Source organism: Variovorax multivorans (genome assembly GCF_051216835.1).
Lineage (GTDB): Bacteria > Pseudomonadota > Gammaproteobacteria > Burkholderiales > Burkholderiaceae_C > Variovorax.
The window spans coordinates 1-115,343 of record NZ_JBPJZL010000018.1 but is presented as its reverse complement, the minus strand read 5'-3'; the positions used below and the strand labels follow the sequence as shown (position 1 = coordinate 115,343).

Annotated in this window: 93 protein-coding genes and 3 pseudogenes (1 of these 96 running past the window's edge); 76 read left to right on the top strand and 20 right to left on the bottom strand. The window is 64.5% G+C overall.

The genetic code is table 11. The features are described 5' to 3' along the window. The 14 genes from ACSFCA_RS32080 to hutG form a co-directional block, all read left to right on the top strand. A protein-coding gene (locus ACSFCA_RS32080) for an ABC transporter substrate-binding protein (RefSeq protein WP_258351910.1) crosses the window boundary here: on the top strand, positions 1 to 409 show its final stretch. 566 nt of this gene lie to the left of the window's left edge; the window shows 409 of its 975 coding nt (coding positions 567-975); its start codon lies beyond the left edge, outside the window; it ends in the stop codon at positions 407 to 409. A gap of 13 nt (positions 410 to 422) precedes the next feature. After that, positions 423 to 1,277 (top strand): ABC transporter permease, encoded by an 855-nt coding sequence (locus tag ACSFCA_RS32075; protein ID WP_093059309.1) that lies wholly within the window; start codon positions 423 to 425, stop codon positions 1,275 to 1,277. Continuing rightward, positions 1,262 to 2,059, top strand: a complete 798-nt coding sequence (locus ACSFCA_RS32070) for an ABC transporter ATP-binding protein (RefSeq protein ID WP_435462278.1) — start codon at positions 1,262 to 1,264, stop codon at positions 2,057 to 2,059. The genes ACSFCA_RS32075 and ACSFCA_RS32070 overlap by 16 nt, the downstream gene beginning before the upstream one ends. Positions 2,060 to 2,067: 8 nt before the next feature. Further along, a complete protein-coding gene (gene hutC / locus ACSFCA_RS32065; protein ID WP_435462279.1) occupies positions 2,068 to 2,805 on the top strand; it encodes a histidine utilization repressor in 738 nt (245 codons plus the stop codon). Positions 2,806 to 2,864: 59 nt separating this feature from the next. Further along, a complete protein-coding gene (hutH, locus tag ACSFCA_RS32060) occupies positions 2,865 to 4,424 on the top strand; it encodes a histidine ammonia-lyase (protein WP_435462280.1) in 1,560 nt (519 codons plus the stop codon). 28 nt (positions 4,425 to 4,452) lie between these two features. Next, positions 4,453 to 6,180: a urocanate hydratase gene (hutU, locus tag ACSFCA_RS32055; protein ID WP_435462281.1), complete on the top strand. Its 1,728-nt coding sequence runs from the start codon at positions 4,453 to 4,455 to the stop codon at positions 6,178 to 6,180. Next, positions 6,180 to 7,031, top strand: coding sequence for a phytanoyl-CoA dioxygenase family protein (locus ACSFCA_RS32050; protein ID WP_435462282.1), 852 nt, complete (start codon positions 6,180 to 6,182; stop codon positions 7,029 to 7,031). The genes hutU and ACSFCA_RS32050 overlap by 1 nt, the downstream gene beginning before the upstream one ends. 122 nt (positions 7,032 to 7,153) lie before the next feature. After that, positions 7,154 to 7,888 (top strand): IclR family transcriptional regulator, encoded by a 735-nt coding sequence (locus tag ACSFCA_RS32045; protein WP_435462283.1) that lies wholly within the window; start codon positions 7,154 to 7,156, stop codon positions 7,886 to 7,888. 45 nt (positions 7,889 to 7,933) lie between these two features. Then, positions 7,934 to 8,686, top strand: a complete 753-nt coding sequence (locus tag ACSFCA_RS32040) for a transporter substrate-binding domain-containing protein (RefSeq protein WP_258351903.1) — start codon at positions 7,934 to 7,936, stop codon at positions 8,684 to 8,686. A gap of 7 nt (positions 8,687 to 8,693) precedes the next feature. Then, positions 8,694 to 9,362 carry an amino acid ABC transporter permease gene (locus tag ACSFCA_RS32035; RefSeq protein ID WP_093059241.1) on the top strand — a complete coding sequence of 223 codons (669 nt, stop codon included), beginning with the start codon at positions 8,694 to 8,696 and terminating at the stop codon, positions 9,360 to 9,362. Further along, positions 9,359 to 9,928 (top strand): HutD/Ves family protein, encoded by a 570-nt coding sequence (locus ACSFCA_RS32030; RefSeq protein ID WP_435462284.1) that lies wholly within the window; start codon positions 9,359 to 9,361, stop codon positions 9,926 to 9,928. Before ACSFCA_RS32035 ends, ACSFCA_RS32030 begins: the two co-directional genes overlap by 4 nt. Positions 9,929 to 9,955: 27 nt before the next feature. After that, positions 9,956 to 11,182: an imidazolonepropionase gene (gene hutI / locus ACSFCA_RS32025; protein ID WP_435462285.1), complete on the top strand. Its 1,227-nt coding sequence runs from the start codon at positions 9,956 to 9,958 to the stop codon at positions 11,180 to 11,182. Then, complete coding sequence (locus ACSFCA_RS32020; RefSeq protein WP_435462286.1) at positions 11,179 to 12,564, top strand: formimidoylglutamate deiminase; 1,386 nt, start codon at positions 11,179 to 11,181, stop codon at positions 12,562 to 12,564. The genes hutI and ACSFCA_RS32020 overlap by 4 nt, the downstream gene beginning before the upstream one ends. A 7-nt stretch (positions 12,565 to 12,571) precedes the next feature. Further along, positions 12,572 to 13,396: an N-formylglutamate deformylase gene (gene hutG / locus ACSFCA_RS32015; protein WP_258351898.1), complete on the top strand. Its 825-nt coding sequence runs from the start codon at positions 12,572 to 12,574 to the stop codon at positions 13,394 to 13,396. Between the two features lie 12 nt (positions 13,397 to 13,408). On the opposite strand, the gene ACSFCA_RS32010 is transcribed toward hutG, so the two are convergent. Further along, complete coding sequence (locus ACSFCA_RS32010; RefSeq protein WP_435462287.1) at positions 13,409 to 15,268, bottom strand: DUF1963 domain-containing protein; 1,860 nt, start codon at positions 15,266 to 15,268, stop codon at positions 13,409 to 13,411. 113 nt (positions 15,269 to 15,381) lie between these two features. Here ACSFCA_RS32010 and ACSFCA_RS32005 point away from each other — a divergent pair, with 113 nt between their 5' ends. After that, positions 15,382 to 16,434, top strand: coding sequence for a homocysteine S-methyltransferase family protein (locus ACSFCA_RS32005; protein ID WP_097197444.1), 1,053 nt, complete (start codon positions 15,382 to 15,384; stop codon positions 16,432 to 16,434). Positions 16,435 to 16,509: 75 nt separating this feature from the next. Next, a complete protein-coding gene (locus ACSFCA_RS32000; protein WP_258351895.1) occupies positions 16,510 to 17,226 on the top strand; it encodes an SH3 domain-containing protein in 717 nt (238 codons plus the stop codon). Between the two features lie 11 nt (positions 17,227 to 17,237). On the opposite strand, the gene ACSFCA_RS31995 is transcribed toward ACSFCA_RS32000, so the two are convergent. The 3 genes from ACSFCA_RS31995 to ACSFCA_RS31985 all read right to left on the bottom strand — a co-directional run bounded on the left by ACSFCA_RS31995 (position 17,238) and on the right by ACSFCA_RS31985 (position 19,946). Beyond that, complete coding sequence (locus ACSFCA_RS31995) at positions 17,238 to 18,272, bottom strand: NADP-dependent oxidoreductase (protein ID WP_435462288.1); 1,035 nt, start codon at positions 18,270 to 18,272, stop codon at positions 17,238 to 17,240. 87 nt (positions 18,273 to 18,359) lie between these two features. Further along, positions 18,360 to 18,980, bottom strand: coding sequence for a TetR/AcrR family transcriptional regulator (locus ACSFCA_RS31990; RefSeq protein WP_435462289.1), 621 nt, complete (start codon positions 18,978 to 18,980; stop codon positions 18,360 to 18,362). 33 nt (positions 18,981 to 19,013) lie between these two features. Beyond that, positions 19,014 to 19,946: a LysR family transcriptional regulator gene (locus tag ACSFCA_RS31985; RefSeq protein ID WP_435462290.1), complete on the bottom strand. Its 933-nt coding sequence runs from the start codon at positions 19,944 to 19,946 to the stop codon at positions 19,014 to 19,016. 101 nt (positions 19,947 to 20,047) lie between these two features. Here ACSFCA_RS31985 and ACSFCA_RS31980 point away from each other — a divergent pair, with 101 nt between their 5' ends. After that, the gene (locus tag ACSFCA_RS31980) at positions 20,048 to 20,491 is read left to right on the top strand and encodes a PACE efflux transporter (RefSeq protein ID WP_258351891.1); all 444 of its coding nucleotides are present in this window, start codon (positions 20,048 to 20,050) and stop codon (positions 20,489 to 20,491) included. Here ACSFCA_RS31980 and ACSFCA_RS31975 read toward each other — a convergent pair. Then, on the bottom strand, positions 20,481 to 21,410 hold the full coding sequence (locus ACSFCA_RS31975) for a lipase secretion chaperone (RefSeq protein WP_435462291.1): 930 nt from the start codon (positions 21,408 to 21,410) through the stop codon (positions 20,481 to 20,483). The genes ACSFCA_RS31980 and ACSFCA_RS31975 overlap by 11 nt on opposite strands. A gap of 7 nt (positions 21,411 to 21,417) precedes the next feature. Then, complete coding sequence (locus ACSFCA_RS31970) at positions 21,418 to 22,389, bottom strand: esterase/lipase family protein (RefSeq protein ID WP_375338494.1); 972 nt, start codon at positions 22,387 to 22,389, stop codon at positions 21,418 to 21,420. A 224-nt stretch (positions 22,390 to 22,613) separates the two neighbouring features. On the opposite strand from ACSFCA_RS31970, the gene metH reads away from it, so the two are divergent. Genes metH through ACSFCA_RS31950 form a run of 4 tightly spaced genes read left to right on the top strand, consistent with a single transcriptional unit; the run spans position 22,614 to position 28,624 of the window. Continuing rightward, positions 22,614 to 25,352: a methionine synthase gene (metH, locus tag ACSFCA_RS31965; protein WP_435462292.1), complete on the top strand. Its 2,739-nt coding sequence runs from the start codon at positions 22,614 to 22,616 to the stop codon at positions 25,350 to 25,352. A 52-nt stretch (positions 25,353 to 25,404) separates the two neighbouring features. Then, positions 25,405 to 27,234, top strand: coding sequence for an ArnT family glycosyltransferase (locus ACSFCA_RS31960; protein ID WP_258351888.1), 1,830 nt, complete (start codon positions 25,405 to 25,407; stop codon positions 27,232 to 27,234). Continuing rightward, on the top strand, positions 27,231 to 28,226 hold the full coding sequence (locus tag ACSFCA_RS31955) for a glycosyltransferase family 2 protein (protein ID WP_435462293.1): 996 nt from the start codon (positions 27,231 to 27,233) through the stop codon (positions 28,224 to 28,226). Before ACSFCA_RS31960 ends, ACSFCA_RS31955 begins: the two co-directional genes overlap by 4 nt. Then, positions 28,223 to 28,624 (top strand): GtrA family protein, encoded by a 402-nt coding sequence (locus ACSFCA_RS31950; protein WP_307617424.1) that lies wholly within the window; start codon positions 28,223 to 28,225, stop codon positions 28,622 to 28,624. The genes ACSFCA_RS31955 and ACSFCA_RS31950 overlap by 4 nt, the downstream gene beginning before the upstream one ends. Positions 28,625 to 28,648: 24 nt before the next feature. On the opposite strand, the gene ACSFCA_RS31945 is transcribed toward ACSFCA_RS31950, so the two are convergent. From ACSFCA_RS31945 to ACSFCA_RS31935, 3 genes are read right to left on the bottom strand one after another with little or no spacing between them, the layout of a single operon-like run. Continuing rightward, entirely contained in the window at positions 28,649 to 29,848 is a 1,200-nt protein-coding gene (locus tag ACSFCA_RS31945) for an amidohydrolase family protein (protein WP_097197433.1), read from the bottom strand. Further along, positions 29,803 to 30,582, bottom strand: coding sequence for a TetR/AcrR family transcriptional regulator (locus tag ACSFCA_RS31940; RefSeq protein WP_258351884.1), 780 nt, complete (start codon positions 30,580 to 30,582; stop codon positions 29,803 to 29,805). Before ACSFCA_RS31940 ends, ACSFCA_RS31945 begins: the two co-directional genes overlap by 46 nt. 19 nt (positions 30,583 to 30,601) lie before the next feature. Further along, on the bottom strand, positions 30,602 to 31,375 hold the full coding sequence (locus tag ACSFCA_RS31935) for a ferredoxin--NADP reductase (RefSeq protein ID WP_130426483.1): 774 nt from the start codon (positions 31,373 to 31,375) through the stop codon (positions 30,602 to 30,604). A gap of 322 nt (positions 31,376 to 31,697) precedes the next feature. Between ACSFCA_RS31935 and ACSFCA_RS31930 the strand changes: the two genes are divergently transcribed. The 28 genes from ACSFCA_RS31930 to ACSFCA_RS31795 all read left to right on the top strand — a co-directional run bounded on the left by ACSFCA_RS31930 (position 31,698) and on the right by ACSFCA_RS31795 (position 66,784). Next, entirely contained in the window at positions 31,698 to 33,317 is a 1,620-nt protein-coding gene (locus tag ACSFCA_RS31930; protein WP_435462294.1) for a 6-hydroxynicotinate reductase, read from the top strand. A gap of 2 nt (positions 33,318 to 33,319) precedes the next feature. Further along, positions 33,320 to 34,237, top strand: coding sequence for a UPF0280 family protein (locus ACSFCA_RS31925; protein ID WP_435462295.1), 918 nt, complete (start codon positions 33,320 to 33,322; stop codon positions 34,235 to 34,237). 21 nt (positions 34,238 to 34,258) lie between these two features. Beyond that, complete coding sequence (locus tag ACSFCA_RS31920) at positions 34,259 to 34,900, top strand: amino acid synthesis family protein (RefSeq protein WP_435462296.1); 642 nt, start codon at positions 34,259 to 34,261, stop codon at positions 34,898 to 34,900. A gap of 32 nt (positions 34,901 to 34,932) precedes the next feature. Beyond that, entirely contained in the window at positions 34,933 to 35,517 is a 585-nt protein-coding gene (locus ACSFCA_RS31915) for an amino acid synthesis family protein (RefSeq protein WP_093059282.1), read from the top strand. A 67-nt stretch (positions 35,518 to 35,584) separates the two neighbouring features. Then, positions 35,585 to 36,790, top strand: coding sequence for an ABC transporter substrate-binding protein (locus tag ACSFCA_RS31910; RefSeq protein ID WP_258351880.1), 1,206 nt, complete (start codon positions 35,585 to 35,587; stop codon positions 36,788 to 36,790). A gap of 30 nt (positions 36,791 to 36,820) precedes the next feature. Continuing rightward, positions 36,821 to 38,755 (top strand): ABC transporter permease, encoded by a 1,935-nt coding sequence (locus ACSFCA_RS31905; RefSeq protein WP_435462297.1) that lies wholly within the window; start codon positions 36,821 to 36,823, stop codon positions 38,753 to 38,755. Next, complete coding sequence (locus tag ACSFCA_RS31900; protein ID WP_097197427.1) at positions 38,752 to 39,561, top strand: ABC transporter ATP-binding protein; 810 nt, start codon at positions 38,752 to 38,754, stop codon at positions 39,559 to 39,561. The genes ACSFCA_RS31905 and ACSFCA_RS31900 overlap by 4 nt, the downstream gene beginning before the upstream one ends. After that, entirely contained in the window at positions 39,558 to 40,292 is a 735-nt protein-coding gene (locus ACSFCA_RS31895) for an ABC transporter ATP-binding protein (protein WP_435462298.1), read from the top strand. The genes ACSFCA_RS31900 and ACSFCA_RS31895 overlap by 4 nt, the downstream gene beginning before the upstream one ends. Before the next feature lie 31 nt (positions 40,293 to 40,323). Then, positions 40,324 to 41,049, top strand: coding sequence for a bifunctional nicotinamidase/pyrazinamidase (gene pncA, locus ACSFCA_RS31890; RefSeq protein WP_258351877.1), 726 nt, complete (start codon positions 40,324 to 40,326; stop codon positions 41,047 to 41,049). Positions 41,050 to 41,120: 71 nt separating this feature from the next. Beyond that, complete coding sequence (locus ACSFCA_RS31885; protein WP_435462336.1) at positions 41,121 to 42,254, top strand: ABC transporter substrate-binding protein; 1,134 nt, start codon at positions 41,121 to 41,123, stop codon at positions 42,252 to 42,254. Further along, the gene (locus ACSFCA_RS31880; RefSeq protein WP_435462299.1) at positions 42,232 to 42,732 is read left to right on the top strand and encodes a (2Fe-2S)-binding protein; all 501 of its coding nucleotides are present in this window, start codon (positions 42,232 to 42,234) and stop codon (positions 42,730 to 42,732) included. The genes ACSFCA_RS31885 and ACSFCA_RS31880 overlap by 23 nt, the downstream gene beginning before the upstream one ends. Then, positions 42,729 to 46,499, top strand: coding sequence for a molybdopterin cofactor-binding domain-containing protein (locus ACSFCA_RS31875; RefSeq protein WP_435462300.1), 3,771 nt, complete (start codon positions 42,729 to 42,731; stop codon positions 46,497 to 46,499). The genes ACSFCA_RS31880 and ACSFCA_RS31875 overlap by 4 nt, the downstream gene beginning before the upstream one ends. A gap of 94 nt (positions 46,500 to 46,593) precedes the next feature. Further along, on the top strand, positions 46,594 to 47,775 hold the full coding sequence (locus ACSFCA_RS31870) for a fumarylacetoacetate hydrolase family protein (protein WP_258351873.1): 1,182 nt from the start codon (positions 46,594 to 46,596) through the stop codon (positions 47,773 to 47,775). A gap of 151 nt (positions 47,776 to 47,926) precedes the next feature. Next, complete coding sequence (gene tssA / locus ACSFCA_RS31865; RefSeq protein WP_258351872.1) at positions 47,927 to 49,021, top strand: type VI secretion system protein TssA; 1,095 nt, start codon at positions 47,927 to 47,929, stop codon at positions 49,019 to 49,021. A 92-nt stretch (positions 49,022 to 49,113) separates the two neighbouring features. After that, the gene (gene tssB / locus ACSFCA_RS31860; RefSeq protein WP_093081718.1) at positions 49,114 to 49,692 is read left to right on the top strand and encodes a type VI secretion system contractile sheath small subunit; all 579 of its coding nucleotides are present in this window, start codon (positions 49,114 to 49,116) and stop codon (positions 49,690 to 49,692) included. 33 nt (positions 49,693 to 49,725) lie between these two features. After that, entirely contained in the window at positions 49,726 to 51,234 is a 1,509-nt protein-coding gene (gene tssC / locus ACSFCA_RS31855; RefSeq protein ID WP_093059305.1) for a type VI secretion system contractile sheath large subunit, read from the top strand. Positions 51,235 to 51,281: 47 nt separating this feature from the next. Next, the gene (locus ACSFCA_RS31850; protein ID WP_097197420.1) at positions 51,282 to 51,764 is read left to right on the top strand and encodes an Hcp family type VI secretion system effector; all 483 of its coding nucleotides are present in this window, start codon (positions 51,282 to 51,284) and stop codon (positions 51,762 to 51,764) included. 127 nt (positions 51,765 to 51,891) lie between these two features. After that, a complete protein-coding gene (locus ACSFCA_RS31845; protein ID WP_435462301.1) occupies positions 51,892 to 52,752 on the top strand; it encodes a type VI secretion system accessory protein TagJ in 861 nt (286 codons plus the stop codon). Positions 52,753 to 52,763: 11 nt separating this feature from the next. Then, on the top strand, positions 52,764 to 53,291 hold the full coding sequence (tssE, locus tag ACSFCA_RS31840) for a type VI secretion system baseplate subunit TssE (protein WP_042673168.1): 528 nt from the start codon (positions 52,764 to 52,766) through the stop codon (positions 53,289 to 53,291). Beyond that, positions 53,292 to 55,163, top strand: a complete 1,872-nt coding sequence (gene tssF, locus ACSFCA_RS31835) for a type VI secretion system baseplate subunit TssF (RefSeq protein ID WP_435462302.1) — start codon at positions 53,292 to 53,294, stop codon at positions 55,161 to 55,163. It abuts the gene before it with no gap. After that, on the top strand, positions 55,160 to 56,356 hold the full coding sequence (gene tssG / locus ACSFCA_RS31830) for a type VI secretion system baseplate subunit TssG (protein ID WP_435462303.1): 1,197 nt from the start codon (positions 55,160 to 55,162) through the stop codon (positions 56,354 to 56,356). The genes tssF and tssG overlap by 4 nt, the downstream gene beginning before the upstream one ends. Beyond that, positions 56,353 to 59,082, top strand: coding sequence for a type VI secretion system ATPase TssH (gene tssH, locus ACSFCA_RS31825; RefSeq protein WP_258351869.1), 2,730 nt, complete (start codon positions 56,353 to 56,355; stop codon positions 59,080 to 59,082). Before tssG ends, tssH begins: the two co-directional genes overlap by 4 nt. Before the next feature lie 20 nt (positions 59,083 to 59,102). Then, on the top strand, positions 59,103 to 61,472 hold the full coding sequence (locus ACSFCA_RS31820; protein WP_435462304.1) for a type VI secretion system Vgr family protein: 2,370 nt from the start codon (positions 59,103 to 59,105) through the stop codon (positions 61,470 to 61,472). Between the two features lie 14 nt (positions 61,473 to 61,486). Further along, positions 61,487 to 61,915 (top strand): hypothetical protein, encoded by a 429-nt coding sequence (locus ACSFCA_RS31815; RefSeq protein WP_258351867.1) that lies wholly within the window; start codon positions 61,487 to 61,489, stop codon positions 61,913 to 61,915. Between the two features lie 17 nt (positions 61,916 to 61,932). Next, positions 61,933 to 64,644, top strand: coding sequence for a DUF2169 family type VI secretion system accessory protein (locus ACSFCA_RS31810; RefSeq protein ID WP_435462305.1), 2,712 nt, complete (start codon positions 61,933 to 61,935; stop codon positions 64,642 to 64,644). Continuing rightward, complete coding sequence (locus ACSFCA_RS31805) at positions 64,641 to 65,690, top strand: pentapeptide repeat-containing protein (protein WP_435462306.1); 1,050 nt, start codon at positions 64,641 to 64,643, stop codon at positions 65,688 to 65,690. Before ACSFCA_RS31810 ends, ACSFCA_RS31805 begins: the two co-directional genes overlap by 4 nt. A gap of 53 nt (positions 65,691 to 65,743) precedes the next feature. Further along, the gene (locus ACSFCA_RS31800) at positions 65,744 to 66,388 is read left to right on the top strand and encodes a DUF3540 domain-containing protein (RefSeq protein ID WP_258351864.1); all 645 of its coding nucleotides are present in this window, start codon (positions 65,744 to 65,746) and stop codon (positions 66,386 to 66,388) included. A gap of 15 nt (positions 66,389 to 66,403) precedes the next feature. Continuing rightward, entirely contained in the window at positions 66,404 to 66,784 is a 381-nt protein-coding gene (locus ACSFCA_RS31795) for a DUF4150 domain-containing protein (RefSeq protein WP_426391069.1), read from the top strand. 12 nt (positions 66,785 to 66,796) lie between these two features. Here ACSFCA_RS31795 and ACSFCA_RS31790 read toward each other — a convergent pair whose 3' ends face one another. Genes ACSFCA_RS31790 through ACSFCA_RS31780 form a run of 3 tightly spaced genes read right to left on the bottom strand, consistent with a single transcriptional unit; the run spans position 66,797 to position 69,999 of the window. Further along, a complete protein-coding gene (locus tag ACSFCA_RS31790; protein WP_258351863.1) occupies positions 66,797 to 67,588 on the bottom strand; it encodes a PP2C family protein-serine/threonine phosphatase in 792 nt (263 codons plus the stop codon). After that, the gene (gene tagH / locus ACSFCA_RS31785; RefSeq protein WP_435462307.1) at positions 67,581 to 69,554 is read right to left on the bottom strand and encodes a type VI secretion system-associated FHA domain protein TagH; all 1,974 of its coding nucleotides are present in this window, start codon (positions 69,552 to 69,554) and stop codon (positions 67,581 to 67,583) included. Before tagH ends, ACSFCA_RS31790 begins: the two co-directional genes overlap by 8 nt. A 58-nt stretch (positions 69,555 to 69,612) precedes the next feature. Then, positions 69,613 to 69,999, bottom strand: a complete 387-nt coding sequence (locus ACSFCA_RS31780) for a TssQ family T6SS-associated lipoprotein (RefSeq protein WP_258351861.1) — start codon at positions 69,997 to 69,999, stop codon at positions 69,613 to 69,615. A 150-nt stretch (positions 70,000 to 70,149) separates the two neighbouring features. Here ACSFCA_RS31780 and tssJ point away from each other — a divergent pair, with 150 nt between their 5' ends. From tssJ to ACSFCA_RS31750, 6 genes are all read left to right on the top strand, one after another. Next, positions 70,150 to 70,668 carry a type VI secretion system lipoprotein TssJ gene (tssJ, locus tag ACSFCA_RS31775; RefSeq protein WP_435462308.1) on the top strand — a complete coding sequence of 173 codons (519 nt, stop codon included), beginning with the start codon at positions 70,150 to 70,152 and terminating at the stop codon, positions 70,666 to 70,668. A gap of 255 nt (positions 70,669 to 70,923) precedes the next feature. Then, positions 70,924 to 72,219 carry a type VI secretion system baseplate subunit TssK gene (gene tssK / locus ACSFCA_RS31770; protein ID WP_256217028.1) on the top strand — a complete coding sequence of 432 codons (1,296 nt, stop codon included), beginning with the start codon at positions 70,924 to 70,926 and terminating at the stop codon, positions 72,217 to 72,219. 8 nt (positions 72,220 to 72,227) lie between these two features. After that, entirely contained in the window at positions 72,228 to 73,628 is a 1,401-nt protein-coding gene (locus ACSFCA_RS31765; protein ID WP_435462309.1) for a DotU family type VI secretion system protein, read from the top strand. After that, positions 73,628 to 77,287, top strand: a complete 3,660-nt coding sequence (gene tssM / locus ACSFCA_RS31760; RefSeq protein ID WP_435462310.1) for a type VI secretion system membrane subunit TssM — start codon at positions 73,628 to 73,630, stop codon at positions 77,285 to 77,287. Before ACSFCA_RS31765 ends, tssM begins: the two co-directional genes overlap by 1 nt. 1 nt (position 77,288) lies before the next feature. Then, entirely contained in the window at positions 77,289 to 78,002 is a 714-nt protein-coding gene (tagF, locus tag ACSFCA_RS31755) for a type VI secretion system-associated protein TagF (RefSeq protein WP_258351857.1), read from the top strand. A 52-nt stretch (positions 78,003 to 78,054) separates the two neighbouring features. Then, positions 78,055 to 80,070: a serine/threonine-protein kinase gene (locus tag ACSFCA_RS31750; protein ID WP_435462311.1), complete on the top strand. Its 2,016-nt coding sequence runs from the start codon at positions 78,055 to 78,057 to the stop codon at positions 80,068 to 80,070. A gap of 30 nt (positions 80,071 to 80,100) precedes the next feature. Here the strand turns inward: ACSFCA_RS31750 and ACSFCA_RS31745 are convergent. Further along, a pseudogene (locus tag ACSFCA_RS31745) lies at positions 80,101 to 80,745 on the bottom strand (ATP-binding protein); the annotation flags it as partial. A gap of 475 nt (positions 80,746 to 81,220) precedes the next feature. On the opposite strand from ACSFCA_RS31745, the gene zorA reads away from it, so the two are divergent. The 5 genes from zorA to ACSFCA_RS31720 all read left to right on the top strand — a co-directional run bounded on the left by zorA (position 81,221) and on the right by ACSFCA_RS31720 (position 90,460). Continuing rightward, on the top strand, positions 81,221 to 83,257 hold the full coding sequence (zorA, locus tag ACSFCA_RS31740; protein ID WP_435462312.1) for an anti-phage ZorAB system protein ZorA: 2,037 nt from the start codon (positions 81,221 to 81,223) through the stop codon (positions 83,255 to 83,257). Between the two features lie 3 nt (positions 83,258 to 83,260). After that, positions 83,261 to 83,971, top strand: a complete 711-nt coding sequence (locus ACSFCA_RS31735) for an OmpA/MotB family protein (protein ID WP_435462313.1) — start codon at positions 83,261 to 83,263, stop codon at positions 83,969 to 83,971. Then, positions 83,968 to 85,647: an EH signature domain-containing protein gene (locus ACSFCA_RS31730; protein ID WP_435462314.1), complete on the top strand. Its 1,680-nt coding sequence runs from the start codon at positions 83,968 to 83,970 to the stop codon at positions 85,645 to 85,647. The genes ACSFCA_RS31735 and ACSFCA_RS31730 overlap by 4 nt, the downstream gene beginning before the upstream one ends. 8 nt (positions 85,648 to 85,655) lie before the next feature. After that, on the top strand, positions 85,656 to 89,411 hold the full coding sequence (locus ACSFCA_RS31725) for an SNF2-related protein (protein ID WP_435462315.1): 3,756 nt from the start codon (positions 85,656 to 85,658) through the stop codon (positions 89,409 to 89,411). A 158-nt stretch (positions 89,412 to 89,569) separates the two neighbouring features. Next, positions 89,570 to 90,460, top strand: coding sequence for a tetratricopeptide repeat protein (locus ACSFCA_RS31720; RefSeq protein WP_435462316.1), 891 nt, complete (start codon positions 89,570 to 89,572; stop codon positions 90,458 to 90,460). Positions 90,461 to 90,546: 86 nt separating this feature from the next. Here ACSFCA_RS31720 and ACSFCA_RS31715 read toward each other — a convergent pair whose 3' ends face one another. Both ACSFCA_RS31715 and ACSFCA_RS31710 read right to left on the bottom strand, forming a co-directional pair. Then, complete coding sequence (locus ACSFCA_RS31715) at positions 90,547 to 91,413, bottom strand: ImmA/IrrE family metallo-endopeptidase (protein WP_435462317.1); 867 nt, start codon at positions 91,411 to 91,413, stop codon at positions 90,547 to 90,549. 7 nt (positions 91,414 to 91,420) lie between these two features. Then, positions 91,421 to 91,750, bottom strand: a complete 330-nt coding sequence (locus ACSFCA_RS31710; protein ID WP_435462318.1) for a helix-turn-helix domain-containing protein — start codon at positions 91,748 to 91,750, stop codon at positions 91,421 to 91,423. Positions 91,751 to 91,896: 146 nt separating this feature from the next. Here ACSFCA_RS31710 and ACSFCA_RS31705 point away from each other — a divergent pair, with 146 nt between their 5' ends. From ACSFCA_RS31705 to ACSFCA_RS31685, 5 genes are all read left to right on the top strand, one after another. Continuing rightward, on the top strand, positions 91,897 to 93,504 hold the full coding sequence (locus tag ACSFCA_RS31705; protein ID WP_435462319.1) for an SAVED domain-containing protein: 1,608 nt from the start codon (positions 91,897 to 91,899) through the stop codon (positions 93,502 to 93,504). Positions 93,505 to 93,532: 28 nt separating this feature from the next. After that, positions 93,533 to 94,744: a nucleotidyltransferase domain-containing protein gene (locus ACSFCA_RS31700; protein WP_435462320.1), complete on the top strand. Its 1,212-nt coding sequence runs from the start codon at positions 93,533 to 93,535 to the stop codon at positions 94,742 to 94,744. 11 nt (positions 94,745 to 94,755) lie between these two features. Next, a complete protein-coding gene (locus tag ACSFCA_RS31695) occupies positions 94,756 to 96,552 on the top strand; it encodes a ThiF family adenylyltransferase (protein WP_435462321.1) in 1,797 nt (598 codons plus the stop codon). Then, positions 96,549 to 97,049 (top strand): Mov34/MPN/PAD-1 family protein, encoded by a 501-nt coding sequence (locus tag ACSFCA_RS31690; RefSeq protein WP_435462322.1) that lies wholly within the window; start codon positions 96,549 to 96,551, stop codon positions 97,047 to 97,049. Before ACSFCA_RS31695 ends, ACSFCA_RS31690 begins: the two co-directional genes overlap by 4 nt. A 327-nt stretch (positions 97,050 to 97,376) precedes the next feature. Further along, positions 97,377 to 98,558, top strand: a complete 1,182-nt coding sequence (locus ACSFCA_RS31685; RefSeq protein WP_435462323.1) for a hypothetical protein — start codon at positions 97,377 to 97,379, stop codon at positions 98,556 to 98,558. A 203-nt stretch (positions 98,559 to 98,761) separates the two neighbouring features. Here the strand turns inward: ACSFCA_RS31685 and ACSFCA_RS31680 are convergent, their stop codons facing one another. Next, positions 98,762 to 100,447, bottom strand: a complete 1,686-nt coding sequence (locus ACSFCA_RS31680; RefSeq protein ID WP_435462324.1) for a hypothetical protein — start codon at positions 100,445 to 100,447, stop codon at positions 98,762 to 98,764. Between the two features lie 178 nt (positions 100,448 to 100,625). Between ACSFCA_RS31680 and ACSFCA_RS31675 the strand changes: the two genes are divergently transcribed. The 7 genes and pseudogenes from ACSFCA_RS31675 to ACSFCA_RS31645 all read left to right on the top strand — a co-directional run bounded on the left by ACSFCA_RS31675 (position 100,626) and on the right by ACSFCA_RS31645 (position 110,564). Beyond that, entirely contained in the window at positions 100,626 to 101,366 is a 741-nt protein-coding gene (locus ACSFCA_RS31675) for a hypothetical protein (RefSeq protein ID WP_435462325.1), read from the top strand. 56 nt (positions 101,367 to 101,422) lie between these two features. Next, complete coding sequence (locus ACSFCA_RS31670) at positions 101,423 to 103,531, top strand: hypothetical protein (protein WP_435462326.1); 2,109 nt, start codon at positions 101,423 to 101,425, stop codon at positions 103,529 to 103,531. A gap of 77 nt (positions 103,532 to 103,608) precedes the next feature. Continuing rightward, positions 103,609 to 104,646, top strand: a complete 1,038-nt coding sequence (locus ACSFCA_RS31665; protein WP_435462327.1) for a TniB family NTP-binding protein — start codon at positions 103,609 to 103,611, stop codon at positions 104,644 to 104,646. A gap of 2 nt (positions 104,647 to 104,648) precedes the next feature. After that, complete coding sequence (locus tag ACSFCA_RS31660; protein ID WP_435462328.1) at positions 104,649 to 106,211, top strand: TniQ family protein; 1,563 nt, start codon at positions 104,649 to 104,651, stop codon at positions 106,209 to 106,211. Then, positions 106,117 to 106,530, top strand: a pseudogene (locus ACSFCA_RS31655) (TniQ family protein); the annotation flags it as partial. The gene ACSFCA_RS31660 and the pseudogene ACSFCA_RS31655, both read left to right, overlap by 95 nt. Positions 106,531 to 106,956: 426 nt before the next feature. Next, positions 106,957 to 107,808 (top strand): hypothetical protein, encoded by an 852-nt coding sequence (locus tag ACSFCA_RS31650; protein WP_435462338.1) that lies wholly within the window; start codon positions 106,957 to 106,959, stop codon positions 107,806 to 107,808. Next, entirely contained in the window at positions 107,805 to 110,564 is a 2,760-nt protein-coding gene (locus ACSFCA_RS31645; protein WP_435462329.1) for a UvrD-helicase domain-containing protein, read from the top strand. Before ACSFCA_RS31650 ends, ACSFCA_RS31645 begins: the two co-directional genes overlap by 4 nt. 73 nt (positions 110,565 to 110,637) lie before the next feature. Here ACSFCA_RS31645 and ACSFCA_RS31640 read toward each other — a convergent pair whose 3' ends face one another. Continuing rightward, complete coding sequence (locus ACSFCA_RS31640; protein ID WP_435462330.1) at positions 110,638 to 110,994, bottom strand: hypothetical protein; 357 nt, start codon at positions 110,992 to 110,994, stop codon at positions 110,638 to 110,640. Positions 110,995 to 111,266: 272 nt separating this feature from the next. Here ACSFCA_RS31640 and ACSFCA_RS31635 point away from each other — a divergent pair, with 272 nt between their 5' ends. Further along, positions 111,267 to 111,671, top strand: coding sequence for a hypothetical protein (locus ACSFCA_RS31635; RefSeq protein ID WP_435462331.1), 405 nt, complete (start codon positions 111,267 to 111,269; stop codon positions 111,669 to 111,671). 282 nt (positions 111,672 to 111,953) lie between these two features. Here the strand turns inward: ACSFCA_RS31635 and ACSFCA_RS31630 are convergent, their stop codons facing one another. After that, positions 111,954 to 112,133, bottom strand: a complete 180-nt coding sequence (locus ACSFCA_RS31630) for a hypothetical protein (protein WP_435462332.1) — start codon at positions 112,131 to 112,133, stop codon at positions 111,954 to 111,956. 338 nt (positions 112,134 to 112,471) lie between these two features. On the opposite strand from ACSFCA_RS31630, the gene ACSFCA_RS31625 reads away from it, so the two are divergent. The 3 genes from ACSFCA_RS31625 (at position 112,472) to ACSFCA_RS31615 (ending at position 113,832) form a co-directional block, all read left to right on the top strand. Continuing rightward, positions 112,472 to 112,774 carry a hypothetical protein gene (locus ACSFCA_RS31625; RefSeq protein ID WP_435462333.1) on the top strand — a complete coding sequence of 101 codons (303 nt, stop codon included), beginning with the start codon at positions 112,472 to 112,474 and terminating at the stop codon, positions 112,772 to 112,774. Positions 112,775 to 112,791: 17 nt separating this feature from the next. After that, positions 112,792 to 113,106, top strand: a complete 315-nt coding sequence (locus ACSFCA_RS31620; protein ID WP_435477466.1) for a helix-turn-helix domain-containing protein — start codon at positions 112,792 to 112,794, stop codon at positions 113,104 to 113,106. Positions 113,107 to 113,430: 324 nt separating this feature from the next. Next, positions 113,431 to 113,832 carry a DUF6088 family protein gene (locus tag ACSFCA_RS31615; protein WP_435462334.1) on the top strand — a complete coding sequence of 134 codons (402 nt, stop codon included), beginning with the start codon at positions 113,431 to 113,433 and terminating at the stop codon, positions 113,830 to 113,832. Positions 113,833 to 113,916: 84 nt separating this feature from the next. Here the strand turns inward: ACSFCA_RS31615 and ACSFCA_RS31610 are convergent, their stop codons facing one another. After that, a complete protein-coding gene (locus ACSFCA_RS31610) occupies positions 113,917 to 114,318 on the bottom strand; it encodes a hypothetical protein (RefSeq protein WP_435462335.1) in 402 nt (133 codons plus the stop codon). Between the two features lie 179 nt (positions 114,319 to 114,497). Then, positions 114,498 to 115,223 (bottom strand): annotated as a pseudogene (locus tag ACSFCA_RS31605) (ATP-binding protein); the annotation flags it as partial. Positions 115,224 to 115,343: the final 120 nt, after the last annotated feature.

The window sequence follows — 115,343 nt, the reverse complement described above, 5'->3', positions numbered from 1 at the left end:
TTACCTCTCGACCGTGCGCGCCAACCCCGCCGCCGGCAAGATCCTCGCCACCACGCTCGACTACCCGATGGTGATGGACACCGTCGGCTGCGCGCCCACCTGGCTCAAGGCCAACGCCAAGGCCGCCGCCGCGCTCACCAAGTCGTACTTCGAGGCGCTCGACATGATCAAGGCCGAGCCCGAGAAGTCGAACGAACTCATGGGCTCGGCCGTGAAGCAGAGCGGCGAGCAGTTCGCCAAGTCGTCGGCCTTCCTGCGCTGGCAGGACAAGGCCGCCAACCAGAAGTTCTTTGCTGGCGAACTCACCAGCTTCATGAAGGAAGCCACGCCCATCCTTCTGGAAGCCGGCGTGATCCGCAAGGCGCCTGAAGATTTCGCGGCGACCTTCGATGCAAGCTTCGTCAAGTAACACCATGTCGCAAATGCCGTCCGCCGCGGTGGCCGCGGCGCCTGCCCCCAGGCCCGCAGCGGCGCCGGTCGTCGCGCCCGCGCGCCGCCGCGCGTTCGCACCGCTCGAACCCATCGGCACGCGTGCGCGCGTGCTGCTGGGGCTCGCGTTCTTCGTCGTCTTCGTGCTCGTGTGGGCCATTGCCACGCTCGGCGGCTTCGTGCCGCCGACCTTCCTCGCGAGCCCGCCGACCATGGTCAAGGAGGGCTGGCTTCTCTTCACCGAGTACGGCTTCATCGGCGACATCGGCATGACCGTGTGGCGCGTGTTCGGCGGCTTCCTGCTGGCGGCCGTGTTCGCCGTGCCGCTGGGCATTGCCATGGGCACCTGGAAGACCGTCGAGGCCTTCTTCGAGCCCTTCGTGTCCTTTTGCCGCTACCTGCCGGCCTCGGCCTTCATTCCGCTGCTGATCCTGTGGGCGGGCCTGGGCGAGATGCAGAAGCTGCTGGTGATCTTCATCGGCTCGTTCTTCCAGATCGTGCTGATGGTGGCCGTTACGGTGGGTGGCGCGCGGCGCGACCTGGTCGAAGCGGCCTACACGCTGGGCGCCAACAGCCGCGGCATCGTGGCGCGCGTGCTCATTCCGGGCGCCGCGCCGGGCATCGCCGAAACGCTGCGCCTCGTACTGGGCTGGGCGTGGACGTATGTGATCGTGGCGGAGCTGATCGGCTCTTCGTCGGGCATCGGCCACATGATCACCGACAGCCAGGCGCTGCTGAATACCGGCCAGATCATCTTCGGGATCATCGTGATCGGCGTCATCGGCCTCTTGTCCGACTTCGCCTTCAAGGCACTCAACCGCCGTCTGTTTGCATGGGCCGCACTGTGACGAAGAACCAACTTTCCATCCAGGGCGTCTCGCGCGTCTTCACCGGCACCAAGGGCCAGCGCACGCAGGCGCTGCTGCCCATCGACTTCGAGGTGAAGGAGAACGACTTCGTCACCATCCTCGGCCCCTCGGGCTGCGGCAAGTCGACGCTGTTGCGCATCGTGGCGGGGCTCGACTTCCCGACCACCGGCCAGGTGCTGCTCGACGGCGAGCGCATCGATGGCCCGGGTGCCGACCGCGGCGTGGTGTTCCAGAGCTACACGCTGTTCCCGTGGCTCACGGTGGCGCAGAACATCCGCTTCGGCCTGCGCGAGCGCGGCATGAGCGAGGCCGACCAGAAGGAGCGCAGCGAGTTCTTCATCGCCAAGGTCGGCCTGCGCGGCTTTGAGAACCACTTTCCGAAGCAGCTCTCGGGCGGCATGCAGCAGCGCACGGCCATTGCGCGCGCGCTGGCCAACGACCCCAAGATGCTGCTGCTCGACGAGCCCTTCGGCGCGCTCGACAACCAGACCCGCGTGCTGATGCAGGAGCTGCTGCTCGGCATCTGGGAGTCGGCGCAGAAGACGGTACTGTTCGTCACGCACGACATCGACGAGGCGATCTTCATGGCCAACCGCGTGGCGGTGTTCAGTGCGCGGCCGGGGCGCATCAAGACCGAGATCGCGGTCGACTTTCCGCATCCGCGCAGCTACACCATCAAGACCTCGCCGGAGTTCATGGACATCAAGGCGCGCCTGACGGAAGAAATTCGCGCCGAGTCGATGGCGACGGCGGAGCATTGACCGAAACGATGAAACGCGACCTGCCGACCCTCGCGCTCTACGCGCAAGTCAAGGATCACATCTCCCGCAAGATCCAGGACGGCACGTGGCCGCCCGGCCACCGCCTGCCTTCGGAGCACGAGCTGGTGGCGCAGTTCGGCATGGCCCGCATGACGGTGAACCGCGCGCTGCGCGAACTGGTGGAGCAGGGCCGCATCGTGCGCGTGGCCGGCGTCGGCAGCTTCGTGGCCGAGAACAAGCCGCAGTCCACGCTGCTGCAGATCGCCAACATCGCCAGCGAAATCCGCCAGCGCGGGCACGACTACCGCTGCGAAATGATCGAGGTCGAACGCATTGCCGCCTCGCCCGACGTGGCTGCGTGGCTCGACCTGCGCGCTGGCGACTCGGTGTTCCACAGCGCCTGCCTGCACCTGGAGAACGAAACGCCGGTGCAGCTCGAAGAGCGCTACGTCAACCCGCAGGTCGTGCCCGACTACCTCGAGCAGGATTTCACCGCCATGCCGCCCAGCGAATACCTGGTGCGCAACGTGCCCTTCGACCAGATCGAACACGTCGTCGATGCCGTGCTGCCCAACCCGGAGCAGGCGCAAAGGCTCGCAATGGCACCCACCGACCCCTGCCTGCTGCTGACGCGCCGCACGTGGATACGCAACACGCCCGTGACATGGGTGCGCTGCCTGCATCCCGCCTCGCGCTACAGCCTGGGCAGCCGCTTCAAGGCCGACGGCAACCCCAGCTTCGGCTAGTTTTTTCGTCCTTAGAGACCTACGTTTTCTCTCGCAACTACTTGTATAGACAGGTTCACATGCCAAGCAATCACACCGCCACTCCAGATGCCACTTTGACCCTTACGCCCGGCAAGGTCGATCTAGCGATGCTGCGACGCATCCAGGCCGGCGGCGTGCAGCTTGCGCTCGACCCGTCGGTGCGCGACGGCATGCTGCGCGCCGAAGCCGCCGTGCGCCACATCGTCGAGAACGACCAGGTCGTCTATGGCATCAACACAGGCTTCGGCAAGCTTGCCAGCACGCGTATCGGCAACGACCACCTGGCCGAGCTGCAGCGCAACCTGGTGCTGTCGCACAGCGTGGGCACGGGCGAGCCGCTGGCCGCGCCGGTGGTGCGCATGATCCTCGCGACCAAGGCCGTGAGCCTGGCGCGCGGCCATTCGGGCGTGCGGCCCGCGCTGGTCGATGCGCTGCTGGCCCTGTTCAATGCGGGCGTCACGCCGAGCATTCCGTGCAAAGGCTCGGTCGGCGCTTCCGGCGACCTCGCGCCGCTCGCGCACATGGCCTGTGTGCTGATCGGCGAAGGCCAGGCGACTTTGGCCGATGGCAAGGTCGTCGGCGGCGCCGAGGCGATGCGCAGCATCGGTCTCGAACCCTTCGTGCTCGGCCCCAAGGAAGGCCTGGCGCTGCTCAACGGCACGCAGGTGTCGACAGCGCTCGCGCTCTTCGGCCTGTTCGGCGCGGAAGACGTGTTCGCCTCTTCGCTGATGTCGGGTGCGCTGTCGCTCGAAGCCATCCAGGGCTCGATCAAGCCTTTCGACGCACGCATCCACGCCGCGCGCGGCCAGCTCGGGCAGATTGCCGTGGCGGGCGCGGTGCGCACGCTGCTCGAAGGCAGCGAGATCGTTCCCTCGCACGCCGACTGCGGCCGCGTGCAAGACCCGTACTCGGTGCGCTGCATCCCGCAGGTGATGGGCGCCTGCCTCGACAACCTCGCGCACGCCGCGCGGGTGCTGGTCATCGAAGCCAATGCCGCTTCGGACAACCCGCTGGTGTTCGTCGACACAGGCGAGGTGATCTCGGGCGGCAACTTCCACGCCGAGCCCGTCGCCTTCGCGGCCGACATCATTGCGCTGGCCATCAGCGAAGTCGGCGCCATCGCCGAGCGCCGCATCGCGCTGCTGCTCGACACCGGCCTGTCGGGCCTGCCGCCGTTCCTGGTGCGCGATGGCGGCCTCAATTCCGGTTTCATGATCGCGCAGGTCACGGCGGCCGCATTGGCTTCGGAGAACAAGTCGCTCGCGCACCCCGCCAGCGTCGACAGCCTGCCGACCTCGGCCAACCAGGAAGACCACGTCTCGATGGCCACCTTCGCGGGCCGACGCCTGGCCGACATGGTCAACAACACGGCAGTGGTCGTCGGCATCGAAGCGATGGCCGCAGCCCAAGGCATCGAGCTCAAGAGAAAGCTCAAGAGCTCGCCGCTGGTCGAAGCCGAATTCGCCAGCATCCGCCAGAAGGTCGCCTTCCTCGAACGCGACCGCTATCTCGCCCCCGACATCGAAGCCATGCGCCAGTGGGCGCTGAAGGCCGAGCTGCCGGCCGCGCTGCTCGACATCCTGCCCAGTCACTCGTAAAACACACCCCGATTAGGAGAACCACGCCATGAACGCTCCCGAGAAATTCGCCCTGAACAATCCCGACGCCGCCGATCCGCGCCATGACCCGACCCGCGTCATCCGCGCCCCGCGCGGCAGCGAGCTCAACTGCAAGAGCTGGCTCACCGAAGCCCCGTTCCGCATGCTGCAGAACAACCTCGACGCCGAGGTGGCCGAGCGCCCGCAAGACCTCGTGGTGTACGGCGGCATCGGCCGCGCCGCGCGCAACTGGGCCTGCTACGACCAGATCCTCGCGTCGCTGAAAGAGCTGAACGACGACGAGACGCTGCTCATTCAATCGGGCAAGCCCGTCGGCGTGTTCAAGACGCACGAGAACGCACCGCGCGTGCTGCTGGCCAACTCGAACCTCGTGCCCAAGTGGGCCAACTGGGAGCACTTCAACGAGCTCGACCGCCAGGGCCTCTTCATGTACGGCCAGATGACGGCTGGCAGCTGGATCTACATCGGCAGCCAGGGCATCGTGCAGGGCACCTTCGAAACCTTCGTCGAAGCCGGCCGCCAGCACTACAACAACAGCCTCGCGGGCAAGTGGATCCTCACGGCCGGCCTCGGCGGCATGGGCGGCGCGCAGCCTCTCGCGGCCACGCTGGCGGGTGCGGTGTCGCTCAACATCGAGTGCCAGCAGTCGAGCATCGACTTCCGCCTGCGCACGCGCTACGTCGACAAGCAGGCGCGCGACATCGATCATGCCTTCGAGCTCATCAAGCAGCACTGCGACGCGAAGGAGGCCGTGTCGATCGCGCTGCTCGGCAACGCGGCCGACATCCTGCCCGAGCTGGTCAAGCGTGCGAAGGCCGGCGGCCTGAAGCCCGACCTCGTGACCGACCAGACCTCCGCGCACGACCTCATCAACGGCTACTTGCCTTCGGGCTGGAGCGTGCCTCAATGGCAGGCTGCGATGAAGGACGCCTCGCAGCACGATGCGCTGAAAAAGGCAGCAGCCAAGTCTTGCGCCGTGCACGTGCAGGCCATGCTCGACTTCCAGGCCATGGGCATCCCCACGGTCGATTACGGCAACAACATCCGCCAGGTGGCCTTCGACGAAGGCGTGAAGAACGCCTTCGACTTCCCGGGCTTCGTGCCGGCCTACATCCGCCCGCTGTTCTGCGAAGGCAAGGGCCCGTTCCGCTGGGTCGCGCTCTCGGGCGACCCGGAAGACATCTACAAGACCGACGCCAAGATCAAGGAGCTGTTCCCCGAGAATAAGCACACCCACCGCTGGCTCGACATGGCGCGCGAGCGCATCGCCTTCCAGGGCCTGCCGGCGCGCATCTGCTGGCTGGGCCTGGGCGAGCGCCACATCGCGGGCCTGGCCTTCAACGAGATGGTGAAGAACGGCGAGCTGAAGGCGCCGATCGTCATCGGCCGCGACCACCTCGACACCGGCTCGGTGGCCAGCCCCAACCGCGAGACCGAAGCCATGAAGGACGGCACCGATGCCGTGTCCGACTGGCCGCTGCTCAACGCGCTGCTCAACACCGCCGGTGGCGCCACCTGGGTCAGCCTGCACCATGGCGGCGGCGTGGGCATGGGCTACTCGCAGCATTCGGGCGTGGTGATCGTCTGCGACGGCACCGACGCCGCGGCCAAGCGCATCGAACGCGTGCTCTTCAACGACCCGGCCACGGGAGTGATGCGCCATGCCGACGCGGGCTACGACATCGCCGTCGCCACTGCGAAGAAGCAGGGCCTGAAGCTGCCGATGGTGAAGTGATGGCGGGCGCGGTCCTTCCCGACGCCCGGGAACTGCAGCGCCGCGTTCAGGCGCGCGTAGACGACGCGCTGGTCGCGCAGTTCCAGCGCGACGGTGCGGTCTGCATCCGACAGCTGCTCACGCCGGGCGAACTGGCGCTGCTGCAGGGCGGCATCGAAGCCAACCTCGCCGCACCCAGCCCGCGCGCCAAGGTGGCGAGCCGGCCCGACGACCCGGGCCGCTTCTTCGAGGACTTCTGCAACTGGCAGGACATCGACGCCTTCCGCCGCTTCATCTTCGAGGCACCGCTCGCGCAGCTGGCGCAGCGGCTGATGGGCTCGCAGACCGTGCGGCTCTACCACGACCACCTGCTCGTGAAGGAGCCCGGCACGCGCCAGCGCACGCCGTGGCACCAGGACCAGCCCTACTACAACATCGAAGGCGAGCAGAACGTCAGCATGTGGATTCCGGTCGATCCGGTGTCGCGCGCTGCCACGCTCGAGTTCGTGGCCGGCTCCCACAAGGGGCCGTGGCTGATGCCGCGCACCTTCATGGACAACCACGCCAAGTGGTTCCCCGAAGGCAGCCTGCAAGACCTGCCCGACATCGAGGGCGATCGCGAGCGCTTTCCCATCGTCGGCTGGAACATCGAGCCCGGCGATTTCGTCTGCTTCCACATGCTCACGCTGCATGCGGCCGCCGGGGTCGAGGGGCCGAACCGGCGCCGCGTGTTCTCGGTGCGCTTCCTGGGCGACGACATCCGCCATGCGCCGCGCAGCTGGAAGACCTCGCCCGACTTCCCCGGGCTGGCCGACACGCTGCCGGCGGGCGCGCCCATGGACGACGCGCGCTTTCCGCTGCTGGTGGGTTAAGACGAAGGTAGAAAGAAAAAACGCGCTCATTCCCATCGAGTGGGAATCAAGGCTTGGAAGTGAGAACGGCGAGCAAGATACTGCACGCCGCATCCACTTTCGACCTCCAGCGATTGCCTCCGATGACGCCCCCGATTGAAGCTCCCGCCCACAACGACCGCGCGCTGTTCGTGCTGTCGGTGCTGGCGCAAAGCAAGGCGGCGATGACGGCGGCCGAGCTGGTGCAGGCCACCGGCCTGTCGCAGAGCACGCTGTACCGGCAGATCGCCACGCTGCGCCGCTGGGGTTTCGTGATGGAGTCCGAGGGCCGGTACTCACCGGGCCCGGTGAGCGTGCAGCTGGCCACCGGCTTCGACGGCAACTCCGATCTCGTGATGGCGGCGCGCGCCGACATGCGCGTGCTGGCCCAGCAGACGCACGAGAGCGTGGCGCTGGTCACGGCCGTGAACGAGCGCGTCGTGTGCCTGGAGATGATCGACAGCGAGCAGTCGCTGCGCTGCTCCTTCGATCGCGGCCGCAGCGTGCCGGCGCGCGACGGCGCCAGCGCCAAGTGCCTGCTGGCCCACATGCCGCTCGACCAGCGCGATGCCCTGCTCGACGGGCTGGCCGAAAGCCCTGAACGCCGTGCCGAGCGTGCCACCGAACTCGATGCCATCCGCGAAGCCGGCCATGCCGTGACCCACGGCGAGGTCGATGCCGGCGTGTGGGGCGCGAGCGCGCCGGTGCTTGCCTCGGGGCGGCGCCTGCGCGGCGCGATCACGCTCATGGCGCCGCTCACGCGCGTCGAGGGCATGGAAGCTGCATTGCTCCACATGACCGTCGTCACGGCGGCCCGCATCTCTCGCGCCCTGCAGTAGTCGCGCGCTGCTCTTTCTTTTTCATTCCCACGGAAGCCTTTCACCATGAACACCCGTCGCACCCTTGTCGCCGCCGCACTCTCCGGTCTCGCTCTCTTCGGTTTCGCTGGCGCCGCGCAAGCGCAGGGCGAGCCGCTGCGCGTGGCCACCGATGCCACCTTCCCGCCGATGGAATTCGTGGAGAACGGCAAGCGCACCGGCTTCGACGTGGAGCTGGTCGAGGCCATCGGCAAGACGCTGGGCCGCAAGATCGAGTGGATCGACATCGACTTCAAGGGCCTCGTGCCGGGCCTGATCTCCAAGCGCTTCGACATGGCCGTCTCGGGCATCTACATCACCGACGAGCGCAAGAAGGTCGTCGACTTCACCGTGCCGTACTACGCGGGCGGCCTCGTCGTGATGGTGAAGGACGGCAACACCGCCATCAAGACGCCGGCCGACATCAACGGCAAGAAGGTCAGCGTGCAGGTGGGCACCAAGTCGGTGTCGTACACCAAGGAGAAATTCCCGCAGGTGCAGCTGATGGAAGTCGAGAAGAACCAGGAAATGTTCAACCTCGTCGACATCGGCCGCGCCGACGCCGCCGTGACCGGCAAACCCGCCGCCTACCAGTACGTGCGCACGCGCGGCGGCCTGAAGGTGCTGCCCGAGCAGATCACCACCGAGGAATACGGCATGGCCATCCGCAAGGACACGCCCGAGCTCACCAAGGCTGTGAACGGCGCCATCGAGAAGCTGAAAGCGGACGGCACCTACGACCAGATCGTGAAGAAGTGGTTCAGCGCCAACGCCAAGTAAGCGGGCCATGGATTTCGATTTCTCGCCCGTCTGGGAGGGCTGGCCCGACCTGCTGCGCGGCGCGCTCGTCACGGTGGAGATCACCTCCTGCGCGCTGGCGCTGGGCTGCGTGCTGGGCCTGCTGGTCGGCATCGGCCGGCTGAACCCGAAGCGGCGCTGGCTCTACGGCGTGTGCACCGCGTATGTGGCGGCCATTCGCGGCACGCCGCTGCTGGTGCAGCTGTTCATCCTGTTCTTCGGACTGCCGCACTTCGGCATTCTTCTGCCGGCCTTCTTGTGCGGCGTGCTGGGGCTCGGCGTGTACTCGGGCGCATACGTGTCGGAGATCGTGCGCGGCGCGATCCAGTCGATCGACAAGGGCCAGACGATGGCGGCGCAGTCGCTGGGCATGACGCCCGGCGTGGCAATGCGCCAGATCGTGCTGCCGCAGGCGGTGGTGCGCATGATTCCGCCGCTGGGCAACGAGTTCATCGCGCTCATCAAGAACTCGGCGCTGGTGTCGCTGCTGACCATCCACGACGTGATGCACGAGGGGCAGAAGATCATCAGCGTGTCTTACCGCTCGCTGGAGGTGTACCTGGCCATCGCGGTCGTGTACTTCGTGCTGACCGGCACCATGACGCTGGTGCTGCGGCACTTCGAGCAGCGGCTGCGCCAGGGCGGGTTGATGCGATGAGCGTGTTTCGTTTCTCGCGCGCCGCGCTGCCTGCCATGCCGTGGAAGAACGGCGGCGGTACCACGCAGGAAATCGCCAGCTGGCCGCAGGGCGCGGGGCTCGACAGCTTCGGCTGGCGCGTGAGCATCGCGACCATCGCAGCGGCGGGGCCGTTCTCGGTGTTCGCGGGCGTCGACCGCAGCATCACGCTGCTGGAAGGCGACGGGGTTCGCCTGTTCACGCACGACGGGCGCATCGACCATCGCCTCGATGTGCCGCACAGGCCCTTTGCCTTCAGCGGCGACGAGGCCATCGACTGCACGCTGCTCGGCGGTGTGTCGAACGACTTCAACGTGATGACGCGGCGTGGACAGTGGCGCGCCGAGGTGCGGGTGCACGACAGTGCCTCGGCCATCGAAGCCGCGCCGCATGGCGTGTTGCTGGCGTTGCGCGGCGCGTGGCGGTTGAACGACGAAGCGTTCCGCGAAGGCGAGGGCCTGCAGTGGGCTGGCGCAGCACAGGCCTGGCAGGCGGTGCCCGAGGGCACCGATGCACGGTTGCTCGCTGTGCGCATCACGCCGGCGTAACCTGCAACAGCAAAGACAGGAAAGACGATGAAACCCGCCAACGAATTCCCTTCGGCCGACGGCCTCTGGACCGGTCTTCGCCTCGCCGCCGATGCAGGGGCGGAAGCTGCCATCGTGGTGGAGCAGGGCGCGATCCGCTGGGGCGGCGCGCGCAGCGCACTGCCGGCAGGGTTCGCGAGCCTTGCGCCGCACGACGGCGGCGGCGCGCTCGTCACACCGGGCCTGGTCGATTGCCATACGCACCTGGTCTACGGCGGCCAGCGCGCCAACGAGTTCGCGATGCGGCTTGCGGGTGCCACGTACGAAGAAGTGGCGAAGGCCGGTGGCGGCATCGTCTCGTCAGTGCGCGCCACGCGCGAGGCCGATGAAGGCACGCTCTTCGCGCAGGCCGCGTCGCGGCTCGAACAGTTGCTGGCCGACGGCGTGTGTGCCATCGAGATCAAGTCGGGCTACGGCCTCTCGTTGGAACACGAGCGCAAACAGCTTCGCGTGGCGCGGCGTCTTGGCGAGGCCTATGGCGTGACGGTGCGCACCACCTTCCTCGGCGCGCACGCGCTGCCGCCCGAATATGCAGACCGCAGCGGCGACTACATCGACCTCGTCTGCCGCGAGATGCTGCCCGCGCTCGCAGCCGAAGGGCTGGTCGATGCGGTCGACGTGTTCTGCGAACGCATCGCCTTTTCGCTCGAGGAGACCGAACAGGTCTTCAAGGCCGCGCAGGCGCTGGGCCTGCCGGTGAAGCTGCATGCCGAGCAGCTGTCGGACATGGGCGGTGCGGCACTGGCCGCTCGGTATGGGGCGCTCTCGTGCGACCACATCGAACACCTGTCGGCCGAGGGCATCGAGGCGATGCGCAAGTCGGGCACCGTGGCCGTGCTGTTGCCCGGCGCGTACTACACGCTGCGCGACACGCACCTGCCACCCATCGCCGCGCTGCGCGCCGCAGGCGTGCCGATGGCGGTGTCCACCGATCACAACCCTGGCACCTCGCCGGCGCTGAGTCTGCTGCTGATGGTGAACATGGCCTGCACGCTGTTTCGCCTCACCGTGCCCGAGGCGCTCGACGGCGTCACCGTACACGCAGCGCGTGCGCTGGGCCTGCAGGACACGCACGGCGCCATCGCGCCCGGCATGCCCGCCAACTTCGTTCTGTGGAACGTGTGCGATGCGGCCGAACTGGCCTACTGGTTCGGCCAGCAGCCCGTGCGCGCCGTGGTTCGCCAGGGCCGCATCGCCATCGGAGCCAACGCATGACAAAAAACACTTTCTTCGCGGCCGATGCGCTGCTGCCCGAAGGCTGGGCCAGAAACGTCCTGCTGACGTGGAACGATGCGGGCCAGCTCACGCAGGTGCAAGCCGGTGCACAACGGACTGCCGACACGCAAGCCGCCAACGGCCCCGTGATCCCCGGCATGCCCAACCTGCATTCGCACGCCTTCCAGCGCGCCTTTGCCGGCCTTACCGAACACCGCGCCGAGCAGCAGGACAGTTTCTGGAGCTGGCGCACGCTGATGTACCGCTTTGCCGCGCGCCTCGGCCCGCAGCACATGGAAGCCATCGCCACCTGGCTCTATGCCGAGATGCTCGAAGCGGGCTACACCAGCGTGTGCGAGTTCCAGTACGTGCATCACGACGTGGATGGCCGCCCGTATGCCGACGACGCGACGCTGAGCCTTGCCCTGCTGCGCGCCGCGAAGAATGCCGGCATCGGCTTCACGCTGCTGCCGGTGCTCTACCAGACCGGCGGCTTCGGCGACCTGCCGCCCACCGACGGGCAGCGCCGCTTCATCCGCTCGACCGATTCGATGCTGCGTTTGCTCGAAGCGCTCAAGCCGGTTTGCGAAGCGCAGGGCGCACGCCTCGGCCTGGCACCGCATTCGCTGCGCGCCGTGCCGCCCGAAGGCCTGCGCGATGCGATCGCGAGGCTCGAAGCCATCGACCGGACCGCGCCCATCCACATCCACATCGCCGAGCAGACGAAGGAAGTGGACGACTGCGTGGCCTGGAGCGGCCTGCGCCCGGTCGAGTGGCTGCTCGACCACGCACCGGTCGATGCACGCTGGTGCCTCGTGCACGCCACGCACATGAACGACGCCGAGTACGAATACGCGGCCCAGAGCGGCGCGGTCGCGGGCCTGTGCCCGACGACCGAGGCCAACCTCGGCGACGGCATCTTCGACTTCGCCAAATGGCGCAGCCACGGCGGGGCATGGGGCGTGGGCTCGGACAGCCACGCGAGCGTCAACGCGGCCGAAGAGCTGCTGATGCTCGAATACAGCCAGCGTCTGGGCAAGCGCCAGCGCAACGTCGGCGCCAGCGCGGCGCAGCCGCATGTCGCGACCGCGCTCACGCTCGAAGCGGTGCAGGGCGGTGCGCAGGCCGCGGGCCGCGCCGTCGGCGGGCTTGCCGCGGGGCAGCAGGCCGACTTTGCCGTGCTCGATGCATCGCACCTCGCGCTGCAGGGCCTGCTTGCGCCCGATATGCTCTCGGCCCACGTCTTCGCGAGCCATCGCACCTCGGCCATCGACACCGTCTGGGTGGCGGGCCGTCCGCGCGTTTCGGCCGGCCGCCATGCGATGCACGACGAAGCCGCGGCCGCCTTCGTGGCCGCGCGCACCCAACTACTCAAGGATTGACCCCACCATGGCCTTCACCACCGCCGAACCGCCATTCCGCTTCCGCCAGGGCACGCGCCCGCTGCTGATCTCGATGCCGCACGTGGGCACGCACGTGCCGCCCGCGCTCGCTGCCCGCTTCACAGAAGAAGCGCGCCATGTGCCGGACACCGACTGGCACCTCGAACGGCTCTACGACTTTGCCGATGAGCTTGGCGCTTCGGTGCTGGTCGCCACGCATTCGCGCTACGTGATCGACCTGAACCGTCCGCCGGACGGCGCGAGCCTGTATCCCGGCCAGAGCGTCACCGGCCTGTGCCCGGTCGATACCTTCGACGACACGCCGGTGTATGCCAACCCTGGCGACCTGCCGGGCGATGCGGAAACCGCCGAACGCCGCGATGCCATCTGGCAGCCCTATCACGCGAAGCTGGCGGAAGAGCTCGCGCGCATCCGCGCGCAGCACGGCGTGGCCGCGCTGTGGGACGCGCACTCGATCCGCTCGGTGCTGCCGCGTTTCTTCGAAGGCAAGCTGCCCGACCTGAACCTGGGCACCGGCAAGGGCATCAGCTGCGACCCGGCGCTGGCGCAGACGCTGCTGGGCATCGCCGAAAGCGCCACCGGCTACACCGGTGTGCTCAACGGCCGCTTCACCGGCGGCTACATCACGCGCAACTACGGCAGCCCCGCGCAGAACGTGCACGCGGTGCAACTGGAGATGACGCAGAGCAGCTACATGCAGGAGAAGCTGCCGTTCGACTACCTGCCCGAGGTGGCGGCCGGCGTGCAGCCGCATGTGCGGCGGATGATCGAGGCGGTGCTGGCGTTCGCCGAATCGCGCGCGGCGCGCTGAGCGACCGCAGGCTCAACTGCTTTCCAGGCTCGCGAAGGTCCTGGAGAAATCGCCGAGCGCCAGGTCCTTCATGTGGATGCTGAAGCTCAGCGTGCCCGCGTCCCAGAAGCAGAAGCCGGGCCGGTTGTCCGACTCGAGCATCAGCAGGTTGACCCATTCGCCGGGCAGGCCGCCGCGCTCGGCTGATGCCTGCTCCTCGGGCGATTGGTGCTGCGTGAACACGTGCGCGTTGACGAGGTGGCAGTCCTCGCTCTTGCCCGAGAGCTCTTCCTGCAGTGCCCAGTAGGCCTTCTGCAGCTTGTCGTCGTCCTCGATGTTCAGCAGCACCGCGTCGCGGCCGGTCAGGCGGTCGCGCGCGTTGTAGAGGCTCGGCACTGATACGGTGGCGCTGGCGACGGCCTTGAAGCCGGGGAACACGTCTTCGTCCTCGAAGGTGGCGTCGTCCGGGTGGCGATAGGTCTGCAGCGATGAGGCGGGAGCGGTCGAGTGAATCACCCGGTGCTTCTGCAGCTCCTCCTGGTCCTCGCTGAAAAAGTAGAGCATGCCGTCGCGCGGCAGCCAGGGCTGCAACGCGGCCACGTCGGCCAGGCGCAGTTGCGCATAGAAGCGCCAGTGCGTGCCGTCTTCCGCACGGGGAAATTCGATGTCCGGCGGAAGGTCGGGTGCGCCGCCGAAGCGCGTGTTGCCCTTCTGCGCATAGTCTTCCGGCTCGGTGGTGCGGTAGCGCACGGTGTTGCGGGCCAGGCGCAGCAGCGCGGGCAGATAGCGCTTGAGCTTGTGCCGGGCGCAGGCGGCTTCCAGGATTGCCGCGTGTTCTGCGCTGTCGCGCGCCAGGAAGCTTTCGGGCGCCACCGCCAGATCGATGTCCGGGCGATAGCGGATGTCGAGATACAGCGCCTTGAGCTTGTTCTCGAGCGTGACCTTCCCGATGTTCTTCAGCGACGCCGGCAGCGACACGAAGGGATTCTTCTCGACGTTCAGCAGAGTCAGCGCCGGCAGGTGGCCGACGCACTCGGGCAGCGTGGCGAGTGCATTGCCGGACAGCGCCAGCCGTTGCAGCCGCGAGAGGCGGCCGATGCTGTCGGGCAGGTCGCGCAGCTTGCCGGACTGCAGGAACAGTGCTTCCAGCTGCCCGAGCGCGCCGAAGTTTTCGGGCAGGTGCTCGATGGCCGAGCCGCGCACGAACAGCTCCTTCAACGACGAGAGCGAACAGAATTCGTCCGGCAAGGCCGTGAAGGGCGCGTGCGCCGGCGACGTGAACTGCAACGACAGGAATTCGAGGTTCCTGAAGCGCAGGATCTCCGGCGGGAAGGCCTCGATCTTCGGTGTGTCGCTTCGCCACGGTTGCCGGATCAGCAGCCGCCGCACCCGTTCGGGCAGCACCTCGGCAGCCTCCTCGAGGCTCGTGTAGGTGTGCGGCTGCAGCGTCACTTCGCCGGGCTCGAAAGCCTTGCGGATGTGGATGGGAACGCTCTTGCTGTCGTCGTAGCGCGAACGCATTGCGCCGCGCAGTTCGACCGATGAAGGCGTCAGCGTCACTGTGCCGTGGAAGTTGTCGAGCGCGAAGCCGCGCTCGTACAGGTGAAAGTCGAAGGTGGCCGGCTGGTTTTGCGGCATCTGCACGATGCGCAGCGGCTCGCCGGTCTTGTCGTGGAAGAAGAACGCGTCGTAGGTGCCGAACTGCGGCGCGATCGTGCCCAGCGAGGGGTTGTCCACGTCGTCGGGCTGGAAGGCGGGTGCATGCAGCGCCGCATCGAACGCGACCGGGGCCGTGTGCAACTGGAACTGCATGCCCCCGTCGACGAAGCCGGCCGAGGATTGCGCGGTGAACGCGAAGTGCGCGTCGCCGACCTGAAAGATGTCTTCTTGCATGGAGATGAAAGCGTCGATGCCTGCGTCCAACCTTGCCAGAGCGGCAAGACATGGACAAGGCCCAAGTCCCGGGGCAGAGCGGGGCGATGGGCTGGTTTCTACAATCGGAGCTTATGAAGCCCCTTGTCTACACCCGCGGCCAGGCCCTGGCCGGCATCCTCGCCAAGCGCATCGCCATCCTCGACGGCGCCATGGGCACGATGATCCAGCGCTTCAAGCTCACCGAGGAGCAGTACCGCGGCGAGCGCTTCAAGGACTTCGAACGCGACATCAAGGGCAACAACGAACTGCTGTCGCTCACGCGGCCCGACGTGATCCGCGACATCCACGAGAGCTACCTCGCGGCCGGCGCCGACCTGATCGAGACCAACACCTTCGGCGCGACCACCATCGCGCAGGAGGACTACAAGATGGCCCACCTCGCGCGCGAGATGAACCTCGAATCAGCCAAGCTGGCGCGCGCGGCCTGTGACAAGTTCAGCACGCCCGACAAGCCGCGCTTCGTGGCCGGCGCCCTTGGCCCGACGCCCAAGACGGCCAGCATCAGCCCCGACGTGAACGACCCGGGCGCGCGCAACGTCAACTTCGAGGAACTGCGTGCGGCCTATTACGAGCAGACCGAAGCGCTGGTCGAGGGCGGCGCCGACGTGATCCTGGTCGAGACCATCTTTGACACGCTCAACGCCAAGGCCGCACTGTTCGCGGTCGACGAGTATTTCGACAACAGCGGGCAGCGCCTGCCGCTGATCATCAGCGGCACGGTGACCGACGCCTCGGGCCGCATCCTCAGCGGCCAGACCGTCACTGCCTTCTGGCACAGCGTGCGCCATGCGCAGCCGCTGGCCATCGGCCTGAACTGCGCGCTGGGCGCGGCCCTGATGCGGCCGTACATCCAGGAGCTGGCGCGCGTGGCCGGCGATACCTTCATCAGCTGCTACCCGAACGCGGGCCTGCCCAATCCGATGAGCGACACGGGCTTCGACGAGACGCCGGACGTGACCTCGCGGCTGCTGCACGAGTTCGCGGCCGAGGGGCTGGTGAACATCGTGGGCGGCTGCTGCGGCACCACGCCGGACCACATCGCGGCCATCGGCAAGGCGGTGGCGCCGGTGGCAGGCCGCGTGCTCGGCAGCAACAACGCTGGCTTCTACAAAGAAGCTGCGTAAGCACTCCGGTCGCGCTCGTGGCCGATTGACAGGCTCTTGGCCCCCGGCCTACGCTGGGGCGCAAGGAGCCTACCCATGAACACACTCGTTCCGCGCTGGATCGGCATCGGCGCATTGGCATTGCTGCTTCCGCTCGCGGCTGCGGCGCAGCAGGCCTTTACGCGCGGCGCTGTCAACATGCGGGCCGGGCCTTCGGGTGACTATCCGCTGGTGGCGCGGCTCGGGCCGGGCCAGCCGCTCGACGTGGTCGGCTGCACCAGCGGCTATGGCTGGTGCGACGTGGTGCTGCCCGACGGTGGGCGCGGCTGGGTGTGGTCGCGCAACCTCGACTACGCCTACCAGGAGCAGCGCGTGCCGCTGGCCACCTACGGCGCGGTGATCGGCGTGCCGATCATCGGCTTCGCGATCGGCAGCTACTGGGCCGACTACTACCGGGACCGGCCGTGGTACGGCGACCGACGCTGGTGGGGTGGCCGGCCGCCTCCGCCACCCATGGCGGGATGGCGTCCACCGCCGCCGGTGAGGCCGGGTTGGCAGCCGCACCCGTGGCGGCCGGGGCCGGGTTTCCGGCCGCCGGGCCCTGGCTTTCGCCCACCACCCGGGCCCGGATTCCGCCCGCCGCACGATCCAGGCATCAGGCCGCCACGGCCGCAGCCGGCCTTCCGTCCCGGGCCGCCGCCCGGGCTGCCACATCCGCATCCCGGAGGCCGGCCGAGGCCCGGTGGGGGCGGCGACCGTCCGCATGGCGGTGGCGGACACGGCGGCGGACATGGTGGCGGCCACCGGCCCTGAAAGCGCGTGCGTCAGCCCTCGGCGACGTGCACCACGCGCTTGCCGAAGTTGCGCCCCTCCAGCAGGCCGATGAGCGCGGCCGGCGCGTTCTCCAGTCCGTCGACCCGGTCCTCGCGCAGCGTGACGCGGCCGGCGTCGACCCATTCGCCCATCTCGCGCCGGAAGGTGTCGAAGCGGTCGCCGTAGTGGTCGAGGATGACGAAGCCTTGCATGCGGATGCGCTTCTGCAGCAGCGCCGCCATCAGCAGCGGCAGCCGGTTCGGGCCTGACGGTAGCGTCTCGTTGTTGTAGTCGGCGATGTGCCCGCACACCGGCACGCGCGCGCCGATGTTGAGCAGCGGCAGCACCGCATCGAACACCGCGCCGCCGACGTTCTCGAAGTACACGTCGATGCCCTTGGGGCAGGCGGCCGCGAGGCGCGCTGCGAACCCCGGGTCGTGGCGGTCGAGGCAGGCGTCGAAGCCGAGCGTTTCGACCGCGTAGCTGCACTTGTCCGCACCGCCCGCGATGCCGACCACGCGCGCGCCCTTGAGCTTGGCGATTTGCCCGACCACCGAGCCGACCGCGCCGGTCGCCGCGGCCACCACCACGGTGTCGCCCGGCTTCGGCTGGCCGATGTCGAGCAGGCCGACGTAGGCGGTGAACGCAGGCATGCCGAGCCCGCCCAGCGCCAGCGACGGCTGCGCCATCTCGCCGAGCGGGAGCAGGTCCTGGCCGTCGGACAGCGCGTAGTCCTGCCAGCCGGCGTTGCCCAGCACGAGATCGCCGGGGCGGAACTGCGGATGCCGCGAAGCGGCGACGCGGTTGACCGTGCCGCCCGGCATCGGCTCGCCCAGCGGCACAGAGGCCGCGTAGACCGGCGCGATCTCGTCCATCAGCTGGCGCATGTACGGATCGAGCGAGAGATGCAGCGTGCGCAGCAGCACCTGTCCTTCGCCTGGCGTGGGGATGGCGGTTTCGTCGAGGCGGAAGTCGCCCGGTGTCGGCAGGCCGCGCGGGCGGGCTGCGAGGACGATGCGGCGGTTGACGGTGTCGCTTTGAGGCATGGGCAGTGGGCTCCTTTGGTGGTTAATAGACCAGTCGTCTAGTGGGCGGGCAAAAAAAGCGGGAGCGCTCGTCTCCCGCTTTTCGCTTCAGTTGTCCGTAGACAGGCCCAGCAGCTGCCGGGTATCGCGCATGGCCGCGTCCAGCGATGCGCGGTCGCGGGTGATCTTGGCCAGCAGGCTGGCGCCGAGCCAGCGCTGGTAGAGCGCGACGGCGATTCCCTGCGCGTCCTGTTCCTTTGCTTGCGGCGCGGCCTGCAGCGACCCGTCGGCCCGGCCAGCCTCGATGCAGCGCGCAAGCCGATCAGTGATGCCGCGGGTGCCGCGCGCCAGCGCCGCGCGCATGCTCTCGGACAGGTCGCAGACCTCCGCGCCAAGCTTGACGACAAGGCAGCGGCTCTGCGCATCGTCGCCGGTCTGCGAGTCGAGCCAGTCGTCGAAATAGCCGATCAGCCGCTTGGCGGCCGTGCCCGGCGCCTCGGTCAGCAGGGCGTCGGTGCGCCCCAGGTACTCGGTGAAATAGGCTTCGAGCACGGCCTCGCCGAAGGCCTCCTTGGAGCCGAAGTAGTGATAGAACGACCCCTTCGGCACCTTCGCCGCCGCCAACACCTCGGCCAGGCCGACCCCGGTGAAGCCCCTTTGCAGCAGCAGCGGGTGGGCCACATCGAGGATGTGCTGCCGGACGTCGGGAGTGGGGGCGATCGCGTTCATGGCCCGCACTCTAGCGATTATTAGACCAGTCGTCTAGTTGGCCTGATCGCCGCCTGTCTTGGGGCTGCACTCACCGGCGGCCGCCCGGTCCTTGGCTATCAACTTCACGAAGCGCTGGGCTCCCAGGCCGAGTGGGCGCTCACGTGACCACACTACATCCACCCACAGGTCCAGCCCGTTGCTGAGGTTCTCGAACGGAATCTCGATCAGCGCGCCCGCCGCCACATGCGGCTTCGCGAAGTTGCGCTGAAGCCAGCCCCAGCCCAGCCCAGCGGTGATCAGGCTCAGCGCGGCCAGCGCGTTGTCGGTGCGCCAGACATGGCGCGCGAACACGAAGCGCGGGTCGCTGGTGGTCAGGTCGCGCCCGGCCACGACGATCTGCCGGGTGTTCGTCAGGTGGTCCTCGCGCAGCCGGCCGCCGTTGGCCGCGAGCACGGGGTGGTCCGGCGCGATGACCGCCACCATCAGGTCGCTGCCGACTTCCTGGAAGCCTTCCCGCCCGTCGAGGCTCGGGCGCTCGAACACCAGCGCCAGCTGCGCCCGCCCGCTGTGCAGCAGCGCCAGCGCGTCGGCCTGCGGGGCCGCCAGCACCTCGACCTGCAGCAGCGGATGCTCCCGTGCCAGCTCGGCCAGCGGACCGCTCCAGCGCGCGGCCAGCAGTTCGGGCGCAATGGCCAGCGTGAGCCGGTCTTCCAGCCCCTGGTTCAGCGCCAGCGCCTGCACCTGCAGCTGCCTGAGTTGGGCCGCCAGCAGCCGCGCCTGCGGCTCCAGCGAGCGCGCGGCGGCGGTGGGCTGGGGCTCGCGGCCGCTGCGGTCGAACAGCGGCAGGTCGAGCTCGGCCTCGAGGTTGGCGATGGCCATGCTCACGGCAGACGGCACCCTGTGCAGCGCCCGGGCGGCGGCCGAGAACGAGCCGTGGTCGATCACGGCCAGGAAGACTTCGACGTTGTCGCTGGAAAAAGCCATGGCGTCCGACCTATCAATAAAACTGAAACAAGTTAACTTTTTATATCAGCGCATGACACATAAAGTCCAGTCATCGCAGTAACGAAACCAAGAGAAGAGTCATGCAAGGCATTCAACGTCGCATCGTCTACATCAGCCTTTATGAGGGCATCGCCATCGTCGCCGCCAGCGCCGGGCTGGCATTGATGACGGACGCCGGCCTCGGCCATTCGGGCGTGCTGGCGGTGGCCGCCTCGGTCATCGCGGTGATCTGGAACCTGGTCTTCAACTCGCTGTTCGAGCGCTGGGAATCGCGCCAGGTCGTGCGCGGACGCAGCCTGCGCCGCCGCATCGCCCACGCCATCGGCTTCGAGGGCGGGCTGGTTGCCTTCCTGGTGCCGATGTTCGCCTGGGGCCTGGGCGTGTCGCTCTGGCAGGCGCTGGTGATGGACCTGGGGCTGGTGATCTTCTTCCTGGTCTACACCTTCGTCTTCAACTGGGCCTTCGACCGGGTGTTCGGCCTGCCGGCTTCTGCGGCGGCGAACAGCGCGGTGGTCACGGCGTAGAGGGCCCCTTCTTCTTGTCGTTGGCGGCGCGGACTTCCAGCGCGGCCTGAAGCCGCAGCGCTTCCTGCGGCGTGAAGAGCTGGGCCTGCAGCTGCGCCCGCGTGGCCTCGTCGGCCGCGGCATAGCGCGAGAGGCGGCTTTGCCAGTCTTGCTCCTGCTGGTCGAGGGTGGCGAGTCGCTGCGCCGCCTCGTAGCCGTACTGCTGGGAGCGCTCCGCGAAACGCTCCTGTGGGCTCGCTCCGCGTGCTTCCAGCGCGGCGGTCTGCTCGGCGACGCCTAACTGCGCCGTGGTGGCCGAGCGGTCGGCGAGCTGCTCGGGCGTGAGCCAGTTCTTTTCGGTCTGCGCCAGCGCCTCGCGCTTCTGTTCGGGCGTCAGGTCCTTGTTGCGCTCGATCTCCAGCTTCTCGACGCTGAAGCGGTCGAATTTCTCTTCGGCGCCGAACAGGCCCTCGACCTCTTCCGGCGCAAAGTAGCGTGCCCGGATGCCCGCGCGCGCATCGAGGATCCTGCGCAGCCCGGCAGGGTCGCCGATGCTGGCTGCCGGCAGCGCCTCGAGCGCGTTGCGGTAGTCGATGTACCGCTCCAGCAGGCCCAGTCCGCGCACGCGCCATTCCGGCGGCAGGTACTTGTCGACCTTCGCGCGCATCTCGGCCATCAGGCCTTCCTTGTCCCTGGCCTGGCTGTCGTTCAGCATCTGCTCGAAGATGCGCAGCAGGTCGGGCGTCAGCAGTGGGTCGGGGGCATGGCCGTTGTTGCGCAGCGCGATGGCGGATGCCTCCGCCGCCGCGGGGTTGGCGACCGGCGGCACCGAAGAAGCGGCGACCGCAGGCGCTTCAGGCTCGCTGAGCTGCCACCACGCCACGCCTGCGGCTACCACCACCGCGACCGCCGCCAGCGGACGCAGGAGCTTCGGGGACATCGTCTCCTCAGAGGCCGAGCTGCTTCAGCTTCGCCGCTTGGTTGACGTACAGCGTCACCGGGCTCACCGAGAACAGGTCGCGCAGCCCGAGCAGCTGGTTGACCTCGTCCAGGTGGTTCTGCCGGTAGCTGCCGAGGTAGGTGCCCAGGTGCGAGCTGCAGGCCGAAGCGAGGCCGTCGTTGGGCTCGCCGTGCACCACGCTCGTCAGCGACAGCGCGTAGTCGGATGCGTCGAACGCATTGGTCAGCGGCTGGGTGCCCGACCACGAGAAGTACCGCACGCCGTTGACCAGCTCGGTGCCGTTGCCGCAGGCCGTGGTGGGCACGCCGTCGGGGAACTTGGCGTTGAACTTGGCCGAGCCGGCGGTGTTGAGCGAATCCAGCGCGCCGAGCCCGTTCTGGGGCGTGTTGTTGCCCGAGAGAATGCCGATGAGGCTGGAGAACGCGTTGACCACGCTCACCACCACGGTCCGGCTGATGCTGCCGTCCGGCAGTGTGTTGCCGAGCACGTCTGCCACCTTGCTGCCCTTGTGGGGGCTGCCCACCGTCGTGACCGAGGCCACCAACTCCGGCGCCACGCCCGAGACATAGCGCGCCGTGGGGCCGCCGTGCGAATGGCCGATCAGGTTGACCTTGCTCGCGCCGGTGAGCGCCAGCACATCCTTGACCTGCTTGAGCAGCTGTTCGCCGCGCACTTCGCTGCTGTTGGTGGCCGCCACTTCGGCGACGAAGACCTTGGCGCCCTGGGCGCGAAGCTCGCCGGGAATGCCGTACCAGTAGTCGATGCCCGCGACGGTGTCGAAGCCCAGCATGCCGTGCACCAGCACGATCGGGTAGGCCGTCTGTGCGGTCTTGCTGCTGGCTGCCTGCGCGGTCTGCGCCAGGGGCGCGAGGGCCAGCACGCCGCACATCAGGAGGGCGCCGGCAGATCGCCGCGCCGTGCCGCTTTTCCTGCCTGTCGAAGCCAGAATCGTCTTCAGTCGAATCATCGGAACTCCCTGTATTGCGTTAGGTCGGTTTAGGGGGATGCACGCAAAAAAGAACGAGCGTGCTCTTTTCATTCTGCGAAATCAGGGATTCGCTATCGATTCGGACTTACCCTTTCATGATTCAGACTTACTCTTTGCTCGCTATCGGCATAGGGGACGGCGATAGACTCCCCCAACCCGCGCACGAATAACCGCTTTTGCCCACGAGTCAAACCATGTCTTCCCCAATGCCCCCTCCCATGAAGCTGTCCGGCCTCGAACCGGTTGCCATCGGCCAGGGCACGCTGTTCGTCAACATCGGCGAGCGCACCAACGTCACGGGCTCCAAGGCTTTCGCGCGGATGATCCTGAACGGCCAGTTCGAAGAAGCCTTGGCCGTGGCGCGCCAGCAGGTCGAGAACGGCGCGCAGGTGATCGACATCAACATGGACGAGGCCATGCTCGACAGCAAGGCCGCGATGGTCCGCTTTCTCAACCTCATCGCCAGCGAGCCCGACATCGCGCGCGTGCCGGTGATGGTCGACAGCTCGAAGTGGGAAGTCATCGAGGCGGGCCTGCGCTGCATCCAGGGCAAGGGCATCGTCAACTCCATCTCCATGAAGGAGGGCGTCGACAAGTTCAAGCACGAGGCCAAGCTGGTGAAGCGCTACGGCGCCGCCGCAGTGGTGATGGCCTTCGACGAGAAGGGCCAGGCCGACACCTACGCACGCAAGATCGAGATCTGCGAGCGCGCCTACCGCATCCTGGTCGACGAGGTGGGCTTCCCGCCCGAGGACATCATCTTCGACCCGAACATCTTCGCCATTGCCACCGGCATCGAGGAGCACGACAACTACGCGGTCGACTTCATCAACGCCGTGCGCTGGATCAAGGAGAACCTGCCGGGCGCCAAGGTGTCGGGCGGCGTGTCGAACGTGAGCTTCAGCTTCCGCGGCAACGACCCGGTGCGCGAAGCGATCCACACCGTGTTCCTGTACCACGCGATCAAGGCGGGCATGGACATGGGCATCGTCAACGCCGGCATGGTCGGCGTGTACGACGACCTCGAACCCGAGCTGCGCGAGCGCGTCGAAGACGTGGTGCTCAACCGCCGTCCCGACGCCGGCGAGCGCCTCGTCGAAGTGGCCGAAACCGCCAAGAGCGGCGCCAAGGACGACAGCAAGAAACTCGAGTGGCGCGGCACGCCCGAGAACCCGGTGCACGTCAACCAGCGCCTGTCGCATGCGATGGTGCACGGCATCACCGACTTCATCGTCGAAGACACGGAAGAGGCCTATCAGCAGATCCTCGCCAAGGGCGGCCGACCGCTGCACGTGATCGAAGGCCCGCTGATGGACGGCATGAACATCGTGGGCGACCTGTTCGGCCAGGGCAAGATGTTCCTGCCGCAGGTGGTGAAGTCGGCGCGCGTCATGAAGTCGGCCGTGGCCCACCTCATTCCCTACATCGAGGAAGAAAAGCGCCAGGACGAGGCCGCGGGCCGCGACGTGCGCACCAAGGGCAAGATCATCATCGCCACCGTGAAGGGCGACGTGCACGACATCGGCAAGAACATCGTCACCGTCGTGCTCCAGTGCAACAACTTCGAAGTGGTGAACATGGGTGTGATGGTCCCGTGCCACGAGATCCTGGCCAAGGCGAAGGTCGAGGGCGCGGACATCGTGGGCCTGTCTGGCCTCATCACGCCGAGCCTGGAAGAAATGCAGTACGTGGCCGGCGAGATGCAGAAGGACGACCACTTCCGCATCAAGAAGATTCCGCTGCTGATCGGTGGCGCCACCACCAGCCGCGTGCACACGGCCGTGAAGATCGCGCCGCACTACGAAGGCCCCGTGGTCTACGTGCCCGACGCCTCGCGCAGCGTGAGCGTGGCGCAGAGCCTGCTCTCCGACCAGGCCACTGCGTACATCGACGAGATCAACGCTGACTACGTCAAGGTGCGTCAGCAGCACGCCAACAAGAAGCAGGTGCCGATGTGGCCGCTGGCCAAGGCGCGCGCCAACAAGACGCCGATCGACTTTGCGAACTACCTGCCGCCGGTGCCCAAGTTCATCGGCCGGCGCGTGTTCAAGAACTTCGACCTGACCGATCTGGCCAAGTACATCGACTGGGGCCCGTTCTTCCAGACCTGGGACCTGGCCGGCCCGTTCCCCGCCATCCTGAAGGACGAGATCGTCGGCACCGAGGCCGTGCGCGTGTACGCCGACGGCCAACGCATGCTCAAGCGCCTCATCGAAGGCCGCTGGCTCAGCGCGAGCGGCATCGTCGGCTTCTGGCCCGCCAACACGGTGAACGACGACGACATCGAGCTGTACACCGACGAGTCGCGCAGCGAGGTCGCGCTCACCTGGTACGGCATGCGCCAGCAGACCGAAAAGCAGATGATCGACGGCGTGATGCGCCCCAGCCGCTGCCTGTCCGACTTCGTCGCGCCCAAGGACAGCGGCGTGAAAGACTATGTCGGCATGTTCGCCGTGACCGCCGGCCTGGGTGTCGAGAAAAAAGAGAAGTACTTCATCGACGACCTCGACGACTACTCGGCCATCATGCTCAAGGCCCTGGCCGACCGGCTGGCAGAGGCCTTCGCCGAGTCGCTGCACCACCGCGTGCGCACCGACCTCTGGGGCTACGCGAGCGACGAAAGCCTGAGCAACGACGACATGATCGCGGAGAAGTACCGCGGCATCCGCCCCGCGCCCGGCTACCCGGCCTGCCCCGACCACAGCGTGAAGCGCCCGATGTTCGACCTTCTGGCTTGCGCGGACATTGGCATGACCCTGACGGAAAGCCTCGCTATGATGCCCGCCGCCAGCGTGAGCGGTTTCTACCTGAGCCACCCCGATGCGACGTACTTCAACGTCGGCAAGATCGGACACGATCAGTTGCAGGACCAGGCCGCGCGGCGCAAGGAGAGCGAGTCCGATCTCGAGCGTCTGCTGGCGCCCAATCTTTGAACCTGCCGGCCGGCGCGGCCGCCCGGCGCCGGGAGTTGTTATTCAGAAGCTGATGTTTGCAGCCGCGCACTACGCGGCACTGGCGATTTTCGTGTTCAGCTGCTGGGGTTACGGCCGCGCATTGCTGGGCCGCATGGCCCCGCCGCCGCGCCGCGACGCTGGGCTCGAAGCCGCCATGGCCGTGGCGCTGGGCGTCGGCCTCTTCATCTGCGCGTTCCAGGCGCTGGCCATCTTCGGGGCCTTCAAGATGGGCGCGACCGTGGCGCTGGTCGTGGCGGGCTTCGTTGCGGCGGCGATCCAGCTGCCGTCGTGGCTGCGCGAGCGGCGTGCCCTGCGCGCGAACGAACCCGCCGCGCCGTGGACCTACTTCGAGCGCGTTGCCATGATCGCGCTGGCCCTGGTCGCGTTGCCCGCGCTGGTGGCGCCGCTCGCGCCGCCGATCGCCTTCGACGAGCTGATGTACCACCTGCCGTATGCGCGTCAGGTCGCGCAGCAGGGCTCGCTGGGCATCCATGACTGGCTGCGCTACCCCTGGTTCCCGTACAACTACAACCTGCTCTACGCCGCTGCACTGCAGGTCGGCGACGACGTGCTGCCGCACTTCCTCAATGCGCTGGCGGGTGCGCTGTCGGTGGTGATGATCTTCCGCCTCGGCATCCTGCACGCCAACCGGCTCACCGCCTGCATCGGCGCGGCCATCTGGCTGGGGCTCGGCGACTATTCGAACGCGCTGATCGACATGGGCGTGGCGCTGTTCGTGCTGTCGGCCTGCGTGGCGCTGTGGTGGTGGCGCGAGTCGGAGCCCGGAAAGCCCGTGCACGGCGGCATGCGCTGGCTCGGCGTGGCCGCGTTCTGCCTTGGCGTGGCCGCGGGCTCGAAGTACCAGGCGCTGATCTTCCTGCCGCTGGTGGCGCTGTTCGTCATCCGCCACGAGCGCCGGCCCCAGGCATGGGCACTGGTGTTCGTCTGCTTCCTGATCCCGTGCGTGTACTGGTACGCGCGCAACGCCGTCATGACTGGCGACCCGTTCAACCCGATCGGCGCGCGCGTGTTCGGCTTCACCGAATGGACGCCGGCCGACTACGTGCAGCAGGTGGCGGACGTGCGCGTGCATGCCGAGCTGCCCAATGCGCTGATCTGGTCCGTGTTCTTCGCGCCGTTCAGCGTGCTGTGGAAGCGCTCCGCGGCCGTGCGCGCCGCCGGTTGGTTCTGTCTGTACTCGGTGGTGGTCTGGGTCGTGACCTCGCGTTATCCACGCTACCTGACGGCCTCGTTCCCGCTGCTGGCCGCCATCGCGGCCATCGGCTGGCAGGTGCTGTTCGGCTGGGCCGCATCGGGCCTGCGCCGCATGTTCGGTGCGAAAGAGAAGACGCAGGATGCCGGCGCCGTGGCGACGGGCTCGATGAGCCGCGACACCGCGCGTTCCGGCGCCCGCGCGGGTGACTGGGTGCTCGTGCTGCTGCTGGCCGTGCTGGCCGCCGTGTCGGTGCGCCAGACCGCGGTGAAGATGTCGATGGTCTCGATCACGCCGGAGGCCCGCGATGCCGTGCTGCGCAAGCATGTGCCGGGCTATGCCGTCATGGACTACCTGCGCCGCACTGCCACCGGCCGCGTCTACCAGGTCGCGCTGAACGAAGCGATCTACTACGGGCCCAACCCCATCTGGGGCGACACACTCGGGCCGTGGCGTTACACCGACTTCGGGCGCCTGTCGGGCGGCGATCTCGCACGCAAGCTCGGCGGCCTGGGTTTTGTGGCGGTCGTCCTGCCGGACAGTGTGGTGCCCGTATTCAGCGCGCGCGTCGACTTCGACAAGTACTTCGCCGTCGAATACGAGAAGGACGGCAGCCGGGTCTACCGTATCCTTCCCGCCGCACCATGACCGACGCCAATTTCCCCACCACCCACGGCAGCAGCGGCCTGCGCATTGCCGCGGTGATCCCCTGCTACAACGAGGCGCTCGCCATCGCCCAGGTGGTGGCGGGCTTTCGCGCTGCGCTGCCAGAGGCCGAGATCCACGTCTTCGACAACAACTCCAGCGACGACACGGCCGCTGTCGCGCGCGCGGCCGGCGCCATCGTCACGCACGTGACCCTGCGCGGCAAGGGCAACGTGGTGCGGCGCATGTTCGCCGACGTCGATGCCGATGTGTACGTGATGGTCGACGGCGACGCCACCTACGACACCGGCGCCGCGCGCCGGCTCATCGACCGGCTGGTGAGCGACAACCTCGACATGGTGGTCGGCAGCCGCGTGGACGACGGCCAGGACGCGCACACCTACCGCACTGGCCACCGCCTGGGCAACCGCATGCTCACGGGTGCCGTGGCGCAGCTGTTCGGTGGCGGCCTCAGCGACATGCTTTCGGGCTACCGCGTGTTTTCGCGGCGCTATGCCAAGTCGTTCCCGGCGCTGTCGCGGGGCTTCGAGACCGAAACCGAACTCACCGTGCACGCGCTCGAACTGCGCATGCCCTATGCCGAGGAAAGCACCGCCTACAGCACGCGTCCCGAGGGCTCGGTGAGCAAGCTCTCGACCTACCGCGACGGCTGGCGCATCCTGAAGACCATCTGCAAGCTGTTCGTGAGCGAGCGGCCGCTGCAGTTCTTCTCGATCATCGGGGGGCTGCTGGTGCTGATGTCGGTCGCGCTGGTCCTGCCGCTCGTCATGACCTACATGCACACCGGCCTGGTGCCCCGGCTCCCCACGGCGGTGCTGGCCACTGGCGCGATGCTGGCGGCCATGCTGTCCTTCGTGTGCGGTGTTGTCATGCAGGCCATCACGTTGGGGCGGCGGGAGGCCAAGCGGCTGAGCTACCTCGCGATTCCGAGCGTGCGCGAGCAGGCGTCCCAGGCCTCGCGCACTTCACGATGAAGATCGGACGCGAGTTCCTCTCCTTCGCCCTCGTCGGCGTGATCGGGCTCGTGGTCGACGTGGTCGTGCTGTATCTGCTGGCGCCGCTGCTGGGTTGGTACGGTGCGCGGGTGGTGTCGTTTCTTGCAGCGGCGACCACCACCTGGGCCTTCAACCGCCGCTACACCTTCGCGGCCAGCGCATCGGCCGGCCGCTCTCTCTGGCGCGAGTACCTGGGCTACCTGGCGACCATGGCGGCCGGCGCGGTGCTGAACTACGGCGCCTATGTGCTGACGCTGCACTGGGTCGAAGGGCGCTGGGCCGCTGCCCTGGGCGTGGCGCTGGGCAGCCTTGCCGGCATGAGCGCCAACTTCCTTTCGGCGCGCTACCTGGTCTTTCGCTCGCACCGCGGCGGCTGAGGCCGCCGGGTGTCGTGGCGCGTGTCAGTGCGCGCCGGAAACCACCACAGGGATTTCAGTCGCGGGCGGCGTGTTGCGGCTGCGGCCGCAGCGCACGATGCCGTCGATCATCACCATGCCCACGCCCGGGATGTCGCCGAGCTGCACGCTCTCGAGCAGGCCCGGCGCGGGCGAATGCTGCGCGCGGTCCATGAACACGAAGTCGGCATCGCGACCCACTTCGATCAGCCCGCAGTTGAGCTTGCGGATCTTCGCGGTGTTGCCGGTCGCGAAGCAGAACACCAGCTCGGCTGGAATGTTCGCGATGGACGACAGCATTGCCACCATGCGCAGGATGCCCAGCGGCTGCACGCCCGAGCCGGCGGGGCCGTCGGTGCCGAGAATCACGCGGTGCGGGCACTTGAGCTCCAGCGCTGCCTTCGCCGCTGCAATGGCAACCTTCTCGTTGCCGTTGTGCACGATCTCGATGGCGCGCGAGCTCTTCTCGCAGAGCTCACACACGTGCGCTTCCGGCAGCGAGGTGTGGCCGCCGTTGATGTGGCCGATGATGTCGGCGTCAGCCTCGAGCACCACGTCCTTGTCGATCAGGCCCGAGCCAGGGATCGACGGGCCGCCCGTGTGGATCGTGCTCTGGATGCCGTACTTGCGCGCCCAGGCCACCATCTCTTTCGCCTCGTAGCCGGCCTTCACCGAGCCCAGGCCCACTTCGCCGAGCAGGCCCACGCCGGCTTCAGCGAGTTCCTTGAAGTCGCTCTCGACCATGCCCTTCTCGATGACGGGCGCGCCCGCCAGCACCTTCACACCGCCGGGGCGGAAGTTGTCGAAGGCGCGCTGCGCGGTGATGGCCAGTGCCTTCAGGCCCACGATGTCCTTGGGACGGCCGGGCAGGTGCACCTCGCCAGCGGAAATCATGGTCGTCACGCCGCCGTGCATGGTGGAGTCGATCCATCCGATCTGGCCCTGGCGCGGCGTCCAGTCGCCGAACACCGGATGCACGTGGCTGTCGATCAGGCCGGGCGCCACGCAGGTTTTCTTCGCGTCGATGACGGTCGCCGCGCCTTCGAGGTCGCAGTCTTTCTCCTTGCCGACCGCGACGATCAGGCCGTCGTTCACCACGATGGTGTCGGCGTCGAGGATGGGCTTGTCGATGTCGCCCGAGAGCAGCAGCCCGATGTTCTTTATGACGACCTTGCCCGACTTGCCGCCGGCTGCGATTTCTGCCATTTCGATGTGTCCTCGTGGGGTGGTGTGTTGTCTTGCGGCTCGTCCGCCTCTGCATCCGAGTCAGCGCGCACCGTGCGCAGCAGCGTCTCGATCACGAAGTTTTCCCAGTGCGTGATCGCCTCCGGCGATTCCAGCGGCTCACCGAGGAAGGCGGTGAGCGTGTGCCGGTTGGAGGTGTAGAAATAACCCGTGGACGCGATCAGCAGGTAGATGTCTCGCGCCACCAGTTCCTTGCGGAACAGGCCCTGCGCAGCGCCGCTGGCGAGGATCTCCGCAATGATCGCCACCGCGCGCGACGAATACTCGCGCGCCCGCAGCGACTTCGAAATGTGCCGGCCCTTGTGCAGGTTCTCGGTGTTCAGCAGCGTGACGAACTCGGGGTTCTTGCGGTAGTAGCCCAGCACGAAGCGGATGACTTCGGTGAGCGCTTCCACCGGCCGCGAGGCGTCGAGCGCGATAGCGGCCTCGGCGTCGTCCATGCGCTGGTAGATGCCTTCGAGCACCGCAATGAAGAGGCCTTCCTTGCTGCCGAAGTAGTAATAGATCATCCGGTCGTACGACTTCGCGGCCTTGGAGATTTTCTCCACGCTGCCGCCGTCGTAGCCGTACTTAGCGAACACCTTGGTCGCCGCCTTCAGGATGCTGTCGCGCGTGGCCTGAGCGGCCGCCTCGCGCACGCCCGTGCGGCGCTGCGGCTTGGGCTTGTGGGAGGCGGAGCGGCTGTTGTCGGCCATCGTGCGCGCGACGTCCTGCTTACTTTTCTGCGAAGGCGCGTTCGACGACGAAGTCGCCTGGCGTACTCGTGTTGCCTTCCTTGAAGCCGCGCTTTTCGAGGATGTGCTTCAGGTCGACCAGCAGGCCGGGGCTGCCGCACAGCATGACGCGGTCTTCCTCGACGTTGAGCGGCGGCAGGCCGAGGTCGTCGGTGAGCTTGTTGCTCTCGATCAGGTCGGTGATGCGGCCCTGGTTGCGGAACTCCTCGCGCGTGACGGTCGGGTAGTACAGCAGCTGCTTCTCGATCATCTCGCCGAGGATCTCGTGCTTGGGCAGGTGGTCGGTCACGAGGTCGTGGTAGGCCAGCTCGTCGACCTGGCGCACGCCGTGCACCAGGATGACCTGTTCGAACTTCTCGTAGGTGTCCGGGTCGCGGATGATGCTCATGAACGGTGCGAGGCCGGTGCCGGTGCCGAACAGGTACAGGCGCTTGGCCGGCAGCGTGTAGTCGATCAGCAGCGTGCCGGTGGGCTTGCGGCCCACGATGATGGTGTCGCCCACCTGGATGTGCTGCAGCTTCGAGGTCAGCGGGCCTTCTTCCACCTTGATGCTCAGGAACTCGAGATGCTCCTCGTAGTTCGGGCTCACGATGCTGTAGGCGCGCAGCAGGGGCTTGTTGTTGACCTTCAGGCCGATCATCGTGAAATGACCGTTCGAGAAGCGCAGCGCCGGGTCGCGCGTGGTGGTGAAGGTGAACAGGCGGTCGGTCCAGTGGTGGACGCTCAGGACGCGTTCTTCGCTGAATGCACTCATACGGAACTCAAGAGTTGGTTGGTAACAGGGGAGGTTGGCTGAGCCGATGTGCACGCCTTTGGGGCGAAAGCCACCGGCCGGCTCCGAACCCTCCATTGTCGTTGGTCGTAAAAACCCCGATGAACATCGCGAGAAAACACCATTGCAAGCATCGGGCCTGTTTGCTACATTGACTGCGAATGTAGTGAACGCAACATGAAAGTGTAGGGAATGCTACACAAACGGAAGTCGGTGCACAAGCGGGCGGACGGCACGTTTGTTGCAAACACCGACAACCTGATTCAGCTCTTCGCACACGACCGAACGCCCACGAGATAGCCCGATGACAGAACACACCAAGACAGATGGCCTCCCTGGCATGGACATGCCCGTGGTGGCTGAAGCCGGCAGCAGCGCCTTCGGCAAGGCGCCCCCGCGCAACGAGCGCATGAGCACCGCCAAGGTCGAGTGCAACGCCTGCCCGGTGCTGTGCCAGATCTCCGACGGCCGCACCGGCGCCTGCGACCGCTATGCCAACCGCGAAGGCGTGCTGGTGCGCGTCGATCCCGTGGTGCTGCTGCGCCGGACGATCGAAAGCGAAGCGCCTGCGCTGGTGCCTTTCAATCGCACCGGCGCCGAAACGGCCCCGGCCCCCGCTGAGCCCGACTGGAACGGCGACCTGCTGCACGCCGACGAAGTCTTCGTCACCGGCGTGGGCTCATCCACCACCTACCCCGACTACAAGCCCGCGCCTTTCATCGTGGCATCGAAGGCCCAAGGCGTCGACATGGTCACCGTCGTCACCGAAGGCATCTTCAGCTACTGCAGCTTCAAGGTGAAGATCGACACCGACCGCTTCCTTGGCTCAGAGCAGGCCAACGTGCGCTACCGCGGCGAGGTCGTGGGCCACGTCACCACGGCCGAATACGGCTCGCAGATGCTCTCGCTCGGCGGTGTGCACCACCTCACCGGCGGCAGCAAGAAGGAAGGCCGCATGACGGCCGAGCTGATGCAGCTGCTGGGCAACAAGAAGGCCGTGGAGTGCACCATCGACGGCGGCTCCACCCTCGTCATCCAGGCCGGCAAGGCGCCCATCGTCAATGGCGTCGAAGAGCAACGCATGCGCGTGGGCTGCGGCTCCGCGGCGGTCGGCATCTTCGCGCGCCAGTTCGCGGGCGTGGCTGACGAGGTGGTAGTGGTCGACGACCACATCACCGGCGTGCTCACCGAGCACCAGGCCGGCCGCTGCCTCGACATGGCGCCTTCGGGCATCCAGATGCTGGGGCGCAAGTCCACGCCGGGGCGCTACTTCCAGGTGGCGAACCCGGGCAACGGCTGGGGCGGCACCGACATCGCCGATCCGCTCGCGATCATCGAAGGCTGGGAAGAGGGCGTCGCGCGCCCCGGCCTGCGCCTGCTCATGACCTCGACCACCGGCGAGCACGCGCAGTGGTACGTGCTCGACGATGCGCTCAAGCCTGTCGAGCAACCCATGCCCGCGGAGGTGAAGCGCATCGTCGACCGCATCGGCGAGAACTGCGAACCCTCGCTGTGCACCGTTCTGTTCCTCGGCGGCGCGGGCGGCAGCCTGCGCGCGGGCGTCACCGAAAACCCGGTGCTGCTCACGCGTGCCATCAAGCGCGCGCTGGTCAACGTCACCTGCGGCGGCGCACCGGCCTACGTGTGGCCCGGCGGCGGCATCACCGTGATGGCCGACGTCATGCGCATGCCCGACAACAGCTTCGGCACCGTGCCCACGCCGGCCATCGTCGCGCCCATCGAGTTCAGCATGCGGCGCGACGACTACGAGGCGCTCGGCGGCCACATGGAACACATCTTCCCGCTCGAACAGGCGCTCGCGCGCGGTGCGTGGCAGGAAGACGGCGCACCGCTCGCGCGCCAATGGCTCGCGATGGACGACGCCAATCCGTGGCCGCTCGGCCACGCCCCCATGCTGGGCTGATCATGTCTGCCCAACGCACAGCGCTCGATCAGAACCGCTGGCATTTCAACCACGGCCCGATCGACATCGTGGCCGAGGCGCACGGCGACCCGTACGCCGTCGCGGCCGCGCACGACGCCGCGTGGGCGCGCTTCGTTCATGTGCTCGACGAACTGGTGCGCGAGTTGCCGCTGCTGCGCCTGCCCGTCACCGACAAGATGCGTCCGCGCAATATGGTGGCGCGCCGCATGTGGGACGCCTGCGCCGCGTTCTCGCCGATGTTCATCACGCCGATGGCGGCGGTGGCCGGCTCGGTCGCGCAGGAGCTGATCGCTTTCTACGAACGCCCCGGCATCGAGCGCGCATGGATCAACAACGGCGGCGACATCGCGCTGCACCTCGCGCCCGGCCAGTCCGCGCGCGTGGGCGTGTTCGCCGACCTCGCACGCTTCGACTGGCGCAATCATGTCGATGGTGGCAGCGGCATCCTCACCACCGACGGCCAGTTCGAACTGCGCGCCGACCAGCCCGTGCGCGGCGTCGCCACCAGCGGCTGGCGCGGACGCAGCTTTTCGCTGGGCATCGCCGACAGCGTGACGGTCCTGGCCGCCACTGCAGCGCAGGCCGATGCGGCGGCGACAGTGATCGCCAACGCCGTCGATGTCGACGACGCGGCCATCGCGCGCCGCCCCGCGAACGAATGCAAGGACGACAGCGACCTCGGCGACACCCTCGTCACCGTCGACGTACCCACGCTGGCCCCCGGGCAGGTGCGCAGCGCACTCGATACGGGCGTGGTGTGCGCCAAGGTCCTGCAAAAAGGCGGGCTTGTGTGGGCCGCTCTACTCGTTTGTCAGGGGCAGTGGCGACTTGTCGAACCCTTATGCTCGAAGGCGCTCAAGACCGAGCTGCCGAAAGCAGTTGGTTCAGTATTTGCTTAACGAAAAGCAAGGTTCTTTTTCATGATCGAAATCCGACGCGTCTTCACCCATGTCGAGCACATCCACCACGAGTTCGGACCGCGCGCCGACACGCCGCTGGTGCGTGGTGCCATCGGCGCGGTGCTGACCAATCCGTTCGCTGGCCGCTACGAGCCCGACATCCTTCCGATGATGGCGCTGCTCGACCCGGTTGGCGTCGACATGGCACACAAGCTGCACGCCGCCATGGACGTGCCGCTGGAGCAGATCGCCACCTACGGCAAGGGCGCCATCGTCGGCGCCGACGGCGAGCTGGAGCACGGCGCGCTGTGGCACGTGCCCGGTGGCTACGCAATGCGCGAGCTGCTCGGCTGGAAGGGCAGCCGCGTTGCCTACACCGCAGGCACGGCCGAAGAAAAAACCGGGCAGCCCGGCAATGCGCTGTCGATCGTGCCCTCGACCAAGAAGGTCGGCCCGCCCGGCGCCGCGCTCGACGTGCCGCTGACCAACATCAACGCCAGCTACGTGCGCGGCCAGTTCGACGCCATCGAAGTGCGAGTGCCCGGTGCGCCGGCTGCGGACGAGATCGTCTTCATCCTCGCGATGAGCACGGGCTACCGCGTGCATGCCCGCGTCGGCGGCCTGCTCGCAGAGAACATCAGCAAGTGGGACGGCCTGCGCTGACCCGCACAGAGACAAGACAAGGAACACAGAACATGACCGCCAACATCCGCAAGCTCGTCATCCAGGTCGATGAAACCCGCAAGGAAATGGGTAAGGACGTCACGCCGCCCACGCGCCGCGCCGTTGCCATCGCCGTGATCGAGAACCCGTACGCCGGCCGCTACAGCGAGAACCTCGACGAACTGATCGCCATCGGCGAAGAGCTCGGCGCGCTGCTCGGCCAGAAGGCCGTGAAGGCGCTGGGCATCGAGCCCGGCCAGGCGCAAAGCTATGGCAAGGCCGCCATCGTCGGCGAGCGCGGCGAGCTCGAACATGCCGCCGCCATCCTGCATCCCAAGCTGGGCGCGCCGTTGCGCGTTGCGGTCGAGAAGGGCGCGGCGCTCGTGCCTTCGGCCAAGAAGCAAGGCACGCTGGGCACCGCCATCGACGTGCCGCTCGGCCATAAAGACGCGGCCTTCGTGCGCAGCCATTTCGACGCGATCGAAGCCCGCGTAAGCGACGCGCCGCGCGCCAACGAGATCGTGGTGGCGGTTGCCGTCACCGACAGCGGCCGTCCGCTGCCGCGCATCGGCGGCCTGCAGGCCCATGAAATCAAGGGCGAAGACGGTCTTCGCTGACGCTGTCTTTCGCCCTCGCCCAATCACGGTGTTTTCTTTCCTCATTCGATCTCAAGGAGCTTTCCCCATGAACCCATTGCGTCACGTCTTCAGCGCCGCGGCCCTCGCTGCGCTGACCACTGCTCTCGTTCCCGCGCACGCGCAGGGCGTGATCAAGATCGGCGAGGTCAACAGCTACAAGGCCCAGCCCGCCTTCCTCGAGCCCTACAAGAAGGGCATGGAGTTGGCTGTCGAAGAAATCAACGCCAAGGGCGGCGTGAACGGAAAGAAGATCGAGCTCATCACGCGCGACGACAACGCCAACCCTGGCGACGCCGTGCGCGTGGCCGAAGAGCTGGTGGCGCGCGAGAAGATCGACGTGCTCACCGGCACCTTCCTGTCGAACACCGGCCTGGCCGTGGCCGACTTCGCCAAGCAGAAGAAAATCTTCTTCCTGGCCGGCGAACCGCTGACCGACAAGATGACCTGGCAGGGCGGCAACGAATACACCTACCGCCTGCGTCCCGGCACCTACATGCAGGCCGCCATGCTCGTGCCCGAGGCTGTCAAGCTCAAGAAGAAGCGCTGGGCCGTCGTGTACCCCAACTACGAATACGGCCAGTCGGCCGTGGCCGCCTTCAAGACGCTGCTGAAGGCCGCGCAGCCCGACGTCGAGTTCGTCGCCGAACAGGCGCCGCCGCTCGGCAAGGTCGATGCGGGCGCCGTCGCCCAGGCGCTGGCCGATGCCAAGCCCGACGCGATCTTCAACGTGCTCTTCGGCGCAGACCTCTCGAAGTTCGTGCGCGAAGGCAACACCCGCGGCCTGTTCAAGGACCGCGCGGTCGTCAGCGTGCTGACCGGCGAGCCCGAGTACCTCGACCCGCTGAAGGACGAAACGCCCAACGGCTGGATCGTGACCGGCTACCCCTGGTACGGCATCCAGACGCCCGAGCACAAGGCCTTCTTCCTCGCGTACCACGCCAAGTACAACGACTATCCGCGCCTCGGCTCGGTGGTTGGCTACAGCATGATCAAGTCGGTCGCGGCCGGCGCCGCCAAGGCCAAGAGCACTGAAACGCCGAAGCTCCTCGAAGCCTTCAAGGGCCTGCAGGTCGACACGCCCTTCGGCAAGATCAGCTACCGCGCCGAAGACCACCAGTCCACCATGGGTGCCTTCGTCGGCAAGACGAAGAACGAAAACGGCAAGGGCGTGATGGTCGACTACACCTACTTCGACGGCGCCAAGTTCCAGCCCTCCGCCGCCGACGTCAAGAAGTCGCGCGCCGCCGACTGACCCTGATCCTTTTTCGGAACGCTTGCACCCATGAGCCTCTCGTCCCTGCTGCTTCAGTTCCTCACCGGGCTGTCGTCGGCTTCGTCGCTGTTCCTCGTGGGGGCCGGCCTTTCGTTGATCTTCGGCGTCACGCGCATCGTCAACTTTGCGCATGGCTCCTTCTTCATGGTCGGCATCTACCTGGCCTACACGCTGGTCGAGAAGCTCGGCGGCGGCATGGGCTTCTGGCCCGCGCTGGTGATTTCCGCGCTCGCGGTCGGCATTCTCGGCGCGCTGATCGAGATGGTGCTGCTGCGCCGCATCTACAAGTCGCCCGAGCTGTTCCAGCTGCTGGCGACCTTCGCACTGGTCCTTGTCATCAAGGATGCAGTGCTCTACATCTGGGGGCCTGACGAACTGCTCGGGCCGCGTGCTCCGGGCCTGTCGGGCTCCGTCGAAATCCTGGGCCGGCAGTTTCCGACCTACGACCTGTTCCTCATCGTCGTCGGCCCGGTCGTGCTCGGCCTCATGTGGCTGCTGCTCACGCGCACCCGCTGGGGCACGCTGGTGCGCGCCGCCACGCAAGACCGCGAGATGGTCAGCGCGCTGGGCGTGAACCAGGCCTGGCTCTTCACCGCGGTGTTCGCGCTCGGCGCCATGCTCGCGGGCCTGGGCGGTGCGCTGCAACTGCCGCGCGAGCCGGCCACGCTCGCGATGGACCTCAACACCATCGGCGCAGCCTTCGTGGTCGTGGTGGTGGGCGGCATGGGCTCCATTCCGGGCGCCTATGCGGCGGCGCTGCTGATCTCCGAGATCAAGGCCGTGTGCATCTGGCTCGGCGTGGTGGAGATCTTCGGCTACAGCGTGTCCTTCTCGAAGCTCACGCTGGTGGTCGACTTCATCGTCATGGCCATCGTGCTGGTGTGGCGCCCGTGGGGCCTGTTCGGCCGGCCGCAGGCACCGAGCCGCTACGTGGGCATGGCCGAGGAGCCGCTGCGCCGCGCGAGCAAGGGTTACCTGTGGCTGGTCGCCGCGCTGGGCGTGGTGCTCATGGCCATGCCGCTGCTCACCGCCGATTCGCCCTACACCACGGTGCTGATGATCGACCTGCTGATTGCCGCGCTGTTCGCCGCCAGCCTGCACTTCATCATGGGTCCGGCCGGCATGCACTCGTTCGGCCATGCCGCCTACTTCGGCCTCGGGGCTTATGGCGCCGCGCTGCTGGTGCGCTCCAGTGGCTTGCCAATGGAAGTCGCGCTCATCGTGGCCCCGCTGGTCGCGGCCATCGGCGCCTTCGTCTACGGCTGGTTCGCGGTGCGGCTGTCGGGCGTGTACCTGGCCATGCTCACGCTGGCTTTCGCGCAGATCACCTGGGCCATCGTCTACCAGTGGGATTCGTTCACCGGCGGCAGCAACGGCCTCACGGGCGTTTGGCCGTCGGAATGGCTGTCGGACAAGCGCACCTACTACTGGCTCACGCTGGTGCTCGTGGCCGCCGGAATCCTGATGCTGCGCCGCGTGCTGTTCTCGCCCTTCGGCTATGCGCTGCGCGCGGGCCGCGATTCGGTGCTGCGCGCCGACGCCATCGGCATCGACGTCAAGCGCATGCAGTGGACGGCCTTCGTCGTCGCGGGCGCCGCGGCGGGGCTGGCCGGTTCGCTCTACGCCTTCTCCAAGGGCAGCATCTCGCCAGAGAGCCTCAGCGTCGACAAGTCGGTCGACGGGCTGGTGATGGTGCTGCTGGGTGGCATCCAGACGCTGGCCGGGCCGGTGGTCGGCGCCGTCACCTTCAGCTGGCTGCACGACACCGTGGCGCGCAACACCGACTACTGGCGCGCGACGCTCGGCGCCATCATCCTGATCCTCGTGCTGCTGTTCCCGCAGGGCATTGCAGGCTTTGCGAAGCAGCTGACCGACAAGCTGCTGCGCCGCGCCAAGCCCGATGCGGCGCCTGTGGCCGCCGAGGCGAAGGAGGCCAAGGCATGACGACCACCTCCAACACACCCCTGCTCAAGGTCGAGAACCTCGGCAAGTCCTTCGGCGGCGTGAAGGCCGTCGACGGCATCAGCTTCGAGCTGCACGCCGGCGAACTGCTCGCGCTCATCGGCCCCAACGGCGCCGGCAAGTCGACCACCTTCAACATGGTCAACGGCCAGCTCAAGGCCGACCAGGGTTCGATCCTGTTCGATGGGCATGAGCTCGTGGGCCAGAAGCCGCGCGCCATCTGGCGCCAGGGCGTGGGCCGCACTTTCCAGATTGCCGAAACCTTTGCCTCGCTCACCGTGGTCGAGAACGTGCAGATGGCGCTGCTGTCGCACGACGGCAAGCTGTTCTCGATGTGGCGCCGCGCGGCCGACCACAAGCGCGACGAAGCACTGGCGCTGCTCGACCAGGTCGGCATGAAGTCGCAGGCCGACCGGCCCTGCAGCGTGCTGGCGTATGGCGACGTGAAGCGGGTCGAGCTCGCCATCGCGATGGCCAACAGCCCCAAGCTGCTGCTGATGGACGAGCCCACCGCCGGCATGGCGCCCAAGGAGCGCAACTCGCTCATGGCGCTGACCAAGGACCTCGTCATCCAGCGCGGCATGGCCGTGCTCTTCACCGAGCACAGCATGGACGTGGTGTTCGCGTATGCCGACCGCATGATCGTGCTCGCGCGCGGACGCCTCATCGCACAGGGCAAGCCGCTCGAAATCCGCGACCACCCGAAGGTGCAGGAGGTGTACTTCGGCAGCGGCAAGACATTCGAGAAGATCGCAGAGAAAGCCGCAGCCCTTGGAGTCGCCGCATGAGCACACACGAACCCCTCCTGCAGGCCAAGGCCCTGTGCGCCTGGTATGGCGCCGCGCAAATCCTTTATGACGTCGACCTCGAAGTGCGTCGCGGCGAAGTGGTTGCGCTCATGGGCCGCAACGGCGCGGGCAAGTCGACCACGCTGAAGACGCTCATCGGCATGCTGACCAAGCGTCGCGGCGCGGTGCGCTTCCTGGGCCACGACATCTCCAGGAGCGAGCCGCACCACGCAGCGCGCCTGGGCCTGGGCTTCGTGCCCGAAGACCGCCGCGTGTTCACCGACCTCACGGTGATGGAGAACCTCGAAGTCGGCAAGCAGCCCGCGCGCCGCTGGGCCGACGGCACCGACGCGCCGCTGTGGACGCCCGAGCGCCTGTTCAAGCTGTTCCCCAACCTCGGCGAGATGCCGAACCGTCCGGGCGGACGCATGAGCGGCGGCGAGCAGCAGATGCTGACCGTGGCGCGCACGCTCATGGGCAACCCGTACCTCGTGCTGCTCGACGAGCCTTCCGAGGGCGTGGCCCCGGTGATCGTCGAGCAGATGGCCAACATGATCCTGGAGCTCAAGGCGCAGGGCGTGAGCATCCTGCTGTCGGAGCAGAACATGCACTTCGCCGAGCTGGTGTCCGACCGCGCCTATGTGCTCGAGAAGGGGCAGATCCGTTATCAAGCCACCATGGCCGAGCTTGCGGCCAACGACGAAGTTCGCCGCGCCTACCTCAGTGTTTGAGTTTTTCCTTCAACCCATCGGAGTCCACGCCATGCATCGCAGAACCCTCGTGAAATCCGCCGCCGCCCTGGGACTGGCCGGCGGCTTCGGCAGTGTCGGTTTCAACGCCTTCGCGGCGGGCAAGATCAAGCCCGGCGACAAGGCCGCGCTGATCGTGGTCGACGTGCAGAACTGCTTTCTCGACGGCGGCACGCTGGCGGTGAAGGGCGGCAATGAAGTCATTCCGGTCATCAACGCACTGGCGCCCGCGTTCCAGAACATCGTCGTCACGCAAGACTGGCACACGGCGGGCCATGCATCCTTCGCAAGCACCTATAGCGGCAAGAAGCCTTTCGAGACCACCAAGCTCAGCTACGGCACGCAGGTGCTTTGGCCCGATCACTGCGTGCAGGGCACTGAAGACGCCGCGCTTGGCAAGGAGCTGAAGGTGCCAACCGCGCAACTGATCATCCGCAAGGGCTTCCACAAGGAGATGGACAGCTACTCGGCCTTCGAGGAAGCCGATCACAAGACGGCCACGGGCCTGGCCGGCTACCTGAAGGCGCGCGGCATCAAGACCGTGTTCGTCACCGGCCTGGCCACCGACTTCTGCGTGGCATGGACCGCGATGGACGCGCGCAAGGCTGGCTTCGAGGCCTACGTGATCGAGGACGCCACGCGCGGCATCGACCTCAACGGCTCGCTGGCCGCGGCGTGGAAGCAGATGACGGCCAAGGGCGTCAAGCGCATCCAGTCCGCCGACATCCAGACCGCCTGAGCCCGCACCTCGAAGAACAGCAGAAAAAGCGAGATCCACGACGCATGAAGCCCTCCCTTTCAAGGCGCGCCATGATGGCGGGCGGTGTCGCCCTGGCCCTTGGCCCCGGCCTGCTGCGGTCGGCACGCGCGGAAAACGGCGTGACCGACACCACCATCCGCATCGGCCAGTCGGCCGTGTTCAGCGGGCCGGCAAAAGACTTCGGCGTCGACTACCGCGCGGGCATCAAGCTGTACTTCGACCGCGTCAACAAGTCGGGCGGCGTCAACGGCCGCAAAATCGAACTCGTCACGTATGACGACGCCTACGACCCCGCAAAGACCGCCATCAACACGGCAAAGCTGATCGACGAGGACAAGGTCTTCGCGCTCACCGGCTACGTGGCCACCGGCAACCTCGCGGCCGCGATGCCGCTGGCCGAGAAGGCGGGCGTGCCGATGTTCGCGCCGCTGGTGGGCACCAGCTCGTTCCGCACCAAGGTCAACCGCTACCTGTTCCACGTGCGTGCGGGCTACGACCTGGAGCTGCGCAAGATCATCAGCCACCTCTCGACCATCGGCATCCAGTCGATCGCGGTGGTCTACCAGGACAGCGCCTTCGGCAAGTCGAACCTCGCCACCTGCGAGGAGCTGGCGGCAGACCACAAGGTGAAGGTGCTCAAGACCTTCCCGCTGGCCATCACGGCCGAAGACGCGAAGCAGGTCGTCACCGGTCTGTCTGAAGCCAAGCCGGGCGCGGTCGTGATGATCATGGCCGGGCGCATGGTCGAAGTGTTCATGCGCGACTACCGCGCGAACGGCGTGGGCGCGCCGCTGTACACGCTGTCGGTCGGCATCACCGACGCGGCCGGTTCGGCCAAGCGGCTAGACGGCAAGCTCGCGGGGCTGGTCACGGCCAGCATCGTGCCGCCGCCGCAGGCGCAGCGCATGCCCATCGTGGCCGACTACCAGCGCGACCGCGCGGAGTTCGGCGAGAAGATCGACAGCTACACCGCGCTGGAGGGTTACATCGTCGCGCGCGTGATGGTCGAGGGCCTGCGCCGCGCGGGCAAGACGCTCACGCGCGACAGCTTCATCGCCGGGCTTGAAAGCATCGGCAGCACGCGCATCGGCGACTTCCCCGTCGAGTACAGCGCGAAGAACCACAACGGCTCGACCTTCGTGGACCTGGAGATGTACACCCGTGACGGCCAGTTGCGGCGCTGAGCCGCTGCACCTGCTGGTCAACGGCCAGGCGCAATCGATCGAGGGCGTGCCGCGCGAAGCGACGCTGCTGCACCTGCTGCGCAATGACCTGGGGCTGAACGGCCCCAAGTACGGCTGCGGGCTGGGGCAGTGCGGCGCGTGCACGGTGCACGTCGACGGCGTGGCGGCGCGCTCGTGCGTGATTCCCGCGCATGGCGTGGCGGGGCGTGCCATCACCACGCTTGAAGGGCTGGGCGCGCGGGGCGACTGGCATCCGGTGCAGGCCGCCTTCGAAGATGCACAGGCCGCGCAGTGCGGCTACTGCCTCAACGGCATGGTGATGCAGGCGGCGGCCTTGCTCGCGCGCGATCCTGATGCGAGCGATGCGCGCATTCGCGCCGAGCTCTCGGGCAACCTGTGCCGCTGCGGCACGCACATCGAAATTCTCGACGCCGTGCAACGCGCGGCGGTGCGCATGCGCGCGCATCCGGCCCCATGACGCGACGCGCCGATCTTCCGCGGACACGCGCCGAGTTTCTGTCGGCCGATGGCGTGCTGCTGGTGGTGCGCGAGACCCCGCTCGCACCGCCGCCCGCCAAGGGCCAGCCCGCGTTCATCGCTGGCAACCCGCTCGAAGGCGACGAGATCCTGCTCGCCGTGTGGGACGACGGAAGCGCCTCGGCACTCAACGGCCACGTCGATCTGGGCACCGGCATCCAGACCGCACTCGGGCAGATCGTGGCCGAGGAACTCGACCTCGGCATGCCCTGCGTGCGGGTGATGCTCGGCGACACCGCGCGCGCGCCCAACCAGGGCGCGACGATTGCGAGTGCGTCGATCCAGATCCATGCGCAGCCGATGCGGCTTGCCGCCGCGCAGGCGCGCGCGTGGCTGCTGGCGCGCGCGGCTGAACGGCTGGGCGTGGCCGTCGATGCGCTACAGGTGCGCAATGGTGTGGTGCGAATCACCGAAGCGCCGGACCGCCACGTCAGCTACGCCGAACTCGTGGCCGGCCAGCGCACCGTGCTGCGGCTCGATCCGCAGGCGCAGCCCAAGAATCCCGCTGACTATCGCGTCGTCGGCACGCGGCAGGCGCGCGTCGACATTCCGGCCAAGCTGGCAGGCGAGCTCGTGTTCGTGCACGACATGCGCGTGCCCGGCATGCTGCACGGCCGCGTGGTGCGCCCGCCGTATGCGGGCGCGGACCATGGCGAGTTCATCGGCAATACGCTCGAGGCGGTCGATGAATCGTCGATTACGCACATCCCCGGCATCCGCGCCGTGGTCGTCATCCGCGACTTCGTCGGCATCGTGGCCGAGCGTGAGGAGCACGCCGAGCAGGCCTTGCGCGAACTGCGCGTCACGTGGAAGCCATGGCCCGGCATGCCTGACCTGGGCGACCTGGCACAGGCGCTGCGCGACAACGCGTCGACGCAGCGCACGCTGGTCGATGAAGGCGATGTCGATGGTGCCATTGCCGCCGCCGCGCAGCCGATGCATCGCACCTACGTGTGGCCGTACCAGATGCATGCGTCCATCGGCCCTTCGTGCGCGCTCGCTGACTGGCAGCCGGCCGATGGCAGCGGCATGCAGCTGCGTTGCTGGGCCGGTTCGCAGAATCCGCACGTGCTGCGCGCTGACCTTGCAAAGCTCATGGGCGTGGAGGACGTGCAGGTCGACGTGGTCCGCATGGAAGCCGCTGGCTGCTATGGCCGCAACGGCGCCGACGACGTGGCCGCCGATGCGGCGCTGCTCGCGCGTGCGGTCGGTGCGCCGGTGCGCGTGCAGCTCACGCGCGAGCAGGAGCATGCGTGGGAGCCCAAGGGCGCCGCGCAGCTCATGGAGATCGACGGCGGCCTCATGGCCGACGGTCGCGTCGCCGCCTATGACTTCGAAACCTCGTACCCGTCGAACGGCGCGCCCACGCTCGCGCTGCTGCTCACGCGCACCATCGAACCGGTGGCGCAGGCCTTCGAGATGGGCGACCGCACCGCGCGCCCGCCCTACACATACGACAACCTGCGCGTGAAGGTCAACGACATGGCGCCGATCGTGCGCGCCTCGTGGCTGCGCGGCGTGTCGGCGCTGCCTAGCTCATTCGCGCACGAGTCGTACATCGATGAACTGGCGACTGCTGCTGGTGTGGACCCGGTGCAGTTCCGCCTGCGGCATCTGGAAGATCCGCGCGCGGTCGAACTGGTGCAGGCCACTGCGCAGAAGGCCGGCTGGCGCATGCGCACCGGGCCGCAGGAGAACGCGGACGGCGGGCTCGGCGAAGGGGGCGACATCCTTTTCGGGCAAGGCTTTGCGTACGCCCGCTACATCCACAGCAAGTGGCCGGGCTTCGGCGCCGCGTGGGCTGCGTGGGTGGCCGACGTCGAGGTCAATCGCAAGACCGGCGAGGTGCATGTGCGCCGTGTGGTGGTGGGGCATGACGCGGGGCTGATGATCAACCCGGCGGGGGTCGAGCATCAGATACACGGCAACGTGATCCAGACAACGAGCCGGGCGCTGAAGGAGCGGGTGCAGTTCGCGCCGCAGCAACAACAACAGCAGGAAGGCTCGACGACGGGCGCACAGCTGCCGGGCGTGCTGCCTTCCGGCGTGGTCGCGAGCCGCGAGTGGGGTGCCTATCCGATCATCAATTTCCGCGAAGTGCCGGTGATCGAGGTGATGCACATGCCCCGGCCTGGAGAGCCGTCGCTGGGGGCCGGTGAGTCGTCTTCGGTGCCGGGGACTGCGGCGATTGCGAATGCGATCTTCGATGCGACGGGGGTGCGGTTTCGCTCGCCGCCGTTTACGCCGGAGACGGTGCTGGCAGCACTGAACCCATTGACTTCGGACTTGCCCCCTCTCCCTCCGGGAGAGGGTTGGGGTGAGGGCAAGCGGCCTGCGAATGGTGACGCCGTCGCACCCTCATCCCAGCCTTCTCCCAGAGGGAGAAGGAGCAATGCGGGAGCCGCATGGCCTCAGCGCAAGAGCGTCTGGGCCACCGGCGCTGCGCTCGTCGTCGGCGGCATCGGCGTGGTCGCCGGTCTGCTCGGCTGGCGCTCCGCCATCGCGCCCGTATCGCTCACCGCTCCGGTCTACAGCCAGGCCACCATCGAACGCGGGCGTGTGCTTGCCGCTGCCGGCGACTGCGCCGTGTGCCACACCGCCCCTGGCGGCGCGCCCAATGCGGGCGGCCGCGCGATGGAAACGCCCTTCGGCAAGCTCTACACGACCAACCTCACGCCCGACCCCGAGACGGGCCTCGGCCGCTGGTCCTTCAGCGCCTTCCAGCGCGCGATGCGCGAAGGCGTCTCGCGCGACGGCCATTACCTGTACCCCGCGTTCCCCTACACCGCATTCGCCAAGGCCAGCGACGACGATCTGCAGGCGCTCTATGCCTACTTCATGTCGATGCCCGTGGTGCGTGCGGAAACGCCGAAGTCCGAGCTCAAGTTCCCGTTCAGCATGCGGCCGCTGATGGCCGGCTGGAACGCGCTCTTCCACGATTCGACGCCGATGCAACCCGTGGCCACGCAAAGCGCGGAATGGAACCGTGGCGCGTATCTCGTCAACGGCCTGGGCCATTGCGGCGCCTGCCACACGCCACGCAACGCGCTCGGCGCGGAGCAGGGCGGCAGCGCCTTCCTGTCGGGCGCCATGATCGACGGCTGGGAGGCGCCCGCGCTCACGCACCTGTCGAGGTCTGCGGTGCCGTGGGACGCCGATGAGCTCTACCGCTACCTGCGCCAAGGCCACACGCAGCGCCATGGCATCGCCGGTGGGCCGATGGCCGAGGTGGTGCGCGAACTCGCACAGGTGCCGGATGAAGACGTACGCGCGATGGCAACCTACCTCGGTTCGTTCAATCCTGCACCGTCCGCGCAACCGACCGCCGTGGCACAGCAAGCGATCGATAACGCCGCACGCACGCAGGGCCAGTTGCTCGGCCCCGCGCAGCGCATGTTCGACAGCGCCTGCGCCTCCTGCCACCACGACGGCAACGGCCCTACGCTGCTCGGCGTGAACACGCCGCTCGCGCTCAACAGCAACCTCACGAGCGCGAGGCCCGACAACCTGCTGCGCACCATCCTCGATGGCGTGCGCGAGCCCGCGAGCCGCGACATCGGCTTCATGCCCGCGTTCCGAGAAGTGCTCGACGACCGGCAGATCGCCGAACTCGCCGGCTACATGCGCGCGCGCTTCGCACCGCAGGAGCCTGCGTGGGCCAACCTGCCTGCCGACGTGGCGCGCGTGCGCGCCGCGCCGGGGCACTGACACCAGGAAGAGAAGGAAAGAGCCGGCCGCGTCGTGATCCGCTGTGCGCCGCTACGATGCAGCGTAGCGCACACATCCACGGAGACACCACGCCATGCCGCTCGATCTTTCAATCTCTTCCAGCCTGCCCCGCGACGCCGAACGCGCCACCCTCGTCGGCCGTTTGTGGCAACCCGGCGTGGGCCCCGTGCTGGTGGCCGTGCACGACGGCGACCTGTATGACCTGTCGGCGCTTGCGCCGACCATGAGCGACCTGCTCGAGGGCAAGAAGGCGCCTGCAGAAGCCGTTCGCCACGCATTGCAGGGCGCACCGCGCATCGCCGCGCTCGACGAGGTCCTTGCCAACAGCGACGAGACCGCGCGCGACACGAACAAGCCCTGGCTGCTCGCCCCCTGCGACCTGCAGGCCATCAAGGCCAGCGGCGTCACCTTCGTTGCGAGCCTGCTCGAACGCGTGATCGAAGAGCAGGCACGCGGCGACGCATCGAAGGCCGAGGCCACGCGCGCGGCCATCGGTGGCGTGCTCGGCGACAACCTCGCCGACATCGTGCCGGGCTCGCCCGAGGCCATGAAGGTCAAGGAAGTGCTGATCGCGCAGGGCGCGTGGTCGCAGTACCTCGAAGTCGGCATCGGCCCCGACGCCGAGATCTTCACCAAGGCACCGGTGCTCTCCGCCGTGGGCACGGGCGCCGACGTCGGCATTCATTCTGGCTCGGTGTGGAACAACCCGGAGCCCGAGGTCGTCCTCGCCGTCAACAGCCGTGGCGAGACGCTTGGCGCCGCACTCGGCAACGACGTCAACCTGCGCGACTTCGAAGGCCGCAGCGCGCTGCTGCTCGGCAAGGCCAAGGACAACAACGCCTCGTGCGCCATCGGCCCCTTCATCCGCCTGTTCGATGCGCACTTCGGCATTGCGGACGTGCGCCGCATCACCGTTGCGCTGGAAGTGACCGGCCCCGAAGGCTTCACACTCGAGGGTTCGAGCTCGCTGTCGAAGATCAGCCGCGATCCGCTCGACCTCGTGGCGCAGACCGTGGGTAGGCATCATGCCTACCCTGATGGTTTCATGTTGTTTCTTGGAACGATGTTCGCGCCGACACAAGACCGTCATGGGCCTGGGCAAGGATTCACCCACGTCGTAGGCGACCGCGTGTGCATTGCCGCACCGGAACTCGGCGCCCTGGTCAATCGCGTTGTGCACGCGGACCAGGCGCCGATGTGGACTTTTGGTATCAGTGCGTTGATGCGCAATTTGAGTGAACGCGGTCTGCTGTGATTCGCATGTAGACGTTCCGTTTGAATTTCAAAAGGAGTTGTACTCCTTAGTAATTCATACGCGTCGTGTTGCAATCTGTTGCTGTTGACCGCGCCTCTTGTTCCCCTCAAGATTGCCGCTGTTACGAAACGGTTGAACAGGGAGAAGAGGTTTGTCGCCGAGCGAAATCGATCTATTGCAGTTGCCTGTGGAAGGCTCGCATCCGTGCGGTGAAGACCTGGAATACGACCCCGATTTCATGGCGTTGCATCAAGCAACAACGGGTAAGCGCGAGCAGCAATTCGGCTCGACGATCATCCCCGCCGAGCCACCCGACTGGGCTCGCGTGGAGCGCATCGCGAAGCAGCTGTGCACACGTACGCGCGACCTGCGGGTGCTGGTACCCCTCACGCTGGCCTGGACCGAAAACCGTGGCTTGCCCGGCTATGTCGATGGGTTGCAACTCGTCGACGCCGTGCTGCAGAAATTCTGGGACAACGTGCATCCGCGCGTTGTCGACGATGGCTTCGAAGACCCGCTGCCGCGCATGAATGCGCTGGCCGCGCTGGCCGAAGCCGAGGGACTGGGGCGCAGTGTTCGCGATGCCAGGCTGCTCGAAGACGGCGGCGCATCAATGAGCCTGCGACAGGTCGAAGCCTTGCTCGATTCGAGCAAGACCGACCATCAGATCGATTACCCGGGCGGCATCGGCCGACTGCGGGACGCGGCGCGGCGCGCGCAGGAAAAGGCGGCGCCCCCGGTGGTGGCGTTGCGTGCTGCGCTCGACCTGCTGCAGCGCATTCGCGAAACCTGCGAGCGCGCGCTCGGCCAGAGCTGGGCGCCGGATTTCTCGCGGCTCGAACGCTCGCTGCGCACCGTGGCCCAGCTGTTGCCCGAGCAGGCGCCCGGCGAAGGGGTAGAGGCTGGCGCAGCCCACTCTGGAGCCGATCCGCAAGGGGCGGGAGTTGCCGAGCCGGCTGCGAAGGGTGCTGCTGCCGGCAGTGCAAATGGTGGTGCTGGCCTACGCACGGTGCTTGTTAAAGATATTGAAATATCGACTCGTGATGATGTGCAAGTGTTGTTGGAAAAAGCTTGCCAGTTCATGGAGCGCACGGAACCCAGTCATCCGGCGCCCATGCTGATTCGCAGAGCGCAGCGGCTGCTGGATCTCAACTTCTTCCAGATCATCGAAGAGCTCGTGCCCGAGGGATTGCAAAAGATAGAAAGCCTTGCAGGACGTCCGCTGAACAGTGGGGGCAGCACGTAATAAACAAGAAGGCGGAGGCCGTCGCGGACTCCGCAGGCCGGCAGGACTGCCGGGGTCGTACCCACACGCATTACAGATTCAAGAGGAAGCTTATGGCAGACAACCGTGTCAGAAACAGTGGTCAGAAGTTCATTGCGCGCAACCGCGCGCCGCGTGTGCAGATCGAATACGACGTCGAGATCTACGGCAGCGAACGCAAGATCCAGCTGCCCTTCGTGATGGGCGTCATCGCCGATCTCGCGGGCAAGCAGGTCGACCCGATGCCCGACCTCGGCGAGCGCGAGTTCATGGCGGTGGACATCGACAACTTCGATGAACGCATGAAGTCCATCAAGCCGCGCGTTGCCTTCCAGGTGCCCAACACGCTCACCGGCGACGGCCAGATGAACGTCGACATCACCTTCGACAGCATGGACGACTTCTCGCCCGCGCGCATTGCCCGCCAAGTTGGCGCGCTGCAGCACCTGCTCGAAGCGCGCACCGAGCTGTCGAACCTGCTGTCCTACATGGACGGCAAGAACGGCGCGGAGCAACTGATCGCGCAGGCGCTGCAGAACCCGGGGCTTCTCAAGTCGCTGGCCTCGGCGCCGAACCCGGCCGTCGCCAAGGCCGTGGAAGCCGCCAACGAAAAGGCCGGTACGCCCGGCAACCCAGGGACCTCTTCCGAGTAAGCGCGAGCACGAGCAGCAAGGACCGTCATCATCATGAGCACCGCCCCCAAACAGACCGCCGCGCGCGCACCCGCCTCCGTCGAAACGCTCGAGCCGAACGAGTTCTCCGACCTGCTGCAGCGCGAGTTCAAGCCCAAGACCGACCAGGCCCGCGAGGCGGTCGAGAACGCCGTCAAGACGCTGGCCGTACAGGCGCTCGAAAGCACCGTCACCGTCTCCAACGATGCCTACCGCACGGTGCAGGCCATCATCACCGAGATCGACCGCAAGCTCTCCGAGCAGATCAACCAGATCCTGCACCACGAGGACTTCCAGCAGCTCGAAGGCGCATGGCGCGGCCTGCACTATCTCGTGAACAACACCGAGACCGACGAACAGCTCAAGATCCGCGTGATGTGCGCGTCCAAGCGTGAAGTGGCGCGCTCGCTCAAGCGTCACAAGGGCATCGGCTGGGACCAGAGCCCGCTGTTCAAGAAGATCTACGAAGCCGAGTACGGCCAGTTCGGCGGCGAGCCCTTCGGCGCGCTGATCGGCGACTTCCACTTCGACCACAGCCCGCCCGACGTCGAGATGCTCAGCGAAATGGCCAAGATCGCCGCGGCCGCGCATTGCCCCTTCATCGCCGGCGCATCGCCCACCGTGATGCAGATGGATTCGTGGCAGGAGCTGTCGAACCCGCGCGACCTGACCAAGATCTTCCAGAACACCGAGCACACCGCATGGCGCAGCCTGCGCGACTCGGAAGACGCGCGCTACATCGGCCTGGCCATGCCGCGCTTCCTGGCTCGCCTGCCATACGGCGCGCGCACCAATCCGGTCGACGAATTCGAGTTCGAGGAAGAGACCGACTCGGCCGCGCACAGCCGCTACACCTGGGCCAACTCGGCCTACGCAATGGGCGTGAACATCAACCGCTCGTTCAAGCAGTACGGCTGGTGCACTTCCATCCGCGGCGTGGAGTCCGGCGGTGCGGTGGAGAACCTGCCCACGCACACCTTCCCGACCGACGACGGCGGCGTGGACATGAAGTGCCCGACCGAGATCGCCATCAGCGACCGGCGCGAGGCCGAGCTTGCCAAGAACGGCTTCATGCCGCTGGTGCATCGCAAGAATTCCGACTTCGCGGCTTTCATCGGCGCGCAGTCGCTGCAGTTGCCGGCCGAGTACTACGACGCCGACGCCACGGCCAACGCGAACCTCGCGGCGCGCCTGCCGTACCTGTTCGCCTGCTGCCGCTTTGCGCACTACCTGAAGTGCATCGTGCGAGACAAGATCGGTTCGTTCCGCGAGCGCGAGGACATGGAGCGTTGGCTCAACGACTGGATCATGAACTACGTCGACGGCAGCCCCGGCACCTCGTCGCAGGACACGAAGGCGATGAAGCCGCTGGCGGCGGCGGAAGTCCAGGTGGAAGCCATCGAGGACAACCCGGGCTACTACGCCGCCAAGTTTTTTCTCCGGCCGCACTATCAGCTCGAAGGGCTGACGGTGTCGTTGCGGCTGGTTTCGAAGCTGCCATCCAACAAGAAGGACAGCAGCTAATTCAACGGTGTCCCGGAATCGGGCACATATAACTTTGGGGGTTAATCATGGCAGTAGACATGTTCATGCGCGTTGAAGGCGCAAACGGCGAATCGAAAGACTCGAACCACAAGGAGTGGACGGACATCAAGTCGTTTGCGTGGGGAGCAACGCAGCCTGGAAACATGGTCAGCGGCGGCGGCGGCGGAGTTGGCAAGGCCAGCTTCAACGACCTGCAGGTGCTCGCACGCATCGACAAGGCGGCACCGTCCGTCCTGAAGAACTGCGCCAGCGGCAAGCACCTGAGCAAGGTGGAAGTGTCGGTCTGCAAGGCGGGGGGCGCGCAGATCGAATACACCCGCGTCACGCTCGAAGAAGTGCTGGTCACCTCGGTGCAGTACACGGCCGAGCAGGGTTCGGACGCCGTGTTCGTGCAGTACGCCTTCCAGGCCGCAAAGGTGAAGCAGCAGTACTGGGAACAGACCGACAAGGGCGGCAAGGGCGCCGAGACGGTGCTGGGCTGGAACATCAAGGAAAACAAGGAAGCCTGATTTCCTTTTTCTCGATGCGCGGCCGGCCCAGCGGGCCGGCCGCGACGTTTTTCCCGACGGCCTCCACGGCCGTCCTTCGCACACAGGCCTTTCGCGCCGTGTGCCACTCAGTCAGCGAGGAAGCTTCATGGGCGATGGGTTTGCAGTGCTGGGCGAACGCTCCGTGGCCGAGCACACCGAATGGGTACAGAGGCAGATCCGCGCCAATCCCCAGAATGCAAGCTTGCGTCTTGCCCTGTGCCACTTCCTCGCGCTGCGCGGCGAATGGCAGCGAGCCGAAGACCAGCTCAAGCTCGCCACCAAGCTCGACCCCACTTTCACTCCCGCCAGCGTCACGTGTTCGATGGCGCTTTCGGGCGAACGGCATCGCAGCGACTTCTGGTCCGGCGGACGCGCTCCGGCCATCGTCTGCGGCAACGCGGAATGGGTCGAACAGCTGATCGCTGCTGCTGCCCTGCCGGCCGACCGCGCCGAGGAAGCCGCCGCCTTGCGCGAGACCGCGCGGCAGGCCGCGCCCGCCTTGCATGGCGCGCTCACCAGCGTCGACCGCTCCGATTCGCGCGCCGTGCAGGCGCTCGACGGCGAACCGGTGGAGCGCAGCATCTTCGCGTGGCTGTGCGACGGCGACGTGCGCATCGGCGCGGTGCTGGAGCTGCTCACGCCCTCGGGCTATGCATGGCTGCCCCTGCCCGAAGTGCGCCGCATCAAGTTCTCGCGCCCGCAACACCTGGTCGACCTGCTATGGGCGCCTGCCGAATTCGAGCTGCATGACGGCCGCGCGCTCAACGGCCTGGTGCCGGTGCGCTATCCGGGCTCGTTCGAAGGCCTCGACGACGAAACCACGCTGGGCCGTCGTACCGACTGGCTGCCATTGGCTGGCGAAGATCAATACGCGGGCCTCGGCCAGCGCACGCTGATCAGCGAGGCTGGCGACCATTCGCTGCTCGACCTGCGGCTCATCGAGTTCTCGCGCGAGGACGCGACCTGATGAGCAGCATCATGGACACTGACGGCGACCAGCAGGAAAGCGTCGCGCGCGACCGCCTGCAGCCGGTGCTGCTCGACCGCCTCACCGACAAGACGCCGCAGACCCGTCAGGAGCGCGCGGGCGCCTTCCTCATGAGCGGCAGGCTGTTGCGCGACTCGGTGCTGCGCGATCTGCAGTGGCTGCTCAACACCACCAATTTCGGTGCGGACCACAACATCAACACCATGCCGCGCGCGCGCCGCTCGGTGTTGAACTTCGGCGTGCGCGGCTGGGCCGGCGGGCGCATGTCGGAGGTCGACTTCGCGGACGTCGAAGCGGCCATCCGCTCGGCCATCATCGACTTCGAGCCGCGCATCATGAAAGACAGCATCGACGTGCGCTGCGTGACCGACGCCACCGATCTCGAGCACCACAACCTGCTCGCGCTGGAGATCCGCGGCACGCTGTGGTCGGTGCCGTACCCGATCGAATTCATCCTGCGCTCGGAGCTCGACCTCGAAAGCGGGCACATGGTGCTGCGGCCCACCGGAGGCCTCTGAATGGATGCCAGGCTGCTCGACTACTACAACCGCGAGCTCACCTACATGCACGAGCTCGGGGCCGAGTTCGCGCAGCGCTACCCGAAGATCGCGGGCCGCCTCGGCATGCGCGGCATCGAGGTCAGCGACCCGTACGTGGAGCGCCTGCTCGAAGGCTTCAGCTTTCTCACCGCGCGCATCCAGCTCAAGATGGACGCGGAGTTTCCGCGCTTCTCGCAGCGGCTGCTCGAAGTGGTGTACCCCAACTTCCTCGCGCCGCTGCCCGCCATGGCCGTGGTGCAGATCGACGGCAATCTCAACGAAGGCTCGCTGAAGGCCGGCTACGAGCTGCCGCGCCACACCATCCTGCGCGGGCGAATGATCAAGGGCGAGCAGACGGCCTGCGAGTTCCGCACCGGCCATGCCGTCACGCTGTGGCCCATTCGCATCGCCGACGCCGGCATCGGCCCGGTGCCCGCGGAAATCGCGCATGCGATGCCCATGGCTGCGCGGCAGGCGAAGAGCGCCATCACCATCAAGCTCGAAGCGGTGGGCGGTGCGCGCTTTGCCGACATGCCGCTCGACCGACTCGAGTTCTTTCTTTCGGGCGCGGAGCTGCATGCGTTGCGCGTGCTCGAACTTGCGGCGCACCACAGCCTCGGCGTCGTGTGCCGCAGCGGACCGGGCAGCACGGCACGCATCGTGCCGCTGGGCGACGAGGCCATCAGGCACGAGGGCTTCGACCCCGACCAGGCGCTGCTGCCCTATGACGCGCGCTCGTTCCAGGGCTACCGCCTGCTGCACGAGTACTTCGCATTCCCCGACCGCTACCTGTTCTTCAGCGTGAGCAAGCTGCGTGCGGCGGTGCAGGCCATGGGCGGCACCACGATGGAGATCGTGATCCTGCTCGACCGCGCCGACGGCGACCTCGAACGGCTGGTAGACGCCAAGCACTTCTCGCTGTTCTGCACGCCCATCATCAACCTAGTGCCGCGCCGCAGCGACCGCATTCCGGTGGGACCGGGCCAGCACGAGCACCACGCGGTAATCGACCGCACGCGCCCGCGCGACTTCGAGATATTCACCGTCGAGCGCGTCACCGGCCACATGGCCAACGGCTCGGAAGAGCGGGAGTTCCGGCCCTTCCTTGGTTCGTTTGCGGCGGACGATGGCGACTTCGGCGCGTACTTCTCGCTGCGCCGCGAGCCGCGCCTGGTGTCGGACCGCGCACGCGCCCAGGGCACGCGTACCAGCTACACCGGCAGCGAGGTCTACGTGTCGCTGGTCGACCAGCACGACGCGCCGTTTCCGCACAGCCTGCGGCACATCACGCTCGATGCGCTGTGCACCAACCGCGACCTGCCGCTGCTGCTGCCGACCGGGCTTGAGTCGGATTTCACGCTGCGCGTGTCGGCGCCCGTGCGATCGATCCGCATCCTGCGTGGGCCTTCGCGGCCGTACCCCGCATTGGCCGAAGGCGCGCTGACGTGGCGCCTCATCAGCCACCTGGGCCTGAACTACCTGAGCCTCACCGATGTCGATGCGGCGCAGGGCGCGGCCGCGCTGCGCGAGATGCTCGACCTGTACGGCAACCTCGCCGACCCCTCGGTGCGCCGCCAGATCCAGGGCGTGCGCTCGATGGCGTTGGCGCCGGTGTTCCGCCGCCTGCCGGAGCCGGGCCCCATCGTGTTCGGGCGCGGCGTGGAGATTGCGCTGAAGATCGATGAGGTCGCGTTCTCGGGCGCGAGCCCGTATCTTTTTGGTGCCGTGCTGGAGCAGTTCTTCAGCCGGCACGTGTCGCTCAATGCGTTCACCGAGTTCGCGCTGTCCAGCCTGCAGCGCGGCGAGATCGCGCGGTGGACCCCGCGCGTGGGACGCCGCCCCGCCGTATGAGCGAAACCGGCTTCACCGACGGGATGCAGCAAGCCGCAGCGCCGGCCGGGGAGGCCCAGGAGGTGCTGGACGCGGCCGAGGTCCGCCATGACATCGTGCAGCCCACTCTCCCTGTGGCACCTCGGCGCGGCGTGCCGCAGACCGATCCTGTGCTCTGGGCCAAGCTGGTCGAGCAGCCCTTCGAGCACGACCTGTTCATGCTGCTGCGCCGGCTCGACGCGCAGGGCGACCATCCGCTGCTGGGCCGTGCGCCACGCCCGCTCGACGAGCCGCTGCGCCTCGGGCAGGAGCCCTCGATGGCCTTCGCGCCTTCGAACGTGTCGGGTGTCGATGTCGACAGCGACGGCCCACCGCGTATCTCGATCTACGGCTTCGGCCTGTTCGGCCCCAACGGTCCGCTGCCGCTGCACCTGACGGAGTACGCGCGCGAACGCAAGCGGCATCACGCCGACAACACCATCAGCGCGTTCGCTGACCTGTTCCATCACCGGCTGATCCTGCTGTTCTACCGGGCCTGGGCCGACGCGCAATCGGTCAACAGCCTGGACCGCCCCGACGGCCACCGCTTCGTCGACTACGTGGCCAGCCTCATGAACATGGGGCAGCCCGGCCTCAAGGAGCGCGACCGCATTGCCGACCATGCGCGCACCTTCATGGCGGGCCACCTCGTGCGTCAGACGCGCAACCCCGAGGGCCTGATCCAGATCCTCAAGCTCTACTTCGACGTGCCCGTGCGCGTCGATGAGTTCGTCAGCGACTGGGTGATGATCGACGAGCGCCAGGTCAGCCGCATCGGCATCACCGGCCGCAACCACCGGCTCGGCGGCGGCGCCACCATCGGCCTTGCGGTGCGCGATGCGCAGAGCAAGTTCCGCCTCGAACTCGGGCCGCTCTCGCAGGAAGAGTTCCGCGAGTTCCTGCCGGGCAGCAAGCGGCTGCAGCAGGTGGTCGACTGGGTGCGCCAGTACGTCGGCATCGAGTTCGCGTGGGACCTGCGGCTCGTGCTCAAGAAGCAGGACGCGCACGGCATGCGGCTCAACAGCAACCAGCGCCTCGGCTGGGGCAGCTGGCTCGGCACGCGCCTGTCGGACACCGACGCCGGCGACATGGTGTTCCAGCCCGAAGCATTGTTTTCCCGTTCCGCATCGGCGGCACCCGTTGCCGCGCCCGCATCTTCCTCCATGGCTCTATGACCGACATCCGCCGCGTCTCTCTTTTCTCGAAACTCAATCCGATGCTCTACAAGGCATTGGAGACCGCCACCGCCTTTGCCAAGCTGCGCGGCAATGCCTACGTCGAGCTGGTGCACTGGCTGCACCAGATCCTGCAGCTGCAGGACAGCGACATGCTGCGCATCATCAAGCGCGCGGGGCTCAACCTCGACGCGGTCGAGCAAGACCTCGTGCGTGCGCTCGACCGGCTGCCGCACGGTGCCACGTCGATCAGCGACATCTCCGAGCACGTCGACAACGCCGTCGAGCGCGCGTGGGTCTATGCGAGCCTGCGCTTCGAGGCTACCTCGATCCGCGGTGCGTATTTGCTCGCGGGCATCATCAAGACGCCGGGGCTGCGCCAGGTGCTCTCGGGCATCTCGCGCGAGTTCGACAAGATCGTGCCCGACGTGCTGGTGGCGCAGCTCGCTGCATGGACCGAAGGCTCGCCTGAAGACGACTTCGATGCCGCACCAAGCGGCGTCGCGGCCGGCGGCGCAGCCGCTGCCGCGCACCACCAAGGCGATAGCCCCGCGGCAGGTGGTTCGGCGCTCGCCAAGTATGCGAGCGACCTCACCGCCAAGGCACGCGCAGGCGAGCTCGACCCGGTCTACGGCCGCGACGACGAGATCCGACAGATCATCGACATCCTCATGCGCCGCCGCCAGAACAACCCGCTGCTCACCGGTGAGGCCGGCGTCGGCAAGACGGCAGTGGTCGAGGGCCTTGCCTCGCGCCTCGCCGCGGGCGACGTGCCGCCTTCACTGAAAGACGTGTCGCTGTGGGTGCTCGACCCCACGCTGCTGCAGGCCGGTGCGGGCGTGAAGGGCGAGTTCGAACAGCGCCTGCGCCAGGTGATCGACGAGGTCGAGAAGAGCCCCAAGCCCATCGTGCTGTTCGTCGACGAGGTGCACACGCTGGTAGGCGCAGGCGGCACGGCCGGCACCGGTGACGCGGCCAACCTGCTCAAGCCGGCGCTGGCGCGTGGGCGGCTGCGCACCATTGGCGCGACCACCTGGTCGGAGTACAAGAAATACATCGAGAAAGATCCGGCGCTCACGCGGCGCTTCCAGACCATCCAGGTGCACGAGCCCACCGAGCCCAAGGCGGTGATCATGCTGCGCGGCATCTCGGCCGAGCTGGAGAAGCACCACGGCGTGCTCATTCTCGACGCCGCGCTCGAGGCGGCCGTGAGCCTGTCGCACCGCTACATTCCCGCGCGGCAGTTGCCTGACAAGGCCGTGAGCCTGCTCGACACGGCTTGTGCACGCGTGGCGCTGAGCCAGCACGCGCTGCCCGCTGCCATCGAAGACCTGCAGCGCCGCATCGAGGTGCTGGGCATCGAGTCGGGTATTGCGGGGCGCGAAGCGGCCATTGGTGTGGGCGAGCACCAGCGTGTGGAAGGCATCGCGGTCCAGGTGGCGGCGGCGCAGGCCGAACTCGATCTGCTGGAGACGCGGCGCGTGGAAGAAAGCGCGCTGGTCGAGCGCATCGTGGCGCTGCGCAAGCAGCTGTCGCCGGCGGCGGTGCCGGTGCAGGCGGAGACGGCAGAAGCCGGCGAGGCGAATGTCGATGCAGATGTCGATACGCCGCCCGCTGAACCCCAGCGCACGCCCGAGGAAATCCGCGCCGAACTCAACGAAGCACAAGACAAGCTCGTGCAGCTGCAGGGCGAGTCTCCGCTCATCCTCGCGGCCGTCGATGCGCAGGCCATCGCCACCGTGGTGGCCGACTGGACCGGCATTCCCATCGGACGCATGGTGCGCGACGACGCGCAGTCGGTGCTCAAGCTCGGCGAGATTCTTTCGGCCCGCGTGGTCGCGCAGCCCGATGCGCTGGAGACCATTTCGCGCCGCATCCGCACCGCGCGCGCACGGCTCGACAACCCCAACAAGCCCGTCGGCGTGTTCCTGCTGTGCGGCCCCTCGGGCGTGGGCAAGACCGAGACCGCGCTGGCATTGTCTGAAGCTTTGTATGGCGGCGAGCAGAACCTCGTCACCATCAACATGAGCGAGTTCCAGGAGTCGCACACCGTCTCCACGCTGAAGGGCGCGCCGCCCGGCTACGTGGGTTACGGCGAAGGCGGCGTGCTCACCGAGGCCGTGCGCCGCAGGCCCTACAGCGTGGTGCTGCTCGACGAGATCGAGAAGGCGCACACCGACGTGCACGAGATCTTCTTCCAGGTGTTCGACAAGGGCTGGATGGAAGACGGCGAGGGCCGCCACATCGACTTCCGCAACACCGTGATCATCATGACCTCCAACGTCGGCACCGACCTGGTCATGCAGCTGTGCGAAGACCCGACCCTGCGCCCCGATCCCGAGCCGCTGGCCGCAGCGCTGCGCGAGCCGCTGCTCAAGGTGTTCGCGCCCGCGCTGCTCGGCCGCCTCGTTGTAGTGCCTTATTACCCGTTGCACGCAGAGGCATTGCATCGCATCATCCGCCTCCAGCTCGATCGCATCGCGGCGCGCCTGCAGGCGAACCACGGCATTGCTTTGGCCTACGACGACAGCGCTGTCGAACTCGTCGCGCGCCGTTGCACTGCCATCGAATCGGGCGGCCGGATGATCGACGCGATCCTCACGCACACGATTCTTCCGCGGTTGAGCGAGGAAGTCATCGGCGCCACGGTCAGTGCACGCAAGCTCGCGGGCGTGCAACTGAGTGCGGCGGATGACGATTTTCGCTACGAATTTTCTGAACATTGAGCGCAGAAAGGGAGTACCACATGGCCAGAGTCGTCACTGCACATACGCCGCTTGCACCGGACCAGTTGCTGTTCCGCTCGATGCACGGCAACGAAGGGCTGTCGGAGCTCTTCGAGTTCGAGGTGGACCTGCTGAGTCCCAACACCTCCGTCGACATGAAGGCGGTGCTCGGCAAGCCGCTCACTCTCGAGATCGTGACCATCGACGGGGCGCCGCGCTACCTCAACGGGCAGATCACGCGCTTCACGATGATCGGCCGTGAAGAGAGCTCCTCGCGCTACGTCGTGTACCGCGCTTCGGTGCGGCCCTGGCTCTGGTACCTCACGCGCACCAGCGACTGCAAGATCTTCCAGAACAAATCGGTTGTCGATATCCTGGACGAAGTGCTCGGCGAGTATGGGTTCGCGTTCGAGAAGAAGCTCGGCGCCACCTACCGCCAGCGCGACTATTCAGTGCAGTACCAGGAGACCGACTTCGCATTCGTGAGCCGCATGATGGAACACGAAGGCATCTACTATTACTTCAGGCACGAGAAGAACCAGCACACGCTGGTGCTGGCCGACGACATGGGCGCGCACGAAACGCTGCCGGGCTATCCGCGCATCGGCTACCTCGCCACCGATCGCGTGGGCGAGACGGGCCGCGAAGTGATCGACCAGTGGGAGGTGACCGAGGAGATCCGCCCCGGCACCTTCGTGGTCGACGACTTCGACTTCAAGAAGCCCAAGGCCGACCTGCTCAACACGCGCAGCCAGCCGCGCGACAACGATCACGGCCGCTACGAGATGTACGAGTGGCTCGGCGGCTACAGCGACGCCGGGCAGGGCGAGCACTACGCGCGCATCCGGCTCGAGGAAGCGCAGGCGCAGGCCGAAGTCGACACCGGCCACTCCAACGTGCGCGGCATGGCGCCCGGCTACCGCTTCAACATGCAGAACGCGCCGCGCGACGAGGACAACAAGGAATACCTGATCGTCTCGGTGACGTACAACCTGCGCGAGGGCGGCTATGCGACGGGCAGCCCCGACGGTCTCTACAGCTTCAACTTCGGCGTGCAGCCCACGTCGTTTCCGTTCCGCGCGCCGCGCGTCACGCGGATGCCGACCACGCACGGCCCGCAGACCGCCACGGTCGTGGGCCCGCCCGGGGAAGACATCTGGATCGACAAGTACGGCCGCGTGAAGGTGCAGTTCCGCTGGGACCGCTACGGCCAGCGCAACGAAGACAGCTCATGCTGGGTGCGTGTGTCCAGCGCGTGGGCCGGTTCGAACTTCGGCGCGGTGAACCACCCGCGCGTGGGGCAGGAGGTCATCGTCGATTTCATCGCCGGTTGCCCCGACCGGCCGATCATCATCGGCCGCGTGTACAACGCCGACCAGATGCCGCCGCTCGAACTACCGGCCAAGGCAACAGTCAGCGGCTTCATCAGCCGCACCATCAAGGGCGACGGCGAGCTGGCCAACCACTTCGTGATCGACGACGACCCCGGCAGCGAGTCGATCAAGATGCACGCGCAGAAGGACTTCAGCCTCAGCGTAGAGAACAATGAAACGCACACCGTGGACGGCACGCGCGACACGTTGATCGAGGGCGCGGACACCTACACGACCAACACCTCGCTCAACGAGACGGTCAACGGGCCGCACACGCTGACGGTGAACAAGGGCGGGCCGCAGACGATCACCGTCAACGGCGGCAACCAGTTCATCAAGGTGGATGGCGGCGACCAGCAGGTCGACGTCATCGGCAACCAGACCATCCATGTCACCGGCAAGCGCAAGGACACGGTCGACAGCGGTGAAGAGCGGATCATCGGTACGTCGCTCAAGGAAGACATTGCCGGCCCCCAGACCACCAAGGTGGTCGGCCTGTACACCGAAGAAACCAAGGGGAAGAAGGTGACGGTCCACGGCGACGAGGACTACCTCGTCGAGGGGGCACAAAAGGTGCACGCGAACACGTCGTTGAGTGCGACGACGGATGGCCCCATGAACCTGGAAAGCACCGCGGCAGACATCTCGGTCAAGTCGCCGACCAAGATCGTGCTGGATGCGCCCTATGTCGAGGACAAGTCGGCAAAAAAGGTGACCTTCACGGACTGGGGTATTGCCTTCAAGGGCTTCAACATGGGGATCAACGGGGCCAACGTGAGCCTCAACGGCACTTCGCTGTTCGTGAACGGCCTGGTGACCAGCATTGCCGGGCTGAACCTGGGGTTCAACACCTACTCGCTCACGGGTGCGTTCATAAAGCTCGACCTGTATTCCGTCAGCCTTGCGATGGGCACATTTTCCACCACCCAGACGGCTTTCACGTGGGACAACGAGGCGCAAAAAATCGATAACAACGGATACAGGGTGAACCTCTCGGGCTTCACCGTCTTTGTCTGAGCTCGGAGCGCGTGTTGGATCTTTTCGCTGTGTGGTTTACCAAGTACTGGTATCTGATTGTCCCCATCGCTGTCGTCGTGCTGCCGGCGTTCGTGGCGATCACGCTGGCCAAGCGCTATGCCTCCCACGTGATGCATATGCAGAGTGTGGTCAACCGCCGCGCGATGGGTGCGGATCTCGCCGAGCGAGTGCTTCGTACGGGCCAACCGGCCGTAGCGACGGTGCTCGAGAGCCATGACACGGGCATGCGGGCCGCGCGCATCTATATCCTCGTACGGCTCAAGTTCCAAGTACAGCCTGAGGGCGGATGGCCCGCCTTCGAGGCTGAACTGGTCGCCCCGATCAGCCCGGTGAAGCTCGCCGACTTCGCACCGGGGCGCTCCGTGAAGCTGCGCTTCGACCCGGTCTCGCACGAGATCGCCATCGATCAGCCGATGCGCTGAAGCGGGTCCGCTGCCCCATGAAGACCATCAAACCCTTTCGCCTGAGCATCCTCACGCGGCCCTTCCGGCGGCAGCGGCAAGACCACCTGGGCGTCTCGGTCTTCGCGATGGCCAGCCTGGCGCCCGAGCCCCTGCTGATGCCCGACCAGGATCTCTGGAAGCTGGCGGCCGACGAAATCGGGCCCGGCAACGTGCTGGACCTGTGCGTGCCCAAGATCGAGCCGGAGTGGCTGGTCAGCGGCTATGCGTACACGGCGCATCAGGACGACAAGACACTGTGTGCGGCCAAGGCCGTCTTCAATGGCCAGGCCAAGCCATTGCTGGTGAGCGGTGATCGCTACTGGCTTGGCGGCCGCGCTACGCCTGCGCAGCCTTTCGAGCGCTTGAGGCTGGATTGGGCGCATGCCTATGGCGGCCCGAGCGAGCCCGAAAACCCGGAAGGCATCGGCAGCTTCGATGAAACGATCAACGGCGTACAGACGCGCCGGCTTCCCAATGTCGAGTTGCCCGGCGCGCGTCAGGACACACCCGGGCGGCGCATCGTGCCTGCGGGTTTCGGCGCCGTGCCTCCCGATCGGCCGCAGCGGCTCGCGCTGATGGGGCGCGCCTACGACCAGCAGTGGCTGCAGCACGAGTACCCGGGTTTCGCCGATGACATGGACTGGCGCTACTTCAATGCAGCACCTCCCGACCAGCGCCTGCCCGGCCGGCGCGAATTGCCGCCGGGCGCCGCCTACGAACTGTGGAACATGCACCCTCGGCAGCCGGTGATGCGCGGCCAGCTGCCCGATTGGCAGGCGCGTTGCTTCGCCAGCTTTCAGAAAGACGGTGGCGCGCTGTCGGAAATTTCGCTGCACCTGAGCACGGCCTGGTTTTTTCCGCACGCCGAGCGCGTCATCCTGGTCTGGCACGGAGCATCGCCCATCGCAGAGGATGACGCGGCCGACGTCAAGCACGTCATGCCCGCGCTCGAGTTGCGCGGGCAGCCGCGGCCGCTCGCCCACTACCAACAGGTGCTGCAGCAGCGCATCGATCCAGCCAAGGCGGTGCTGGTCCTGCGCGACAGCGACCTGGTCCCCAAGGCGATCATGGGGCCATGGGCAGGCGACCAGATGCCCGATATCGCTTCGCTTCCGCTGGCGCGCAATCTGCACGCAGGCCGGCAGCGCGAGCGCGAACGCATGCGTGCCCGTCTGCTGGCGCAGGGCGTGGATCCCGAGCAGTATCTGCCGCCCGTGTCCGAACCGGATCTGCGGCCGCCTGCCTCCGCGGACGATCTGCCCGACTTCGCCGAGAAGGCCGATCAAGCCCTCGAGCAAATGCGCCAGGCGGCCCTTGCCCGCGGCGCCGAGGACCGGGCCAAGGCCGTCGCACACGGGATGCCCGCTGCCATTCAACCCGATATCGATATCCCGCCGCTGTCGCAGATGGAACCGCGCAAGCTGTCCGACGAGATCAAGGCGAGCATCGACAAGGCCATGACCGAGGTGGAGGCGCGGACCGGCAAGCCTGTGCAGCGCCGATTCGACCCGGACCGCCTGCTGCGTGACCTCGCGCGCCTCGAGGAAGACGCCGCGCGCGAGCGCCGAACACCCCTCACATCCGACGAGGCCGCCGAAAGCGCGCGGCTGCGCGAGCAGGCTGGGCGCAGCATGCGCATGGGGCACCTCTACGGCGCACACCTGCTCGAGCCGGCGCCGCCGGCCAGCAGCCTGCGCTCCAGGCGGCTGCGTCGGCGTCTCGAGGCCGCAGCCAGCGGCGAGCGTCGTTTCGCAGGCATGAGCTTCGTCGGCGCCAACCTCTCGGGTCTGGATCTGCGCGGTGCCGACTTCACGGGAGCGAACCTCGAAGACGTCGACTTCAGCGACGCGCGGCTCGATGGCTGCAACTTCACGCGCGCGGTGCTTGCGCGGGCGCGGCTTGTCCGGGCTTCGCTCACCGATGCGCGGCTGGACGAGGCCAATCTGGGCGGCGCGCAATGCGAAGGGGCGAACTTCACGGCGGCCAGCTTCGTGCAGACGCGTTGCAGCAAGACCATTTTTCGTTCCTGCGTGCTGGCGAAGGCCGCGTTCAAGCAAGCCGATCTGTTCGAAAGCGAATGGGCGCGCTGCGATGCGCGCGGCTCGCACTGGGAGCAAATGGCGATGGTCAAGCTGGCACTGGAAGACATCGCTTTCGACGACGCCGCGTTCAAGCAGGTGAGCTGGGTCGAGTGCAGCTTCAAGGGAACATCCTTCGTACGCGCCTCGTTGAACGCCTGTGCTTTCGTCGCCGTCGATGCGCGGGAGGGGGTCGACTTCACCGAGGCCAGCCTCGTGACCTGTTCCTTCGTCCATGGCTGCAGCTTTGTGCAGGCCGTGTTCTGCGCCGCTTCGCTCAGGCAGTGCGGCCTGCGCGGCGCCATATTGGTCGGCGCTGACCTCGCGAAGGCACGCCTTGACGGCTGCGACTTCTCCGAGTGCGACCTGCGGCGCGCGCGGCTGGAGGAATTGCATGCCGGCGAGAGCCTGTTCATTCGCGCGGACTTGCGCGAAGCCTCGTTGCGCGGTGCCAACCTCATCGACGCCAATCTTTCCAAGGCCGACCTGCGCTTTGCCAGCCTGCAGAATGCCAATCTGTTTCGCGCCGACGTGTCACAGGCCGCCATCGACGGTTCGACCACCTTCATCGGCGCCTACACCCAGGGAGCCAAGACCTTGCCTGCAAGAAAGACTGAGCCGGTTCGATGACAGTGGAAGAACTTCTGGACAAGATTCGGCATGCCGAACCGGTGGTCAAAGTGAGTCTCGCGGGTCAGGACCTCAGCGGCATCGACTTGTCGGGGGCGCAGATGGAGCACGTCGACTTGAGCCGGACGAATCTGCGCGGCGCCTGCCTCGACGACAGTTCGCTTGCGCAATGCAACCTCGATCAAGCCGACCTGTCGGCGGCCAGCTTGAAAGGCGTGCGCGTGTTTCGGTGTCGGTTGGAGGCCGCGCAACTCGGCCGCGCGTTCATGCAGGACACCCAGTTTGTCGAATCTTCGCTGGCTCACGCGGATTTCGAGAAATCGCAAATGGAGCGCGTGGCTTTTCTCAGATGCGAGCTCGGGCATGCGGTGTTGAAGCCCGGCATCTGCGATCAGATCGTCATCACCGAATCACGGGTCGACCAGCTCGACTGCCGCGGGGCGAAGCTGCTGCACCTGATGTTCTTTCGCATGGATCTGCGCACGGTGGAGTTCGCCCAGGCCCAATGCGATGGCTCGATCTTGATGGAGTGCAATCTCGAAGGTCAGCGCTTGCCGCACACCGCCTTCCTGCGCTGCCAGTTCACCGACAGCGCGATGGCAGATGTCGATTTCAGCGGCGCCGTGCTGACCCAGAGCAACTTCAAGGGCGCCACGCTGACCAAGGCGAACTTCAGCGGAGTGGATGCCGCCCAGACGATGTTCCCGGAGGCCGATCTGCGTGAAGCGAATTGCAGCGATGCCATCTTCGATCAGTCGATCTGGGCCGACGCCAAACTCGAAGGTGCCGATTTCAGCCGCTCGCGCCTGCCGCTGAGCGTGTTCCATCGCGCGCAGGCGAAGGGTGCCAGCTTTCGCGACGCGGACCTGCACGATGCTGATTTTTCCTATGCCGCACTTCATGACGCGGATTTGCGCAATGCACGTTTTCTGCGCACCCGCTTTCATCGGGCCGCGCGCGCAGATGCGCGTTTCTCGGGAAGCGCTGGCATCATCGAAAACGATCCGGAGCTGTTCAAGGCTCAAGAGATCCTTCCGCTGCGTTGATGCCGCCAGGCCTGTCCGTTCCACTGTCTACCCATCGAAACAAGGAAATCTCCATGTCAGTCGTTTCACTGCGCAAAGCCTCGAAGCTGACGGCTCCGGTTCACTTCCAGGGGGTGGTCGCCGCATTGCTGCCGGATGGACGTGTCACCGTCGATGACGAGCAGGGTGCTGTCTGGGTTTGCCGGCGCGCGGCGAGCTGCCTGCTCAAACCGGCCAGCGGCGATACCGTGCTGGTGTCCGGTCCCGACAGCGCGCGAGCCTACCTGATCGCCGTGATCGAGCAGGCCGATGCGTCGTCAAGCTGCATCGAGGCGGCGGGCGACGTCACCTTCGCGTCTACCGGCAACGGCCGGGTGACCATCGCGAGTACTTCGGAGCTCAAGCTTCGCGCGGACAAGCGCTTCGTACTCAAGGCAGAAGAGGGCGAGTGTGACATTGGTGAACTGCGGCTGGTGACGCGCTCCGTGCAGGCCGCGGCAGGAAGCGTCCGGCTGGTCGGCAAGGTATTCGAGACCGTGGCCGATCGCATCGTGCAGATGGCGCGTCAGACGCTACGCCTGACGGATGAAGTCGACCAGGTGCGTGCGGGCCACATGGACTACAAGGCCAGCGAGACGGTGCGCATTCATGGCCACCACACGATGGTCACCGGCCAGGAGCTGGTGAAGGTGGACGCGGCTCAGATCCACATGGGCTAAGCGAGGAGGTACCAGATGTTTGCTAATTGTCAGCTCATGGGAATGGACATGGCATTCCCCGACGTCTGCAAGACGCCGATGCCCATTCCATACCCGAACATGGCTATGGGGCCGATGGCTGTTCCGAATGCTTGGAACATCCTTTTCATGGCGATGCCGGCACACAACATGGCTACGACCACGCCAATCACCCTGGGGGATCAGCCCGGGGCGCTGGGCGGCGTTGTGTCGCAGACGTTCATGCAGCAATCGCGTCATGTGACAGGCGCGTTCACCGTGCTTCTCAAGGGTACGCCGGCCACGCGGGTCACCAGCATCACGACGCAGAACCGTTGCAACATCGTCGGCATGCGCATCGTGCCGAGCCAGTTCAAGGTGCTGATGCTGGCGCCCTGAGGGCGCGTCGATTCAGACCGTCCCTGCCAGCGTCACCTGCTGCGGAAAGCCCACCCACACGGCCAGCGCCGAGTAGTTGTCGCGCGATTCATCAGCCTTGGATTCGGCTGCGCGGCGAATCAGCGCGAGCCATTCTTCCGCGCTGTCGGCCAGCTGCAATGAGCGTTCCATCACCTGCTGCGAGATCAGCTGCCAGAGCCCGTCGGTGCACAGCAGGAAGGCGTCGCCATCGGCAAGGCGCTGCGGCGCGGTGATGGTGGCTTCGGCCGTCGCGCGTGCGCCCAGTGCGCGGTACAGCAGGTTGGTCTTCACAAGGCGCTCACCGCCGTTCTGGTGGCTTGCGGCCGCATCGCCCGAGCGCTCCGACAGGCTGTGGTCTTCTGTGCGCTGCATCAGCGCGCCGCGGCGAAACCAGTAGAGGCGGCTGTCGCCCACATGGGCCCAGCAGGCCTGATTGGTGATGCGGTCGATGAACAGCGACACGAAGGTCGCGCTCATGCGGCTCTGCTCCGTGAGCTCGCGCTGCTTCGCAAGAATGGCGTCGTTGGCCGCCTTAACGCAGCGCTGGATGTTGTCGGCGGCCAGAGACGGGGCGTCGACGAAAGTGTTGAGGGCGGTGTCGACCGCGATGCGCGAGGCCAGCTCGCCGCCGGCGTTGCCGCCGACGCCGTCGCTCACCACGAAGCAGCCGTTGCGCTCGTCGAGGTGGTATCCGATGGCGTCCTGGTTGCCGCTGCGTTCGCCCACGCAGGAGAACTGCGAGGTCGATATGGGCACTGCAAAAGAGCGGGTGGCTTCAAGCACGGCGCGCCTCCTTCAGCCGTTCCATTTCCTTGTCGTAGGCCTGCTGGAAGGCGCGACCGAACACGGCCTGGAAGTCGTCTTCGACGGCTGCGGTCGTTTCTGTGTGCAGCTGCTGGAGCTCGCGCCACAGGCGCGCCTCGCGGCCGCCGGGCAGCAGCTTTTCGCCCAGGCTGCCGTCGTGCGGGGTCTCGCGGCTCAGCGCGGCGGGGTCGAAGCGCTTGAGCAGCGTGAGCAGTGCGGCGCGCATGCCGGCGACCATGCCGAGCTGGTGCGACTGCAGGTCGCCGAGCGCGTCGTGCACGGCGGCCTCGGGCGGCAAAAAGCCGGGCATGCGCGCGCCGAACATCTGCATCAGCACGGCGCGGCCGTTGGGCAGGATCTTGAACGGGTTGTTTTCCTCGTCCACGATCATCGTGATCTCGGCTCGCACCTCGCGTTTGAGCATGGCGCGCGAGGACAGCAGTTCGATGGTGCCGTCGGTGAAGGCCCGCATGATGCGGCCCAGGCGCTGCATGGCCTCGATGTCAAGCGGTTGCTGGCCAGCGACTTCGGGCACGCCCGCGCCTTCGAGAAAGGCCTTGAAGAGGGCTTCCGATGAGGACGATAGGGCTGCGGGCTGTTGTGCCACGAGCTGCGCTACTGCTGCGGCGACGGGTGCGGCAGCGGGCTCGGCGGCCACGGGCGGGGCCACGACAGGCGGCGGCTCGGGCGGGCTCTCTTGCACCACGGGCGGTGGTGCGGGAGGCGGAGGAGGTGGTGGCGGCGGCGGAACGGGCGCAGGCGGTGGTGGCGGCGGCGGCGGCGGTGCCTCCACCTTCACAGGTTCGACGGCGGGCACGGGTGCCGGCGCAGGCACCGGCATCGCCACCGGAGTCGGCGGACGGAACTGAGCCGCCACTTCCCGCGTATGGTTCGAATGGCTGTACCCCTGCACGGCCGGTCTGTTGTTCTGCAACAGGTCGAGCGCGGGGTGCGTGTCGCCCGGCAGCATCGGGTCGGTATGCGTCAGCGCGGTGGGGCGCGGATCGGTCAGCGGCGAGTGCGCGCTCTCGTCGGCCGCGAAGAAGGAAAGCGGATCGACGCCGCGCTTGAGCGCCATGTCCGACATGTCGTTGGCTGCGTCGGGGTTCAGCTCCGCGAGCGGATCGACCGGGTTGCGGCGCGCCTGCGACGGCAACTCGAAGGGCTCATGCGCCATCGGGTCGGGCATCGGCGCGGGCGTGCTGTCGACGCGGCGCGGTGCGTTGGCGAGGATGGCGTCCCAGTCAGCCGCAGAAGGGATCTGTGACGAGGCGGGGGGAGGGCTCACCTTGGGTTGCGGCGGTGGTGGTGGCGCGGACGGCTGCAAGGGTGCGGCGAAAGACTCGCGCGGCGCCGGAGCGAATGCGGGCGGCTGCATCGGTGGCGGCATGGGCGTCGCCTGCCGCGGCGATGGCATTGCCACCGTGGGTTGCGTGTCGCCGATGGGCAGTGCGCCTTCGCCGAACAGATCGGAGAACACGTCGGATGCGCCGGAGGAAGGCAGCAGCGCGTCGATGGGGCTCGCCGACATCGGCGCGGCCATTGGCGGCTGCATCGATTGCAGCGGCGGTGGGGGAGGCGGAGGTGGTGGTGGCTGCACCGGAACCGCGGCCACCGCAGGCGCCGCGCGCTGCGCGCTCGCGGCCTCCAGCACATAGCTTCCGATCGCGACGCGGTCGCCATCGGCCACGCGCGCTTCCTGCTCGTGCGCGAGCGTGTGTCCGTTCACGCTGATCGGCAGCACCGCGCTCATGTTGCGCAGTACCGCCATGCCGTCTTCGTCGAAGCGCACGGTGGCCTGCAGGCGCGAGATCTGCCGCTGCTCGTCGGGCAGCACGAGGTGGTTGTCGGGGCTGCGTCCGATCGTTCCGCCGGGCGCGGCGAGCAATGCCGAGGGGCCCGCGGTCACCGGCCTGCCGGCATGTTCGATCACTGTCCAACGCATGGCTTCTCCGTGTTCGTCGTCTCGCGCCGCGGCACCGGGGCCGCCGCGATGTTCTTCATCAACGCTTCATTCGCCTGGCGGCCTCGAACGCGGGGCCCCACACCGGATGCTTGCGCTCCGCCACGTTGAGCTCGAAGGTCGGGAACGCATCGAGGATCTTGCGGAACTGGTTGCGGCACTCGGCGATCTGGTTGGCCACGCAGTAGCTGAAGGCCTCGAGCTTCATCGCATCGAGCCGGGTGCCCGGCTCGGCACCTTCGAATACCGACACGCCGCCGCTCTTGAGCGTGCTGACGGCCTTGGCATAGTCGCCTTCGTCATACGCTTGCTGCGCCTTCTCGAGCGTGGTGCGCGCCACTTGCTGGCTCAGTCGTTCGGGTTGCGGCGCGGGCTCTGGCGGTGGTGTGGTCGTGCAACCCGCGACCACGAAAAGAGCGAACGCCAAAGCAGGCAGACATGACTTCAATCTTCTCTCCTACCTTGCAAAAGGAATGCTTGAGATAGTGTGCCGCTGTGTTGCGACATGCACGTTATGCGCCATCGTAAGTGCGCATGACTTCGATAATATAGGCCGCGAACCCTCGGGGAGATTTCAATGCATCGACGAAGCTTGCTACAAGGCGCACTTGCCACCACACCGTTGTTTGCGGGCCTCATCAGCGGATGCGCATCGACAGCCAAGTCCATGCCCACGCCCTATGCCGTCACAGTCAAGATCGACGATGGCGTCAACCCCGACGGACGCGGCCAGGCCGCACCCATCCTCGTGAAGGTCTTCGAACTGAAATCTTCCGGTAACTTCGAAACCGCAGACTACTTTGCACTACAGGATCGCGACCGCGAGACGCTCATGACCGAGCTTGTCAACGCCGATCAGGCCATCATGCGCAGCGGCGAAGAGCGTGTGTTCAAGCGCGAGGCAGGACTTGACTCGCGCGCCATCGGCATCATTGCGGGCTATCGCAAACTCGAGGCCGCACGCTGGCGCATCGTGTTGCCGCTGAAGGAACCGAAGCAAACCAACTTGTACAAGGTGTGGCAGTTTTCGCCGAGCGAGCAGGCCGTGCACGTTGCCGTGCGCAAGACGGGCATAGAGCTGCTACCAAGTCGTTAACTTTCGGCTTGGGGTGCTGGCCTGCTAGTACGAAAGTGCGAGAAATTCTTGAGCGAAATGCGGTGCAAAACGTAAGACGCGCCGTGTAGCATCAGGAGCAAAACAAGTGGACCGGGAGGCCGCTCCTCAGCGCATCTCCCGCTTCGATGTGAGCACACCCCAGGAGGTCTTTTGGTGACAGTTCGCAATTCGGGCGCCGCAAAGAATGGCGCCCATCCGCAGGCATTGGCGAATCGTGTGGTGTGGTCCGAAGGGATGTACCTGCGGCCGCAGCATTTCCAGCAAATGGAACGCTATGTCGAGCAATACGTGACCCGGCGCACCGCAGGCCTGCAAGGTGCCTATTGGGGCTGGCTAAGTCTGGAGATCGACCGCGACGCGTATGCGCTGGGCCGTGTGTCGCTGCTCGGCGGCGCGGGCGTGATGCCCGACGGCACGCCGTTCTCGTTCGGTGCCGAAGACGCGCCGCTGCCTTATGAAGTACCGACCGATCTCACCGACGAGCTCATCGTGCTCGCGCTGCCGTTGCGCAGGCCCGGCAGCGAAGAGGTCATCTTCGCGGAAGACGAAGGCTCGGCCGCGCGCTTCGGCGTGATCGAGCGCGAAGTTAACGACGGCAACGCGGTTGCTCTCGGCCCCGCCGTGCTGCAGCTCGCCGCGCCGCGCTTGCGTCTTGCGCGCGCTTCCTCGCTCACCGCCGAATGGCAGGCCATTGGCGCGGTGCGCGTGATCGAGCGGCGTACCGACCACAAGCTGGTGGTCGATGCCAACTACATTCCGCCGGTGCTCGACGCTTCCGCGCACGCAATGCTGCGCAGCATGATCGCCGAGCTGCACGGCCTGCTCACGCAGCGCTCCGAGGCATTGGCTTCGCGGCTGTCGCAGCCGGGGCGCGGCGGCGTGAGCGAGGTCTCTGACTTCCTCTTGCTCGAACTGGTCAACCGCTATCTCGCGCTCACGTGGCATTCGCAGCAGGCGGTGCAGGTGCACCCAGAAAACCTGTTCGTCGACTGGCTCAAGCTGGCCTGCCATCTGGCCACGCACACATCGCCCACGCGCCGTCCGGTGCTGTGGCCGATATACGACCACGACAACCTCAATGAGTGCATCCGCCCGCTGCTTGAAGAGCTTCGGCGTTCGCTGTCGGCCGTGCTCGAACAGAGCGCGATCGCCATCGAACTCGAAGAGCGCAGCCACGGCGTGCGCGTGGGCCGCATGCCCGACCCGGTGCTGGTGCGCAACGCGGGCTTCGTGCTCGCAGTGCATGCCGACCTGCCGGCCGATGCCATTCAGCAGCGCTTCCCCACGCAGGTGAAGATCGGCTCGGTCGAACGCATCCGCGACCTTGTGCAGCTGCAATTGCCCGGCGTGGTGGTGCGCCCGCTGCCGGTGGCGCCGCGGCAGATTCCGTACAACGCGGGCTACCACTATTTCGAACTCGACAAGAGCGGCGACATGTGGCGCCAGCTCGAAAAATCGGGCGGCGTGGCGATGCACCTGGCCGGTGACTTTCCCGGGCTGGCCATGGAGTTCTGGGCCATCCGTCCGTGAGGGACTCTATGAACGGTGTCAACGACATGGCCGTCGGTCCGGGAGGCTTCGTGCCACCGAATCCCGGCGGCGGCAATGCAATGGGCGACGCAGGTGGCATGCCGAATGCCTCGCGCGGTGGTAGCGGCCTTGGCGCGCAGCCCGAATCCTTCACCGCATGGCACGACGCACGGCGTCCGCATGCGGGCGACACGGCGCTCGCGGGCAACAACCCGCTGGTGGCGGCCGCCAATCCGCTGCTCGACCTGATCCCGCAGATCCGCGCCACTGGCCATCATCCCGCGCCTGCGCAGTTGCGCGAGCATCTCGTCGACGAGGTACGCCGCTTCGAAACGCGCGCGCAGCAGGCGGGCATTTCGCCCGAAGTGATCATCGGTGCGCGCTACTGCCTGTGTACTGCGGTCGACGAGGCCGCCGCGCTCACGCCGTGGGGCGGCAGCATCTGGTCGTCGCAGAGCCTGCTGGTGATGTTCCACAACGAGACCTGGGGCGGCGAGAAGTTCTTCCAGCTGTTGTCGCGTCTCGTGCAGAACCCGCAGCAGCATCTGCACCTGATCGAGCTCATCTACTTCTGCCTGGCCATGGGTTTCGAGGGGCGCTTTCGCGTCATCGACAACGGCCGCACGCAGCTCGAAACGCTCAAGCAGCGGCTGCTGCAGATCATCCGGCAGACGCGCGGCGAAATCGCCGTGCCGCTGTCGCCGCATTGGCAGGACGCGAGCGCACCCGTGCGCCGCACGCGCAACTGGCTGCCCGTGTGGGCGGTGGGCGCGGTGGCAGCGGTGCTGCTGCTCGTCGTGTTCGCGCTGCTCACCTTCAACCTCGCGGGCCATTCCGACGGTGCTTTCGCGGCCGTCAATGCAGTGCGACTGCCGCAGACGGCGGCCCGCGCCGTCGTCATGCCGGCGCCAACGCCGCGCCTGCAGCGCTTTCTTGAACCCGAGATCCGCGACGGCCTGCTGACCGTGCGCGACGAGGCCGACCGCAGCGTGGTGGTGCTGCGCGGTGACGGCCTGTTCGCGTCGGGCTCCGACCGCGTGCTCGACCGCTATGCGCCGGTGCTCGCGCGCGTGGCTGATGCGCTCAACGCCGTGGACGGCAATGTGCTGGTCAGCGGCTTCAGCGACGACCAGCCGATCCGCAGCGTGCGCTTTCCCTCCAACTGGCAACTCTCGCAGGCCCGCGCCGACGCGGTGAAGAAAATGATCGCCACGCGCCTTGCGCGGCCCGAACGCCTGCGCGCCGAAGGCCGCGGCGATGCCGACCCGCTCGTGCCCAACGACTCCGCGGCCAACCGCGCGCGCAACCGGCGCGTCGAGGTGACGCTGCTGGTGGCGCCTGTGGCCGGCGTGCCCGCCAACTCTGCGCCGCTTGCCGCTCCAGCACCGCAGCCCGGAGGCACCCGCTGATGCTGCGCGCCATCTTCCGTTTTCTCATCAGCCGCGATCTGTGGGTCTTTCTGGGCCTGGTCGCGCTCGCCTTCCTGATCTGGATCATCGGCCCGGCCATAGCGGTGGGCCGCTACCGCCCGCTCGAAGACGAGATCGTGCGCATCGTGGTCATCGCGCTGATGTTCGCGATCTGGATCGCACGCGTCATCTACCGCAAGTGGCGCGAGCGCCGGCTCAATGCACAACTGCTCAACCAGCTGCGCACCCCTTCCAAGAAAGAGAAGGAAGCCAAGCCCGAGGACGCGCCCGAGATCAAGGAGCTGCAAAGCGGCTTCACCGACGCCACGGCCATCCTGAAGAACATGCGCTTCGGCGAAGGAGCCGATGGCAAGTCCGGCGGGCGCTTCTCGCTGTTCGACCGGCAGTACCTGTACCAGCTGCCCTGGTACATCTTCATCGGCGCGCCGGGCTCGGGCAAGACCACCGCGCTGGTGAATTCCGACCTCGACTTTCCGCTGGCCGACCAGCTCGGCAAGGCCGCGGTGCGCGGCATCGGCGGCACGCGCAACTGCGACTGGTGGTTCACCAACGAAGCAGTGCTGATCGATACGGCGGGCCGCTACACCACGCACGAGAGCAATCGCGAGACCGACGAGGGCGAGTGGAAGGGCTTCATCGATCTGCTGAAGAAGTTCCGTCCGCGCCAGCCGATCAACGGTGCGATCCTCACCATCAGCATTGCCGACCTGCCGCTGGCCGACGACGCGCAGCGCGCGCGCCATGCGATGGCGCTGCGCAAGCGGCTGCTGGAGCTGCGCAACGACCTGGGCATCGACTTCCCGGTGTACGTGCTGGTCACCAAGACCGACCTGCTGGCGGGCTTCAACGAGTACTTCGGCTCGCTGGGCCGTGCAGAGCGGCAGCAGGTGTGGGGCTTCACCTTCCCTATTCAGGGCAACCCGGCGAACAAGGCCGGCAAGGGCGCGGCTCCGGTGGGCAGCGGCGACCTGCGCGAGCGCTTCCACCAGGAATACAAGCTGCTGCACCAGCGCCTCGACGAGCGCCTGCCCGAGCTGCTGGCGGCCGAGTCCGACCCGATGCGCCGCGCGCAGGCTTATCTGCTGCCGCAGCAGTTCGCGAGCTTCGAGGACATCCTCGGCACCTTCCTGGCCGATGTGTTCAACCCCTCGAAGTTCGAGGCCGCGTCGATGCTGCGCGGCGTGTACTTCACCAGCGGCACGCAGGAAGGCACGGCCTTCGACCGCGTGATGGGCGCCATCAAGCGCTACCTGCAGGTCAACGCCCCGCCGGCGCCGCCGCCGGGCCCGGGCAAGAGCTACTTCCTGAAGGAACTGCTGCAGCAGGTGATCTTCCGCGACGCGGGCGTGGCCGGCACCAACCTGCGCTGGTACCGGCGCAAGCGGGCCATCGACATCGCGGGCTACAGCGCCATCGGCGTGCTGCTGGTGCTGTTCCTGGGCGCGTGCGTGAACAGCTGGCGCAACAACAAGGACTACGTGGCCGAGGTCGACACCAACGCCAAGGCCTTCAACAAGGCCGCCGCGCGCGGTGAGCTGCCCACGGTGGTCGATTCGAGCGGCGACATTGCAAGCTCGCTGCTCATCCTCGACAAGCTGCGCGACCTGCCGAAGTCGAACCACTTCGACATCGGCGATCCGCCCACCTCCTACCGCTTCGGCCTCTACCAGGGCGAAAAGCTGCAGGCCGCGACCGATGGCGTGTACCAACGCGCGCTCGAAACGGTGTTGCTGCCGCAGGCCGCGCAGCGCATGGAGCAGTCGCTGCGCGACGCCGCGAAGATCGACGCCGAATACAGCTACGAGGCGCTCAAGGCGTACCTCATGCTGTATGACGCAGAGCGCTACGACGCCGACTTCCTGCAGGCCTGGCTGCTTGCCGATGTGGACCGCAAGATCGGTGCCTCGCTCACGCGCGAGCAGCGCGCAAACCTCGAATCGCACCTGAAGGCGCTGTTCGTGGGCCGCGTGCTGACCTCGCCGTTCGCAAAGGACGACCGCCTCATCATGCAGACGCGCGAGCGCCTGGCCGGCGTGCCGCTGGCGCAGCGCTCGTACGCGCGGCTGCGCCGCATCCTGCTGCAGACCAGCCAGCCCAATGCCTTCACCATCGCCGAGGCGGGCGGGGCCGAGTCGGCGCTGGTCATCCGGCGCGCGAGCGGCAAGCCGCTGACCGACGGCATTCCCACGCTGTTCACCTACCGCGGCTACTGGGACATCTTCGACAAGCGCATTGCCGAGACCACGCTGTCGCTCGAGCAGGAAGACCGCTGGGTGCTGCAGATCCGCGCGCCCGGCATCGCCGACATCACCTCGCGCGAGCTGCTGCTGCGCGAAGTGCGCCGGCTCTACCTCACCGACTACATCAAGGTGTGGGATGACTACCTCGTCGACATCCGCCTGGCCGACAGCCGCTCGCTGCTGCAGAGCATCCAGATGACGCGCGTGCTCTCGACCGCGGAGTCGCCGATGTCGCGGCTCATCCGCGGCGCGGCGCGCGAGACCGACCTGCTGCGCAACCACGACGAGGCCGCGCGCAGCCTGCTCGACCAGGCGCAGAACCGCGTGCAGAGCACGCGCGAGCGCATCGAGCAGCTCATCGGCCAGCCCGACGGCAGCCAGCGCCGCAACACGCGGGTGGACCGTCCCGAGTCGCTGGTGGACAACCACTTCGAGCCGCTGCGCCGCATGGTGACTGCGCCCAAGCAGGGCGGACAGGCCCCCATCGATGCGACGGCCGCGCTCATCAACGAGCTCTACAACTACCTCACCGCCACCGACACCGCGCTGCGCAGCGGCAACATCCCGCCGACCAGCGATTCGGTCACCAAGGTGCAGGCGGAAGCCGGGCGTCTGCCGGTGCCGTTCCAGGGGATGCTGAACGATCTATCGGCCACTGCCTCGTCGAAGGCGGCAGCGGTAACGCGGCAGAACATCGGGCAGAGCGCGGCGGCGAGCATCGGCTCGTTCTGCAACCAGGCGATTGCTGGGCGCTATCCGTTCACGCGCGGGTCGAACCGCGACGTGGCCTCGGGCGACTTTGCGCAGCTGTTCGCGCCGGGCGGGATGATGGACGACTTCTTCCAGAAGAACCTCGTCACGCAGGTCGACACCTCGGTCAACCCATGGGCCTTCAAGCGCGGCGTGGACGGCAGCGCCGCAGGGCGCTCGGCGTACCTCGATTCGTTCCAGAAGGCGCAGGCCATCCGCGACGTGTTCTTCTCGGGCATGGCGGGCGGGCGCACGCCCTCGTTCACCATCGACATCCGGCCCGAGGACATGGACGCCTCGCTCACGCAGTTCACGCTCGACGTCGACGGACAGACGGTGCGCTACGCACACGGCCCGCAGGCGCCCAGCACCATCAAGTGGCCCGGCCCGCGCAACAGCAACCAGGTGCGCCTGCAGGTGACCACAGCCAACGGCACGCCGGCGGGCGGCATCGTGACCGAAGGGCCGTGGGCGCTGCACAGGCTGTTCGACAAGGCCTCGATCTCCGCGGGCAGCTCGCCCGAATCGTTCAACGCCAGCTTCGACCTGCAGGGCAAGAAGGTCGTGCTCGCGGTGACGGCCAACAGCGTCTACAACCCGCTGCGCCTGCCGCAGATGAACGGCTTCTCCTGCCCGGGGAAATCCTGAAATGAACAGCAGCATTCCTCCCCAAGCCTGGGTGCCAGTCGACGAACAGATCGGCTGGTACGGCAAGCTGCCGGCAGCCGGCGACTTTCTCTACCGCCGCATGCCGCGCGAGCTGCAGGCCTGGTGGGACCGCTGGATGCAGAACGGCCTGGGCAGCTTCAAGCGCTGGCCTGACGCGATGACGCGGCACTACGCCGTTGCGCCGGTATGGAACTTCGCGATTCCCGCCACGCAGGGTGTGGACGCCGTGCAGTTCGGCTGCATCGCGCCGAGTTGCGACCGCGTGGGCCGCTACTACCCCGTGTGCATCACGCTGCAGGTGGTCGCGCAGAACTACCGCCCGTCGGTGCTCGAAGGCTCGGCCGCGTGGTACTGGCAGTGCGGCACCGCGCTGCTGCAGGCCATCCGCCACGGCGTGGCGCCCGACCAGTTCGACAGCCAGGTGCTGGCCGCGGGCCGTGCCGGCTTCCAGACCGCCAGCGGCGGCTCGGACGACATCCTTTCGATCCTCGGACCTACAGCCGGTGGCGCGAGCGCCCAGCAGCCCCTGGGCTGGCCAGAGCTTCCACTGTGCTTCGACCCTTTCGGCAGCACCAGCTACTGGTGGACCAACCAAGCCGACGGATCGCCGTTGCGGACCGCTGCCCATGGTGGCGGCCTCAACACACCGCTGTTTTCCAAGTTGTTTTCGCAGGGGCATGTGCCATGGGCATGAAGAAGAGCCAGACCGGCCATAGGGGCCACAGCAGTCCCGCAGGAGGAGAAGCATGACGACGACGCACGGCATCGGGAGCCCACCGGCCGAGACGGATGACGAACGGCCGCACCCGCTGGGCGTGAACCACCGGCTGGCCGAATTCGAACTGCTGGAAGTGATCGGCGAAGGCGGCTTCGGCATCGTCTACCGCGCCTACGACCACTCGCTGCAGCGCGAGGTGGCCATCAAGGAATACATGCCCTCGATGCTCGCGCGCCGCGTGGGCGACAACAGCGTGCACGTGCGCTCCGAGCGGCTCACGGCCACCTTCCAGGCGGGCCTGCGCAGCTTCATCAACGAGGCGCGCACGCTGGCGCAGTTCAGCCACCCGGCGCTGGTGCGCGTGCATCGTTTCTGGGAGGCCAACTCCACCGCCTACATGGCGATCCAGCTCTACAAGGGCCGCACGCTGCGCCGCCTGGCCGAGGACGAGCCGGGCAGGATCACCGAGCCCTGGCTGCTCGGCATGCTGGGGCCGCTGCTGGGCGCGCTCGAGACGCTGCACCGCAGCCAGTGCTTCCATCGCGACATCGCGCCCGACAACATCTTCATCCAGCAGGACGATCTGCCGGTGCTGCTCGACTTCGGCGCGGCGCGCAAGTCGATCGCCGACCTCGTCGACGAAGTGGCGGTGATGGTGAAGTCGGGCTACTCGCCCATCGAGCAGTACGCCGACGACAACACGCTGCTGCAGGGGGCGTGGACCGACATGTACGCGCTGGGTGCCGTGCTGTACCGCGCGGTCACGGGCCATCCGCCGCCTTCGGCCGTGGTGCGCAGCGTGCAGGACGCCTACGTGCCCCTGTCGTCGATGGGCCGCGACGACCTGAGCCCGAGCTTCTGCGCCGCGGTCGACCACACGCTGGCCGTGCACAGCAAGGACCGCACGCAGACCGTGGCCGCCTTCGCGGCCGAGCTGGGGCTGGTGAAGCTCGGCGACATCTACGTGAGCGGCATGAGCGCGCCGACGGTGATCATCCCCGCGGCGCCCGTGTCGGCGACGCCGCCACCTCCGCCGCTGGTGCCGCAGCAGTTCTCGCCGATGTCGGCGCCGGTGCCGCTGGAGCCGATGCCTGTGGCAGCGCCGGAGCAGCCGAGAGCAGCGCCTGCGCCCGCACCGCAGGACCGCAGCAAGGGGCAAGGCCACAAGGCCGCCGCACCAACCGCGCAGAAGAGCAAGCTCAAGCGTCCGCCGTGGGGCATGGTGGGCGCGCTGCTGATCGCACTCGTGGCCGTGGGTAGCTGGATCGGCCTGCGCCTGACCTCGGGCATGCAGCCGCAGGAGACCAAGACCGCGATGGTGCCGGTGCCGCCTCCGGCCGCGCCGATGTCGAGCAACACCGCGCCGCCGGCGGCGATGCCACCGGCCACCACCACCGATGGCGTGCCGGCCGCGCCTGGAACGCCTGTGGCCGGCGGTAGTGCAGCAGCACCACTGCCCGCCGCACCGGCCAGTGCGCCCGCCGCTACAGCCACGGCGCCGCTGACACCGCTGGAGAACGTCCCGGTCGGCCCACCGGCCGCGCCGCCCGAATCCGCGCTGGCCACCGCCGAAGCCGAAGACTGGAACCTCGCGCAGACCGAGAACACGCGCGAAGGCTACGAGGCCTACCTGCGCCGCTACCGCCGCGGCGTGCATGCGCGCGAGGCGCGCAATGCAATCGCCGAAATCAACCGGCTCTCGCCGCCGTCAGTGCCCGTCGCGCCCGGCACGTTGCCGCCGGGGACCACGACGACGACCGTGGCGGGTGCCACACCCGCTGGGACGCCCGGCGCACCTGCAGCTGCTCCCGCCACGCCTGCGGCGTCGCCCGGCATGGGCCGGGTGGTGTTCAACGTCCGCCCCTGGGGCCAGGTGTTCGTCGACGGCGCGGACCGCGGCGTGAGCCCACCGCTCAAGTCACTGTCGCTGCGCCCGGGCATCTACAACATCGAAGTGCGCAACGGCGACCTCGAGGTGTTCCGGCAGCGCGTGACCGTGCAGGACAGCAAGTCGGCGCCTGTGGTGAGCCACGAGTTCAAGTAGTACGGTCTGCGCCGCGGCTGGCTCCCGCGTTCATTTGGCGCCGCGCAGCGCGCGGCGGTACTGCACCGCCTCCGCCACATGCGCCGCCTGCACCGCGTCCGCCCCCTCCAGATCGGCGATCGTGCGAGCCACCTTGAGCGCGCGGTGCGTGCTGCGCGCCGACCAGCCGAGCTTGTTCGCCGCGTTGAACATGAACTTGCGCGCCGTGTCGTCGAGCACGGCATGCCGGTCGATGGCAGAGCCCTGCAGCGACTGGTTGGCGTGGCCTTGCCGCCGTATCGCACGCTCGCGCGCATCGACCACGCGGGTGCGGATGCTGTCGGTCGATTCGCCCGGCGGCGCTTCGAGCAGCAACTGCGCGGATACCGCCGGGACTTCGATGTGCAGGTCGATGCGGTCCAGCAGCGGGCCGCTGAGCTTGCCCTGGTAGCGCGAGACCTGGTCTGGCGTGCAGCGGCAGGGTCTCGACGAAGAGCCCAGGTAGCCGCAAGGGCAGGGGTTCATGGCGGCAATCAGCTGAAAGCGTGCCGGGAATTCGGCGCGCCGCGCGGCCCGGGCAATGGTGATGGTGCCGGTCTCCAGCGGCTCGCGCAGCGCTTCGAGGGCTGAGCGCGCGAATTCCGGAAATTCGTCGAGAAAGAGCACGCCGTGGTGCGCTCGCGAGATTTCTCCGGGTGGGCAAACACATAGTTAGCTCCATTTCCTAAACAAGTTGGCTACAACTTTGATCAGGCCTCACGGCCTTGCTTCGGAGGGTCCATGTTCCGCGCTGATCCCAGAGGCCCGAGCGCCGACTTCATCCAGGGATTTTCGAAGTTTTGCACTAATTTGGTGCAATCCAGCGTGTTCAGCCTTTTGCCGGCAGTTTGCCCGCCGACTCAAATTTTCTTGTAGAGAAGACTTCTATACAAAGTGAATTTGTGTAACCATGCCTTTTTTTGGGGCGGTTGACGATGTCCGAAGAAAAAAGTGTCTCCATCAGCTTCCGTGTGACCCCGCACTTCAAGCGACTGTTACAGGCGGCCGCAGAGCGGGAGCATCGGTCGCAAACCAACATGCTCGAAACGTTGCTGTTCGCGCATTGCGCTAAGCATGGGGTACGAGAGGTCGACACAGACCCACAAAAGCCAAACAAAGGGGGGAAGAAGAAGTGATCGATTTATCAGAAGTGCCCATCCACCTTCAAGTGACTGGTGGTTTGCTGATTCTTCTGGTACTGGGCTTCATCGTTCTATTTCTTCTCCCTGGAGTCATACATTGGTTTCGTCTGAGATCGATACTCAATGGGCTTCTGGCATTCAAGGGTCCCACCCCGCCAGGAGAAATCAAAAAACTGTTTGCTCGCGACAAACGCTTGGCGCATTTGTGGGGAGAGTTTCAGGACACTCTGCACATCCAAAAAGAAGAGCGCGACGGTCAGATGAAGGTCGCTGCCGTCAGATCTACAGTTCCCGCAGAGGCATTTTTCAGCGGCCAGTACCTCGTCGATAGCCGTCTGCGAACTGAGTTCTTCAAGCATCTTCCTGGCATCTTCACGGGCCTCGGGATCATCGGAACCTTCACAGGCCTGATCGAAGGTCTGCGTCACTTTCAAGTTAGCGAGAACGCGGTGACAGTGCGAGCTAGCCTCGAATCGCTGATGCATGCCGTGGGTGAAGCGTTCCTCATTTCAGCTGCAGCCATCGCAGCTGCAATGGTCGTGACCTTCATAGAGAAGCTGATCCTCGCGGGCTTGTATAAGAAGGCGGAAGAAATTGCTCATGCGATCGACGCGAGGTTCGAAGCTGGCGCTGGAGAGGAGTATCTCGCTCGGTTGGTCACGGCTTCGGAGGCTTCAGCCAGCCAATCCAAGATTCTGAAGGATGCTTTGGTCAAGGAGCTGGGCGATATCCTTCGCGAATTGACCGCTTCGCAGCTGGCCAACGGCGAGAAGCTAAATCTCCAGATCGCTCAACGGATTGAGGATGCAGCGAATCGACAGGTTGCAGCCGCACGGGAAGACAACCAAGCTCTGGGAGATGTGATTGCAAGCAGCATCGAAAAGAGCCTAAAGGGGCCGCTCGAAGATATTGCGTCTTCTGTGAAGACAGCTTCGGGTGATCAGAGCGCGTCAGCCGTCCAGATGCTAAACGACGTGATGGTCAGTTTTAGCCAGCGTCTAAATGACCTGTTCGGTGGGCAGATCAGCGGCATCAACGAACTGAATAAGCAGACAGCGCAGGGAATGCAGGACGCCGTCAGTTCACTCCATGCGCTCGTCGGAAAGTTGGAGGACTGCGGCAAGCGCACTACAGACGACATGGCCGTGCAGATGGCTGCCTCAATCAAGGCAATGGAGGAGCGCCAAGGAAGCATGAACGCTGAGTCGCAGGCTTTCGTGGAGCAAATTCGCAAGCTCGTCGAAAGTTCACAAGCCGAAACACAGCAAAAACTGCAGGCGACTTTAGAGTCGATAGGTCAGCAGATGACCACGATCCTCGGCACTTTGGCAGAGTCGCAGGCCAGCGTCTTTGAGCGGAACCGCTCCCGCGAAGAGGCGATGAGCGACAGAGCGAGAGGAATGGTGTCCGACATGACCGGTACTGTTGAGGCAGCGATCAAGGAGATCACTGCCGCCTCGCAGGTGATGTCGCAGAGCGTGTCGACCCTCAGCAATGCCACGACCTCTTCCATCGACAAGCTGAACGTCGGTGCCGACCGCCTTAACGCGGCTGCTACTAACTTCGCGACCGCCGGAGATCGAGTGAACTCTGTCATGGGGCAAGCAGCGACGGTCGGCGCGAAGTTGACCGAAGTGTCTGGATCGCTCACCACCAGCGCGGGCGCCCTTCAGGATGCACTGCAGGACTACAGGGCACAGCGCGAGGCCGTCACGCAATTGCTGGTGGACGTGCGTGCCACCGTCGAACTGGCACGCAAGGAAGCAAGCCTGACGGCCGATGTTCTTCAGCGAATCGAGTTGTCGACAGCGAAGCTGGGGGCTGCGCAAACTGCCGCCGATGCATACCTCGATGGCGTGAGCCAGATTCTTGCTGATTCCAGTGACGCATTCCGTGAGTCCGTTGTGTCAACCCTGTCGAAGGTGAACCACGATTTCCATGCCAAGTTGAGTAGTGCTGTGGGTCTGCTGTCTACGGCGGTCCAGGAACTCGAAGTTACGTTGGGCAGCCTTGCCCCGAAGCGGTAAGCGATGTTCGGTGCGCGCGTCATCGTCAAGCGAAACGGCCGTGATGAGGCAGAGAAGCCGTTCTGGATTTCGTTCGCCGACCTAATGACAGCGCTCATGGTGCTGTTCCTAGTGGTGATGGGTGTCGCTCTCCTAGCTGTCACCAAGAACGTGACTGAGCGCCAAAAAAAGGAAGACCAGCACAACAAGAACGTCGAACTGATCCTCCAGAAGTTCGTCGAAGCAGCGAAGCGGCATGAGGGCATCAAGGTCGATAAAAGTCGCCAAGTCATCGACTTTGGCCAGCGAGCACAGTTCGCGTTCGGCGACTGGCGACTGAATGCCCAGCAGGAAGAGGTGCTGCGCAAGTTTGTCCCTGAGATCATCGTGCTGGCCAATGATGACCTGGGTAAGAGCGTCCTCAAGCGCATCGTGGTCGAGGGCTATACGGACAAGAGAGGCTCGTATCTGTCCAATCTCAATTTGAGCCTGCAGCGCAGCCAACGCGTGCTGTGCGCCATGTTCTCAACGAATGGTGCCAGCCTGCTCAATGCGGACCAAAAAGAGAGCGTACGCAGTCTATTTTTCGTTGGCGGCTACTCCTTCAACGCGGCCAAGGACACCGACGAAGAAAGCCGTCGGGTGGAGATGCGCTTGGAGTTCCTCGGCATTGATGAGGCGCGTGCGACCACGGCAGGCGCCACGGGGAATTTCGGAGACTGTGCGCTGCGATGAGCGCTCTTGATCGCCTCGGGAACCTCCTTCGCGGCAGCGTAGGCGCTGGTGCCCGTCCCTTGCCTGTTGACACCACCATCGACACGGTGATCGCTGGCCTGGAGCGCCACGCGAAGACGGGCACTTCGGCCTCTGTCCCAGAAGATTTGCAGGAGCAGGCAGTTCGACGTTTCTGGGATGCTCAGCGATTCGATAACTTGAAGGATGCTAGGCTGGTGTCCTTCGGAATGTGTGTCCCGAGTCGGCCGGCGGGACCTTGCATCATGGAAGACCGCCAACGGTTTCAGGCGGTCCTTGACAGCCGGGGTGGTGTTGACCAGTGGCTTGATGACCCTCGCTGGTACCGGCGCTGCTATCAAGGGTTGGTGCGAAGTTATTTCACCTACGACGCACTCATCGACAAGGCGCCGCCCGTTGGCCGGCAGAACTGGGGTGATCTGCGCGACTACTTGAACGACCGCACGCGCCACATCGTCGACAAAACCATCAACCCGGACTGGGTCACAACCGCTATAGGCCACCGCCAAGTGTTCACCGAAGACCCTTGTGCCCAGTATGCCGCAGCTGTTCTAGATGGTGATACGTCAACCATCGATTACCTGTGCGAACAGCTCGGCGTCATCAAGGCGTCCTGGTTTCTTCGGGAACTGGTGCTTGCCCAAGTCCGGCAGGCGACGAAGCTCGGGCATGAGCGCTTCAAGGAGCGCATCCCGATGCTGGTGAAGCTGCTTGAAGGAAACCCCGTGCTGCGCGATAAGGGTCTGATCCTCATGCTCGACAAGTATGCGGCGGTGGCGCAGACCGCGATTGATGAGCCGTTGAGGAATGCCGCCGTCGAGTGGTGGGGTAACCCATGGCTGCCATCGAACGAGATGCGCTGGGGTGGCGTCGTTCCAAAGGCGCGAGAGATGGTGGCGGAGTGGTTGAAGCGTGAATTTATTGAAGCGTTCTTTACCAAGCTAGCCGAAGACGGCGTCGGCGACCGCCGTCGCGCAAACTTTTGGCTGCGCTACGCGAAGTCGATGGGCAACATTCAGTTCGCCTTGGGAGCTCGAGCTCTGTACTCCACCGACAGAGACTTTGTGGCGCTCCGCGAGAAGATGAAAGGGCTGTACACGGAGCTCAAGACTACCGACAGCTCGAACAACGCGTTCGTGATGACAATGGGACCTCTCGTGGCCGTCGAGTTCGGCGGCATGGGAAACGCGTTCTATGGATATGACGAGCGACGGGTATTGCCCTTCGACATGTCCAAGCCCGTGGTAACAGCTAAAGACGCGCGGAACTCCCTCAAGCACAGCCAGCGCATGCTGTGGATGCAGCACCAGGACGGCATCAAGGGTTGGAACAAGTGGGAGGAGATGTTCGAGGCGACGTTGAAGAAGGAGTTCGACATCCGCCCAAACGTCATCCTCCAGCGCGCGCCAGCACGTGCAGCAGCCCCACCGACAGTTGCACCAGTGGGCTCGCCTCCGACCGCACCGGCACGGGCGGCCAACGGTTTCAGCATGGCCTCGCTCGCCTCACTGGCGCTCGCGAGAAACCTGACGGTCGATGATTTCAGTGACAAGAACGGAAACCTCTGGGTTCGTACCGATGACAGCGACCTCTACGTGAACAACGTGCTGCTCGAATGGAAGTTCACATACCGACGCGGCAAGGGCTGGTGGCGATAAGGAGGCACATGTTCAAATTTTTTCAGAAGACGGGCGGTGCCCCAGCGGCTCAGTGGCACAGGAGTTTGAATGTCGATGGGCTCGTGATCTCGCAGGACGGTGCTGGGCATCACCTCGCCGATCCACTCCTTCCTGCCTACCTTGCCCAACTTCAGGACGACGGATACGCTGTTGCATCCGGTACGGGTATGGTGATCGGATGGGATGCGCTCTATGAGGCGCTGCAGAGTCCGGGATACTCAGATTTGCCACAGGCGTTTGGTTTGCCAGCTTGGACAGCGACGCGACCCGTGTTGCGTAGTTCGAACTCCTTGACTGACACGGACTTCTCTATCGCCATCGCTGGCTGGCAAAGTGATAGCGGCTCGATCCTTGACTTCTCGACCGTTGGACCCGTTCTCACGAATGACGCCACCGTGGAGCTGATGAAGCCTGTGCATTGGCAGCTTTTCAGGGAAGTCATTGGCTTTGCGCGCATGTCGAGTGAAGAACGTAACGACCTCGTGCACCGCCAGGCATGGGGGCGGATCAGGAAGCTCGCCGTGGCGGCCGATGCTCGGTTGGATGACTTCCTTCACCGGTCCGTTGTGCTGACGCCCGAGCGCCTGGAAATCGGACTTCGGAAGTCCGCTCAGCTGGCCGGCGACAGCGTCGTCGAGATCGAGCCATTCTTCGCGGGGGCACCACCTGACTGGCTGGAGCGCTTCGACAACGCTCGCGAGGTCCAAGACCGATACGACATCGTTACTCCTGAAGGTATCGTTCAGATCCTGATCACGCCCAAGGTCAAGACAGTCTTGCAGGAGGTTAAGCGCCTGCCGTTGAGACGCGTCGCCGGATCACGGGCACAAGCCTTCATCCTCAACCCGTTTGCGACGCTTGGTGAAGACGCTCAGGATGTCATCGACGAAGGTCAGTTCGAACTTGCCCGCGAGCAGGCTGGCTTGCAGTACGAGCGTTTCCTCCCGACGATCGAGCGTGATGGCACGGGCTACCCGCTGAAGGTCGGGCTGCTGATCGAAACGGCGAACGCGTCCGGTCCGGCATCGTCAGAGACCGTCTGGCTGACGGATCGTGAGCTGGGTGACTTCATAGGGCGTTTGGAGAACGCGCTCGCCCGGGGCTTCCAGCTGTTGGGTTCGAATGGCTACGACTTCGAGATCCAAGGCGACACGCCCCGGCACCTTGATGAACTTCGTGTTGCCCTGGAGGCGCGTAGCCGACCACCGACATTGGTGACGTACGCGCAGGTGCACGACCTGAGCGCGTACTCGTTGCGCATTGAAGGCATCGGCGTAGAAAAACCGTACTACTCCACGTATATCGCAAAAAAGAAGGACGATGACGGATGGTTCCCTGAGAACGTCGTGCCGGTGATCGGGTACGTTCCCGACGGCGACACAGAACCCGTGGCGGTGCCCGCGACCAAGGATGCATTGGAGCGACTGCGCAAGGCCACGGAAGAGGCACGCACAGCCGGAAAGGACTCCGTCGAGGTCCCGTGGCTCCCGAAGCCGATCCCGCTCACCGAAGCTGACGACATCACAAAAACCTTCGACGATGTGCTCGCCGAGGTTAAGGAGCAGCGCTTTGATCCGGAGAAGTTCGCGACCGAGCGCCGCGAGAAGCTCGGAGCCAAGAAGAGCCTGATCCTGCGGGCGAACATCCAAGCGCTCGACTACGAGGAGCAGCGCCGCGAAGCGCTGCTGGCACTGCCAGCGGAGCCGGACCTCCCGAAGCGGCTTCGGCCAGAATGCTCCCTGCTACCTCATCAGGCTGAAGGGCTCGCATGGATGCAGCATCTATACAAGCTCCAGACAGAGCATCAGGTGCGTGGTGCCGTTCTCGCGGACGACATGGGCCTCGGCAAGACTTTCCAGCTACTGTCGTTGATGGCTTGGCTCGTGGAGAACGACCCCGAGATCGCCCCCATGCTGGTGGTGGCTCCGGTGTCCTTGCTGGAGAACTGGAAGGAGGAGGCAGACAAGTTTCTGCAGCTGGGCACGTTGCCCATCCTGACAGCCTACGGCGATGCGTTGGCTCCTCTTCGCGTACCGCGTGATGCGGTCGAAGCACGGCTGCGAACCGAGGACGGGCTAGTTCGGTTCCTGAAGCCAAAGTGGGTTGGATCAGCCAAGGTTGTGCTAACCACCTACGAAACCTTGCGAGACCTGGAGTTCTCGTTCGCCGCAGAACGCTGGTCGCTGATGGTTTGCGACGAGGCCCAGCGTATCAAGAATCCGGCGGCAATGGTCACCCGGGCTGCGAAGAAACAGAACGTCGGCTTCAAGATTGCCTGTACCGGTACCCCCGTTGAAAACACGCTGGCAGACCTCTGGTGCCTGTTTGACTTCGTGCAGCCCGGGTTGCTCGGTGCCCTCAACGATTTCGGGCAGCGCTATCGCAAGCCGATCGAGGCGAAGACCGACGAAGAGCGCGCTCGCGTTGAAGAGTTGCGGGTGCGCATCTCTCCGCAAATTCTTCGGCGTACGAAGGCCGAGGTCGCGAAAGACCTACCACAGAAGATCGTGGTTGACGCTTGCCGGAAGCTTCCGCTGTCGACCACGCAGCGTAACCTCTACGCGAAGGCGATCGAGGATTTCAAGAAGCGCAACGATCCGAGCTTCCGATCCCCCTTCAAGAATCACCTGGGCTTGCTTCAGTATCTGCGGCTCATCTGCACCGACCCACGGCGACACGGCCTTACGGTCTTCAAGCCTGAACCGCTCGATCAATACCGTGGCAAGGCGCCGAAGTTGGACTGGTTGCTCGACCAACTCGACCAGATCAAGGCGAAAGGCGAGAAGGTCATCGTCTTCTGTGAGTTCCGCAACATCCAGCGACTGTTGCAGCACTACATCGAAGAAGTCTTTCACTTCCGCCCGGACATCATCAACGGCGATACGAGTGCGTCGTCCAGCCACACAGCGAGTCGTCAGAAGCGGATCAAGGCATTCCAGGCGGCGCCGGGCTTCGGCGTGATCATCTTGTCGCCGGTAGCAGTCGGCTTCGGCGTCAACATCCAAGCTGCGAACCATGTCGTGCACTACACGCGCACATGGAACCCGGCGAAGGAAGACCAGGCCACCGATCGTGCTTACCGGATCGGGCAGAAGAAGGACGTGTACGTCTACTACCCGGTGGTGTTCGCCGAGGACTTCCACACCTTCGATGTCAAGCTCGACCAGCTGCTGACCAAGAAGCGCGATCTGGCTAGCGACATGCTCAATGGGTCTGGCGATCTCACCCCCGGTGACTTCAACGTCGGCGATGTAGTCCCGGAGGGAGACGTTGACGCCATCGATGAGCGTGTGACATTGGAGATGGCACTGCGCATGGAGTGGCGGCACTTCGAGGGCCTAACGGCAGCGCTGTGGAACAAGCGTGGGTTCGACCTGTGCTACTGCACCCCCGGCACGAACGACAACGGCGTAGATGTTGTGGCGATCAAAGGCAAGGCTGGGCAACTGATTCAGACCAAAACTTCCGGCAACGAAGGCACGAAGCTTGGTTGGGAGACTGTGAAGGACGTTGTAGGCGGCGAAGCGTTCTACCGGCGCAAGCACCCGGGTATTGAGTTCAAGAAAGTTGGTGTCACCAACCAGTTCTTCAATGCTCAGGCGCATGAGCAGGCCAATTTGAACGATGTCGACCTAGTTGACCAGAATGAACTCGCCGCGCTTTTGAATCTCCATCCAGTGACGATGATGGACCTGGAGCGTTTGCTCTACGCCGAGTGGGGCACATCAGAAGAGAGTGCTTAACGACACTGGCGTTTCGAAGGTCTTACATGGGTCTCATTTCAAAGCTATTGAATCTGTTTCGCAGTCCTGCAACAGCAACGCCGACATCGGTCGTTCCTACTCGCAAAGGCCAACGTCGACGTGCTCGCAACGCGGACCTACGAGAAGACTGGCTCACCTTGACGCAACCCGACTTCTTCGGACGGGCACATCGATCACCCAACAAGCGCTGGATCGTTGGGTGCGACGACTCTGACGGCGTTGGCAGAGGTGGGCATCGAGAAGCTGGGAATGGCCGCGTCATTCTCGTCGACTATTCATCTGACCAAGTCATTCATGAGCAGAGTTGCTTTGCTCGTCCCATGGACGCAGCCGTCTCAAATACAGGTGGCTATATCGTTCAGGATGGAGGATTCGGCTCCGCACTGCAAGGCGAAGTGGTCGCCATCGGAGTTGACGGGAATGAGCGGTACCGGCGTCGCTACGGTGCCAACGTGTACAACATCGGACTTTCTCCCTGCGGGAGATATGCTGCCGTCCAAACCGCAAACGCGCCCAGCGATGGCGGAAATCTGCTGGAGGTTCTTGACCTTGATCGCGGCGCCACGTTGTTCTCTGTGCAGCCGGCTACTGGTTGGGCCGACAAGTATTCGTTCGAGGTGGACTCTGAAGGCCGACTAACGGCCCTCGGCGTCGAGCACAAAGGCCTTGGACGCTTCATCTATTCCGCATCCGGTGAATTCCAGGACGCTCAGGTGTTTCAAGCGGCACAGCTCGAGAAGGGTGATTACGCCACAAAACTCATGGCCGCCCGCGATCTGCTCAAGACCGCGGCGTCGCCGGACAACGCTAGGAAGACCCTCAGCACTGCCGATTCGACACTGGCCGACGGCGCGAAGGACAGGCCCGATTGGAGTTCCATCGCCCACAGAGTTCGGGGTGAATCCTACGAGGTGCTTGGGCAACTTCCCGAGGCGCTAGCAGCCTACGAGATTGCCCTATCTCTCAACCCAAAAATCGGAGTTCAGAAGCGGGCTGTAGCACTCCGAAAACAAATCGGAACTCGTTGATCAGGCTTCTGCCAAGAGTCCAGCTGAAGGTTGTTCGTTCAGCGCATCCGTTGGAACATGCAGAAAAGGTCGATACGAAATGCGCTTCAGGTATCGCCCCAATCGCGGGGTGCCCATGCTTTGTCGCCGTTGGAAAGACTCAGCAGCGTCAACGTGTAGCCATAGTTCTCGCAGACCAGCTTCATTTCTCGGGCAACGGCGTCGCGGTGCGCATGCTCGAACCATGTGTTCAGACTGACCTGATCACCAGTGCGACAAGAAGCAATCGCCTCATTCGCCGCGATGGACCCCGCGGGAAGTTCGATCACGCGGCCTTTGGTCTTGTAGAAAGCTCCGTTGGCTCTGGCTTTGTCGGACGAGATCGCCCAGTCCATGAATCCGTCCCTCGACAAGATCAGTACAGCGCTTTGTTCTGTTGATCGAATCCAGCGCAGTGCGGCCGCGGTCAGAGACACGCCGAACATGTTTGAGGTGTCGGAAAGGATGTCGAAATCAATGTCTGAAGCCGACGTGCATGCTCGGAACTGCTTCATCGGCATCAGCAGGTTCGATGCGAAGTCATCTGCTTCTGCTTCGATCGACCGCATCTCTGGTCCCCAATGCACCATGTCTGCCTGCGAGCACTGGAATTCCTGCTGTGCAAGGCGGTGAACCAGGTAGTGCCCAAGTTCGTGGGCTTGGGTGAACCGAATCCGTCCTTGGGACGTCATGTTGCGGTTGTACAGAAGCGCCCAGCCTTGATCCTCGACGTGGAAGAGGCCACCTTCGAACGATGGTATGTCAGCGGCAACGACTTTGAATATGGGGTCGGGCCACTTGAGCTCCTGGCCCACATAAAGCGCGAGCTGTTCGACATCGACCGGGAACCGCCGAAGGCCAGCGGCCGCAGCAGCGTCGAGCCAGTGGGTGAGCCGTATCGCGGCAGCTGCGGGCGTGAAGGTCGCCTCGGGCATGTCGATCTCAGGAAGGTTTTTTAAGTACGTCCAAGATCTGCCGCAGCTTTTCCTTAGCTTCCGGCTCCAGCTTGGAGTAGCTGCGGAAAAATTCCTTGTCCTTGTTCGATTCCTGGGGGGTGTCGATCGTGTCGTCCAGGAAGTAGGAAACGTCCTGTCCGAGCACGTCCGCGATTGCCTGCAGCTTCTCAGCTGAGGGCTTCTGGGATTCGCGGTTTTCTAGCTCCCAGAGGTAGCTCTTGCTCAGGCCCGCTCTGCGGGATGCTTCTTCCAGCGTTAGGTTCACCTTCGGTGACGTCCGGCACGCTCGAAGTTTCTCGCCAAGTTTTGACGCCATCTTGCGCTCTCCTTGTAGACAGCCATCGAGTTTATCGCTATTCCGAACTTCTCGTAGGCAGATGCCGAGCAAAAAGTCTGTTCGAAAAGTTCGCTGTACCGAACTTTCTGTTATGCTTTGTCGTAGTTCGATTCTTGGGGCAATGTATGAGCGCACAGTTGGCTGGGGGTTTGACCGATGATGAGTTGGCTGCCGCGTTGCGCATGCGTGCGGCCGCGGGCGAGCCTCATGTCCTGGTCATTGCCAACAAGTTCAGCGCTCGGGCGCTCGCAGCAGCGACTGCATCGCCCACTACATGGAGCGATCTGGGCGTTGGTGACATCGGACCAGACGCGCTGAAGGTGTTGGAGGCGGCTGCGAAGCGGCAGCAGGTGCAATGGATCGAGACATCCGCATCGGATGTGAGCGAGGTTGACTACGCTGCGTCAGGCCCTGCCATCCGGGCCATTCCTACACAGATGCGTTCTTGGTGCAAAGAGCGAGACAAGATTACTGGGACCTCCGGTCGTCACGGCGAGGTCGATGCTGCTACGCGCTTCGAAGTCGCATCGCTGGCGGGGTGGCGTTGCCAGTTTGATGGTTGCGGCGAGAACCTGCGCCACCACTTCGTGCCTGGTGCAGCGGGGAACTACAGCTACTTCGCGCACATTGTTGCATCGTCGGCGGACGGTCCGCGCGGCGACAAGGTGAAATCCCCGCTGCTGGCGAACGACCCGTCGAACATCATGCTGATGTGCGACAAATGCCATCGCCTCATCGATCGCGTTGCATCCAAGCGATACAGCGCTGACTATCTCAACGAGATGCGCCAGCGCAACGTCGCCGAAGTCAGCAAGCTGTTGGATACCCTCCGTTATCCCGCTGCCCAAATGCTGGTCATCGGCGGCAACATCGAAGGCCAGTCGTTCGCCTTGGACGAACGGATCGCAGAAGAAGCGATGTGGTTGCGCCGTCTGCGGACTGGTGGGGGACGTGCAGAATGGTTTGCACGCAATGGCGCCCATCTCGGTGCATCGAATTCGGATGGCTACTGGCTCAGCCTCTTCCAGCTGCTCAAGAATGACAAGCCGCGCTTGGCGGGGCTACTGGATGGTTCGGCGTATGGCGGCGCACCCCGACCGCCGCTCGCAGTGTTCCCTCTTCATGGCACCTCGGTCTTGGTCTTGTCCGGACGCCTCATCGGAGACTCTGGTTCCGCCCACGTCTTCCAGTTCCATCGCGACCAGATCAGCGGTCAACGCGGGGGGCAGTGGGCTTGGCCGGAGGAAGCACCAACTCCGGCCAACGACAAATTCAAAGTTCTTGTTCACCGCCCCTCCCAAAGCGGGGAAACGGAGGGGTGCCTGCGCATCAACCTGACGGCGGCGGTTCCTGCGTCGGACCTTCCAACGCATCTGTTTTCGGCAGCGAAGCACACGATGCCGACCATCGAGATCACGGTCGAAAACCCGAGCCACAGTGTCATCGGTCACCCATCTGATCTCGAGTTGTTCGGGCGTGCCGTTGACCAAGCGCTGCAAAAGCTCCAAGACGAATGGAGGGTCAGTACGGTGCATTTGCTGGTGGTTGCACCAGCGACCGCCTGCTTCCGTATCGGGCAAAAGATGCAAGCCCGTCACCACGCTGAGTTCATCTTGTATGAGCGCAAGCCAAGCACCACACCTGGTGCGCGCGGCGAGTTTGCCAAGACGATTGCGATTTCTCCCACAGATGTGACCCTGCTGTCGACCGGCGAGTCCATTTCGATTTCCTAAACAAGGTCGGCAGAAAGGAATCTTCATCATGACGACAAACCCATCCCTCTCCAAACGTGTCATCGCCTCGCTGAACTCGCGCAGCGAAACACGCCAGTGGGAACAGCTAATTGTCAATCTGCTTCGCCGCTTGGAGCTTGATCCTGCCGATCGCGCTCGCGCCGAAGCAGACTATGAAAAGCTCGCAGAACGCGTGGCCGAAAAGCTGAGTCTGCCGCGTCACGACGTACACATCTTCCCGCAAGGCTCGATGCGCACGCAAACAACCATCAGCCAGCGTCACCCAGTGAAGTTCGATCTCGACCTCATCGTCAAGCTGACAGGGCCGAAATACGATTCCCCGAATCCGGAAGTTATGTTCGCAGCATTTGGTAAGGCACTCGAGGGTAACGAGAGCGTCACCGGAACGCCTGAAGAGAAGCGCCGCTGCTGGCGCCTGGGCTACCCGGGCAAGCCCTATTACTTCGACGTGACGCCGGCGGTGCGCGACCAGACGGGAAAATCTGGCTCAAGCTTGTCAGTGCGCGATCCCGACACGCGCTGGGCGCCATCGAACCCTGAAGAATTCGCCGACTGGTTTTGTACCCACGCGAACCAACGATTTCCATTTCAGACCGCTTTGTTGAAGTCCCAAGTGGAGGCGCGCACAACGGTGACGCCGTTGCCTGACGAGAAGGTGGCTCTCGATGACATCTTGCGGCGGGCGGTGCAGCTCATGAAACTGCACCGCGACACTCTGTACTGGGGCGTGAGCGAGGACAAGAAGATGGCCATGCCCATCTCGGTCATCATCGTCACGCTTGCGACGCGGGCCTACGCGGACCTCCTGAATTCTCGTGCCCATGAATTCAGCTCACCCATCGAGGTTGTCTTGGAAGTGGTCGCTGAGATGCCGAAATACATCCAGCGCGGTCTGCAGGGGTGGCACGTCCAGAATCCGGCGCTGGCAGACGAAAATTTCGCCGACAAGTGGAACACCGACGGCGGTGCACGGCGGGCCGAGTTTGTACGCTGGCATGGCCAGCTCGAATGTGACCTCGAGGCGTTGCTGCACCAGAGCACGCGCATGCCCAGCGAAGACAAGGTTCGCAGCGTGTTCGGTTCGGCGGGTCTGGAGGCATGGAAGGCGAGTCGTCCGAAGGCTAATGTGCTCGACGGCCTCATCGCTAGCGGCATCGGTGCATCCAAGACAAACCTCGACCGTCCCGTCAAAACGGGTTCCTCGAACACTCTGGGCTGACTAGGAAGTCGATGAAGCGCAGCCCCTTCGAATCGGCCGCCTTCGCGGTCCAGGAATGGCTGGATCGCGGGTCTGGCGCATCTTCGGCAGAGCGCGACACGAAGGTGCGCATCGAAAACGGCTGTGCCTGGAACATCGATCTCCGGGATGACGGCTTGGACATCAAGGCCGTGCGCCTTGTCCTGCCGCCAGACTTCCCAGCGAGCCCGTGCGAGCTGTACGTCAGCCGCGACAACTTCCTGGAGTTGCCGCACATTGAGGCCGACGGCCATGTATGTCTGGGGCTTCCGCCCATCCCTGCGGACTACGACGACCCTGTTGCTGCAGTCGTTCGTGCGCTCTCGGCGTTGAAAGACAAACTGCTGGTGCCCGCCGCGGATGCAGCGTGGGTGGCCGAGCAGTTCAATGAAGAGCGTGTGTCGTATTGGGCCCAGTGGTGTATCAGCAGGCGAAAGGCGGCCGATCGTCGCTCTGTTACGAGCCGTACCTACGTGGACGTTGGCGAACTGGGGACCTGGGCGTCGGGCGGCGTCGCAGGCTACGTTCCTGGCAACTCCAAGCATCGGATTTTTTCTTTGCAGGTGGCTGCAGTCACTGATCCACATGCCTTGGCCGCACGCCATCGTTGGGCCGACGGAAGCTTGGTAAGAGGGAGCGCGCTGTTTGCGCGACTTCCTAGTAGCGGAGCGTGGACGCCCAAAGTTTGGCCCACAACATTCGAATCGCTCGACGCCCTCATCGGGAAGGCGACTGACCACGAAGTTTCGCTCGCAAGCTGGATCAATGCCACCGGCTGGGCCGACGATCTCGCGCCGAAAAAACGCAAGAAGAAGGTTCGCCGAAATAGGCCGACAGATGCACCCCCAGGCCAACGCCCGATGCTGGTCGTGTTGGTACACGGTAGCGCGATGTTCGGCTATCAGCTTTACGGTTCGGCCATGCCGGCGCTGCAGCCACCTGCCATCGAGCCAATCCACATCACGCGCGTTGACGCCGACTGGGCCCTTGCGCGTGACCACAATCTTGATGTGCTCCGCGCGCGGCGCGAAAAGCGGGTCCTGTTGCTGGGTGCTGGCTCGCTGGGCAGCCCTTTGGCTTGGGCGCTTGCTCGAGCCGGCGTAGGTCAGCTTGACATCGTCGACGCACAGGTGATGGGAACCGAAAACACGAGCCGCCATGAACTTGGTCTTTCCGATGCAGGGTATAGCAAAGCTGAGCGAATCGCCGAACAGATCATGCAGGACGTGCCGGGCATCGGCGTACGTGGGTTCTTGGCGGAGGCATCCATGTGGACCACAAAAAACTGCAAGCCCGGCGTGTACGACCTCGTGATCGAATGCACAGCAGAGTCATCGGTACGTACGTTCATGTCCCATATGCGTGCGGCGCTTTTCGGCGACTGCCCCGTTATTCACGCGTGGACCGAACCGCTCTGCAGCGCCGCCCATGTGGTGCTCTCGCAACCTGCAGTTCCATGGCCGGATGACGACCCGGCCGATGAGTTGGTCAATGCAAGCGATCTATCCGCCAGTGACACGCGCATCAAAGTGGCGGCCTGCGCTGGCGGCTTCCACCCGTACGGCGCGGCCGATATCGAGTTGGTGGCAGCATTCGCGGCTGAGCGTGCAACTACCGTTCTTGACGATATGACGCACGCATCGACGGTGTGGTCTTGGGCGCGCTCCAGCGCATTCTTTGGCTCGTTGCCCGTCTCGGCGAAAATCCGCCCTATCGTCCCTTCATCCAGTTCGCAGTCCGACAGTGCCATGACGACCCGAGAACTTGCTACGGTTCTGGGTCAACAATGACGACGAGCACGCTGGTCTACCAGCTTCCGGGAGCGCGCTGGCGGTTGCAGTTTGGCGAGAACGTGTTGCGTACGCTGCGCAGCCACATTCAACGGAACTCCTCGAGTCGCGAATCGGTCGGACAACTGTATTCCCGCGACCTGACTTCGGACTGCATCGTTGTCGAGCAGGCTACGGTTCTGAAGCCGACGTGGGCGGCGTGGGCGCGAGTTCAGTTTGATCCTAGGCGAGCTGCAACCGAGCGTGAAGAAAAGTTCAAAAATGGCCTGCACTGCCTTGGGCTGTGGCACACGCATCCCGAGCCGTTACCCAATCCGTCGCCCGAGGACAAGGCGCTTGCCAGGGACCATGCGCTTTCGGCCAAAGGGCAACTCACAGGCTTAGTGTTTGCCATAGTCGGCACGCGATCCATGCCGGCTGGGTTGCGGGTGTGGATAGATGATGGAGAGGTGCTACGGCGGGCAGAACCAGTTTCTCAGGATATCGTCTCGCCCTAGCACCTGCATGCAGGCTATGTTCGGGTTTGCTCGCGCAGTCGTTCCTAGCGCGGCCCTTTCGTCCGGCCCCGACGCGAACGGCTGGTTCGACCTCGGCTGAAATGGTCGCGTGATCGTCAGTATGAAGACCGCCTCCAATCAGGATGCCCAATGCGGTTGTACTTTCGGTAGAATTCAACCAAGGTGCCCACCATGCTTGCACACGAGCAAAAACAGGCCTCCCTCTTACTGTACCGACTTCCGTCATTCGACCATTTCCTTTGGGAACACAGTCGAGCCTTAAACGTGTGCGCTTCTCGACGAGCGTGTTCCCGGAAAGGTTGATATATGAACGCGAAGACCCTCGCTCACAACATCCAGGCTGAACTGCGTTCTGCCGTAAAAATGGATGTCAAGCGCTCCCACATCCATGAAGCCATTGCCGCAGCTCTTGGGTACAGCAGCAATGCGGCCATGCTGTCTCGGGGAGTTCTGTGTCCGATGCCGCCATCCTTGGCGCAACATCAAAGACTGGATGCGGTGGCGATTGCACGCCGAATGGCCGCGTTTGGATACCCGAATGCATCGCTCACCGATGTTACCCAGAGCGTAGCCGCGGCCATTGAGAAAAGCGGTCTGCGAGTGCTTCCCTTGGACTTGGTTTTGCGCGTTCTTCTTGACGGGCAGACGGAGCTGTATGACTGGGACCTTGCCCCCCAATCCGACAAACCGAATAGTGAGGGCGTCTTGGATGACGACTCACATGAAGACCTTGACGAAGAAGATTGGCATGAGCAACGGCAACGGGATGACGACCGCTATCTTGACCTACACAGCGAGGACGTGATCTCGGTATTGGATCTCGCGATTGAGCGAGCCGATGGGCGCGCGCATTTGTGCAAGGCACTCTTGCTTGCTGACGGTTCGGATTCTTTTGATGGGTCTGGATCAAACGATGGCCGCTACTGGCATGAAAAGCAGCAATCAGGTCAGAAGCTGGAGGGTGTCGAAAAAGAATGGGCCGATGACTATGGGCGCCGAAAAGATGGGCAACAAAACGCCGAGTTTCACCTGAAGGCTGCAGCGGATCTTCGACAGGCAGATGCTCTGCTACTCATGGCAGATCGATATGGGGATCCACGCTTTTTCGAACTGCACAAGCCCCAGGTACATGCTGATCCTGCAATGGTCGCTCGCGTTGCCGATCACATGGGATATCTCGATGCTGCAACCGCGTGGCTGGAGCTCGCGGCAGAGGCCGGTGATATTGGGGCTATGCGCGAACTCATCCGAGACAGACAGTCCAACGACCCGCTCAAGTGCTGGACATGGTTCCATCTGGCCAAACTGCACGGCAAAGATCTGACGAGAGACGACTACCGTGCAATTCACGAGGATGGTTCTCTATACGATGACGATGTGGGCGGGCCATTGTTCGCGGAGGGCGAAGACGGCCTTGAGTTGCCAGATGCGGATGCGGCGGTACAACGACTTGCCGAAGCCAGCGCGCGGGAAGTTTTTGCGCGCTAAGTAGAGTCGCGCTGTCCGGCTCTACAGCGCACTCGCGTCCTTAACCAGGTGGGCCGCGCCGGAGGTGACGCGTCGTGAATGGCGCGAGGTCCATTTGGGCATCGGCGCACAGACCTTGGAGATACAGGCTGCGCCGATGCTGTAGCTGTCCGGGCCCAGTACGAACACGAAGATCTGCACTTCCGTGACGACGCACCTGGAAGTTAGACCATCGTCCTTAGAACACCAAGTAGGCCTTTTAGCTTCGTTCGCCCTTGATCGAGGATCCGCGGCCTGCGGTTGCCGGTGCGTAACTGCGACAAAACCTGATGGATGGCCTGTGGGGTGGCTCCATGGATTTCAGCGAGATCCTGATAGGTTGGCCGAGTGCCGGTCCGCTCGCGGTCGCGTCGAATGGCATCGACATCCAAGTAGCCATAGGCATCGAATTTCATGTCGACCGCGATCCAGATGCTTAAATGCAAGAGATCCAATGCGACCTTCTGTTCTGTGAAGGCTCCCCTCGTTGAGGCCAGAGGATGATCGATGTCGATCATCTTGCCGGCAGCAAAGCTTGTTGCTTCGTTCATGGTCATCTTGGACGCAAAAAATTCGCCGAAAAATTTCTCCCAACGTAGCCCGTTCAACGCTTGGCCAGGCGGTGTGAGGGCTTTCTCCCTACTGACCCCATACCGGGCCATGCATAGCTTTTGGGCTTCAGCGACGCTTTGATCGAACTGGCATTTGATCCGCGCTTGTAGTCGCGGCTCCATCAGAGGTAGAAGGGACCGCAGCAACATCGCCAGTGTCGCGGCCGCCCTCATGACTTCTGGAACGAGCCGTTCGCTCTCGGCTGCCCTCAGCATGCGCGCGCGCATCTCTTCGGTCGGAGACGCATCGTCCAGCAGCGTCCGGATCTGAGGGTGATGTTCGGCGGCATGCTTCCACCCGGCGTGGTAGAGCTCTGCGATATGCAACTCTCTGGACGGAACACGCACGTTGGCTGTTCGATGGTGCAGCCAGCAGTTCTTCTTCATGCCCTCGCCGACATGTCGGAAGCAGATGCGACATCGCTTGTACTCACCTGTGCTCCCAAGGCAGCGAAGCCAGGCGGCGACCATTGACAGATTCTCTGCTGCCTCCTCACAAACCTGCCAGAGCTCAAGCCATCTCTTCCGTATCCTCAGCGTGGCGCCAGGAGCAAGCGGGAACGGCATGATGAGACAGTCCGAGATCAGGCTGAGGCTCTCAGATGATTGGAGTAATTGCTCCGGGGAAAAGCGTGCTGCGCCAAGGATTGGCAAGGTGAGATTGGACCAGCCGAGCAGGTTGAGCGCGTCGCGATGCATTGCCAACCAATCTCGACCAGAAGGCGAAATCGAAACCAGCGTGCGGTTGAGCGAGGCTTGAGCGGACGCCAGCGTGAGCGTTCGTTCCACTTGTCCGACTGCGGTTCCATCTTGTTGCTCGAGCTGGAGACGAACCTCGAGGTGGCGAACGGACTTCTCCTCTTCAAGAAGCCGAACGAGATTGGCTTGCTGCGATTGAGGCAGCTTTGAAAACGAGCTGATCAACGGGAGCGCAGTGCGTGTGTCGTCGAGAAAAGGGACTTCGCCAATGCGAAGGCTGACCCGATGACGCTCTCCCCCCATGTTCTCTTGCTCGTACTCGAAACAACAACTCGTTTCCACGAGCTCGCGAAATGACTCAGACGCCATATTGACCTGGGAGATTGCAGTTTCCCGAAGCTGCGCGATGAGCTGACGGATATCGCCTGGGCTGATTTGATGGCCTGGCCCCTTACGGCCAAGAGTATCAAGCGAGGTTAGCAGCCGAGCATGGGCCTCTTTAGCCGACGACGTCGCGTGGGGCTGGTTGTCATGGCGCCAGCTGATAGTCGCAGCATTCAAACGGGCGCGTAGATCGTCTCGGTCCACCAATATCCTCAAAACAGTTTGGAGAGATGTCAGGCGTGCATTCGCCCTATGTAGGCGTACACGTCTATCAATTTACTGTCATTTTAGACATTCTCGTTTCCTCGTCTGGCAATCACGATTGCGCCTAACTTCAACGAAAGGACGGTGCAACGTGAAAAAGAACCATCCGGTGGGTAGTCGGCAATGGCTGGACTATGTGTTCCTAGCGCCTCCGGCGCGAGACCCGCAAGGCCGCAGCCGGCCAACACAGAGGTACCTCGCACAGGGCGACGATGGCACTGTGACCGTCGCGGAGGGAGGTAACACGGCCACCGCCAGGTCCTTGCTGGCGACCATGAAAAACGCTGGGATGGTCAAGCGCTGGAAGCTGGAGCCTTTCGCGCTGAACGGCGTGGACCACGGCGTCAACGCGACACCTGACATCCTGTTCGAGACGACCGATGGACGTCCGTTTGTCGTCGAGACCAAAGCAAGCAAGTACCTCACAGACGAGAAGCAGCAAAAGCAGCGCCGTGTCGAAAGTGTCATTACCCAAAGCGGCATGACCTTTCTGCTGTGGACCGATCGATGGCCACTGTCCGCCGTGCTTTGGCGGCACCTCCGAGAGATGCGCCGGCTCGGCAGCTGTGACATCCCCTACGACCGGCTGTTCGCGGTCGCACAACAAGTTGCAGAAGGCCCGAAGACGCTCAATGAGCTTCGACAGGTGGGCCTGTATCGCCATCACGTGTTGGCGGCCGTTTGGGCGGGGCAAGCCCACTTCGATCTGTTCAGGCCATTGGAAGACAAGACGCCGATCACGTCGAACCCCAAGGACCGCCGCTTTGAGAAGACGCTCCACGCGCCTGTCGAGGCGTACGGTTGGTGGCGAACTCTCAAAGAGACGGCCTGATTCAAGAAAGTGAACGGATGCAATCCGTTTCTTCAAACCTTCACAGCGAGGACCCCATGGACCCCACTACAACGCAATCCGAAATCGCGATGCCGCCCCTCAAGACGCTCTTGCGTACGGCAGGGCAGGTTCTCCGCATCGATGCCATTACCGATGGCGACAAGCTTTGGCTTACAGATGTTGCGTCGACTGAAAGCCGAACCTGTCGCTGGCCCGCGCTGCGGGTAGCTATGGGCAATGGAATCATCTTGCTCGCTGAGGAAGATGCAGTCGAAGCCGCTCAGCTCACCCCGGTTCATCTGCGTTCTGACGAACAGGCCCTCATTGAAGGGATTCCAGTTCCATTCCGAACAGAGAAGGCGGTGGGCATCATGCTGTCCAAGCGCAAGTGGCTGAAAGCGTTGGAGCGTCACGGCGTCGCCACCTTCAACCCTACGCCTCGATTGCGGGCCGTCATCAAGGATGTCGAACACGAGCTCCAAGAAGAGTGTCCCTTCGGAGTTGACACCCTGTACCAAGCCGCCCGCGCTGTGCGACGCAACGAGGGAAACCATCGATCGTTGCTGCCGCAATTTCATCTGCGTGGTGGCCCTGGCGGTCGCCGCTTGCATCCGGAAGTAGAACGCATCATCGACAAGGCGCTTGAGCAGGCGGCGGACCCCAGCAGCGGAATGCTGCGGGCAGTGAAAGTTCACAACGCAGTGAACTCGATGATCCAACTGCACAACGGTGTGATCGCGATCGTTGAGCGACCAGACTATGTGATGACGGTGCCCCAAACGCCCGACGCTGAGACGCAAAAGCGTGCACTGGACGTGCCATCGCTTCCCACCGTCACGAGGCGGTTCAATGACCGGTTCACGCCCTATGCGATCTGCGTTCGGAATGAAGGAAAGAAGCGGGCCGACCAGAAATTCCGTGAACACGGGGCACGGATCCGTGTGGACCAGGCTCTCGACATTGTTCACTACGACGATACCGACACGGCCGTATTCCTGATCGATCCAAAGACAGGTCTGCCATGGGGGCGATGCTGGCTCACAGCAGGCGTCGATGAGCACACATCGGCGGTCCTGGGCTGCTCGATGAGCGAGCGTCCTCGGTCCTCCGAGAGCGCGTTCGAAGCAGTGGTGCATGGAATCTATCCCAAGGATCCCCGCTCGCCCGATTTTTCCCTCTGCCGGGGCAAATGGGAATGGTATGGGCAGCACGGCATCGTCAATCTCGACAACGCCTCGTACAACGCAACCCTTCAGCTGCAAGCGAGTGTCCTCGAGTTCGATTCGGAAATCGCCTTCTCGCGGCCTCACCACCCAACCGACAAACCCGACATTGAGCATTTCAATCACCGATTGAAGGCGGAATTCATCCAGGATCTCCCTGGCTGGGTAGGTCCCAAGGAAGATCGAGAGCTGCTCGACGTGGGACTGGGTAGCGCCGTCATGCCGATCGATTTGTTTCGCAAACGGCTGTTCGCATGGATCGTGGATGAGTATTCGAACAAGCCATGCGGCTGGCAGGGCAAGACGCCCCGAGAAGCTTGGAGAGAGCAGTTCCGCGATACCACCCCATTGCTTCCCCGACGTAGCCCCTCACAGGAACTCATGGGAACGATTTTTCAGCCACTCACGTTCCGTGACTCCGGCGGGCTCTTGCGCATGAGGCTCAGGTACCAATCGCCGCAGCTCGAAGAGCTGCGCAAGCGGCTTGGGGCGCGAGCCACCGTCTGGACAAGGTACATGCCATCGGACCTGTCCTATGTGTATGTGCTGGACCCGCTCTCGAAAAACTACCTCAAGGTTCCCTGCATCGAAGACAGCCGGTACGTTCACGGGCTGACGAACTACCAACAGTCCCTGATCCTCAAAAAGGCACGGCTAATGAAGTTTCGCTCCCCTGGTTTGGTCCAGATGTACGAAGCGCGCCAAGTTCTTGTGAAGGACACCAAGGAACTGCTCAAGTCCAAAAAGATGCGCAACCGCAAGCTCGGATACCTGGTGGAGAAGTCCGGGCTGGAATCTCCTTCTGGAGATATCCAGGATGCTGCAGAGGTGCGGCCCACCACGCCGCTCATCGTGAATGTGATGGTGACGGCCGTGGAAAACATGGTCGCTGACGTGGATGAAGTCGAGTTCGAGCGGGATGAAGAAATGGAGCTCGAATGACCACTATGCCCCTTTCCGCGAAGCCGACCTTGCAAGTCCCCCAATCCCAACTTCGAAACTCTGTAGGCGAACCTCCCATGACCGAAAAAATTCAGGACAGCTCCGAAAGCAAACGTGCTCGGTGGAAGGGCGCCCCGTTGAAGGATCGCCTTCAACACTTCAAGACCATCTACGTCAAGCATAGAAGCATCGGGAAGGTCACGAAGTTCATCGAACGTGAGCTGATGCTGCGCCAGGTGGAGGAATGCGCAGCAGGAGTGCTGGTCATTGCTGGATCAGGGTCGGGGAAATCGAGCTTCGTCGATTTTCTGAAGCGCCAGTACCCCGATGTCGACACCCCCGAATTGTCGATCCGACCTGTGGTGTGCTTTCACGTTCCGGCTGTTCCTTCTCCTTCTTCCATGGGCTCAGCGCTGCTGAAAGCCCTTGGCGATCCAATCCATGGGCGCGGAACGTGGGAGGAGAAAAAAGACCGCGCGGAGAAGCTGTTGCTCAAAGCGAAGACCATCATCGTTGCGATTGATGACTTCCAGGATGTGCCTTCCCAGCGAAAGGCCAGAGGTGTCGAGCATGTTGCGAACTGGATCCGTGATGTCTGCGACTTTAAGTTCCCAGGACTGGTTGTCGCGTTGGGCACCGAGCAGGCTGCCGTCGTGAGGGATGCACATGAACAACTTCTGAGGCGCATGCAGCCCAGGTTCGAACTGCCTGTTTTCTCGATGGAATCGGCGGACGACATCAAGCACTTCCGCACGTTGCTCGACTTGGTGGATGAGCAATTGCCCCTTGGGCTTTCGTCGAACCTCAAGAGCGCGCATCTGGCGCGCCCATTGATCGCAGCGAGCAATGGAATCCTGGATTACATGATGAAGTTATTGTTCCGGGCCGTGGTCCGAGCAGTAGAACGACAGTCTGAGCGCATCGATTTCGTCGATCTCGAACTGGCGTTCGAGGACCTGCACCAAGTGGCGGCTCTAGCGGGAAACCCATTTGCGCCCGGCTGGAACGGTCATGCGCTGACTGGCCCTGGGCAGATCTTCGGGCTCGCGCGGGAGATTGCAGTGGGGGCGGAAAAGGTACCTCCGAAGAAGTTGGGATCGAGGAAGACAAACTAACGATGCGCATCGACCATGTCCCCGACTTCGAACCTGTCCGTTTCCTCTGTCGGCCTATGCCGATCGACGGCGAGTCTTGGCCCGATTATGTGATCCGCCTAGCGGAAACTAACTTCATCGAGGGAGGCTTGCGGGCGATTGCCTACCTTGCCGGCATGTACGTCAACCAGCTGTTGGTCGCTGCTCCATCAGAAGTATTGCTTCGGTTTGGAGTCATCTTGCCCGAAGTCTTGAAGGAGCATCCTTTGGACGCCCCATCTGATCACCAACTCGCGATGTTGGCATCGCATGGTCGCTGCACGAAGACGCGGTTCTGTCCGCTTTGCTTGGCGGCGGATGACATCCCGTTCATCCGGACTGAGTGGGGGATGCCCATGTCCATCGCCTGCGGACACCATCGGACGTTGCTGATCGACAAATGTCAGTCATGTGGAGAGCGCCTTGATGTGCTTCGCACACGCATGCTCTACTGCGAATGCGGAGTACCGCTAAAGAAGCAGGTTCCCATGCCTGCGGAGCCTTGGGTAGATCAGCTCCGCGAGCTCTTTGCTGAAGCCTACGGCGCCCAGGATTTCTCTACGTTTGGACGTGCGCATCCGCTCGCCCAAAAAGCGGCGCGTGTGTGCAAATGGCTGGTTCAGACCAGCGATCCGGAAACCGGGCGCCGGCCGATGGCAGGACTAATGGACGGCTTTCTGACCTCCGAGCACGCCCATTCCATGGGGAGGATCCTCAACACGTCGACCAGCGGCATTGCAGAATCTCTGATGGCCGAAGTACGCAGCGAGAGCATCGCAAAGTACCAGAGCCTGAAAAATCGGTTAGGTGTCAGAGACTTCTTCCGGATGACTGCTGTGGTTGACGAGGTCAAGCGGCTTCAGATGCAGTTCGTCGACCCGAACCGACGACGTGTAGAGCGGCGTGCGGAGGTGATGGAAAGAAGCGATGTGTACGCGCTCACGGATGTCACAGCACTGACCGGGTATTGCCATTCAACTTTGGCGCACGCCGTAGAAAAAGGATATCTCGCCGGGAGCATCGCCTTCGATGAAGTTCTAAAGCGCGACTACATCCAAATCCCAGGTGAGGTCTACCGAGCGATTGCGAGTTCATATCAGGAGACAGACAGCATCGAGACGTCCGCTGTACGCGCTGGATGCACGGTCCAAGCCATGAAAAGATTGGTGCATGCGGAGTGCATCGGGGCTTACCGCCTGTTGCCCATTCGACTTGGTCCTTCCGGAACTCGTGTACAGCCTGCCGACTTGCAGGAGCTCATGAGAAGGCTCTTTCACGCAGCTGAGTTCGAGAGCGAACATCGATTCAGAAGAGTCTATTTTTCTGATTGGGTGTCCAGCAAGAACCTGATCAAGACGTCTCGGAAATGGCGAAGGATGCTGGCTGCTATCAAGGAGGGACGCATCCGAATTTTCAAGGCAGTCGAGCATCCGACTGCTCTGGAAGAGCTTTATGTTGCGCCAGCGGATTTGGTCAAAGTGCTTGACCTGCGTGCCGCCCCGAGGGTCCGCCGTGTTTCTCGTCCGACCCAGCCCCCTTCCTGGTGAGTCGCTTTCGAGTTGGCGACAGCGGGCAGCTCTTGCCAACGGCTTTACCTTGTTCCCGCGGGCGCCTGGAGAACTCGTCCGCTCCGATTCGGACTTGAAGCCTGGTCCCAACACTGTCGCGTGGCTGGCAGAGAACCACGGCATAGCGCCTCAAGATGCTGCACGCATGACGCTGGCATCGCTGGACGGCGTGCTGTTGCGCTTTCGTGGTGGGGCGAGCGTGCCACGCTGGGTGTTGCCGCTCAGATACACGAGGCGCGATCGTCCCTTCGGAATCCCGTTTTGTCCTCTTTGCCTCCGTGAGGACATAGAGCCGTACTTTCGGCTGCGATGGCGGTTGGGCCTGTCCTCGATTTGCTCCTCGCATGGTGTTAGTCTCGTCGATGCCTGCAGCCGATGTGGTCATCCCCCGTGGCCAGCTACGAATGCCTTGCGAAATCTGTACGAGGGATCATGGATCCCACTTCACGAATGTCCTGTCTGTCGGTTTGATCTGAGGCACTGCGTTGCCGTAGAAGATTGGCGCGCTTCGCTCCCCATGGGCGGTGAGCTTCTTGAAAATGAAGTGACACTCTCAACCGGGGAGACTATTGACGCCGGAGAGTTCGCTGCCGCAGCCTGGTGTGTGGCTCAACTGTTCATCAGAGATCGTTCTGCGCGCAAGATCCATTCAGCTGTTCCCGCGGTTAGGGAGGTGATAGAGGAGGCTTCTCAATGTGGTGAGCGATCGATTGAGTGGCTACCGATGGAACTGCGACTTCGACTGACATCCGAAGTTGCGGGTCTTTTTCAGCGGTGGCCGGAATCCTTGCTCACGTTCGGAGAGCGCTGCGGGTTGTCAGCGGAGCACTTCAGTGTTGATCGACAAGAGCTCCCGCGCTGGTTCGAAGCGGCAATCCGGAAGCCATTGCGCAAACAAGTTCGCGATGTCACTGTCGTCGAAGTTCGTCACGCGATCAACCAAGTGGCGAGTTCTGGAAGGTCGCTGACGAAGCAGGCCGTCGCTGACGTTCTTGGGTCCAGCGGGGGGAAGTACCTCGATGAGGCTTTGGGACGTCGCATGCGTGCGTCGACCACTGAACTGCAGTTCATGCTCGCCGCGATGGACGTCATTGTGGGGGCTGATCAACGGCGCAAAAGCTCTGCGGAGGTACTGACGCGCGATGCAGTTGCTATCCTGACGGCAATCGCGCTCAATCGTGAGCTCGAGCTTGTGGTCAGTATGTCGCTCAAGGAGGCGCTGGAAACGATGGCTGGATGGCGTAACCGTGCCGTGACGGGAGATGTGATTGACGGTGTATACGAGCATCTTCTCCGTCTGTCCGAGAAGTATTTGCAGCACCGAATCAGCCTTGGTCGGAAGAGGGAACCGGCAGCGGATCTGTTCTTCGTCTGTTTTCGCGGCGGCCGTGTGCAGGCGCGGAGCGTGCAGAAGATGTTGCGGGACTGTATGTCGCGCTTAGATTCCAGGTTGCACAGGTCGGTCAAGGTTTTTTGGACGTCCATCGGTTTAGATCACGAAGTACCCCATCAACCTGCCGCTGAGGAAATTTTCGACATCACCGCCGGCGTGCTCGCGGAAAGCGCGAAGGGATGACGCTCAAGTGGCAACCATCCAAATTTGGAGCGTCGTTGACAGGGGCGCCGGTTTGGTCCATCCAGCTTGAACCCCGGCATTTCACTCTTCAAATCGGAGACAAGGCCAAGCGCTTCGACATCAGCGATGCGGAACACCTCGCCATTGAGCCGGGGATCATTTGGTCAGCATTGCGTTTTCAGATCCCTGATGTCGTCAATGCACGTCTTGACGGTCTGCCCAACCGAGACGGCAAGAAGTTGCGTTCATCGCTTCAGCGGGCGATCGAGGAGCACCGGGCTGAATTGCGTGCGAAGGCTCTCGTCGATCAATTTGATCGCGAATGTCATTCAGCCTTGCAGTGGGCGCGAGCCTTCACCACGGCATGCGTAGATCAACTGCAGAGAAAGGGCTGGCTCACCTCCGAGTTCGTCCGGAAATGGCGTGACAAGCGTCCGTCAACTGAACTGGCAGCCTTGGTAGATCACGAAGTCGTTGCCCAGCATATTCGGACTCTTGATCAGGCTCAGCAGCGACTGCTACGGATTTGGAGGACCCAACCCAAGGATCTGGTGAAGGAACTGAACGACCAGCATCTGGTGCGCGAACTGCAGAGCCACGAGGATTTCCTGCGTGCCGTCGAGAAGTCACCGCTTACCCCAGATCAAGCCAACGCCGTTGTGTGCTTTGACAGCCGCATGCTGGTCGTCGCGGCTGCGGGCTCTGGGAAGACCTCGACCATGGTCGCCAAGGCTGGCTTTGCGCTCAGGCGCAATCTCATGGAGCCCGACCGCATTCTGCTGTTGGCTTTCAACGCCGACGCCGCGAAGGAGCTTCAGCAACGTATCAAGGAACGCCTTACGCCTTTGGGTCTTCCAGCGGATCGCGTGAAAGCTCGCACCTTCCACGCTTTCGGCCTGGACGTCATCGGTGCGGCCACAGGCAAGAAGCCTTCGCTGGCGCCATGGGTGGAGCAAGGCAGAGACCATCAGCAGTTGATGGCGATCGTTGATGAACTCAAGGATCGCGACCCCGTGTTTCGAGTCAACTGGGATCTGTTTCGCATCGTCCTGGGGCGAGACCTACCGAAGTTCGGCAACGAACAGGAGGAGCCTGAGGACTGGGACCGCGAAACACGCAGTCGGGGCTTTCGGACTCTTCAGGGAGAGGTCGTGAAAAGCCGCGGGGAACGGCTCATCGCCGACTGGTTGTTCTACAACGGGGTTCCCTATCGATATGAAGGACCGTACGAGGCAGACACCGCGGACGAACGGTATCGCCAGTACCGGCCGGACTTCTACTATCCGTCCATCAATGTGTACCATGAGCATTGGGCGGTCGACAGTAAGGGCAATCCGCCCGAGGAATTTGTTGGTTACCGCGATGGGATGGCATGGAAGCGGCAGTGTCACCGGACCCACGGAACCACGCTTCTCGAAACGACCATGGCCGAGCTATGGAGTGGTCAGGCCTTTGGCAAGTTGGCGGCGGAGTTCCAGGCCCATGGGGTCGTTCTCGACCCAAATCCTGATAGACCTTCGCAGGGGATGCCAGCCATTGAGAACGACGCGCTCATCAGGACGTTCCGAACTTTCCTGACGCATGCCAAGAGCAATAGGCTCGGCCGTGACGAACTTCAAGCGCGGCTGAATCGTACGAACACCAGCCCGTTCCGATTTCGCCATGAAATCTTCCTTCGACTCTTTGAGGCGATCAGGGATGCTTGGGAGGCGAAGCTCACAGAAGCGAATGCGATTGACTTCGATGACATGCTGAACTTGGCTGCGGACCATATCGAAGCCGGTCGCTGGAAAAGCCCCTATGAGCTGATCATGGTTGATGAGTTTCAGGACGCCAGCTACGCACGATCTCGGCTCATACGCGCGCTGGTGTCCAACCCAGGGTGCTGCCTCTTTGCGGTAGGGGATGACTGGCAGAGCATCAATCGATTCGCCGGCGCCGACCTCTCGGTCATGACCGGTTTCGAAAAATGGTTTGGCGAGGCCACGACCTTGCGTCTGGAGCAGACGTTCCGATGTCCGCAACCCATCTGCGATGTGTCGAGCCGCTTCGTCCTGAAGAATACTGCGCAGATTAAAAAGTCGGTGCATTCCAAAGCGCCAGTGCCGGAGCGAACGCTTTCCGTCGTGGAGGTCGGAGATCGCAACCGGCTGCGGTCCGGTGTCCGAGCGATCTTGGAAGGGCTCGCTCAGGCGCCGACCGGCGCAAGCAAGAAAATCACAGTCTTCGTGTTGGGGCGTTATCGGCGCGATGAGGAGCTTCTGCCTTCATGGAGCGACCTTCAAGGCTCTCTTGAAGTTCGTTTCATGACGGTGCATGGGTCCAAGGGTTTGGAGGCGGATCATGTGATCTTGCCCCGGATGGTGAGCGGCGCGTCGAGTTTCCCCAGTGGAGTCGTAGACGATCCGGTGCTGCAGTTGGCAATGCCGGAGCCGGAGGCGTATCCGATGGCGGAAGAGCGGCGGCTTTTCTATGTCGCACTGACTCGCGCTCGCCAACAGGTGCACATGCTCACCGTGGCTCACAGCCGCTCCAGTTTCGTTCTGGAACTGGTCAAAGAACATGCATTGGAGATCAAGTCCCTCGACGGACATGAGGTGGATACGCGGATTTGTCCTCAGTGTCAGAAGGGAAGCTTGGTGCCGCGATCAGGCCCTTACGGCACGTTCAGTGCATGTAATCGCTTCCCAGCATGTGACTACAAAGAGAATTCTGGACGCAAGTCGGGGAAGTGGCAGCCAGGGCGGCGGCGATGAGGGTCCGGGTCGGTTGTGTATTTGCCGAAGGCCCGGTTCTGCTCCTGAGACGCAGTCAACTGTATTCCGCACCCTACCTCATGTTCAAAGCAGTCTCGGCCGAGCGCGATGCGCAGCGCTCCGCGCTCCATGCTTCAAGGAATGAGAGACGCTCAGCTTCAGTAAGAATTCCCGCAAAGGGCGATGCCGAGCGCAACTGATTACCCCGCTCGGAAGGATCTAGTGCGGCGACTAAAACTGCATCGATGCCGAGGTCTACGATTGGCTGCCACTCTGCCAGGCATCGTGCGCGCACCAGATCGCCCTCCAATCGATAGCGACCAAGCGTTTCGCCGACCTTCCCGAACAGTGATTGATCGCTCGAGATTTTCTGCACTACAAGGCGATGCAGGGCCAAGCTTCGCTCATCGAGTTCTGCTGCTGATCTCATGACCTCGATGGTAGATGTGGTCTCGGCGAATGGAAAGTGGCCCTACGATATGGCATGCGGCGCGTAGGTCACCCGGGCATGTTGCTGCTCGTCGGGGAGCAGGCTCAATAAAATCAATGACTTACCCGGGCCGCAATTGCGGGAAACAGCCGCAATTTCCCGCAAAACGCCTTCCTGCAAGTGAGGCGAGGGCCATGGCTGAGGAGAAACGGTCCAGTTGTGCAGACGATGGGCATCGGTTGGGGCTCGTTCTGGGCTAGGCTCACACATCCATGCCAACGCCCAGCCCCGCACTACTTCACAAGATCGCCAAGGCCCGTGCCGCTGCCCCTTCTGAGCTGCCTCTTGTGCGGCAATGCGCCTCGGTGGTGCTCGCATGGGCGGCAGAAAGTGGTGAACAAGAGGCGGCACTCGCTGGATTGAAGTCCGCCTACGGATCAAATTGGTCGCTGGTGACGGCCCTGCAACTGCTTTCCGGTCGGCGCGGCCAGTTCGCGGCAGAGTGCGGAGCTCCTCATGAGCGAGTGACGCTCTATCACGCGCATCTGCTGGCTAAAGCATGCTGTAACCAGGGCGATCTGGGCGCGGTGAGTATGCCGACGTTGAAAGAGGTCGAGGAGCTTCGCAGACTTGCGGCGGAGCAAGCGCTGTATGGCGACTCGTCGAACCGCTGCTGACCTCGGCGAAACGACAGGGCTAAATCACGAACCGGCCGATCCGCGTTGTTGGCGAATCCGTTGAAGAGCCTTCATCGCGCTCTCGTAGGTGGAGGGGCGAGCGCTACCAGCCTTGGCGATTCGAGCGTGTAGCTCGGTGTTTAACTGAATCGGCCGAAGACTTTCATCCGATGGAGTCCGCTTGCTCGGGGTCGACCGTTCATCAAGAGGCGAAAGGAATTTGGAGGAGCTGGGCATGGTCAGCGAACGATCAAACCACAAGCTCGATGAAGGCGGAAGACATCAAAAGACAGCATCATCTTCCTCAATGGTCTGAATTCTTGCCCTTCGATCCTGTTCCCTCTTGTCCACGTCCGAGGGCATTCCTCCGGTAGCCGCCACAAACTCTTCCAGAGAAAGGGAAAGCGTTGCCAGTTCGGAATCGGCTGGGTCGAAGAGTTCAGAGAGCCAGAAGCGCGGCATGGATTCATTCTGCGCCTTTTTCGCTCCTGAAGCTGGCAGCCAACATCGTCCCGGAAATTGGGACGATCATCCCGGTTTTTGGGATGACAGGTAGTCTGCTCTTTGGCCATCAAGCCAGCCTGCTGCTGCTGCTGCACGGGCACTTCTAAGCTTTTTGGTCAGGCAGCCTGCCCCCAAAGCCGGCATCTATAAGCGAGCCAAGGACTCCACTTCGCAAATCGACGCCTCCACAAACTGGGCGGTCTCAATGGCTGTCGCTGTGCGGGAGAAGGAGCTTTCATCTTTGATTTCTGCATTTTCTACGTTTTGGCTTATGGTGTGCATAAGGAGGCCTCGTCATGAGCCAACCCAAGTCCGTCACCAAAAGTGCTACAGCAGCAGCTCGATACATCGCCATTGAGTGCATTCCAGATCCGATTTCGCCGTTGGCAGACGCTTTTGTGAGTGGCATCAAAGAGGTGCTGAGCGACGAAGATCGAACCGACACAGTGCTCGAACGCATTCGCGTTCGGGTAGCCCGGGCGCTGGAGGATTCCCTCGCTCAGGGGTCGGCGAAGGGGAAAGCTCTACGCTGGCGCTCATCACCAAACTTGCGTCATAAGAAGCCGGCACGGGCGAGTTGCCGTCCGCGAACAAGGTAGAGGATTTGGCAGCGCTCGTGTCGACTGTGGAAGCAGCCAGGATACTGAACATGAGCAGACCGTACGTCATCATGCTCTGCGACGCAGGCATGCTCGGTCCTATCGACGTCACCGATGGTGGTCATCGGCGTATTCCGCGTGAAGCCGTGGAGCGCTATCGTCTGCACATGCTGACGCAGTACGACGACGTCCCCACACCGCGGCAAGCGGGTGTCGAAGCCGGACTGTATAAGCATGACGACAGTCACTACACCAACGTCACGAGGGGAAGAAATGCTGCAGTGACGACAGGCAAACAAACAAAGACCGCAGCCAGGAAGGTTCGCCCATGATTGCTCAAGCAGTCAGGCACATAGTCCACATGGTGGCTTGAGCGACAAGACATCGTTCACGTCTGCCCCTTTGAGTCAGAGACCTTCTTGCCAGGGATTATTCGCAGAATTCGCGCTGTCGGCCCGATGGCGGAGCAGCTGCGCAGGCTGGGCCAACATAATTTCACATAATTCCGCATAGTTCGTACGATGCCAGCCAGCTAAAGCTGGCGCCGTCCTGTCGATGGTTGAGGGTAAAAGAGTACGATTTGCACCGAAAAATCCTTTTAGATCAATACCTTACTGGTGGTACTGCAGTGAGGTCCATAAGCAGAGTTTGAAGCCATGAACATCGTTGATCGCATCAAGCGCTCGGTAGCGAATCGAAATGCCGATGTTTTCGTGCGCGCCGATTTCATGTCCTTTGGGAGTCGGGCCCAGGTCGGCCGCGCACTCACCGAGCTGCAAAGCAAGGGCGCGTTGGTAAAGCTTGGTGTTGGGGTCTACGCCAAGGCCAAGCCGAGCGTGCTTTCGGGTAAGCCCATCCCGATCAAACCCCTTGAAGTCCTGGCACCTGAAGTTCTCAAGAAATTGGGCGTTCAGGTCGGAGAGTCCCGCCAAGCGCGAGAGTACAACTCTGGTCGCAGTACCCAGATCCCGACAGGAGTGGTTCTCAGTGTTGGCAAACGGCGCATTCAACGCAAGTTGGGCTTCAACGGCAAGCTCGTCGAGTACGAACGTACATGAAAGTGCTTGCCAAAGACCAACGCATTTCACGCGCCCGGGGAAAGCGGGGGCTTGGGTGAGATTGTCGCGGTTGCAGTCATACCATCATTCCGATTCGAGATACCGCCATTGCGCGCGGTCTTCCTGGATTCGTCCGTCAACAAAAGGGACGCGCACGCCTTTCCCGAAAAAGTCCTCGCGGAGGTCGAGCCAGAAGCTTCCTTGCAGCACTTCACGAACCCTGTCAGGGGGTGCCCCGGAGATGGGGTACTGCAACTGCTCAAGAACGAACAATCCTGTATCGGTCAATCGATACGTCGACACGTAACCACGCCCCAGAGCCGTAAAGGCACTGATCTTCTCCGGGTTCCCTTTGGTCGCGAATGGGTAGCGCCGCCACGTCCGGAAGACGTCGATGTCGCCCGTGAGAACTCCGTACAGTGACATCTCCGGTAGAAGGAAAGCGCCGCTATCAATGATGAGCAAGTCTGGAATCTGAGCGGTCATACGACCCGTTGTGCCACGGCACCAGCGCGACTGTCAAACCATAGCGAAGATGTGCACAAGCTGAGAGTTTGCGTCATTCAACTTTTTAGTGCTTAACTTTGACGAAGCAGTGGTCAGAACTATGAAGCCAAGTGGCGTAAGCCGTTGATTTCGCTTAGAACGCGTTGCAAAGAACTTTAATGATGCCCACCGGGGCGGGGTGGAGAGCCCCCGCCGACCAGCGCCACCGCGCTGGATGTGTGGTGCGGTGAGCACGTAGGCCGGCTCATCCACCGCTCGGTCGCGAAGCGCCCGCCCAGGCTGGCCACGGCCGCGCTTTCCAGTGCCTCGTCGATGTGCATCGCCGGAAGCAGGCCCGCGAAGCGCTGCGCGAGCATCGACTTGCCCGAACCCGGCTCGCCCACCATCAGCAGGCTGTGACCGCCTGCCGCCGCGATTTCGAGCGCGCGCTTGGCACCGGCATGTCCTTTCACTTCAGACAGATCTGCGTACTGCGGCGGAATCGCGCCGGGCGCGGCCTGGACGCGCGCCCAGCCGTCGTCGTCAGGCGATTCGGGCAGCTGCGACGCGGCATCACTGCCTTCTGCGATGAACTGGCGCACCACATCGAGCAGGTGCTTCGCGCCATACACCTCGCCGCCCGGCACCAGTGCGGCCTCCTGTGCACTCTCCAGGGGCAGCACCAGCCGCGTGGCAACGCCGCGCGTATGCAGCGCCAGTGCCATGGCCAGCGCACCACGAACGGGCCGCAGCTCGCCCGACAGCGACAGCTCCCCGGCGAACTCGTGGCCGGCGAGCCGGGCGTTGTCGATCTGCCCGCTGGCCGCGAGGATGCCCAGCGCAATCGGCAGATCGAAGCGCCCGGAGTCCTTCGGCAGGTCGGCTGGCGCAAGGTTCACGGTTATCCACTATGCATCATGTACCTGTTAGGCTGGGTACGCGGTTCGATGCTCCAGCCGTGATCCGTTACCTGGCACGAAACAAGTGGGGTGCAGATGACTTCTGTGAGATCTTCGATCGAGGTG

Coding starts and splice junctions, on each gene's coding strand:
- ACSFCA_RS32075 (WP_093059309.1), top strand. CDS start 423: ATGCCGTCCGCCGCGGTGGCCGCGGCGCCTGCCCCCAGGCCCGCAGCG.
- ACSFCA_RS32070 (WP_435462278.1), top strand. CDS start 1,262: ATGGGCCGCACTGTGACGAAGAACCAACTTTCCATCCAGGGCGTCTCG.
- hutC (WP_435462279.1), top strand. CDS start 2,068: ATGAAACGCGACCTGCCGACCCTCGCGCTCTACGCGCAAGTCAAGGAT.
- hutH (WP_435462280.1), top strand. CDS start 2,865: ATGCCAAGCAATCACACCGCCACTCCAGATGCCACTTTGACCCTTACG.
- hutU (WP_435462281.1), top strand. CDS start 4,453: ATGAACGCTCCCGAGAAATTCGCCCTGAACAATCCCGACGCCGCCGAT.
- ACSFCA_RS32050 (WP_435462282.1), top strand. CDS start 6,180: ATGGCGGGCGCGGTCCTTCCCGACGCCCGGGAACTGCAGCGCCGCGTT.
- ACSFCA_RS32045 (WP_435462283.1), top strand. CDS start 7,154: ATGACGCCCCCGATTGAAGCTCCCGCCCACAACGACCGCGCGCTGTTC.
- ACSFCA_RS32040 (WP_258351903.1), top strand. CDS start 7,934: ATGAACACCCGTCGCACCCTTGTCGCCGCCGCACTCTCCGGTCTCGCT.
- ACSFCA_RS32035 (WP_093059241.1), top strand. CDS start 8,694: ATGGATTTCGATTTCTCGCCCGTCTGGGAGGGCTGGCCCGACCTGCTG.
- ACSFCA_RS32030 (WP_435462284.1), top strand. CDS start 9,359: ATGAGCGTGTTTCGTTTCTCGCGCGCCGCGCTGCCTGCCATGCCGTGG.
- hutI (WP_435462285.1), top strand. CDS start 9,956: ATGAAACCCGCCAACGAATTCCCTTCGGCCGACGGCCTCTGGACCGGT.
- ACSFCA_RS32020 (WP_435462286.1), top strand. CDS start 11,179: ATGACAAAAAACACTTTCTTCGCGGCCGATGCGCTGCTGCCCGAAGGC.
- hutG (WP_258351898.1), top strand. CDS start 12,572: ATGGCCTTCACCACCGCCGAACCGCCATTCCGCTTCCGCCAGGGCACG.
- ACSFCA_RS32010 (WP_435462287.1), bottom strand. CDS start 15,268: ATGCAAGAAGACATCTTTCAGGTCGGCGACGCGCACTTCGCGTTCACC.
- ACSFCA_RS32005 (WP_097197444.1), top strand. CDS start 15,382: ATGAAGCCCCTTGTCTACACCCGCGGCCAGGCCCTGGCCGGCATCCTC.
- ACSFCA_RS32000 (WP_258351895.1), top strand. CDS start 16,510: ATGAACACACTCGTTCCGCGCTGGATCGGCATCGGCGCATTGGCATTG.
- ACSFCA_RS31995 (WP_435462288.1), bottom strand. CDS start 18,272: ATGCCTCAAAGCGACACCGTCAACCGCCGCATCGTCCTCGCAGCCCGC.
- ACSFCA_RS31990 (WP_435462289.1), bottom strand. CDS start 18,980: ATGAACGCGATCGCCCCCACTCCCGACGTCCGGCAGCACATCCTCGAT.
- ACSFCA_RS31985 (WP_435462290.1), bottom strand. CDS start 19,946: ATGGCTTTTTCCAGCGACAACGTCGAAGTCTTCCTGGCCGTGATCGAC.
- ACSFCA_RS31980 (WP_258351891.1), top strand. CDS start 20,048: ATGCAAGGCATTCAACGTCGCATCGTCTACATCAGCCTTTATGAGGGC.
- ACSFCA_RS31975 (WP_435462291.1), bottom strand. CDS start 21,410: ATGTCCCCGAAGCTCCTGCGTCCGCTGGCGGCGGTCGCGGTGGTGGTA.
- metH (WP_435462292.1), top strand. CDS start 22,614: ATGTCTTCCCCAATGCCCCCTCCCATGAAGCTGTCCGGCCTCGAACCG.
- ACSFCA_RS31960 (WP_258351888.1), top strand. CDS start 25,405: ATGTTTGCAGCCGCGCACTACGCGGCACTGGCGATTTTCGTGTTCAGC.
- ACSFCA_RS31955 (WP_435462293.1), top strand. CDS start 27,231: ATGACCGACGCCAATTTCCCCACCACCCACGGCAGCAGCGGCCTGCGC.
- ACSFCA_RS31950 (WP_307617424.1), top strand. CDS start 28,223: ATGAAGATCGGACGCGAGTTCCTCTCCTTCGCCCTCGTCGGCGTGATC.
- ACSFCA_RS31945 (WP_097197433.1), bottom strand. CDS start 29,848: ATGGCAGAAATCGCAGCCGGCGGCAAGTCGGGCAAGGTCGTCATAAAG.
- ACSFCA_RS31940 (WP_258351884.1), bottom strand. CDS start 30,582: ATGGCCGACAACAGCCGCTCCGCCTCCCACAAGCCCAAGCCGCAGCGC.
- ACSFCA_RS31935 (WP_130426483.1), bottom strand. CDS start 31,375: ATGAGTGCATTCAGCGAAGAACGCGTCCTGAGCGTCCACCACTGGACC.
- ACSFCA_RS31930 (WP_435462294.1), top strand. CDS start 31,698: ATGACAGAACACACCAAGACAGATGGCCTCCCTGGCATGGACATGCCC.
- ACSFCA_RS31925 (WP_435462295.1), top strand. CDS start 33,320: ATGTCTGCCCAACGCACAGCGCTCGATCAGAACCGCTGGCATTTCAAC.
- ACSFCA_RS31920 (WP_435462296.1), top strand. CDS start 34,259: ATGATCGAAATCCGACGCGTCTTCACCCATGTCGAGCACATCCACCAC.
- ACSFCA_RS31915 (WP_093059282.1), top strand. CDS start 34,933: ATGACCGCCAACATCCGCAAGCTCGTCATCCAGGTCGATGAAACCCGC.
- ACSFCA_RS31910 (WP_258351880.1), top strand. CDS start 35,585: ATGAACCCATTGCGTCACGTCTTCAGCGCCGCGGCCCTCGCTGCGCTG.
- ACSFCA_RS31905 (WP_435462297.1), top strand. CDS start 36,821: ATGAGCCTCTCGTCCCTGCTGCTTCAGTTCCTCACCGGGCTGTCGTCG.
- ACSFCA_RS31900 (WP_097197427.1), top strand. CDS start 38,752: ATGACGACCACCTCCAACACACCCCTGCTCAAGGTCGAGAACCTCGGC.
- ACSFCA_RS31895 (WP_435462298.1), top strand. CDS start 39,558: ATGAGCACACACGAACCCCTCCTGCAGGCCAAGGCCCTGTGCGCCTGG.
- pncA (WP_258351877.1), top strand. CDS start 40,324: ATGCATCGCAGAACCCTCGTGAAATCCGCCGCCGCCCTGGGACTGGCC.
- ACSFCA_RS31885 (WP_435462336.1), top strand. CDS start 41,121: ATGATGGCGGGCGGTGTCGCCCTGGCCCTTGGCCCCGGCCTGCTGCGG.
- ACSFCA_RS31875 (WP_435462300.1), top strand. CDS start 42,729: ATGACGCGACGCGCCGATCTTCCGCGGACACGCGCCGAGTTTCTGTCG.
- ACSFCA_RS31870 (WP_258351873.1), top strand. CDS start 46,594: ATGCCGCTCGATCTTTCAATCTCTTCCAGCCTGCCCCGCGACGCCGAA.
- tssB (WP_093081718.1), top strand. CDS start 49,114: ATGGCAGACAACCGTGTCAGAAACAGTGGTCAGAAGTTCATTGCGCGC.
- tssC (WP_093059305.1), top strand. CDS start 49,726: ATGAGCACCGCCCCCAAACAGACCGCCGCGCGCGCACCCGCCTCCGTC.
- ACSFCA_RS31850 (WP_097197420.1), top strand. CDS start 51,282: ATGGCAGTAGACATGTTCATGCGCGTTGAAGGCGCAAACGGCGAATCG.
- ACSFCA_RS31845 (WP_435462301.1), top strand. CDS start 51,892: ATGGGCGATGGGTTTGCAGTGCTGGGCGAACGCTCCGTGGCCGAGCAC.
- tssE (WP_042673168.1), top strand. CDS start 52,764: ATGGACACTGACGGCGACCAGCAGGAAAGCGTCGCGCGCGACCGCCTG.
- tssF (WP_435462302.1), top strand. CDS start 53,292: ATGGATGCCAGGCTGCTCGACTACTACAACCGCGAGCTCACCTACATG.
- tssG (WP_435462303.1), top strand. CDS start 55,160: ATGAGCGAAACCGGCTTCACCGACGGGATGCAGCAAGCCGCAGCGCCG.
- tssH (WP_258351869.1), top strand. CDS start 56,353: ATGACCGACATCCGCCGCGTCTCTCTTTTCTCGAAACTCAATCCGATG.
- ACSFCA_RS31820 (WP_435462304.1), top strand. CDS start 59,103: ATGGCCAGAGTCGTCACTGCACATACGCCGCTTGCACCGGACCAGTTG.
- ACSFCA_RS31810 (WP_435462305.1), top strand. CDS start 61,933: ATGAAGACCATCAAACCCTTTCGCCTGAGCATCCTCACGCGGCCCTTC.
- ACSFCA_RS31805 (WP_435462306.1), top strand. CDS start 64,641: ATGACAGTGGAAGAACTTCTGGACAAGATTCGGCATGCCGAACCGGTG.
- ACSFCA_RS31800 (WP_258351864.1), top strand. CDS start 65,744: ATGTCAGTCGTTTCACTGCGCAAAGCCTCGAAGCTGACGGCTCCGGTT.
- ACSFCA_RS31795 (WP_426391069.1), top strand. CDS start 66,404: ATGTTTGCTAATTGTCAGCTCATGGGAATGGACATGGCATTCCCCGAC.
- tagH (WP_435462307.1), bottom strand. CDS start 69,554: ATGCGTTGGACAGTGATCGAACATGCCGGCAGGCCGGTGACCGCGGGC.
- tssJ (WP_435462308.1), top strand. CDS start 70,150: ATGCATCGACGAAGCTTGCTACAAGGCGCACTTGCCACCACACCGTTG.
- tssK (WP_256217028.1), top strand. CDS start 70,924: ATGTACCTGCGGCCGCAGCATTTCCAGCAAATGGAACGCTATGTCGAG.
- ACSFCA_RS31765 (WP_435462309.1), top strand. CDS start 72,228: ATGAACGGTGTCAACGACATGGCCGTCGGTCCGGGAGGCTTCGTGCCA.
- tssM (WP_435462310.1), top strand. CDS start 73,628: ATGCTGCGCGCCATCTTCCGTTTTCTCATCAGCCGCGATCTGTGGGTC.
- tagF (WP_258351857.1), top strand. CDS start 77,289: ATGAACAGCAGCATTCCTCCCCAAGCCTGGGTGCCAGTCGACGAACAG.
- ACSFCA_RS31750 (WP_435462311.1), top strand. CDS start 78,055: ATGACGACGACGCACGGCATCGGGAGCCCACCGGCCGAGACGGATGAC.
- ACSFCA_RS31735 (WP_435462313.1), top strand. CDS start 83,261: ATGTTCGGTGCGCGCGTCATCGTCAAGCGAAACGGCCGTGATGAGGCA.
- ACSFCA_RS31730 (WP_435462314.1), top strand. CDS start 83,968: ATGAGCGCTCTTGATCGCCTCGGGAACCTCCTTCGCGGCAGCGTAGGC.
- ACSFCA_RS31725 (WP_435462315.1), top strand. CDS start 85,656: ATGTTCAAATTTTTTCAGAAGACGGGCGGTGCCCCAGCGGCTCAGTGG.
- ACSFCA_RS31715 (WP_435462317.1), bottom strand. CDS start 91,413: ATGCCCGAGGCGACCTTCACGCCCGCAGCTGCCGCGATACGGCTCACC.
- ACSFCA_RS31710 (WP_435462318.1), bottom strand. CDS start 91,750: ATGGCGTCAAAACTTGGCGAGAAACTTCGAGCGTGCCGGACGTCACCG.
- ACSFCA_RS31705 (WP_435462319.1), top strand. CDS start 91,897: ATGAGCGCACAGTTGGCTGGGGGTTTGACCGATGATGAGTTGGCTGCC.
- ACSFCA_RS31700 (WP_435462320.1), top strand. CDS start 93,533: ATGACGACAAACCCATCCCTCTCCAAACGTGTCATCGCCTCGCTGAAC.
- ACSFCA_RS31695 (WP_435462321.1), top strand. CDS start 94,756: ATGAAGCGCAGCCCCTTCGAATCGGCCGCCTTCGCGGTCCAGGAATGG.
- ACSFCA_RS31690 (WP_435462322.1), top strand. CDS start 96,549: ATGACGACGAGCACGCTGGTCTACCAGCTTCCGGGAGCGCGCTGGCGG.
- ACSFCA_RS31685 (WP_435462323.1), top strand. CDS start 97,377: ATGAACGCGAAGACCCTCGCTCACAACATCCAGGCTGAACTGCGTTCT.
- ACSFCA_RS31670 (WP_435462326.1), top strand. CDS start 101,423: ATGGACCCCACTACAACGCAATCCGAAATCGCGATGCCGCCCCTCAAG.
- ACSFCA_RS31665 (WP_435462327.1), top strand. CDS start 103,609: ATGACCGAAAAAATTCAGGACAGCTCCGAAAGCAAACGTGCTCGGTGG.
- ACSFCA_RS31660 (WP_435462328.1), top strand. CDS start 104,649: ATGCGCATCGACCATGTCCCCGACTTCGAACCTGTCCGTTTCCTCTGT.
- ACSFCA_RS31650 (WP_435462338.1), top strand. CDS start 106,957: ATGGAACTGCGACTTCGACTGACATCCGAAGTTGCGGGTCTTTTTCAG.
- ACSFCA_RS31645 (WP_435462329.1), top strand. CDS start 107,805: ATGACGCTCAAGTGGCAACCATCCAAATTTGGAGCGTCGTTGACAGGG.
- ACSFCA_RS31640 (WP_435462330.1), bottom strand. CDS start 110,994: ATGAGATCAGCAGCAGAACTCGATGAGCGAAGCTTGGCCCTGCATCGC.
- ACSFCA_RS31635 (WP_435462331.1), top strand. CDS start 111,267: ATGCCAACGCCCAGCCCCGCACTACTTCACAAGATCGCCAAGGCCCGT.
- ACSFCA_RS31630 (WP_435462332.1), bottom strand. CDS start 112,133: ATGCCGCGCTTCTGGCTCTCTGAACTCTTCGACCCAGCCGATTCCGAA.
- ACSFCA_RS31625 (WP_435462333.1), top strand. CDS start 112,472: ATGAGCCAACCCAAGTCCGTCACCAAAAGTGCTACAGCAGCAGCTCGA.
- ACSFCA_RS31615 (WP_435462334.1), top strand. CDS start 113,431: ATGAACATCGTTGATCGCATCAAGCGCTCGGTAGCGAATCGAAATGCC.
- ACSFCA_RS31610 (WP_435462335.1), bottom strand. CDS start 114,318: ATGACCGCTCAGATTCCAGACTTGCTCATCATTGATAGCGGCGCTTTC.